The organism is Serratia sp. CY32780 (genome assembly GCF_052169135.1).
GTDB classification, from domain to species: domain Bacteria; phylum Pseudomonadota; class Gammaproteobacteria; order Enterobacterales; family Enterobacteriaceae; genus Serratia; species Serratia sarumanii.
Map to the genome: position 1 here is coordinate 1 of NZ_JBJNLI010000007.1, position 115343 is coordinate 115343.

97 protein-coding genes and 3 tRNA genes (1 of these 100 running past the window's edge) are annotated in these 115343 nt (G+C 60.6%); 34 read left to right on the top strand and 66 right to left on the bottom strand.

Features of this window, described 5'->3' with window-relative positions:
• Window positions 1–189 precede the first annotated feature (189 nt).
• Window positions 190–753: a D-glycero-beta-D-manno-heptose 1,7-bisphosphate 7-phosphatase gene (gmhB, locus tag ACJ8HH_RS21585; protein ID WP_033649824.1), complete on the bottom strand. Its 564-nt coding sequence runs from the start codon at window positions 751–753 to the stop codon at window positions 190–192.
• Window positions 754–941: 188 nt separating this feature from the next.
• Here gmhB and metN point away from each other — a divergent pair, with 188 nt between their 5' ends.
• The 6 genes from metN to proS all read left to right on the top strand — a co-directional run bounded on the left by metN (window position 942) and on the right by proS (window position 6536).
• Window positions 942–1973, top strand: a complete 1032-nt coding sequence (gene metN / locus ACJ8HH_RS21590; protein WP_004932012.1) for a methionine ABC transporter ATP-binding protein MetN — start codon at window positions 942–944, stop codon at window positions 1971–1973.
• Window positions 1966–2619 carry a methionine ABC transporter permease MetI gene (locus ACJ8HH_RS21595; RefSeq protein WP_004932010.1) on the top strand — a complete coding sequence of 218 codons (654 nt, stop codon included), beginning with the start codon at window positions 1966–1968 and terminating at the stop codon, window positions 2617–2619. The genes metN and ACJ8HH_RS21595 overlap by 8 nt, the downstream gene beginning before the upstream one ends.
• Before the next feature lie 39 nt (window positions 2620–2658).
• The gene (locus tag ACJ8HH_RS21600; RefSeq protein WP_049213629.1) at window positions 2659–3474 is read left to right on the top strand and encodes a MetQ/NlpA family lipoprotein; all 816 of its coding nucleotides are present in this window, start codon (window positions 2659–2661) and stop codon (window positions 3472–3474) included.
• Window positions 3475–3588: 114 nt separating this feature from the next.
• Window positions 3589–3993 (top strand): Rcs stress response system protein RcsF, encoded by a 405-nt coding sequence (gene rcsF, locus ACJ8HH_RS21605; RefSeq protein ID WP_025304011.1) that lies wholly within the window; start codon window positions 3589–3591, stop codon window positions 3991–3993.
• Window positions 3990–4697 carry a tRNA (N6-threonylcarbamoyladenosine(37)-N6)-methyltransferase TrmO gene (gene tsaA / locus ACJ8HH_RS21610; RefSeq protein ID WP_033655308.1) on the top strand — a complete coding sequence of 236 codons (708 nt, stop codon included), beginning with the start codon at window positions 3990–3992 and terminating at the stop codon, window positions 4695–4697. The genes rcsF and tsaA overlap by 4 nt, the downstream gene beginning before the upstream one ends.
• 120 nt (window positions 4698–4817) lie before the next feature.
• Entirely contained in the window at window positions 4818–6536 is a 1719-nt protein-coding gene (gene proS, locus ACJ8HH_RS21615) for a proline--tRNA ligase (RefSeq protein ID WP_033655309.1), read from the top strand.
• 60 nt (window positions 6537–6596) lie between these two features.
• Here proS and nlpE read toward each other — a convergent pair whose 3' ends face one another.
• From nlpE to ACJ8HH_RS21630, 3 genes are read right to left on the bottom strand one after another with little or no spacing between them, the layout of a single operon-like run.
• A complete protein-coding gene (gene nlpE, locus ACJ8HH_RS21620) occupies window positions 6597–7280 on the bottom strand; it encodes an envelope stress response activation lipoprotein NlpE (protein WP_033635719.1) in 684 nt (227 codons plus the stop codon).
• A 29-nt stretch (window positions 7281–7309) separates the two neighbouring features.
• On the bottom strand, window positions 7310–7723 hold the full coding sequence (gene arfB / locus ACJ8HH_RS21625) for an alternative ribosome rescue aminoacyl-tRNA hydrolase ArfB (protein ID WP_028127523.1): 414 nt from the start codon (window positions 7721–7723) through the stop codon (window positions 7310–7312).
• A 3-nt stretch (window positions 7724–7726) separates the two neighbouring features.
• The gene (locus ACJ8HH_RS21630) at window positions 7727–8275 is read right to left on the bottom strand and encodes a YaeQ family protein (protein WP_033649819.1); all 549 of its coding nucleotides are present in this window, start codon (window positions 8273–8275) and stop codon (window positions 7727–7729) included.
• 213 nt (window positions 8276–8488) lie between these two features.
• Here ACJ8HH_RS21630 and ACJ8HH_RS21635 point away from each other — a divergent pair, with 213 nt between their 5' ends.
• Both ACJ8HH_RS21635 and rof read left to right on the top strand, forming a co-directional pair.
• Entirely contained in the window at window positions 8489–8689 is a 201-nt protein-coding gene (locus tag ACJ8HH_RS21635) for a YaeP family protein (protein WP_004931993.1), read from the top strand.
• Window positions 8676–8939 (top strand): Rho-binding antiterminator, encoded by a 264-nt coding sequence (gene rof, locus ACJ8HH_RS21640; RefSeq protein ID WP_004931991.1) that lies wholly within the window; start codon window positions 8676–8678, stop codon window positions 8937–8939. The genes ACJ8HH_RS21635 and rof overlap by 14 nt, the downstream gene beginning before the upstream one ends.
• 50 nt (window positions 8940–8989) lie before the next feature.
• Here the strand turns inward: rof and ACJ8HH_RS21645 are convergent, their stop codons facing one another.
• From ACJ8HH_RS21645 to ACJ8HH_RS21675, 7 genes are all read right to left on the bottom strand, one after another.
• Complete coding sequence (locus tag ACJ8HH_RS21645) at window positions 8990–9304, bottom strand: c-type cytochrome (RefSeq protein ID WP_033635721.1); 315 nt, start codon at window positions 9302–9304, stop codon at window positions 8990–8992.
• Window positions 9304–10635 (bottom strand): tRNA lysidine(34) synthetase TilS, encoded by a 1332-nt coding sequence (gene tilS / locus ACJ8HH_RS21650; protein ID WP_060452042.1) that lies wholly within the window; start codon window positions 10633–10635, stop codon window positions 9304–9306. The genes ACJ8HH_RS21645 and tilS overlap by 1 nt, the downstream gene beginning before the upstream one ends.
• 56 nt (window positions 10636–10691) lie before the next feature.
• Entirely contained in the window at window positions 10692–12143 is a 1452-nt protein-coding gene (gene dtpD, locus ACJ8HH_RS21655; RefSeq protein ID WP_049213637.1) for a dipeptide permease DtpD, read from the bottom strand.
• Window positions 12144–12211: 68 nt separating this feature from the next.
• A complete protein-coding gene (gene cadA, locus ACJ8HH_RS21660; protein ID WP_043139919.1) occupies window positions 12212–14350 on the bottom strand; it encodes a lysine decarboxylase CadA in 2139 nt (712 codons plus the stop codon).
• 95 nt (window positions 14351–14445) lie between these two features.
• Window positions 14446–15789 (bottom strand): cadaverine/lysine antiporter, encoded by a 1344-nt coding sequence (gene cadB / locus ACJ8HH_RS21665; protein WP_033635727.1) that lies wholly within the window; start codon window positions 15787–15789, stop codon window positions 14446–14448.
• A gap of 369 nt (window positions 15790–16158) precedes the next feature.
• A complete protein-coding gene (gene cadC, locus ACJ8HH_RS21670) occupies window positions 16159–17712 on the bottom strand; it encodes a lysine decarboxylation/transport transcriptional activator CadC (RefSeq protein WP_033649813.1) in 1554 nt (517 codons plus the stop codon).
• An 89-nt stretch (window positions 17713–17801) separates the two neighbouring features.
• Window positions 17802–18191, bottom strand: coding sequence for a VOC family protein (locus ACJ8HH_RS21675; RefSeq protein ID WP_033649812.1), 390 nt, complete (start codon window positions 18189–18191; stop codon window positions 17802–17804).
• Window positions 18192–18418: 227 nt separating this feature from the next.
• On the opposite strand from ACJ8HH_RS21675, the gene ACJ8HH_RS21680 reads away from it, so the two are divergent.
• Entirely contained in the window at window positions 18419–18871 is a 453-nt protein-coding gene (locus ACJ8HH_RS21680; protein WP_197309289.1) for an SgcJ/EcaC family oxidoreductase, read from the top strand.
• Between the two features lie 27 nt (window positions 18872–18898).
• Here ACJ8HH_RS21680 and ACJ8HH_RS21685 read toward each other — a convergent pair whose 3' ends face one another.
• The 18 genes from ACJ8HH_RS21685 to rpsB all read right to left on the bottom strand — a co-directional run bounded on the left by ACJ8HH_RS21685 (window position 18899) and on the right by rpsB (window position 40866).
• Entirely contained in the window at window positions 18899–21037 is a 2139-nt protein-coding gene (locus ACJ8HH_RS21685) for a lysine decarboxylase LdcC (protein WP_039567427.1), read from the bottom strand.
• 111 nt (window positions 21038–21148) lie between these two features.
• Window positions 21149–22108, bottom strand: coding sequence for an acetyl-CoA carboxylase carboxyl transferase subunit alpha (gene accA, locus ACJ8HH_RS21690; protein WP_004931972.1), 960 nt, complete (start codon window positions 22106–22108; stop codon window positions 21149–21151).
• A gap of 12 nt (window positions 22109–22120) precedes the next feature.
• A complete protein-coding gene (gene dnaE, locus ACJ8HH_RS21695; protein ID WP_039567421.1) occupies window positions 22121–25609 on the bottom strand; it encodes a DNA polymerase III subunit alpha in 3489 nt (1162 codons plus the stop codon).
• A gap of 82 nt (window positions 25610–25691) precedes the next feature.
• On the bottom strand, window positions 25692–26285 hold the full coding sequence (rnhB, locus tag ACJ8HH_RS21700) for a ribonuclease HII (RefSeq protein ID WP_033635733.1): 594 nt from the start codon (window positions 26283–26285) through the stop codon (window positions 25692–25694).
• Window positions 26282–27430: a lipid-A-disaccharide synthase gene (gene lpxB / locus ACJ8HH_RS21705; RefSeq protein ID WP_039567417.1), complete on the bottom strand. Its 1149-nt coding sequence runs from the start codon at window positions 27428–27430 to the stop codon at window positions 26282–26284. The genes rnhB and lpxB overlap by 4 nt, the downstream gene beginning before the upstream one ends.
• Before the next feature lie 3 nt (window positions 27431–27433).
• Window positions 27434–28222, bottom strand: a complete 789-nt coding sequence (lpxA, locus tag ACJ8HH_RS21710; RefSeq protein ID WP_004931964.1) for an acyl-ACP--UDP-N-acetylglucosamine O-acyltransferase — start codon at window positions 28220–28222, stop codon at window positions 27434–27436.
• Between the two features lie 3 nt (window positions 28223–28225).
• Window positions 28226–28681, bottom strand: coding sequence for a 3-hydroxyacyl-ACP dehydratase FabZ (gene fabZ / locus ACJ8HH_RS21715; protein ID WP_004931962.1), 456 nt, complete (start codon window positions 28679–28681; stop codon window positions 28226–28228).
• 160 nt (window positions 28682–28841) lie between these two features.
• The gene (lpxD, locus tag ACJ8HH_RS21720; protein WP_060452043.1) at window positions 28842–29864 is read right to left on the bottom strand and encodes a UDP-3-O-(3-hydroxymyristoyl)glucosamine N-acyltransferase; all 1023 of its coding nucleotides are present in this window, start codon (window positions 29862–29864) and stop codon (window positions 28842–28844) included.
• Between the two features lie 3 nt (window positions 29865–29867).
• Window positions 29868–30365, bottom strand: a complete 498-nt coding sequence (gene skp, locus ACJ8HH_RS21725) for a molecular chaperone Skp (protein ID WP_004931958.1) — start codon at window positions 30363–30365, stop codon at window positions 29868–29870.
• Between the two features lie 156 nt (window positions 30366–30521).
• Window positions 30522–32948, bottom strand: a complete 2427-nt coding sequence (bamA, locus tag ACJ8HH_RS21730; protein WP_033635736.1) for an outer membrane protein assembly factor BamA — start codon at window positions 32946–32948, stop codon at window positions 30522–30524.
• A gap of 35 nt (window positions 32949–32983) precedes the next feature.
• Entirely contained in the window at window positions 32984–34339 is a 1356-nt protein-coding gene (gene rseP / locus ACJ8HH_RS21735; RefSeq protein ID WP_004931952.1) for a sigma E protease regulator RseP, read from the bottom strand.
• 27 nt (window positions 34340–34366) lie between these two features.
• On the bottom strand, window positions 34367–35209 hold the full coding sequence (gene cdsA, locus ACJ8HH_RS21740) for a phosphatidate cytidylyltransferase (protein ID WP_033644875.1): 843 nt from the start codon (window positions 35207–35209) through the stop codon (window positions 34367–34369).
• A 9-nt stretch (window positions 35210–35218) separates the two neighbouring features.
• Entirely contained in the window at window positions 35219–35977 is a 759-nt protein-coding gene (ispU, locus tag ACJ8HH_RS21745) for a (2E,6E)-farnesyl-diphosphate-specific ditrans,polycis-undecaprenyl-diphosphate synthase (protein WP_033649806.1), read from the bottom strand.
• 277 nt (window positions 35978–36254) lie between these two features.
• Entirely contained in the window at window positions 36255–37451 is a 1197-nt protein-coding gene (gene ispC / locus ACJ8HH_RS21750; RefSeq protein ID WP_033649805.1) for a 1-deoxy-D-xylulose-5-phosphate reductoisomerase, read from the bottom strand.
• 157 nt (window positions 37452–37608) lie between these two features.
• On the bottom strand, window positions 37609–38166 hold the full coding sequence (gene frr / locus ACJ8HH_RS21755) for a ribosome recycling factor (RefSeq protein WP_004931943.1): 558 nt from the start codon (window positions 38164–38166) through the stop codon (window positions 37609–37611).
• Window positions 38167–38285: 119 nt separating this feature from the next.
• A complete protein-coding gene (gene pyrH, locus ACJ8HH_RS21760; RefSeq protein ID WP_004931940.1) occupies window positions 38286–39011 on the bottom strand; it encodes a UMP kinase in 726 nt (241 codons plus the stop codon).
• Window positions 39012–39159: 148 nt separating this feature from the next.
• Window positions 39160–40011, bottom strand: coding sequence for a translation elongation factor Ts (tsf, locus tag ACJ8HH_RS21765; protein ID WP_033635739.1), 852 nt, complete (start codon window positions 40009–40011; stop codon window positions 39160–39162).
• Between the two features lie 129 nt (window positions 40012–40140).
• Window positions 40141–40866 (bottom strand): 30S ribosomal protein S2, encoded by a 726-nt coding sequence (rpsB, locus tag ACJ8HH_RS21770; protein ID WP_016929891.1) that lies wholly within the window; start codon window positions 40864–40866, stop codon window positions 40141–40143.
• A 345-nt stretch (window positions 40867–41211) separates the two neighbouring features.
• Here rpsB and map point away from each other — a divergent pair, with 345 nt between their 5' ends.
• The 4 genes from map to ACJ8HH_RS21790 all read left to right on the top strand — a co-directional run bounded on the left by map (window position 41212) and on the right by ACJ8HH_RS21790 (window position 46129).
• Window positions 41212–42006, top strand: coding sequence for a type I methionyl aminopeptidase (gene map, locus ACJ8HH_RS21775; protein WP_004931936.1), 795 nt, complete (start codon window positions 41212–41214; stop codon window positions 42004–42006).
• 73 nt (window positions 42007–42079) lie between these two features.
• Entirely contained in the window at window positions 42080–44743 is a 2664-nt protein-coding gene (gene glnD / locus ACJ8HH_RS21780; protein ID WP_033649826.1) for a bifunctional uridylyltransferase/uridylyl-removing protein GlnD, read from the top strand.
• A gap of 42 nt (window positions 44744–44785) precedes the next feature.
• Window positions 44786–45610 carry a 2,3,4,5-tetrahydropyridine-2,6-dicarboxylate N-succinyltransferase gene (gene dapD, locus ACJ8HH_RS21785; protein WP_004931932.1) on the top strand — a complete coding sequence of 275 codons (825 nt, stop codon included), beginning with the start codon at window positions 44786–44788 and terminating at the stop codon, window positions 45608–45610.
• A 129-nt stretch (window positions 45611–45739) separates the two neighbouring features.
• The gene (locus ACJ8HH_RS21790) at window positions 45740–46129 is read left to right on the top strand and encodes a DUF3461 family protein (RefSeq protein ID WP_004931929.1); all 390 of its coding nucleotides are present in this window, start codon (window positions 45740–45742) and stop codon (window positions 46127–46129) included.
• Between the two features lie 57 nt (window positions 46130–46186).
• Here the strand turns inward: ACJ8HH_RS21790 and ACJ8HH_RS21795 are convergent, their stop codons facing one another.
• From ACJ8HH_RS21795 to ACJ8HH_RS21815, 5 genes are all read right to left on the bottom strand, one after another.
• On the bottom strand, window positions 46187–46639 hold the full coding sequence (locus tag ACJ8HH_RS21795) for a flavodoxin (RefSeq protein ID WP_016929894.1): 453 nt from the start codon (window positions 46637–46639) through the stop codon (window positions 46187–46189).
• A gap of 33 nt (window positions 46640–46672) precedes the next feature.
• Window positions 46673–47443 carry a tRNA pseudouridine(65) synthase TruC gene (truC, locus tag ACJ8HH_RS21800; protein ID WP_060452044.1) on the bottom strand — a complete coding sequence of 257 codons (771 nt, stop codon included), beginning with the start codon at window positions 47441–47443 and terminating at the stop codon, window positions 46673–46675.
• A gap of 60 nt (window positions 47444–47503) precedes the next feature.
• The gene (gene pbpC / locus ACJ8HH_RS21805) at window positions 47504–49852 is read right to left on the bottom strand and encodes a penicillin-binding protein 1C (protein ID WP_060452045.1); all 2349 of its coding nucleotides are present in this window, start codon (window positions 49850–49852) and stop codon (window positions 47504–47506) included.
• Window positions 49853–49901: 49 nt separating this feature from the next.
• Window positions 49902–55877: an alpha-2-macroglobulin family protein gene (locus ACJ8HH_RS21810; protein WP_060452046.1), complete on the bottom strand. Its 5976-nt coding sequence runs from the start codon at window positions 55875–55877 to the stop codon at window positions 49902–49904.
• Window positions 55878–56023: 146 nt separating this feature from the next.
• Entirely contained in the window at window positions 56024–56350 is a 327-nt protein-coding gene (locus ACJ8HH_RS21815; RefSeq protein WP_033654135.1) for a YqcC family protein, read from the bottom strand.
• Window positions 56351–56528: 178 nt separating this feature from the next.
• Between ACJ8HH_RS21815 and ACJ8HH_RS21820 the strand changes: the two genes are divergently transcribed.
• Entirely contained in the window at window positions 56529–57767 is a 1239-nt protein-coding gene (locus tag ACJ8HH_RS21820; protein WP_060388400.1) for an MFS transporter, read from the top strand.
• A gap of 609 nt (window positions 57768–58376) precedes the next feature.
• Here ACJ8HH_RS21820 and syd read toward each other — a convergent pair.
• Window positions 58377–58925 (bottom strand): SecY-interacting protein, encoded by a 549-nt coding sequence (gene syd, locus ACJ8HH_RS21825; protein WP_060388399.1) that lies wholly within the window; start codon window positions 58923–58925, stop codon window positions 58377–58379.
• 63 nt (window positions 58926–58988) lie between these two features.
• On the opposite strand from syd, the gene queF reads away from it, so the two are divergent.
• From queF to xni, 3 genes are all read left to right on the top strand, one after another.
• Window positions 58989–59834, top strand: coding sequence for an NADPH-dependent 7-cyano-7-deazaguanine reductase QueF (queF, locus tag ACJ8HH_RS21830; protein WP_033649800.1), 846 nt, complete (start codon window positions 58989–58991; stop codon window positions 59832–59834).
• Between the two features lie 192 nt (window positions 59835–60026).
• On the top strand, window positions 60027–61391 hold the full coding sequence (ppnN, locus tag ACJ8HH_RS21835; RefSeq protein WP_019455737.1) for a nucleotide 5'-monophosphate nucleosidase PpnN: 1365 nt from the start codon (window positions 60027–60029) through the stop codon (window positions 61389–61391).
• A gap of 52 nt (window positions 61392–61443) precedes the next feature.
• A complete protein-coding gene (gene xni, locus ACJ8HH_RS21840; RefSeq protein ID WP_033635747.1) occupies window positions 61444–62202 on the top strand; it encodes a flap endonuclease Xni in 759 nt (252 codons plus the stop codon).
• 39 nt (window positions 62203–62241) lie between these two features.
• On the opposite strand, the gene rlmM is transcribed toward xni, so the two are convergent.
• The 4 genes from rlmM to ACJ8HH_RS21860 all read right to left on the bottom strand — a co-directional run bounded on the left by rlmM (window position 62242) and on the right by ACJ8HH_RS21860 (window position 65312).
• Window positions 62242–63345, bottom strand: a complete 1104-nt coding sequence (rlmM, locus tag ACJ8HH_RS21845) for a 23S rRNA (cytidine(2498)-2'-O)-methyltransferase RlmM (protein WP_033635748.1) — start codon at window positions 63343–63345, stop codon at window positions 62242–62244.
• On the bottom strand, window positions 63338–63733 hold the full coding sequence (locus ACJ8HH_RS21850; RefSeq protein WP_004931896.1) for a DUF423 domain-containing protein: 396 nt from the start codon (window positions 63731–63733) through the stop codon (window positions 63338–63340). The genes rlmM and ACJ8HH_RS21850 overlap by 8 nt, the downstream gene beginning before the upstream one ends.
• 51 nt (window positions 63734–63784) lie before the next feature.
• Window positions 63785–64702: a transcriptional regulator GcvA gene (locus ACJ8HH_RS21855; RefSeq protein WP_025304049.1), complete on the bottom strand. Its 918-nt coding sequence runs from the start codon at window positions 64700–64702 to the stop codon at window positions 63785–63787.
• Between the two features lie 385 nt (window positions 64703–65087).
• Window positions 65088–65312, bottom strand: coding sequence for a YgdI/YgdR family lipoprotein (locus ACJ8HH_RS21860; protein WP_025304050.1), 225 nt, complete (start codon window positions 65310–65312; stop codon window positions 65088–65090).
• A 196-nt stretch (window positions 65313–65508) separates the two neighbouring features.
• On the opposite strand from ACJ8HH_RS21860, the gene csdA reads away from it, so the two are divergent.
• Together csdA and csdE are read left to right on the top strand one after the other, a co-directional pair.
• Window positions 65509–66714: a cysteine desulfurase CsdA gene (csdA, locus tag ACJ8HH_RS21865; RefSeq protein ID WP_060437006.1), complete on the top strand. Its 1206-nt coding sequence runs from the start codon at window positions 65509–65511 to the stop codon at window positions 66712–66714.
• Between the two features lie 19 nt (window positions 66715–66733).
• The gene (csdE, locus tag ACJ8HH_RS21870) at window positions 66734–67168 is read left to right on the top strand and encodes a cysteine desulfurase sulfur acceptor subunit CsdE (RefSeq protein ID WP_033649797.1); all 435 of its coding nucleotides are present in this window, start codon (window positions 66734–66736) and stop codon (window positions 67166–67168) included.
• On the opposite strand, the gene tcdA is transcribed toward csdE, so the two are convergent.
• Both tcdA and mltA read right to left on the bottom strand, forming a co-directional pair.
• Window positions 67159–67965, bottom strand: coding sequence for a tRNA cyclic N6-threonylcarbamoyladenosine(37) synthase TcdA (gene tcdA / locus ACJ8HH_RS21875; protein ID WP_004931886.1), 807 nt, complete (start codon window positions 67963–67965; stop codon window positions 67159–67161). The genes csdE and tcdA overlap by 10 nt on opposite strands.
• Window positions 67966–68049: 84 nt before the next feature.
• Window positions 68050–69186: a murein transglycosylase A gene (gene mltA, locus ACJ8HH_RS21880; RefSeq protein WP_033635751.1), complete on the bottom strand. Its 1137-nt coding sequence runs from the start codon at window positions 69184–69186 to the stop codon at window positions 68050–68052.
• A gap of 216 nt (window positions 69187–69402) precedes the next feature.
• Here mltA and ACJ8HH_RS21885 point away from each other — a divergent pair.
• The 3 genes from ACJ8HH_RS21885 (at window position 69403) to ACJ8HH_RS21895 (ending at window position 69755) form a co-directional block, all read left to right on the top strand.
• Window positions 69403–69479, top strand: a tRNA-Met gene (locus ACJ8HH_RS21885).
• A 58-nt stretch (window positions 69480–69537) separates the two neighbouring features.
• Window positions 69538–69614, top strand: a tRNA-Met gene (locus tag ACJ8HH_RS21890).
• A 64-nt stretch (window positions 69615–69678) separates the two neighbouring features.
• A tRNA-Met gene (locus ACJ8HH_RS21895) sits at window positions 69679–69755 on the top strand.
• 90 nt (window positions 69756–69845) lie between these two features.
• Here ACJ8HH_RS21895 and amiC read toward each other — a convergent pair.
• Window positions 69846–71099, bottom strand: a complete 1254-nt coding sequence (gene amiC / locus ACJ8HH_RS21900; RefSeq protein WP_060437004.1) for an N-acetylmuramoyl-L-alanine amidase AmiC — start codon at window positions 71097–71099, stop codon at window positions 69846–69848.
• 221 nt (window positions 71100–71320) lie between these two features.
• Here amiC and argA point away from each other — a divergent pair, with 221 nt between their 5' ends.
• Window positions 71321–72664: an amino-acid N-acetyltransferase gene (argA, locus tag ACJ8HH_RS21905; protein WP_049232224.1), complete on the top strand. Its 1344-nt coding sequence runs from the start codon at window positions 71321–71323 to the stop codon at window positions 72662–72664.
• 37 nt (window positions 72665–72701) lie between these two features.
• Here the strand turns inward: argA and recD are convergent, their stop codons facing one another.
• From recD to rppH, 12 genes are all read right to left on the bottom strand, one after another.
• On the bottom strand, window positions 72702–74552 hold the full coding sequence (recD, locus tag ACJ8HH_RS21910) for an exodeoxyribonuclease V subunit alpha (RefSeq protein WP_060452047.1): 1851 nt from the start codon (window positions 74550–74552) through the stop codon (window positions 72702–72704).
• Window positions 74549–78100, bottom strand: coding sequence for an exodeoxyribonuclease V subunit beta (gene recB / locus ACJ8HH_RS21915; protein WP_033649506.1), 3552 nt, complete (start codon window positions 78098–78100; stop codon window positions 74549–74551). The genes recD and recB overlap by 4 nt, the downstream gene beginning before the upstream one ends.
• The gene (ptrA, locus tag ACJ8HH_RS21920; RefSeq protein WP_060388412.1) at window positions 78097–80985 is read right to left on the bottom strand and encodes a pitrilysin; all 2889 of its coding nucleotides are present in this window, start codon (window positions 80983–80985) and stop codon (window positions 78097–78099) included. The genes recB and ptrA overlap by 4 nt, the downstream gene beginning before the upstream one ends.
• A gap of 231 nt (window positions 80986–81216) precedes the next feature.
• Window positions 81217–84588: an exodeoxyribonuclease V subunit gamma gene (gene recC, locus ACJ8HH_RS21925; protein WP_060452048.1), complete on the bottom strand. Its 3372-nt coding sequence runs from the start codon at window positions 84586–84588 to the stop codon at window positions 81217–81219.
• Window positions 84589–84620: 32 nt separating this feature from the next.
• Window positions 84621–84977, bottom strand: coding sequence for a prepilin-type N-terminal cleavage/methylation domain-containing protein (locus ACJ8HH_RS21930; protein ID WP_033649504.1), 357 nt, complete (start codon window positions 84975–84977; stop codon window positions 84621–84623).
• A complete protein-coding gene (locus ACJ8HH_RS21935; RefSeq protein ID WP_033649503.1) occupies window positions 84967–85413 on the bottom strand; it encodes a YgdB family protein in 447 nt (148 codons plus the stop codon). Before ACJ8HH_RS21935 ends, ACJ8HH_RS21930 begins: the two co-directional genes overlap by 11 nt.
• Window positions 85410–85988 (bottom strand): prepilin peptidase-dependent protein, encoded by a 579-nt coding sequence (locus ACJ8HH_RS21940; protein WP_041036506.1) that lies wholly within the window; start codon window positions 85986–85988, stop codon window positions 85410–85412. The genes ACJ8HH_RS21935 and ACJ8HH_RS21940 overlap by 4 nt, the downstream gene beginning before the upstream one ends.
• Window positions 85982–86485, bottom strand: coding sequence for a prepilin peptidase-dependent protein (locus tag ACJ8HH_RS21945; protein WP_039567375.1), 504 nt, complete (start codon window positions 86483–86485; stop codon window positions 85982–85984). Before ACJ8HH_RS21945 ends, ACJ8HH_RS21940 begins: the two co-directional genes overlap by 7 nt.
• A gap of 174 nt (window positions 86486–86659) precedes the next feature.
• Entirely contained in the window at window positions 86660–87454 is a 795-nt protein-coding gene (gene thyA, locus ACJ8HH_RS21950) for a thymidylate synthase (RefSeq protein WP_060426867.1), read from the bottom strand.
• Window positions 87455–87461: 7 nt separating this feature from the next.
• Window positions 87462–88334 (bottom strand): prolipoprotein diacylglyceryl transferase, encoded by an 873-nt coding sequence (gene lgt, locus ACJ8HH_RS21955; protein WP_033649501.1) that lies wholly within the window; start codon window positions 88332–88334, stop codon window positions 87462–87464.
• Between the two features lie 222 nt (window positions 88335–88556).
• The gene (gene ptsP, locus ACJ8HH_RS21960) at window positions 88557–90803 is read right to left on the bottom strand and encodes a phosphoenolpyruvate--protein phosphotransferase (RefSeq protein ID WP_033649500.1); all 2247 of its coding nucleotides are present in this window, start codon (window positions 90801–90803) and stop codon (window positions 88557–88559) included.
• 12 nt (window positions 90804–90815) lie between these two features.
• Window positions 90816–91343 (bottom strand): RNA pyrophosphohydrolase, encoded by a 528-nt coding sequence (rppH, locus tag ACJ8HH_RS21965; protein WP_004931849.1) that lies wholly within the window; start codon window positions 91341–91343, stop codon window positions 90816–90818.
• Window positions 91344–92039: 696 nt separating this feature from the next.
• Between rppH and mutH the strand changes: the two genes are divergently transcribed.
• The 4 genes from mutH to ACJ8HH_RS21985 all read left to right on the top strand — a co-directional run bounded on the left by mutH (window position 92040) and on the right by ACJ8HH_RS21985 (window position 95171).
• A complete protein-coding gene (gene mutH / locus ACJ8HH_RS21970) occupies window positions 92040–92726 on the top strand; it encodes a DNA mismatch repair endonuclease MutH (protein ID WP_033635764.1) in 687 nt (228 codons plus the stop codon).
• A 103-nt stretch (window positions 92727–92829) separates the two neighbouring features.
• A complete protein-coding gene (locus ACJ8HH_RS21975) occupies window positions 92830–93546 on the top strand; it encodes a TerC family protein (protein ID WP_033635765.1) in 717 nt (238 codons plus the stop codon).
• Window positions 93547–93705: 159 nt separating this feature from the next.
• A complete protein-coding gene (locus tag ACJ8HH_RS21980; protein ID WP_033635766.1) occupies window positions 93706–93924 on the top strand; it encodes a YgdI/YgdR family lipoprotein in 219 nt (72 codons plus the stop codon).
• Window positions 93925–94130: 206 nt separating this feature from the next.
• On the top strand, window positions 94131–95171 hold the full coding sequence (locus tag ACJ8HH_RS21985) for an NADP(H)-dependent aldo-keto reductase (protein ID WP_033649499.1): 1041 nt from the start codon (window positions 94131–94133) through the stop codon (window positions 95169–95171).
• Between the two features lie 33 nt (window positions 95172–95204).
• Here ACJ8HH_RS21985 and lplT read toward each other — a convergent pair whose 3' ends face one another.
• The 3 genes from lplT to ACJ8HH_RS22000 all read right to left on the bottom strand — a co-directional run bounded on the left by lplT (window position 95205) and on the right by ACJ8HH_RS22000 (window position 101149).
• A complete protein-coding gene (lplT, locus tag ACJ8HH_RS21990) occupies window positions 95205–96389 on the bottom strand; it encodes a lysophospholipid transporter LplT (protein WP_033635770.1) in 1185 nt (394 codons plus the stop codon).
• Window positions 96386–98542, bottom strand: coding sequence for a bifunctional acyl-ACP--phospholipid O-acyltransferase/long-chain-fatty-acid--ACP ligase (aas, locus tag ACJ8HH_RS21995; protein ID WP_033635771.1), 2157 nt, complete (start codon window positions 98540–98542; stop codon window positions 96386–96388). Before aas ends, lplT begins: the two co-directional genes overlap by 4 nt.
• Window positions 98543–98890: 348 nt before the next feature.
• Entirely contained in the window at window positions 98891–101149 is a 2259-nt protein-coding gene (locus ACJ8HH_RS22000; RefSeq protein ID WP_033649497.1) for a molybdopterin guanine dinucleotide-containing S/N-oxide reductase, read from the bottom strand.
• A gap of 220 nt (window positions 101150–101369) precedes the next feature.
• Between ACJ8HH_RS22000 and galR the strand changes: the two genes are divergently transcribed.
• The 3 genes from galR (at window position 101370) to ACJ8HH_RS22015 (ending at window position 103201) form a co-directional block, all read left to right on the top strand.
• Window positions 101370–102389: an HTH-type transcriptional regulator GalR gene (gene galR, locus ACJ8HH_RS22005; protein ID WP_033649496.1), complete on the top strand. Its 1020-nt coding sequence runs from the start codon at window positions 101370–101372 to the stop codon at window positions 102387–102389.
• 159 nt (window positions 102390–102548) lie between these two features.
• On the top strand, window positions 102549–102893 hold the full coding sequence (locus tag ACJ8HH_RS22010; protein WP_033635775.1) for a type II toxin-antitoxin system RelE/ParE family toxin: 345 nt from the start codon (window positions 102549–102551) through the stop codon (window positions 102891–102893).
• A 5-nt stretch (window positions 102894–102898) separates the two neighbouring features.
• Window positions 102899–103201, top strand: a complete 303-nt coding sequence (locus tag ACJ8HH_RS22015; RefSeq protein ID WP_004931828.1) for a helix-turn-helix domain-containing protein — start codon at window positions 102899–102901, stop codon at window positions 103199–103201.
• A gap of 27 nt (window positions 103202–103228) precedes the next feature.
• Here the strand turns inward: ACJ8HH_RS22015 and lysA are convergent, their stop codons facing one another.
• Entirely contained in the window at window positions 103229–104491 is a 1263-nt protein-coding gene (gene lysA, locus ACJ8HH_RS22020; RefSeq protein WP_033649495.1) for a diaminopimelate decarboxylase, read from the bottom strand.
• A 133-nt stretch (window positions 104492–104624) separates the two neighbouring features.
• Here lysA and ACJ8HH_RS22025 point away from each other — a divergent pair, with 133 nt between their 5' ends.
• Entirely contained in the window at window positions 104625–105548 is a 924-nt protein-coding gene (locus ACJ8HH_RS22025; RefSeq protein ID WP_033649494.1) for a LysR family transcriptional regulator, read from the top strand.
• A 27-nt stretch (window positions 105549–105575) separates the two neighbouring features.
• Here the strand turns inward: ACJ8HH_RS22025 and ACJ8HH_RS22030 are convergent, their stop codons facing one another.
• A complete protein-coding gene (locus ACJ8HH_RS22030; protein WP_015378928.1) occupies window positions 105576–106484 on the bottom strand; it encodes a LysR family transcriptional regulator in 909 nt (302 codons plus the stop codon).
• 108 nt (window positions 106485–106592) lie between these two features.
• On the opposite strand from ACJ8HH_RS22030, the gene ACJ8HH_RS22035 reads away from it, so the two are divergent.
• Both ACJ8HH_RS22035 and ACJ8HH_RS22040 read left to right on the top strand, forming a co-directional pair.
• Window positions 106593–107477: an MBL fold metallo-hydrolase gene (locus ACJ8HH_RS22035; protein ID WP_033635778.1), complete on the top strand. Its 885-nt coding sequence runs from the start codon at window positions 106593–106595 to the stop codon at window positions 107475–107477.
• 68 nt (window positions 107478–107545) lie between these two features.
• Entirely contained in the window at window positions 107546–108193 is a 648-nt protein-coding gene (locus ACJ8HH_RS22040) for a DsbA family protein (protein ID WP_033649493.1), read from the top strand.
• Window positions 108194–108225: 32 nt separating this feature from the next.
• On the opposite strand, the gene ACJ8HH_RS22045 is transcribed toward ACJ8HH_RS22040, so the two are convergent.
• A complete protein-coding gene (locus ACJ8HH_RS22045) occupies window positions 108226–108933 on the bottom strand; it encodes a hypothetical protein (RefSeq protein WP_033635780.1) in 708 nt (235 codons plus the stop codon).
• A 205-nt stretch (window positions 108934–109138) separates the two neighbouring features.
• On the opposite strand from ACJ8HH_RS22045, the gene ACJ8HH_RS22050 reads away from it, so the two are divergent.
• The gene (locus ACJ8HH_RS22050; RefSeq protein WP_060452049.1) at window positions 109139–110866 is read left to right on the top strand and encodes an ABC transporter ATP-binding protein/permease; all 1728 of its coding nucleotides are present in this window, start codon (window positions 109139–109141) and stop codon (window positions 110864–110866) included.
• Window positions 110867–110902: 36 nt separating this feature from the next.
• Here ACJ8HH_RS22050 and agaF read toward each other — a convergent pair whose 3' ends face one another.
• The 6 genes in view from agaF to agaR are tightly spaced (at most 23 nt apart) and all read right to left on the bottom strand, a layout consistent with a single transcriptional unit that may run on beyond the window.
• Window positions 110903–111337: a PTS galactosamine/N-acetylgalactosamine transporter subunit IIA gene (gene agaF, locus ACJ8HH_RS22055; protein WP_060388393.1), complete on the bottom strand. Its 435-nt coding sequence runs from the start codon at window positions 111335–111337 to the stop codon at window positions 110903–110905.
• A 10-nt stretch (window positions 111338–111347) separates the two neighbouring features.
• On the bottom strand, window positions 111348–112241 hold the full coding sequence (locus ACJ8HH_RS22060) for a PTS system mannose/fructose/sorbose family transporter subunit IID (protein ID WP_060427147.1): 894 nt from the start codon (window positions 112239–112241) through the stop codon (window positions 111348–111350).
• Window positions 112231–113010, bottom strand: a complete 780-nt coding sequence (agaW, locus tag ACJ8HH_RS22065) for a PTS N-acetylgalactosamine transporter subunit IIC (RefSeq protein ID WP_033635784.1) — start codon at window positions 113008–113010, stop codon at window positions 112231–112233. The genes ACJ8HH_RS22060 and agaW overlap by 11 nt, the downstream gene beginning before the upstream one ends.
• Window positions 113011–113024: 14 nt before the next feature.
• The gene (agaV, locus tag ACJ8HH_RS22070; RefSeq protein ID WP_019455696.1) at window positions 113025–113501 is read right to left on the bottom strand and encodes a PTS N-acetylgalactosamine transporter subunit IIB; all 477 of its coding nucleotides are present in this window, start codon (window positions 113499–113501) and stop codon (window positions 113025–113027) included.
• A gap of 1 nt (window position 113502) precedes the next feature.
• Window positions 113503–114786, bottom strand: coding sequence for a D-tagatose-bisphosphate aldolase, class II, non-catalytic subunit (locus ACJ8HH_RS22075; protein ID WP_039567337.1), 1284 nt, complete (start codon window positions 114784–114786; stop codon window positions 113503–113505).
• Between the two features lie 23 nt (window positions 114787–114809).
• Window positions 114810–115343: the 3' portion of a transcriptional repressor AgaR gene (agaR, locus tag ACJ8HH_RS22080; RefSeq protein ID WP_033649488.1), read on the bottom strand. 240 nt of this gene lie beyond the right edge of the window; only the last 534 of its 774 coding nucleotides appear in the window; its start codon lies beyond the right edge, outside the window; it ends in the stop codon at window positions 114810–114812.

The window sequence follows — 115343 nt, forward strand, 5'->3', positions numbered from 1 at the left end:
GTATATTACGCTTTCCTCTTTCAGAGTCAACCCTAATTTTCAGGATTTTTTCTCTTTCTTCCCGGCCGCTGTGTGAAGTGAATCACTTGCGCCGTGTCGATGGAGGCGCATTATAGGGAGCCGGTTCAGAATGACAAGCGATAATATGCATTTTTTATCTGACCGCTCACTATTCATTCGTAACGCCTATTAAACCCGCTTTTTGATGGCTTCAGGCAGGGCCGCCAGGCTATTTAGCACCCAATCGGCCAGCTTTTCGCCCTGCTCCGTCACCGGCTTGCCGGTACGCACCAGCACCTTGGTGCCGACGCCGGCCGCGATCGCCGCCTGCATATCTTCCGGTTTATCTCCCACCATATAAGAAGCGGCCATATCGATGTTCAATTCCTGCTGCGCTTGCAGCAGCATGCCCGGCTGCGGTTTACGGCAGTCACACACCTGACGATACTCTTCTACTACCGCCTCCGGATGGTGCGGGCAGAAATAGATGCCGTCGAAGTCAACGTCGCGATCGGCCAGCGACCAGTCCATCCACTCGGTCAGGTACATGAATTGGTCTTCGCTGAACTTGCCGCGCGCAATGCCGGACTGGTTGGTCACCATTACCAGCGCGAAGCCCATCTTTTTGAGTTCGCGACAGGCGTCAATCACGCCGTCAATAAAGTGGAAGTTGTCGATTTCATGGACATAGCCATGGTCAACGTTAATCGTACCGTCACGATCGAGAAAAATTGCTGGAACGCTTTGTGTCACCGCTTTGCTCCTGAGGGCCTGTATACGCTGACAGTATCGCATGTTTTACCCCACGCTGAGAACGCCGGAGAACGTCGCAGGCCGTTGACTTGGACGTCTAGACGCCTTAACATCTGATCCATACCTTGGTTCCACGCCGAGGTTTACTTTTATCTAGCCACGGGCAACCACGCTAAAATAAGAAGAATATGATTAAACTTTCTAACATCACTAAAGTGTTCCAGCAGGGTTCGCGCACCATTACCGCGCTCTCTGACGTGACCCTTCACGTCCCTGCCGGGCAAATCTATGGCGTCATCGGTTCCTCCGGCGCCGGTAAAAGCACGCTGATTCGCTGCGCCAACATGCTGGAGCGCCCAACGTCCGGCCAGGTGCTGGTCGATGGTCAGGATCTGACCTCGCTGTCGGAAAGTGAACTGACGCGCGCCCGTCGCCAAATCGGCATGATCTTCCAGCACTTCAACCTGCTCTCTTCCCGCACGGTGTTCGGCAACGTGGCGCTGCCGCTGGAGCTGGACAATACGCCGCGCGCCGAGATCAAAAAGCGCGTGACCGAACTGCTGGAGCTGGTCGGCCTGGCGGACAAGCACGACGCCTACCCGGCCAATCTGTCCGGCGGCCAGAAACAGCGCGTGGCGATCGCCCGCGCGCTGGCCAGCAATCCTAAAGTGCTGCTGTGCGATGAAGCCACCAGCGCGTTGGATCCGGCCACCACCCGTTCCATCCTGGAACTGCTGAAAGACATCAACCGCCGGCTGGGCCTGACCATTCTGCTGATCACCCATGAAATGGACGTGGTGAAACGCATCTGCGACCAGGTCGCGGTCATCAGCCAGGGGCAACTGATCGAAAAAGACAGCGTCAGCGAAGTGTTCTCGCACCCGAAAACCCCGCTGGCCCAGCAGTTCATTCAGTCCACATTGCATCTGGATATCCCGGACGACTACGCCGCGCGCCTGTCGCCGGAGCGTCAGGGCGACCGCCAACCGCTGCTGCGCCTGGAGTTCACCGGCCAGTCGGTCGATGCGCCGCTGCTGTCTGAAGCCGCTCGCCGCTTCAACGTGAACAACAACATTATCAGCGCCCAGATGGATTATGCCGGCGGCGTGAAATTCGGCGTGATGCTGGCGGAGCTGCACGGCAGCGACGAAGACGCGCTGGCGACGATTAAGTTCCTGCAGGAAAATCAGGTAAAAGTAGAGGTTCTGGGTTATGTCTGAGGCAATGATGTGGTTGATGGCGCGTGGCGTGTGGGAAACCGTCATGATGACCTTTGTCTCCGGCTTCTTCGGTTTCGTGCTCGGCCTGCCGGTAGGTGTGCTGTTGTATGTCACCCGCCCGGGGCAGATCATCGCCAACAACTCGCTGTATAAAATCCTGTCCGGGCTGGTGAACATCTTCCGTTCTATCCCGTTCATTATCCTGCTGGTTTGGATGATTCCGTTTACCCGCATGATCGTCGGCACCTCTATCGGTCTGCAGGCGGCCATCGTGCCGTTGACCGTGGGCGCCGCGCCGTTCATCGCGCGCATGGTGGAAAACGCCCTGCTGGAGATCCCGTCCGGTCTGGTGGAAGCGGCGCGCGCCATGGGCGCCACGCCGATGCAGATCATCAAGAAAGTGTTGCTGCCGGAAGCCCTGCCGGGCCTGGTCAACGCCGCGACCATCACGCTGATCACCCTGGTGGGCTACTCCGCCATGGGCGGCGCAGTCGGCGCCGGCGGTCTGGGCCAAATCGGTTACCAATACGGTTATATCGGTTATAACGCCACAGTGATGAATACCGTATTAGTATTACTGGTAGTTTTGGTTTATCTGATCCAATTCTGCGGCGATCGCATCGTCAAAGCCGTTACCCATAAATAGTTTCACAGCATGTTAATGCGAGTCTAATGAGGAAGGGATATGTCGTTAAAATTTAAATCCATCGCGGCAATTGGCGCACTGATCGGCTCTCTGGCTCTGGTGGGCTGCGGCCAGGATGAAAAGAATCCGAACCACATCAAGGTCGGCGTGATCGTCGGCGCTGAGCAGCAAGTGGCCGAAGTGGCTCAGAAAGTGGCGAAAGAGAAATACGGTCTGGACGTTGAGCTGGTCACTTTCAACGACTACGTGCTGCCTAACGAAGCGTTGAGCAAAGGCGATATCGACCTGAACGCCTTCCAGCACAAGCCATATCTGGATCAGCAGATCAAAGATCGCGGCTACAAGCTGGTGCCGGTCGGCAACACCTTTGTTTACCCGATCGCCGGTTACTCCAAGAAAATCAAATCGCTGGACGAGCTGAAAGAGGGTTCTCAGATCGCACTGCCTAACGATCCGACCAACCTGGGCCGTTCGCTGCTGCTGCTGCAGAAAGTCGGCCTGATCAAACTGAAAGACGGCGTTGGCCTGCTGCCGACCGTGCTGGACGTGACCGAGAACCCGAAAAACCTGAAGCTGGTTGAGCTGGAAGCGCCTCAGCTGCCGCGTTCTCTGGACGATCAGCAGATCGCGCTGGCGGTGATCAACACCACCTACGCCAGCCAGATCGGTCTGACGCCGGCGAAAGACGGCCTGTTCGTGGAAGATAAAGACTCGCCTTACGTCAACCTGCTGGTTGCGCGCGAAGATAACAAAGATGCGGAAAACGTGAAGAAATTCGTGCAGGCCTATCAGTCTGACGAAGTGGACGCCGCCGCCAACAAAATCTTCAACGGCGGTGCGGTGAAAGGCTGGTAAGCGCTTATTCGCCAATTTTATTCCTATAATTGCAAGACGGGCCAAGGCCCGTCTTGTTATTTCCGCCATAGATTGCTTCAATAGCGCCACTTTCATTAAGGCAGAGGAATCTCAATGCGTGTTTTACCTCTCTGTTTGTTAGCGCTCGCGCTGGCCGGATGTTCATCGCAACGTATCGCGCCGTCCTCAACAAACAGCACCAGCAAGCCGACCACCACCGCCCCGGCCAAGACCACGCCGGCCGCCCGCCCCGCTCCGGTAAAACTGTACAAAAGTGCAGAAGAGCTCGTGGGCAAGCCATTCCGCGATCTGGGTGAAGTGTCCGGCGAATCGTGCCAAACCACCGTACAAGACTCCCCACCGAATCTGGCTACCGCCCGTAAACGCATGCAGATCCGCGCGTCTTACATGAAGGCCAACGCCGTGCTGCTGCACGACTGCCAGATTGTCAGCGGCGTCGCCGGTTGTTACCAGCAGGCCGTCTGCCAGGGCTCAGCGCTTAACGTCTCGTCCAAATGACCGAATTCGTTTTCGAGCAGATCGGCGTGATCCGCTCGCCATATAAAGAAAAATTCGCCGTTCCCCGCCAGCCGGGGCTGGTCGAAGACGGTGGCGGCGAACTGCTGCTGCTGCCACCTTACAACCAGGCGGAGGCGGTACGCGGCCTCAGCGATTTCAGCCATCTGTGGGTGATGTTCATTTTCCATCAAACCCTGGAAGGCGGCTGGCGGCCGACGGTGCGCCCGCCGCGTTTAGGCGGCAATGCCCGCATGGGCGTATTCGCCACCCGCTCCACCTTCCGCCCCAACCCGCTCGGCATGTCCCTGATCGAACTGAAAGGCGTGCGGGTGAAAAACGGCGAAGTGGTGCTGGAGCTGGGCAGCCTCGATCTGGTCGACGGCACCCCGGTGGTAGACATCAAGCCTTATCTGCCGTTCGCCGAGAGCCAACCGCAGGCCCGCGCCGGTTTTGCCCAGGCCGCGCCCGCCGGCGATATGCCGGTGCATTTCGCGCCTCAGGCCGAGCAGCAGCTGCAGCAACATCAGGCGCGTTATCCGCAATTAAGGCGTTTTATCAGCCAGGTGCTGGCGCAAGATCCCCGTCCCGCCTATCGTAAAGGAGAGGACGTCGAACGGGATTACGCCGTCTGGCTGCTGGATTTCAACGTGCGCTGGCGCGTCGTGGACGGTCATACCGAAGTGTTGGCGCTCGACCCGCGTTAAAATTCCGCCGCCTCTCTTTTGGCGACCCGCTCGCGCTGGTAAACTAAACCACTTTTGTCACTTTTGGCCGCCACTCTGGCAGCCCGATGCAATTTGCAGTTCTAACGGAACCAAAACACCATGCGTACTAGCCAATATCTGCTCTCCACATTGAAGGAGACACCTGCCGACGCCGAAGTGATCAGCCACCAGCTGATGCTGCGCGCCGGGATGATCCGCAAGCTGGCCTCCGGTCTTTACACCTGGCTGCCGACCGGCCTGCGCGTTCTGAAAAAGGTTGAAAACATCGTTCGCGAAGAAATGAACAATGCTAACGCGATCGAAGTGTCCATGCCGGTGGTTCAGCCTGCCGATCTGTGGCAGGAAAGCGGCCGTTGGGAGCAATACGGCCCCGAGCTGCTGCGCTTCGTCGACCGCGGCGATCGTCCGTTCGTGCTGGGCCCGACGCATGAAGAAGTGATCACCGATCTGATCCGCAACGAGATCAGCTCGTACAAACAGCTGCCGCTGAACTTCTTCCAGATCCAGACCAAGTTCCGTGATGAAGTGCGCCCGCGTTTCGGCGTAATGCGTTCCCGTGAATTCCTGATGAAGGATGCCTACTCCTTCCATACCTCGCAGGAGTCTCTGCAAGAGACTTACGACGCGATGTACGAAGCGTACAGCAAAATCTTCAGCCGCATGGGTCTGGATTTCCGCCCGGTGCAGGCCGATACCGGCTCGATCGGCGGCAGCGCCTCGCACGAATTCCAGGTGCTGGCAGACAGCGGTGAAGACGATATCGTGTTCTCCACCGGTTCCGACTTCGCCGCCAACATCGAGCTGGCGGAAGCGGTCGCGCCGGCGGCGCCTCGCGCGGCGGCCGGCGAAGAATTGCGTCTGGTGGATACGCCGAACGCCAAAACCATCGTTGAGCTGGTCGATCAGTTCCAGCTGCCGGTGGAAAAAACCGTGAAGACGCTGATGGTGCGCGCCACCGAAGAGAGCGGCCACAAGCTGGTTGCCCTGCTGGTGCGCGGCGATCACGAGCTGAACGAAGTCAAGGCCGAGAAGCTGGCGCAGGTTGCCACGCCGCTGACCTTCGCCACTGAAGAAGAAATTCGCGCCATCGTCGGCGCCGGCCCGGGTTCACTCGGCCCGGTCAACCTGCCGATGCCGGTGGTTGCCGACCGCAGCGTGGCGGCGATGAGCGACTTTGGCGCCGGCGCCAACGTCGACGGCAAACACTACTTCGGCATCAACTGGGAGCGCGATCTGCCGCTGCCACAGGTGGCCGATATCCGTAACGTGGTGGACGGCGACGCTAGCCCGGACGGTCAGGGCACGCTGCTGATCAAACGCGGCATCGAAGTGGGCCATATCTTCCAGCTCGGCACCAAGTACTCGGAAGCGATGAAAGCGACCGTGCAGGGCGAAGACGGCCGCAACCAGGTGCTGACCATGGGTTGCTACGGCATCGGGGTCACGCGCGTCGTGGCCGCCGCCATCGAGCAGAATCACGACGAACGCGGCATCATCTGGCCGGACGCCATCGCGCCGTTCCAGGTCGCTATCCTGCCGATGAACATGCACAAATCGTTCCGCGTGCAGGCGCTGGCCGAAGAGCTGTACAACACCCTGCGCTCCCACGGCATCGACGTGATCCTCGATGACCGCAAAGAGCGCCCGGGCGTGATGTTCGCGGATATGGAGCTGATCGGCGTGCCGCACTCTATCGTTATCGGCGACCGCAATCTCGACAACGAAGAGATCGAGTACAAGAACCGCCGCGTCGGCGAGAAGCAAATGATCAAAACCGGCGAAATCGTTGATTTCCTGCTGGGCCAGATCAAACGCTAAGCGACGAACGTCAGAAAATAAAAAACCCGCTCTCGCGGGTTTTTTTATATCCGAAATCGCTTATTTGCTGCTGCAGTTCTTGCTGCGGTCAAACACGATTTTGCCGTCCGGCACCAGCGCCTTCTCGGTCAGACCTTCCTCCATCGACGGCTGCACGCTGAAGTGCGCGCTGAACGTCAGGAATACCGGCTCGCCGGCGGTCTTATATGCTTTGGCGTAACCTTGCTCCAGCGCGATGTTGTTGTCCACCGGGAAGGTTTTGCCGGTAGCGCAGTCCTTGAAGACCGCCGCGTCCGCCATATAGGTGTAGCTGCCTTTCAGCGTCATCGGCGTTTTAGGCAACGGCTTCTCAACCGGATCCAGACGGTAATTCAGCTTGGACTCGATCGGCACGCCGCTGCGATCCAGCATTTCCAGGCTCTTGCCCACCGGGCGGAAATAGCGTTTTTCGCCGTTGCTGTCGGTCAGCACCAGCTTATCCGCGGTGCGCGCCCATTTGCCGTAGTCGGCAAAGGTCTGATCGCCGTCTTTGGTGCCGCGATAGGTTTCCTGCAGCACGAAGGTGCCGTCCTCATCCAGGAACAGCGCCGTATCCAGACCGCCGCAATCGGCGCAAGGCAACACCCCTTGATAGCTCTGCGGCATCGGCTGCAGCGGTTGTTCCTTCGGTTGATAATGATTGTTGCATCCCAACAACGAGAGTGCGCCTGCCGCGAGGAACAGGGCTACCGTAATTTTTTTCACAGTTATTCTCCTACTGTGTTCATGTATTCCTAAGTGCGAACCTTGCCACGCAGCGCCTTGGTGGCGCCTTTACGCGCCTTGCCTTCCAGGCGACGCAGTTTGGCCCCTTTCGTGGGCTTGGTCGCCTTGCGCGTTTTTTCCACCACCATCGCCTGCCGAATCAGCGCGGCCAGCCTGGCCAACGCCGCTTCGCGATTCAATTCCTGGCTGCGATACTCTTGCGCCTTGATAATCACCACGCCATCAGCGGTAATAAGATGATGATTCAGCGCCAGCAGCCGTTCCTTATAATACTCTGGCAGGCTGGATGCCCGGATGTCAAAGCGCAAATGGATCGCCGTTGAGGTTTTGTTCACGTGCTGGCCGCCCGCGCCCTGCGCGCGGATCGCCGTCAATTCCAGCTCATTATCCGGTATGGCTACGTTTCTTGACAGTTCAAGCACCGGTCACACCTGTGCCTGCTGCCACTCGGCAAACTGGATTTCCAGACTATTCTGAGCATCGGACAGCCAAATAGTTCCCTCTTGCAACGTCGCCTGCAGCGTCATGGTGCGGCTGGCCAATGCCGTCAGGCGCGCCAGCTGTTCGTCGTCGAGGAAACGCACGCTCAGGTTCTTGTGGCCGGCCACCTTGCCCTGCATTCCCTGCCACCATACGTGCGCGGCGCGCTCGCCGTAAGCGTACAGCACCACGCGCGGCGACTGGTTGCAGGCCTTGCGAATGCGCTTCTCGTCGGGCAATCCCATCTCGATCCACATTTCCAGCCCATTGTGGTCGTTGCGCTGCCAGATCTCCGGCTCGTCGTCGGCGCTCAGCCCTTTGGTGAACACCAGCCGTTCGTCCGCATGGCAGATCCAGGCCAGCAAGCGCAGCATCATGCGCTGCTCGTTTTCGGACGGGTGTTGCGCCAGCGTCAGCGTGGCGTCGTGGTAGAAGTGACGATCCATATCAGCAATATTGACCGCGGCTTTATAAATGGTTGCTTTCAGCGCCATGGGTGACCTCGTTATTATCCGGCGACAGTGTACTTGATCAGGGCCAAACCCCGCCAGCGCGGCCAGGCCGCGGCAGTGCGAAAGGCGTGCCAGGGTGCTGATAACTCCATAACAGCTGTGCTATAGTCGTCTAGGATAGGATAAAACTCCGAGAGCCTGCGCCTCATCGCGAGAGCGGTCTTGATGATGCAGAGGTTCTTAAGGGAGGAAACTGTGCAACAATACTGTGAGTTAGTACGCCGTACTTACGCCGAGATTGGCAGTGGAGATCTTGGCTACGTGCCTGATGCGCTGGCTTGTGCGTTAAAGGCATTGGACGATGTCGCAGCGAACGACGCGCTACCGTCCTCCGTTAGGGAACAGGCGGCCTTTGCCGCCGCTAACTTATTGGTGAGCGACTATGTTGATGAATGATGAGTACCAACCCATCAATTGCGATGACTACGACAACCTGGAACTCGCCTGTCAGCATAAACTTATTCTGAAGCTGGAGTTACGCGACGGAGAAGTGATCGAGGCCAAGGCGATCGACCTGCTGCAAAAGAAACGCGTTGAGTATCTGACCATCGAACAGAACGGCCAACAGCGCGACCTGCGCCTTGACCATATCAGCAGTTTCAGTCATCCGGAAATCGGTACCGTGGTCGTCAGTCTGTCGGACTGAGCAGCGGTAACCCCATCCCAACAGGGCAGCCCAACGGCTGCCCTCGTCATTTAAGGCTTCAGGCTGGCGTAAAAGGCCGCCAGATCGGCGATATCGTCATCCGACAGCCCCGACACATAGGCCTTCATCACCTCAGCCTGGCCGCCGTTGCGCTCCCCTTTCTTATACGCCTGCAGCGCGTGCTGCAGGTACATGGCGTTCTGCCCGGCCAGATTCGGGTACATCGGCACCGTCACCTTGCCCTGCGCGCCGTGGCACGCCGCGCAGGCGGCGGCTTTCGCCTGGCCGGCCGCCGCATCCCCCGCCGCCAACGCCGGCAGGCTGAACAGGCCGGCGGCCAACAGCGTGATCCCCACAAACTTCATTATTGCTCCTCGCGATTATGATTTTTTTCCCAGCGCAGCCGCCACGGACGTTCGCCTTCCGGCACCTGCCCCGCCTCACAGACGAATACGCCCAGCGCGGCGATCAGCTGCTCATCATAATAAATCAACGGGATGCGTTCACGCTGCCAGGGCGGGATCCCCAGCTCCTGCCACAATTTTTTTATCGGCCGCGAATGGGCGCGCCCCACGATGCGCACCGCGCCCTGCACGCCGCCGAAACGAATGCTGATCCGCTGCGACGGCTGCGGCGCGCGCAGCGCCAGCTCACCCTCACCCGCGACAAGCCGCCCCAGCCCGTCCGGCAGCGCCAGCGGCTCGTCAGGCAGCCAGGGCAGATGCACATCGCGCAGCGCCGCCAGCGGCGGCAACAGGTGCAACCGGCCGCGGAAACGGCGAATCTGATAGGCACCGAGCTGCAGCTGCGGTTCGGCATCCTCCCGGCTGAGCGCCACCTCCTCCCACAGGCGCTGAAGCTGCTCACGCGCCGGCATGGTGACGTTAAACAACGCGATCCAGCGCCGCAGCAAGGCGAAGCGCCGCACCGGCGAACAGTCCGTCAGGCCGTCGATCGCCAATGAGCGATCCGCCGCCAACAGGCTTTGCAGCGGTTCCGCCAGCAGTTCGTCCAGCAGCTGCTCCTGCTCGGCGCACAGGCCGGCGCTGCGCGCCACCGCCGAGGCGAAGTGCGGCCAGCGCTGGTTGAGCTGCGGCAACACCTGCAAGCGCAGGAAATTGCGATCGAAGCGCGTGTCCTGATTGCTGTCGTCATCTATCCAGGTTAGGGCGTGGCGTTGCGCGTAGTTTTCCAACGTCTGGCGTGAGCAACCCAACAGCGGCCGCAACAGCAGGTGCTCGCCCAACGCGGTGCGCGCCGCCATCGCCGACAGCCCCGCCGGCCCGCTGCCGCGCTTGAGCGCCAGCAGGAAGGTTTCGCTTTGATCGTCGAGGTGTTGGGCGGTAAGCAGCGCTTCGCCCTCCGTTAGCGCGGCGCTGAAGGCGGCATAGCGCGCCGCGCGCGCCGCCGCTTCGATGCCGCCCTGGCGGGCGTCCACCTGCACGTGCGTCACCGTCAGCGGGATCTGCCAGTCGGCGCAGCGGCTGCGGCAATGCTCAACCCAGCGGTCGGCGAAGGCGCTCAGGCCGTGATGCACATGCAGCGCGCGCAGTTGCATTCCCGGACGCCGGCGGCGCAACGCCGCCAGCACATGCAGCAGTACGCTGGAATCCAGGCCGCCGCTGAACGCCACCAGCAGCCGCTGCTGCGCGCCCAACTGGTCTGCCACCCGCGTCGTTAATTGATCAGTATTCATCGGTCGGCTTTGTCACTTCTACATAGCTGCACGTTAACCCCGCCTACCGTCATCAATCAAGCATTAACCGTCCGTGCCTGGCGCCGCGTCAGCAGCCACCAACCGCCCAGCACCGCGATCACCGCCAGCGCGCATCCGGCCGCTCCCCAGCCAATCTGGGCGAAAATGCGGCCATACGCCTGCATCGCCGCCCCCTCGACGTGATCCTCGGCGGTCTGGTTGGCGATGATGCCCGCCAGATAGTTGGCGATCGAGCCGGTCGCCAGCATATAGATGCCGGTCAGCACGCCGGTGGCGCCGGGGATATTCAGCCGGGTGATCTGCGCCATCGCCACCGGATCGATAAACAGTTCGGCGAAGCCCATCACCGCCAGGCCGGCGATCATCAGCCCCATCGATCCCGGCCCGTGCAGCCGCGTATTGAGTGCCATCAGCGTAAAGCCGACGCCGATCAACAGCAGACCGAAGGCGAACTTGCACCAGATGCGCAGCGTGCGATCGCCCGTACCGTCGCCGTTCGCCAGCCATGCCAGCGCCACGCCGCCCAGCATCACCGCGCAGGCGTTAACCGACTGGAACAGCGCGGTCGGCACCGTCCAGCCGAACCAGCGCCGATCGACGAAGTGATCGATAAACAGGCTGATGGAGCTGCCGCCCTGCTGGGCGAAAGCCCAGAACAGCGTGCCCAGCAGCATCAGCACAACAATCTGCCATAGCCCCCGGCGCTGGCCGGCGTCCGCACGCAGCATAATGCGTGCCACCAGCGCCACCGCCGCCACGCACACCAGCCCGAGCAAATAGCCGGCCCAGTCGTGCACAAACAGCAGCGTGAAGAACAGCGGCGATGCCAGCAGCGCCGCCAGCAGCCAACCCCAGTGCGGCAAACCCAGGCTTTTGGCGCGCATCAGCGGTGCATTCACGCCGCGGGTATGGCGGAAGTGGCGCCCGCCGAGCAGGAAGATCGCCAGGCCGGCGAACATGCCGATCCCGGCCAACGCAAAGCCGACGTGCCAGCCATAGCGCTCGGCCGCCAACCCACAGGCGATCGGCGCCAAAATGGAACCGACGTTGCCGGCGGCGTACAGCAGCGAGAAGCCCCCTTCGCGGCGCGAGTCGTGCGCCGGATACAGTTCGCCCAGCAGGCAGCTGATATTGGATTTGAACAGGCCGTAGCCGCAGATGATGATGGCCAGCGCCAGATAGAGCGACTGGGCGGAGACCGCGCTCAGGCCGAGTACGATATGCCCCAGCGTCATCAGCGCCGCGCCGGCGATCACCGCGACGCGATTGCCCAGCAGGCGGTCGGCGAGCCAGCCGCCCAAAATAGGAGTGACGTAAACTAACGAAGCGTAAGCGCTGTAGAGATCGATGGCGTGGCTGTCGGTATAGCCGAGTTGGTGGGTCAGATAGAGAATCAGTAACGCACGCATGCCGTAAAAGCTGAAATATTCCCAAATTTGTATGGCTACGACATAGTAGATTGCGCGCGGCTGTGAGGGTGTTTTCATGGAGGTCTCCCATCAGTCGGTGAACGGCAAAGGGGAAGCGCGAGCGCCTCCCCTGTTATTGGCTGCGGTTATTTCGCCTTCAGCACTTTCACCCGATAACGTCCGTCCGCCTGACGATAGGCGCCGTGAATATCGGTTTCAAAGCCCGGATAATGCGCGCCGATTTCGCACAGCATCTGCAGGAACTCCAGCACCGGCCGGCTCTCCTCGGTCAGCATTTCGCCCGGCATCACCAGCGGCACGCCCGGTGGGTATGGGAGGATCATATTGGCGTTGACCTTGCCGACCATCTCTTCCAGATAAACCTCTTCCACTTCGCCGTGCAGCTCTTTCTGGAACGCCTGGTATGGGTTCATCACCATGGTTGGCAGCACTTCGAACGCGCGGTACATCAGGTCCGGCAGGTTGTGCTGCTCCACCAGGCGGTGAATGTTCTGCGCCAGATCCTGAATGCGCATGTTTTCATAGAAATCAGGCGCTTCGTGATACAGCGAAGGCAGCATGTTTTTCACCCGCAGGTTCAGATCGAACGAGCGTTTGAAGTCGGTCATCGCGCGCAGCAGGCTGAGCGCCTTGGTTTTGTCGATGCCGATGCTGAACAGGAACAGCAGGTTGTACGGCCCGGTTTTCTCGACGATGATGCCGCGTTCGTCGAGGTATTTCGCCACGATGCTGGCCGGGATGCCGAACGGCTGCATCTCGCCTTCCTTGCTCATCCCCGGCGTCAGAATGGTGACCTTGATCGGATCGAGGTACATGTGTTCATTGTCGATGTTCTTGAAACCGTGCCAGGCGCTGTCGGAGCGCAGCGGCCAGCATTCCGGCTCATCGATATGCTCCGGCTGCCAGACGTCGAAGAACCAGCCGTCGGACTCGACTTTCAGGCGTTTGATCTCTTTGCGGAACTTGATCGCGCGTTCGATGGAGCCGTTGATCAGGCGCTTGCCGGCGTTGCCTTTCATCATCGCCGCGGCGGTTTCGGTCGACGCCACGATGCCGTAGTGCGGCGAGGTGGTGGTGTGCATCATGTAGGCTTCGTTGAAGGTTTCTTCGTTGATGTCGCCCTTCACGTGAATCATCGAAGCCTGCGAGAAGGCCGCCAGCAGCTTGTGGGTGGACTGGGTTTCATAGATCACCTTGCCCTCCACGCGGCCGCCGCTCATGCCGCACTTGCCTTTATAGATCGGGTGGAAGTTGGTGTAAGGCACCCAGGCGGAATCGAAGTGGATAGACTTTACGTCCAGGGTGTTCTTGATAAAGTCGGTGTTGTACAGCAGGCCGTCATAGGTGGAGTTGGTGATCACCGCATGCACCGGCCAGGTGGCGTTCGGGGTCTCCTTCACGCGTTTGGCGATGGTGGCGCGCTGGAACTCGCTCTGCGGAATGCCGCCGAGGATGCCGTAGGCGTTGCGGGTCGGGCGGAAGTAGATCGGCGTGATGTCGCTCATCATCATCAGGTGAGTCAGTGACTTGTGGCAGTTACGGTCAATCAGCACCGTGCTGCCCGCCGGCGCCGAATACATGCCGACGATCTTGTTGGCGGTGGAGGTGCCGTTGGTGACCATGTAGCTGCGTTCGGCGTTGAACACGCGGGAAATGTACTCTTCCGCCTCTTTGTGCGGGCCGGAGTGATCCAGCAGCGATCCCAGTTCGGACACCGAAATCGAGATATCCGACTTCATGGTGTTCGGGCCGAAGAAATCGTAGAACAGGCTGCCCACCGGGCTTTTCTGGAATGCGGTGCCGCCCATGTGGCCCGGCGTACAGAAGGTGTATTTGCCTTCGCGCACGTATTTGAACAGCGCCTTGGTCAACGGCGGCAGGATGGTGTCGATATACTCGTCGGTATTCTGTTTGATCTTGGCGGCGATGTCGGTTGCCGCGCCGAGCGCATATTCGAAGAAGCGCACCTGCATGCGCAGATCGTTCAGGCTGACGTCCAGCGTCGAATAGGTGTTGGCGAACGCGTACAGCGGCATGTACTCGTTCAGCTGGCTGATCTCTTCGCACAGCTCCAGGTTGTATTTGTCCCAGTCGAAGATCACCCCGCACAAGCGGGCGTTGTTCTCGATCAGTTTCAGCAGGTCTTCGCGATCGTTAGGGTAAACGATGCGGAAATCCAGACTTTCCAGCGCCTGATGCAGTTCACGGATAGGCTCTTCTTTGAAGTAGACACCCATGTGATTCATGATGGCGATAACGTTCATATGCATTTCTCCTGGCAAAGCAAGCCCCTTCCCGTCGCGGCTGACAGGTCGGAAAGAAAGGGGCTGGGTAAATTCAGTCGGTCAGCGGACGCGAATCAGTGCGCTTTGGCCGTGGTGTTTTCATCGACCGCCGCGGCGTTGGCAGCCTGGCGGGTATTCATTTTCCGGGCGTAGAACATCAGGATAATCAGGCTGATGATAAAGGTGCCGGACAGTTCGAATGAGTTGGCGCCCATCAGCGCGATGAAGCAGAAGCCGCAGCCGCACACCGAAGCGATCAGGCTCAGCAGGTTGCGCACGTTGACCCCTTCGAAGCGGATCAGGTCTACGCAGGAGTAGAAGTAAGGCAGCATGGTCAGCAGCACCGCGATGCCGGTCAGCTCGCCGAACAGGTCGGACGCTTTGCCGCCGGCGGAGCTCATCAGGGTGATCAGCACCATCAGCGCGGTCATTTTGCAGCCGGCCAGCAGCAGGCCTTTCTTCGGAATGCCATTTTTATCCAGCTCGCCGTACACTTTCGGGAAGTTGCCGTCGTTGGCGGCGCGTACCCCGGCCTGGCCGACCAGCATCATCCACGAACCGAGCGACGTCAGGCAGGCGAAGGCAGTGAAGGCGGAAACCATCGGTGCGGCCCAGTTACCCATAATCGCCGAGGCGCTGATGGCGAACGGCGCGCCGCTGGCGGCCATTTCAGACGCCGGGAACATACCGCTGATCACCTGAGTGGCGGCGATGTAGATAATGCCCGCCAGGCCGGTGCCAAGCATGGTCGCCAGCGGCACGGTGCGTTTCGGGTTTTTCACCATGCCGGTGCTGACCGCTGCGGATTCCACACCGATAAACGCCCACAGGCACAGCAGGATACTTTTGATCACCGCATGGCTGTCGGTGGTGCCAGAGGTATTCCAGTTAGCCTGGTAGGTGGCGGCGTCAAACCAGTGCCAGCCGAGGGTGGCAGTCACGATCACCGGGATCAGCACCAGCACCAGGCCCAGGGTGGTCAAACGGCTGACCCAGGTTCCGCCCAGCATGTTGACGAAGGTGAAGATCCACACGATGGCGATACAGGCGATGCCGGCAGGTACCGGGTTATTCAGCGCCGGGAAGAAGGTGGAGAGATAAGAAACGGCGGTAATGCCGATGGCCAGGTTACCGATCCAGTTGGCATGGTAATAAAGCACGCCGGTCTGGAAACCGAAGGCCGGGGAAATTTCACCCGCGTAGGCGATAGGGCCGCCCTGCTGCGGGTTTTTGGTGGCAAGGCGGGCATACACATAGGCCAGCGACATCGCCCCGATAATCGAGATCACCCATCCCCAAATGGCGATAGATCCGAGACTCGCCAGGTTGGCGGGCAATAAGGCAATCCCGCTCCCCATCATATTACCGGCGACGACGCCGGTGCAGGCAATAAGCCCTATTTTCTTGGGTGAAGCCATGGTCAGTTTCTCCTGATTTACGTTTCTTATAAGCCACACCCATAAATAAATGATTTTAATGAGCCGGCTTGATAGTCAGGATGCTAACCATCGGGGGGAATAAAGTCCTAAAGATAAAGTGAGATTACGCTCATGATCATACAAATGATAACCTGAGGTTTTTCATTAACACATCAAGATAAAAAGGTAAGCTAAAGAAAAGATAAACATCATTTAAAAACAGCAAAATAGCGAGGTTAATCACGCATAACAAACGGCAAAAAAAGAGCAATATTGCGCAGAAAAATAATACATTCATGCAACATGGCTTTACCAATAAATAACGCCGCCATGATCCCCGGAGAATAATGGCAGCGTGATAGCGGTTAATTATTGGCGCTGATAGTTATTTAAATAAGGCACCACGTTGGTCAATGACGTCTGGAATACGCCATTGGTGATCCAATGCAAAGTGTCCTCGCCGGGGCGAAGATTGAATGCGGTAATATAAGAATCCGCCGCCAAATGATTCTGCCCCTGCATTTCATACACTTTCCCCAGCAGCACATAATTCAGCCACGACATTTGCAATTCAATCCCCAGATCGATCGCCCGGTGCGCCTCGTCAATGCGCCCCTGCGTCAATGCATCTACCGCCAGAACTTGCTGCATGATTGGCGTGTTTTTCAGTTCGGGGATGGTCGCCAAATGACTGATATCGGCGCGCAGTTGCGCCAAGGCCTGGCTGTCGAACGGTTGATAAGAATTGCGCAGCAGGTCCACCAGCGCTTTTTCCGCCAGCAGGTAGTGGAAGTCCGGCGCGCTTTTAATCAACTCGCTCAGCTGGGCGCTGGCGCGGGTCAACGAATCGGCGTCGCCGTGGATCAGCAACTGATGCGCCTGGTAGAAGCGCTGCAGCAGCGGCCCGTTGTCGGGCAGCAGCTGCGCCAGACGCTGCTCCAGCTGTGGCGGCCAGGGCTGCTTCAGCGCTGCGGACAGGCTGGAGAGGAAGTCGGTCTGGATCTTCAGCTGGTTATCGGCGGTAATGAAGTAACGCTTGTCCAGCATGACTGAGCTGTCGGCGTTATCCACCAGCCGCACGGACAGGAAACACTGCTGGGCGCGGTAGTGGCGCTGATTGACGAACTCGATATACAGCGACTTGCCCGAGTTACTGGGGCCGGAATAGTTGTAGTTGGTCTGGTCGTGCACCAGGAAGGTCGAGTAGGTGTTCAGCGAATCGGTGATCAGCTCGCTGACGCCCACCACATAAGAGAGCTGCGGCATCCAGTTGCTGCAGCTCTCGCCGCCCTGGATGCGAATATCAATATCGCGCGGGTTGAGCAGCACCGGCATGGTCGATACCGGCACGCGCTGCGACAGCGTGGCGATGCCGACAAACGCCACGCAGACGCTGAGCGCCGCCAGAAACGCCAGCCACACCCAGAAGGTCGAGCGGCGATAAAAGCGCGGCTTCTTTTCGCCGGGCGCGGCAACCGGCGCGCTTGCCCGGCGCGGCGGCACATACGGCGTCTCGTCTTCCTCGCTGCCGTCTTCCGGTTCATGCATGATCACCGCAATCTGCGGCGCCGGTGCGGGAGCGGGTTGCGTCTCCCCCTCTTCACACCAGATCACCGACGTCGCCAGCTTATACCCGCGCTTGGGCACGGTGATAATGTATTCCGGGCTGTCGCTGTCGCCGTCTTTCAGGTATTTGCGCAGCTCCGAAATACATTGGGTCACCACGTGGTTGGTGACGATATTGCGCTTCCAGACGTTGTCGATCAGCTCGTCGCGGCTCAGCACCACGTCCGGATGGCGGGCGAAATAGCACAGCATGTCGATCAGGCGCGGTTCCAGCGTTTTTTGGCGTCCGTCGCGGCTGATGGTGTTGTCGGCAGGGGTAACCAGCCACTCCCCGACGCGAAAAGCAGGCTCTTGCATGGCGGAAATAACTCTGTAGGCATGTAGGGCAAGGGCGCGATCATAGCATAACCGCCCCCGGCTGTGGCCGCCGGGAGGCGATTAAGCCGTTAACTCTCGTATAATTCTAACGGTAAACCATCGGGATCGCTGAAAAAGGTAAAGCGGGATTGGGTGTAAGGATCGACGCGTACCGGTTCGCAGGCGACGCCGGCCGCCTGCAGATGGGCGATGGCCTGGTCAATGTCGTCAACGCTGAACGCCAAATGGCGCAGGCCGCAGGCCTCCGGGCGGCTGACGCGAGCCGGCGGCGAAGGGAAAGAAAACAGCTCGATGGCGTATTGCCCGTTGAGCGCCAGATCCGCTTTCCAGGAGTCGCGCTTCTCGCGGTAGACCTCGCTCAGCAGGGTGAATCCGAGAATGTCGCAGTAAAAATGCTTACTGGCGGCGTAATCCGCGCCAATGATCGCGATATGGTGTACCTGACGTAACGCCAGCATGGCGGCCTCTCCTGTTCGGTCTGATGAGGCAAGGTATCCGGCGGCGGTGATGCCGTCAACGGTCAATCTTATCTGCTGTTCTCCCCCATTTGCGCTCTCATACAATTCCGCCGTAACATTCAAATTATTTTTGATAATTACAAAACGAAATTATATTAGTATTGAATTTATTTGCCGCCTATTCACGCCATGACGGCAACAAAACTCACCTGAATAAAGGAACAGGTATGAAAATGCGTCCCGGCGTCATCGGTTCGTTAATGTGTATTTCCACTTCGGTTTGGGCAACGACGGCGCCAGTTTGCGTAAAAACAGACCGGCTCCAAATCGAGGGGTTGTTCGAGCGGTGGAATACCGCTTTACAGAGTGGAGAAGCGCGAAAAGTCGCGAATACTTATCTGGACGATGCGGTGTTGCTCCCCACGCTTTCCAACAAGATGCGGCTGACGAATGCCGAACGGGTGGATTACTTCAGACATTTTCTGGCGAAAAGACCGGTGGGCAACATTAAAAGCCGCACCATACGCCTTGGCTGCAACACCGCGATAGATACCGGCATCTATGCCTTTACGTTCGCAGACAAATCGACGGTATCGGCGCGTTATACCTTTACCTATGCCTGGGACGGTGACGAGTGGAAAATCTCCACTCATCACTCCTCCGTCATGCCGGAAAGCTGACCGCCGGAAACCGCGCTACGCCCGATATCAGGAAGGCTTCAACACCTTCACCAGATAGCGCCCGTCCTCCGTCAGTCTGGCGCCGTGGATGTCGGTTTCAAAACCGGGGTAACGTTCGCCGATCGAGCACAACATCAGCAGAAAATCGAGTACCGCCCGGCTCTCTTCGGTGATCATTTCCCCCGGCATCACCAGCGGCACGCCCGGCGGATACGGCAGGATCATATTGGCCGCCACCTTGCCCACCAGCTGATCCAGCTCACAGGTTTCCACGTTGCCCCGCACCTGCTCCTGGAACATCTGGTGCGGCGTCAGCTTCATTTCCGGCAGCACGTCGAACGCCCGCTGCATCAGGCGCGGCAGATCGTGCTGGCAGATCAGGCGATGAATGCCGGCGGCCAGATCCTGAATGCGCATGTTGCGATAGAAATCCGGATCCTCGGCGTACAGATCCGGCAGCATGTTCTTCACCCGCAGATTGAGATCGTAGGCGCGCTTGAAGTCGGTCAGGCCGCGCAGCAGGCTCATCGCCTTGGTTTTGTCGATGCCGATGCTGAACAGGAACAGCAGGTTGTACGGCCCGGTCTTCTCCACCACGATGCCGCGCTCGTCGAGGTACTTCGCCACCAGCGCCGCCGGGATCCCCTCCTCCTCCAGCGCACCCAGCTCGTTCATGCCCGGCGTCAGGATCGTCACCTTGATCGGATCGAGGTACATGTGATCGCGATCGGTCTGGCCGAAACCGTGCCAGTTGTCGTCCGGATCCAGTGGCCAGCATTGCGCTTCATCGATCTCTTCCGGCTGCCAAATGTCGAAGAACCAACTGTCGCTCTCCTCGCGCAGCCGCTGCACTTCACGGCGAAAATGCAGCGCGCGCTCCACCGAGCGGTTGATCAAGCGGCGCCCCGGGTTGCCGCGCAGCATGGCGGCCGCGGTCTCCATCGACGCCACGATGCCGTAGTGCGGCGAGGTGGTGGTGTGCATCATGTAGGCTTCGTTGAAGGTGCTCTCGTCGTAGTCGCCCTTGATATGAATCATCGAGGCCTGCGAGAAGGCCGCCAGCAGCTTGTGCGTAGACTGGGTTTCGTAGAAAACCTTACCGGGCACCCGCTCGCCGCTCATGCCGCTCTTGCCGTCGTAAATCGGATGGAAGTTGGTGTAAGGCACCCAGGCGGAGTCAAAGTGGATCGATGGCACCTCCAGCGTCTGCTTGATGTAGTCGGTGTTGTACAGCAGGCCGTCATAGGTGGAATTGGTGATCACCGCATGCACCGGCCAGGTGGCGTTCTCGGTCTCCTGCACCCGGGCGGCGATGCTTTCGCGGGTGAACTCGCGCTGCGGAATGCCGCCGAGGATGCCGTAGGCGTTGCGCAGCGGGCGCAGATAGATCGGCACGATATCGCTCATCATCAGCAGGTGGCACAGCGATTTGTGGCAGTTGCGGTCGATCAGCACGGTGCTGCCGGCCGGCGCCGAATACATGCCGACGATCTTGTTGGCGGTGGAGGTGCCGTTGGTGACCAGATAGCTCTGCTCGGCGTTGAAGGTGCGCGCGATATACTCTTCGGCCTCCAGGTGCGGCCCGGTGTGATCCAGCAGCGAACCGAGCTCGGTAACCGAAATCGAGATGTCGGCCTTCAGGGTATTGGCGCCGAAAAAGTCATAGAACAGGCAGCCCACCGGGCTTTTTTGAAACGCGGTGCCGGCCATGTGGCCCGGCGTGCAGAAGGTGTACTTCCCTTCGCGCACATAGTTGAATAGCGCCTTGGTCAGCGGCGGCGTAATGGTATCGATGTATTCCGCGGTGTACTGCTGGATGCGCTGCGCGATATCGTCCGCCGCATTCAGGCCATACTCGAAGAAATAGAGCACCATGCGCATTTCATGCAGGCTGACGTCGAAGGTGGAATGGGTATTGATAAAGGCATACAGCGGCAGGTATTCGTTCAGCTCGTTGATCTCGCTGCACAGTTCCAGGCTGTAGTCGTCCCAGTCGAAGATCACCCCGCAAATGCGGGCATTGGCTTCGATCAGCTTCAGCAGGTCACCGCTGTTTTTGGGGTACACCAGCTGGAATCCCATGGCGGCCAGCGCCGCGTGGAGCTCGCGGATCGGCTCATCTTTGTAGTAGACGCCCGTCGGGCCCATGATGGCGATGATATTCATCGGCAGCTCCTGTCAGTTAACGGCCAAGTCTCTATAACACCACGAAAATCCGGTGGTGTGTAGCCAAAAAAAAACCGCCCGGAGGCGGTTTCTTGCAGCGAAGCACAGAACTCAGCAGTAGCCGTAATTCATCAGACGCTGATAGCGGCGGTTGAGCAACTCTTCGTCGTTCAGGCCGTCCAGATCTTTCAGATCGGCCAGCAGCTGCGCTTTCAGCGCGGCGGCCATTGCCGGCACGTCGCGGTGCGCGGAACCCAGCGGCTCCGGGATCACCGAGTCGATCAGCTTCAGCTCTTTCAGGCGCGGCGCGGTGATGCCCATCGCTTCTGCGGCCAGCGGCGCCTTATCGGCGCTCTTCCACAGGATGGAGGCACAGCCTTCCGGCGAAATCACCGAGTAGGTGCTGTACTGCAGCATGTTCACCTTATCGCCCACGCCGATCGCCAGCGCGCCGCCGGAGCCGCCTTCGCCGATGACGGTGCAGATGACCGGCACGTTCAGGCGCGACATCTCACGCAGGTTGCGCGCGATGGCTTCGGACTGGCCGCGCTCTTCCGCGCCCACGCCCGGATAAGCGCCCGGGGTATCGATAAAGGTGATGATCGGCATCTTGAAGCGCGCGGCCATTTCCATCAGGCGCAGCGCCTTGCGGTAGCCTTCCGGCGCCGGCATGCCGAAGTTGCGGCGGATCTTCTCTTTGGTTTCACGGCCTTTCTGGTGCCCGATGATCATCACCGGGCGGCCATCCAGGCGCGCAATACCGCCGACGATCGCTTTGTCGTCGGCGTAAGCGCGATCGCCCGCCAACTCTTCGAAGTCGGTAAAGATGTGTTTGATATAATCCAGGGTATAAGGACGGCGCGGGTGGCGTGCCAATTGGGCAATCTGCCAGGCCCCAAGATCGGCAAAAATCTTGCGCGTCAGCTCAACGCTCTTTTCACGCAGGCGCTGAACCTCTTCGTCCAGATTAATATCTAATTTTTCGTCTTGACGGCTGACTGCAGTCAGCGAGTCAATTTTCGCTTCCAGCTCTGCAATCGGCTGTTCAAAATCAAGAAAATTCAGACTCATAGCATTCCTATTTTAGTCAAATTCCAAGTCCACCTGCTCATTGCCTACCAACGTCCGCAAGTCGATCAACAAGCGGTCGGTGGGCGTCACGCGCCAGGTTGCGCCAAAACGCAGCTTGGCTCGCGCATCTTCCCGTTGATAGTAGAGATGCACTGGAATCGTCCCCGAGCGATGGGGTTCCAACGACTGACGGAGACGGTTCAAAAGCTGGTCATCAATTTGCCTGTCAGTCAGCGAGATAGCAAGCCCGCGAGCGTATTTTTCCCGGGCTTCACTGATGTCCATTACCTCGCGGGCCATCATTTTAAGCCCGCCGCTAAAGTCATCAAAGCTGACCTGTCCACTGGCGATAAGGATACGGTCTTTTTCCAACAAATGCTGGTATTTTTCTAACGCTTCGGTGAATAACATCACTTCCAGGCGGCCCGAACGGTCATCCAATGTACAGATGCCGATGCGGTTGCCGCGCTTGGTCACCATCACCCGCGCGGCGACCACCAGCCCGACGGCGGTGGTCATTTTGCCCCGATCCGTCGGGTGCATGTCTTTCAAACGCTGGCCACCGGCGTAACGTTCGATCTCCTTCAGGTACTGGGTGATCGGGTGGCCGGTCAGGTACAGCCCCAGCGTCTCCCGTTCACCGTCCAGCACCACCTGCTCCGGCCAGGGCGCGATATTGGCGTAGGATTGCTCCACCTGCTCCGGCGCTTCCGCCAGCACGCCAAACATATCCACCTGGCCGATCGCTTCGGCTTTCGCATGCTGATCCGCCGCTTTCAACGCGTCGCCGAGCGAATTCATCAGCGCGGCGCGGTGCGGCCCGAGGCGATCGAACGCGCCGGACATGATCAGTTTTTCCAGAATGCGGCGGTTCAGTTTCTTGATGTCTGAGCGCGCGCAGAGATCGAACAGGTCTTTGAAGTAACCCTGCTCGCCGCTGTTGCGCGCCTCGATGATGGCTTCGATCGGCCCTTCCCCCACGCCCTTGATGGCGCCGATGCCGTAAACGATCTCGCCGTCGTCGTTGACGTGGAAGTGATACAGGCCGCTGTTGATGTCCGGCGGCAGGATCTTCAGCCCCATGCGCCAGCATTCGTCCACCAGCCCCACCACCTTATCGGTGTTGTCCATATCGGCGGTCATCACCGCCGCCATAAACTCGGCCGGGTAGTGCGCTTTCAGCCACAGCGTCTGATACGACACCAGCGCATAGGCGGCGGAGTGCGATTTGTTGAAGCCGTATCCGGCGAATTTCTCCACCAGGTCGAAGATTTTCACCGACAGTTCGCCGTCGATGCCGCGCGCTTTGGCGCCATCTTCAAAGCCGCCGCGCTGCTTGGCCATCTCGACCGGGTTCTTTTTACCCATCGCACGGCGCAGCATGTCCGCGCCGCCCAGCGTATAGCCCGCCAGCACCTGGGCAATCTGCATCACCTGTTCCTGATACAGGATGATGCCATAGGTGGGTTCCAGCACCGGCTTGAGCGACTCGTGCTGCCACTGGATGTCCGGGTAGGAGATCTCTTCGCGGCCGTGCTTGCGGTCGATGAAGTTATCCACCATCCCCGACTGCAGCGGCCCCGGACGGAACAGCGCCACCAGTGCGATCATGTCTTCGAAGCAGTCGGGCTTCAGACGTTTGATCAGGTCTTTCATGCCGCGCGATTCAAGCTGGAACACCGCCGTGGTTTCCGAGCGCTGCAGCATGTCGAAGCTTTTCTTGTCGTCGAGCGGAATGGCGGCGATGTCGATCGGCTCCAGCCCGGTCTTGGCGCGCCGGGCGTTGATCATCTCCAGCGCCCAGTCGATGATGGTCAGGGTGCGCAGACCGAGGAAGTCGAACTTCACCAGCCCGGCGTATTCCACGTCGTTCTTATCGAACTGGGTCACCGGGTGCTGCCCTTCGGCGTCGCAGTACAGCGGCGCGAAGTCGGTGATTTTGGTCGGCGCTATCACCACGCCCCCGGCGTGTTTACCGGCGTTACGCGTCACCCCTTCCAGCTTGCGCGCCATGTCGATCAGCGCCTTGACCTCTTCGTCTGCCTCGTAAATTTCCGGCAGCTGCGGTTCGGCAGCGAAGGCTTTTTCCAGCGTCATGCCCGGATCCGGCGGCACCAGCTTGGAGATGCGATCGACGAAGCCGTACGGGTGCCCCAGCACGCGGCCCACGTCGCGGATAACCGCTTTCGCCGCCATGGTGCCGAAGGTGATGATCTGCGATACCGCTTCGCGGCCGTACATCTCCGCCACGTGCTCAATTACCTGGTCGCGCTTCTCCATGCAGAAGTCGACGTCGAAGTCGGGCATTGAGACACGTTCCGGGTTCAGGAAACGTTCGAACAGCAGGTCGAACTCCAGCGGATCGAGGTCGGTGATTTTCAACGCATAGGCCACCAGTGAACCGGCGCCAGAACCGCGCCCCGGGCCCACCGGCACGTTGTTGTCCTTCGACCACTGGATAAACTCCATCACGATCAGGAAGTAGCCGGGGAACCCCATCTGGTTGATCACCTTCAGCTCGACGTCCAGACGCTCGTCGTATTCCGGGCGGCGCTGCGCGCGCACTTCAGGATCGGGGAACAGGAACTCGAGACGCTCTTCCAGCCCCTCTTTCGATTTGAGTACCAGGAAGTCCTCGGTGCTCATGTCGCCGGTCGGGAACTGCGGCAGGAAGTATTCGCCGAGGCGAATGGTGACGTTGCAGCGCTTGGCGATTTCGACGCTGTTCAGCAGCGCTTCCGGAATGTCGGCGAACAGCTCGCACATCTCGTCTTCGCTGCGCATGTATTGCTGCGGGCTGTAGTTGCGCGGCCGCTTGGGATCGTCCAGCGTAAAGCCGTCGTGGATGGCGACGCGAATTTCATGGGCGTCGAAGTCATCTTCCACCAGGAAGCGCACGTCGTTGGTGGCCACCACCGGCAAACTGCGCTCGGTGGCCAGCGCCACCGCCGCATGCAGGTAGTTCTCTTCGTCCGGGCGGCCGGTGCGAATCAGTTCCAGGTAGTAACAGTCCGGGAAGTGCTGCTGGTAGAAGTCCAGACACTGATCCACCTGCGCCTGGTTGCCGCGCAGCAGAAACTTGCCGACGTCGCCCTGACGCGCGCCGGAGAGCAGAATCAGCCCTTCGCGATGTTCAATCAGCCAGTCGCGATCGATGATCGGGCCGGCGGCGCCGTAGCCGCGCTGATAGGCGCGGGAAATCAGCAGCGTCAGGTTCTGGTAGCCTTCGTTGTTGCTGGCCAGCACCGTCAGCTGAGCCAGCTCGTCGCCCAGCTCTTCGCTTTGCACATGGAAATCCGCGCCGATGATCGGTTTGATCCCGGCGCCGTGCGCGCTGCCGTAGAACTTCACCAATCCGCACAGGTTGGTGAAATCGGTGATTGCCAGAGCAGGCATGGCTAACGCGGCGGCTCTTTTCACCAGCGGCGCCGTCTTGGCCAATCCATCAATCATGGAATAGTCACTGTGGACGCGCAGGTGAATAAAACGAGGTTCGGCCATCTCCAGATACCTGATTGAAGGGGCTCAGCAGGCTGAACCCGGGTTAATGCTATCGTCGGGCCTGGTCAACCAGGCCCGCAGGCTACAGCGCCAGCGCCCTTTTCACCGGCGCGAAGCTGCGGCGGTGATGCTCGGTGGCGCCCAGCGCGGCCAGCCGCTCCAGGTGGAAGGCGGTCGGGTAACCCTTATGCTGCGCGAAACCGTAGTCCGGGAACTCGCTGTCCAGCGCGGCCATTTCACGATCGCGCGTGACCTTCGCCAGAATGGACGCCGCGCTGATCTCCGCCACGCGGCTGTCGCCCTTCACCACCGCCTGCGAACGCATCGGCAGGTTCGGGCAACGGTTACCGTCGATTAAAACCATGTCCGGCGCGATATGCAACCCGGCCACCGCCCGCTGCATCGCCAGCATGGTGGCGTGCAATATGTTCAGCTGGTCGATTTCCGCCGGCTCGGCGCGCCCCAGGCTCCAGGAGAGCGCCTTGGCGACGATTTCGTCATACAGCGCCAGGCGGCGTTTTTCACTGAGTTTCTTGGAATCCGCCAGCCCGACGATCGGCTGCGCCGGATCGAGGATCACGGCGGCGGTGACCACCGCGCCGACCAACGGCCCGCGGCCCACTTCGTCCACGCCGGCAATCAACGTGGCAGCGGGATAGATAAAGGGTTCAATCATGCTTTCGCCAGCTCCAACACAGCCTGAGCGGCCTGTTCGTCCGCACCGCAACGGATGCTTTGGTGCAAGGTAAGGAAAGTCTGTTTCAGCGCTTCGGTTTGCGGGCTCTCTTCCAGCAGCGGCATCACGGCGGCGGCCAGTTTGTCCGGCACGCAGTCATGCTGCAGCAGCTCGATAACGATCTCCCGCCCCGCCAGCAGATTCGGCAGCGAAACGTAAGGCGTTTTCACCAGCTTCTGCGCCAGCCAGAAAGTGAACGGCTTCATGCGATAGCCCACCACCATCGGGCACTTGGCCAGCATGCACTCCAGCGCCGCCGTGCCGGATGCCAGCAGCGCCGCGTCGCTGGCGATCATCGCCTCGCGCCCCTGACCGTTCAGCAGGTGTACGGTCAGATCCGGCGCCACTTCCGCCTTGATGCGCTCAAACTGCTCGCGCCGTTTGGCGTTGACCAGCGGCACCACCACTTCCAGCTCGGGATAACGGGTGCGCAGCAGCTGCGCGGTCTTGAGGAAGTCGGCGCTCAGCATCTCGACTTCGGCGCCGCGGCTGCCCGGCAGCAACGCCAGACAGCGCGCCTGCGGATCGATGCCAAGCTGAGCGCGCGCCGCCAGCCGATCGGGCTGCAACGGCATGGCGTCCGCCATGGTGTGGCCGATAAACCGGCAGGGCACGTTGAAACGATCGTAAAACGCTTTTTCGAAAGGGAGAAAGGCCAGCACCAGATCGGTGGCTTTGCCAATTTTGAAAACGCGCTTTTGCCGCCAGGCCCACACGGAAGGGCTGACGTAGTGAATAGTGCGGATACCGCGCTGCTTGAGGCGGCCTTCCAGCGTGATGTTGAAGTCCGGCGCGTCGATGCCGACAAACACGTCCGGCCGCAGCTCGCCGAAGCGGCGGGTAAGATCCTTGCGGATCTTCAACAGGCGTGGCAAACGCTCGAGCACTTCCACCACGCCCATGACCGCCAGCTCTTCCATTTCGTACCAGGCTTCACAGCCTTCGGCCTGCATCAGCGGGCCGGCGACGCCAACAAAACGCGCGTCGGGGATCTGCGCCTTGAGCGCGCGGATCAAACCGGCGCCGAGAATGTCACCGGAGGTTTCTCCGGCGACCAATCCGATAGTCAATGGACGATTCGACATAACTCAGCGAATGATACCGCGGGTGGAACGGGTAAAGAAATCGAGGTACTGCTGCACCACCGGCTGTTCTTTGGCCAGGGCTTCGATTTCCGCTTTCGCTTCATCCAGCGTTTTCTCGCTGCGATACAGGATCTTGTAGGCGTTGCGGATCGCCTGCATTTCATCCTTGTCAAAACCGCGACGCTTCAGGCCGACCGCGTTGACGCCGAACGGCGTCGCGTGGTTACCCTGAGCGATGACGAATGGAGGCACGTCCTGAGCGACGCCGGAACAACCGCCTACCATCACATGCGCGCCGATAATGCAGAACTGGTGGATCGCCGTCATGCCGCCGATGATGGCGTGATCGTCGATTTCCACATGCCCCGCCAGCGTGGCGTTGTTGGCCAGCACGCAAGCGTTGCCGACCACGCAGTCGTGGGCGACGTGCACGTTGACCATCAGCAGGTTGTCATTGCCCACTTTGGTCAGGCCGGTGCCCTGCGCGGTGCCGCGGTGAATGGTCACGCTTTCGCGGATGCGGTTGCGATCGCCCACTTCAACGCGCGTCGGTTCGCCCGCGTATTTCAGATCCTGGTTCACTTCACCGATGGAAGCGAACTGATAAATCTGGTTATCGCAGCCAATCTTGGTAATGCCGTTCACCACCACGTGGGATTTCAGCACCGTGCCGGCGCCGATTTCCACCTGGGAGCCGACGTAGCAGAAAGGGCCGATATGCACGTTGGCGCCGATCACGGCGCCTTCTTCGACTATCGCGCTAGGATGGATAAAGGCGGTTTGGTCAATCACGGATTAAGCCTCCCGGCTGCGGGCACACATCATGGTTGCTTCGCAGACAATTTTACCGTCAACGGTCGCCACGCCTTTGAAGCGAGTCAGGCCGCGGCGAGTTTTCTCGAAGGTGACTTCCATGACCATCTGATCGCCTGGCACCACAGGGCGTTTGAAGCGTGCTTCGTCGATACCGGCGAAGTAATACAGCTCGCCCGGCTCCAGTTTGCCGACGCTTTTAAACGCCAGGATACCGGTGGCCTGCGCCATGGCTTCCAGAATCAATACGCCTGGGAAAATCGGTTTGCCAGGGAAGTGGCCCTGGAAAAACGGTTCGTTCACCGATACGTTCTTCACCGCACGCAGATATTTGTGCTCTTCAAACTCGAGGACGCGGTCGACCAGCAAGAACGGGTAACGGTGAGGAAGCAGATCCAAAATTTCTGCAATATCCAGAGTATGAGTGTCAGTAGTCAAAATACTCTTCCTGTCTCTAAAAACTGATGGCATCAACAACACGGCCTGCGCTGACCCCAAAAGGAGATCATCATGCAGGCCGCAAATTAACATCTCTTTGCGCTTTTGGTCTCACGACCAACGCGTTTCGTTTTGTACCCGCGAAGGCGGGCGGCAATGATTAGTCTTTTCCGACTTTACGTTCGACAGCTTTCAAGCGTTTGCTGATCTCATCGATATTCATCACCAACGCAGCGGTTTTACGCCAAACCTTGTTAGGCTGCAACGGAATGCCCGAAGAGTATACCCCAGGTTCGGTGATTGGTCGCATAACCATTCCCATTCCGGTAACAACAACCTTGTCGGCAATTTCCATGTGACCGTTGATCACGCTGGCACCGCCGATCTGGCAGTAGCGGCCGATTTTCAGGCTGCCGGCCATGATCACACCGCCGGCGACGGCGGTATTGTCGCCAATCACGACGTTATGTGCAATCTGGCATTGGTTGTCGATGATAACACCATTCCCGATTTGGGTGTTATCCAAAGCGCCGCGGTCGATGGTGGTGCAGGCGCCGATTTCGACGCGATCGCCGATAATCACCGTGCCCAACTGAGGGATTTTGATCCACTCGCCGCGCTCGTTCGCATAGCCGAAACCGTCCGCGCCGATCACGGTGCCGGACTGGATCAGGCAGCACTGGCCGATTTCAACCGCATGATAAATCGTGACGTTCGCCCACAGACGCGTTCCCGCGCCGATGCGCGCGTGTTTGCCGATGAAGCAGCCCGGGCCGATAACCACGTTATCGCCAAGCACCGCACCCGACTCAATCACCGCGTTCGCCCCAATGGCGACGTTCTGCCCCAGTTGCGCTTCAGGCGAGACAACCGCGCTTGGCGCAATATCCTGCGCCGGCGCCGGCGTGGTGTCCATCAGCTGCGCCATGCGCGCGTAGGTCAAGTAAGGGTTTTTAACCACCAGCGCCGCAGTACGGCAGTGTGGTAAATCCGCTTCGGTAAGCACCACGGCGCTTGCCTGGCAGGAAGACAGCTGCTCTTGATAGCGGCTGTTTGACAAAAACGTGATTTGGCCAGGCTGTGCCGAATGCATAGAAGCAATGCCGGTGATGACGAGATCGCCATCACCGTGCAATTGTGCATCCAACTGCTGCGCTAAATCAGCCAGTCGAATTGAAAGCATGTGTTATTTAACCTGTTTCAGCACGTCAGCAGTGATATCTTTGGAAGAGTCTGCATAGGCAACGGCGTTGGCGTCGATCACCACGTCATAACCGCCTTTGCTGGCGACAGATTTCACCGCGTCCTGAATGCGGCTCAGGATCTTGTTACGCTCTTCCATCTGGCGACGACGGTTGTCCTGCTCGAAAGCCTGGGCTTTCTGAGAGAACTGCTCGCGCTGCGCCATCACGTCTTTTTCCAACTTGCTGCGATCGCTGGCTTTCATGGTAGCGCCGTCACGCTGCAGACGTTGCATTTTGGTCTGCAGGCTACGTTCCATGTTCTGGAGTTCGCTTGCACGGCCTTTAAACTCGTTTTCCAGCTGTTTAGCGACCGCTTCGCGGGCCGGCAGCTGTTGGAAAATGCTGGAGACGTTAACGACAGCGATCTTATCTGCTGCCTGAACGCCAGCTGAAGCAGCCATTGCTAAACCGAGGCCTGCGGCACACAACCACTTTTTCACTATAAACTCCTTACCATCACCCATTTGTGTCATATGACACTGAAGTACACAATTTGCCAGACTTATCCCACCAAACAATGAGAATCATCTCCCTCTGCCGGCGGGCGCCTGGCCATCGCGATTCTTAATAACTTTTATGCCCAGAGGCGAGACCCGTTACCAGGTCTTACCGATGTTAAACTGGAACTGTTCGGACTTGTCGCCTTCGTATTTCTTGATCGGGTTGGCGTAAGAGAACACCAATGGCCCCAGCGGCGACATCCACTGCAGCGCGATACCGGCGGAAGAACGAATATTGCTGGCCTTGCTGTAGTCCGGCACGCCGTACATCAGCGTTTCGTTGGTATTCTTCCACTTGGTATCCCACACGGTACCGGCATCGATGAACAGCGACGTCCGCACCGAGTTGGCGTATTTCTCGCTGATGAACGGCGTCGGGGTGATCAGCTCCAGGCTGGCGACCGCCATGGCGTTACCGCCCACCGCGTCATCCGAGCTACAGATGTTCTGACGCGTGGTCGTGCTGCCGGCGTTGAACTGACACTGGTACGAGTTGGAATTGTAGTACACCGCCTTCGGACCAATGGTGTTGGACTGGAAGCCACGCACGGTGCTCGAACCACCGGCGTAGAAGTTCTCGTAGAATGGCATTTCCTTGCCGCCCAAGCCATCCGCGTAACCCAGACGGCCACGGCCCAACAGCACCCAGGTGCGATCGTCGTTGATCGGCACGTACTGTACGCTGTCCAGCGTCACCTTGTAGTATTCGTTGTCCGAGCCCGGAATGGTGACCTTGCCGTTCAACGTGGTGCGGTTACCCGACGTCGGGAAGTAGCCGCGGTCCAGGTTGTTGTAGGTCCAACCCAGGTTCAGCGTAAAGTCGTCCGTCGAGTAGCTGGCGCGGTCGGTCTTGTTCGCATCCACGCCCATCGAGTCGAGGTAACGCCACATGGCGATCTGCGGCTGCATGTTCGACAGGCCGTTGTGGACGTAGCCCAGGCCGGTACGCAACGAGTTGTTTTCGTTGATCGGGAAGCCCAGCGTGCCGTCGATACCGTAACTCTTGTTGGTATAGTCCGACAGATCCGCGTCATCCGCCTTAAAGTCGTTGTAGAAGATGCGGCCGCCCAGGCTCACACCGTCAACGGTGAAGTACGGGTTGGTGACTGACAGTTCGGTATAGGTCTGGTAGTCGTTCTTGGTGCCGCTGATGCCGACCGAGTAGCCGGTACCCAACCAGTTATCCTGCTGCACGCCCGCCTGGAAGCTGACGCCGCTCTCGGTGCCGTAACCGACACCGAAGTTGAAGGTACCGGTGTTGCGCTCTTTCACCTTGTAGGTGACGTCGACCTGATCGGCGGTGCCCGGCACGCGCTGGGTTTCCACGTCAACCGTTTCGAAGTAGCCCAGACGGTTCAGACGCTCCTTGCCCTGCTCGACCTGCTCGTTGCCGAGCCAGGCGCCTTCCATCTGTCGCATTTCGCGACGCAGTACGGAATCCTTGCTGGTATCGTTGCCTTCGAACTTGATGCGACGCACGTAGAAGCGGTTGCCCGCGTCGACGTTGACGTGCAGTTTGACGGTTTTATCCGCGTCGTTGATCTCAGGCTGAGTGCCGACGCGCGGGTAGGCGTAACCATAACGGCCCAACATCGTTTTGATGTTGTCTTCCATTTTGGTCACCTTGCTGCCGTTGTACAGCTCGCCCGGTTCGATTTTGGTGATCTGAGCGACTTCCGCCGAGTGGCCGGCCAGGTTGCCGTTCACGACAACATCGGAAAGCTTGTACTGATCGCCTTCGGTGATGTTGATGGTGATGTAGATGCCTTTTTTATCCGGCGTCAGGCTCACCTGGGTAGAATCGATGTTGAAGCGGGCATAGCCGCGATCCAGATAGAAGCTGCGCAGGGTTTCGAGATCGCCCGCCAGTTTCTGCTTCTGGTATTTGCGATCGCCGACCAGGTTCCACCACGGCACTTCGTCACGCAGCTGGAAGCGCGAGATCAGTTCGTCGTTGGTGAAGGCATGGTTGCCGACGATGTTGATTTGTTGAATCTTGGCGGAGACCCCTTCCGTGAACACCAGTTTCAGGTCGACACGGTTGCGCGGCAGCGGCGTGACTACGGCTTTCACCGAGGCGCTGTATTTACCGACGCTGTAGTAGAAGTCTTCCAGCCCTTTTTCAATGCTGGAGATCGTGGTGCGGTCGAGCGCCTCGCCCACCCGGACGCCGGAGGCTTCCAGGTTCTGCTTGAGCATGTCATCCTTCACCGACTTGTTGCCGGAGAAAGTGATGCTGGCGATGGTAGGACGTTCCTTCACCTGCACGATCAAGGTATTACCATCGCGCAGTACGCGCACGTCCTCGAAGTTGCCGGTGGCAAACAAGGCACGGATGGTATTACTGATGTCATCGTCAGTGACGGTATCGCCGACGCGAACCGGCATGTTGAGTAACGCCGCACCGACGGCGACTCGCTGCAGGCCTTCGAAATGAATATCTTTCACTACGAACCCGTCTGCACCGTATACGGTGGCGCTGCCAAACAGCAGCGACGCTATGAGCAACTTTTTCATCGCCATCGTTGTTATGCGTTCTTCCTAACCTATCCCCGCCCCTAGAGGCGGGAAAAATCATTGAAAAGTGCAAGACCCATCAACAACACCAGCACGATCGAACCTATGCGGTAGCTGTAGTCCTGTACTCGCTCGGAAACCGGCCCACCCTTCAGCTTTTCTATCGCCAGGAAGAGGAGATGCCCACCATCTAACACCGGTAATGGGAACAGGTTGATGATACCCAGGTTGACGCTAATCAACGCCAGGAACATCAGATAATACACGAACCCGACTCCGGCTGACGCCCCTGCTCCCTGTGCAATCGAGATCGGGCCACTCAGGTTGTTCAGCTTTACATCACCGGTTATTAATTTGCCCAGCATGTTGACCGTCAGCCGCATCAGCTGCCAGGTCTTGTCGCCGGCCTGATACAGCGCCGGGAACGGTCCATACTGGCGAATCGTTTTATACTCGTCCGGCAGCGGCAGCACCTTTGGAATGATGCCTGCAAACCCCACCGATTTGTCTTTTCCCACCGGCTTTGTATCCGGTATCAGCGTCAAAGACAAGGGGGCGCCGTTTCTTTCAATCTCCAAAGCCAGCGGTTGCCCCGGGCCATCGTGGATACGCTTCACCAGCGTCTGCCAACGACCCAACGGCTGACCATCGACTTTAACGATCCTGTCCCCCGCTTGTAAACCCGCCTTTTGCGCCGCCGAGTTAGGCTGCACTTCCGCCAACACGGATTCTATCTGCGGGCCGCGCGGCATAATGCCCAACGCGACAACGGGATCCTGCTTGTCCGGTTCAAAGTTCCACTGGCGCAAATCCAGGGTTTTGGTCACCACCTGCGAAGAGCCGAACGGCGCGACGCCGACTTCGGTTTGCGCATCGCCAATCTTCGCCACCAGCGCCAGACGAACTGATTCCCAATCAGGCGTTTCGATGCCGTCAACCGACTTTAGTTCCATGCCAGACGAAATTTCAGCCTTGGCGGCGATGGATTGCGGCGCGATTTCGCCGATCACCGGACGGAAACTCGGCACGCCGATGATGAACACCAGCCAATAGGCAAGGATAGCAAACAGGAAGTTGGCGATGGGGCCGGCGCTGATGATGGCCGCGCGCTGCCAGACGGTTTTGTTGTTGAAGGCCTGATGGCGCATTTCCGGCGCCACCGACTCCACGCGCTCGTCCAGCATCTTCACGTAGCCGCCGAGCGGAATCAAGGCGATGACGTACTCGGTGCCCTGGCGATCGGTGCGGCGCCACAGCGCCCGGCCGAAGCCGATGGAGAAGCGTTCAACGCGCACGCCGCAACGGCGGGCAACCCAAAAGTGTCCGAACTCGTGCACGGTGATCAAAATACCGAGCGCAATCAGAAACGCCACCAGGTTCCAAAGCACGCTGACCATCATCCCTCACTTTCCGTCATCGACGGATTAAAACACCAACAGCATCAGGCAGGCAAACACCGGCACCGCCGCGGTCAGGCTGTCGATACGATCCAGTATGCCGCCGTGACCGGGGATCAAGTGACCGCTGTCCTTGATGCCCGCTTCGCGTTTGAACATGCTTTCGGTCAAATCGCCCAGCACCGAAGCCAGCGCGGCGATCACCGAACAGGCCAACAGCGTGGTCGGCACCACGTTCAGCGGCGCGTAGCGGCCGAACAGCCAGGAAATGACCGCCGACGTCAGCAGCCCGCCAATCAGCCCTTCCCAGGTTTTACCCGGAGAGACCTTCGGCGCCAGCTTATGCTTGCCGAACAGCTTGCCGAACATATAGGCGCCGGAATCCGCGCCCCACACCAGCAGCATCACGTACAGCAGCCACCAGGCGCCGGTAAACGGGTTTTGCTCGTAGCCGAACTGGCGCAGCGCCAGCATGCCCCAGAAGAACGGCACGATGGTCAGCAGGCCGAACAGCAGGCGCAGCGGGCGCGAGTTGCGCCAGATGGCGGCCGAGCCGGGGTAGAACAGCACCAGCAGCAGCGCCGCCAGCCACCAGGCCAGCGACAGCCACAGCGAGCCGCTTATCTGCGGCACGGATTGATGGTAAGCGGGAACGCTGAGCATCATCAGCGCCAGCAGAAAACCGCACAGTATCGCCAGCCAGATGCGCTGCGAACGGGAGGTAAAACCGGCCAGTTGGCCCCACTCCCAGGCTGCTAACATGCACACGACGAGCGTTACCAGAGCAAAGGCCAGCGGCGGCAACAGGAACAGCGCCGCGATAACGATCGGGATTAAAATCAGAGCAGTTATGAGGCGATACTTCAGCAAAAGTTCTCCCTAGGACGCATCGGCGCCGATAGGTGTTGTTCCCCCGAAGCGGCGCTCACGTTGTGCAAATGCATTCAGCGCACCTTCAAAGACAAGTTCATCGAAATCAGGCCAGAGCACATCAGTAAAGTAAAGTTCAGCATAGGCGATTTGCCACAGCAGGAAGTTACTGATGCGATGCTCGCCACCGGTGCGGATAACCAGATCCACCGGCGCCAGGTCGCTCATGCAAACCCGCTCGTTCAATAATTCCTCGCTGATCTGATCCGGGTGCAACTCCCCCACCCGTACCCGTTCGGCCAGTTCCTTTACTCCCTGAATGATATCCCAACGGCCACCGTAGTTGGCAGCGATATTGAGCGTCAGGCCATCGTTATTTTCCGTCAGTGCTTCAGAGCGGCGGATCCGCTCCTGCAAACGCGCGCTGAAGCGGCTGATATCGCCGATCACTCGCAGCCTGACGTTATGTTTATGCAGGCTTTTTACTTCACTATCCAGAGCACGGACAAAAAGCTCCATCAGGGCGGAGACTTCCTGCACCGGACGGTTCCAGTTTTCGCTGCTGAAGGCATAAAGCGTGAGCGCATCTAAATGGTGGCTGGCGGCAAAACTGACCGCGCGGCGAACCGATTTCACCCCTGCTTTATGACCGAAGACACGTAACTTGCCCTGACGTTTGGCCCAGCGTCCGTTACCGTCCATGATAATGGCGACATGGCGCGGCCCCGGGGAAGATGGATTAGCCTCTTGTTGGTTTGCGGACGACATAACTCGTACTTATTTCCTCAATAGAAATATAACTGCCTTTCCGGAACATCAGGCCCTTACGCGCAAAAAAAGCCGTGTGCCCGACACGGCTTTCAGCCAGCCCTCGCGATGCCCGGCGCAGCCGGGCCGCCATTGGCGCACAAGGCGCCAATCAGGCCATAATTCAACGGTATAACCGCTGACAGGTGGCGCAGACTATACCACCTCAGCGGGGCATGAACAAACGGCCCCGCTGCGGCACGCGTGAATTACGAGCAAAATCGGATAATCGCCGTCCTCAACCGCGCAACGCGCGAACGCGCTCCTCGGCGGCGGCGCGCGCCTGGCGGTCAATGTCTAAGACCGCTTCGATGCTGGTCGGTTCCTGCAGCGCGAGGCGCTCCACCACCTGGCGGTTGACCGCCGCAATGTCGGTGAAGCGAATCTGCTGCTGCAAAAATGCCGCCACGGCAATTTCGTTGGCCGCGTTCAGCGCAGTGGTCGCCGCCTGGCCGGCATCGAACGCTTCAATCGCCAAATACAGGCAAGGATAACGCTCGCGCTCCGGTTCGGCGAAGGTCAACGAACCGATGCGACAGAAGTCCAGCGCCTCCACGCCGGAGTTCACGCGCTGCGGATACGCCATCGCGTGGGCGATCGGCGTGCGCATATCCGGCGTACCCAGCTGCGCCAGCACGCTGCCGTCGGCATAGCGCACCATCGAGTGAATCACCGACTGCGGATGCAGGATCACTTCCATTTGCTCGGCCGAGGCGTTAAACAGCCAGCGGGCCTCAATGTATTCCAGACCTTTGTTCATCATGGTGGCGGAATCCACCGAGATCTTGCGCCCCATCGACCAGTTCGGGTGGGCGCAGGCTTGATCCGGTGTCATCGCGGCGAACTGCTCCAGCGGCGTGGTGCGGAACGGGCCGCCGGAGCCGGTAAGCACGATGCGCGAAACACCATGACTGTCCAGGGAAGAGTATCCCAACTGACGCTGAATGCTCTCAGGCAAACTCTGAAAAATCGCGTTGTGCTCGCTGTCGAGCGGCAGCAACTGCGCCTGGCTTTGGCGCACCGCATCCATAAACAGACGGCCGCAGGTGACCAGCGACTCTTTGTTGGCCAGCAGCACCTGCTTGCCTGCGCGGATCGCCGCCAGCGTCGGCAACAGCCCCGCGGCGCCGACGATGGCCGCCGTCACTTGATCGACGTCGTCCAACGCCGCCAGTTCGCAGGCCGCTTGCTCCCCGGCCAATACCTCGGTAGCGACGCCGTTTTCCGCCAGAATGGCGCGCAGCTCGCGCGCGGCGCTTTCATCCGCCATCGCGGCGAAGGCGGGCCCAAATTCCATGCATTGCTGCGCCATGACCGCGACGTTGCGGCCGGCCACCAGCGCTTTGATCGCAAAAAGGTCGGGATTTGCCCTGACCACGGCCAGGGTGCTGGTCCCTACCGAGCCGGTCGAGCCAAGAATGGTCAGTTGCTTCATGAGTTCACTCTGAATAACTGTCTGATGAGATCGGAGGTGTTCCAGTGTGGAACCTTGGACACCGCTTGTCCATGATCTTTCAGTACGATGAAACGGGATCTGCGCCACAAAAAACAAAGCGCCGCCCAGGCGACGCTTTTTTTCTGCGCGATACTGATTAGAAATCCATCAGCTCTTTTTCTTTCTCCGCCAGCGCGGCGTCGACCAGCTTGATGTAAGCGTCGGTCATTTTCTGAATCTCGTCTTGTGAACGACGTTCTTCGTCTTCGCTGATCTCTTTGTCTTTCAGCAGCGCCTTGACCTTGTCGTTGGCGTCGCGACGCACGTTACGCACCGCTACGCGGCCCTGCTCGGCTTCGCCACGCACGATCTTGATCAGATCCTTACGACGTTCTTCGGTCAGCGGAGGCAGCGGAACGCGAATGTCAGAACCGGCGGAAGACGGGTTGAGGCCCAGATCGGAGCTCATGATCGCTTTCTCAACGGCCTGGCTCAGGCTGCGGTCGAACACGTTGATTTTCAGCGTGCGGGAGTCTTCCACGGTCACGTTGGCCAGCTGGCGCAGCGGCGTAGCGGCGCCGTAGTATTCCACCATGATGCCGTCCAGAATGCTTGGAGAAGCGCGGCCGGTGCGGATCTTGCTGATTTGGTTTTTGAATGCTTCTACGCTTTTTTCCATGCGTGAATCAGCATCTTTTCTGATTTCATTAGTCACGTTGCAAACCCTTGGAAGCTGGTTACTTGGCAGGCGATACTCAAGTATAGCCCGTAATCGTACTCGGAGAGCGCGCGGCGCATGGCGTCACGCGCACCGAAAAAGGGGTGTGAACAGCCTTATTTGCTGATCAGCGTACCTTCGTTCTCACCCATCACCACGCGGCGCAGCGCGCCAGGCTTGTTCATGTTGAACACGCGGATCGGCAGACCGTGATCGCGGGCCAGCGTAAACGCAGCCAGATCCATCACTTTCAGCTCGCGCTCCAGCACGTCCTGATAGGTTAATTGTTCATACAGCGTCGCATCCGGGTTTTTCACCGGATCGGCGGAGTATACGCCATCCACTTTGGTGGCTTTCAGCACCACGTCCGCTTCGATCTCGATGCCGCGCAGGCAAGCGGCGGAATCGGTGGTGAAGAACGGGTTGCCGGTACCGGCGGAGAAGATCACCACGCGGTTGTTGCGCAGCAGGCTGATCGCCTCTGCCCAGCTGTAATTGTCACACACGCCGTTCAGCGGGATCGCCGACATCAGGCGGGCGTTCACATAGGCACGGTGCAGTGCATCACGCATAGCCAGGCCGTTCATCACGGTAGCCAGCATTCCCATGTGGTCGCCCACTACGCGGTTCATGCCGGCTTGCGCCAGGCCCGCGCCGCGGAACAGGTTCCCGCCGCCAATAACTACACCGACCTGAATTCCCAGTTCGACCAGCTCTTTCACTTCCTGAGCCATGCGATCCAAAACGCTGGCGTCGATACCAAAACCTTCTGCACCTTGCAGGGCTTCGCCACTCAGTTTAAGCAGAATACGCTGATATACGGGTTTTGCATTGGTTGCCATGGTGTTCTGTCCTAAGAAGCAGTATTAGTATTGGGGATTTCAGCCGATGAAACGCGCCTGAGGTGAACATCACGCTGCAGGGCCTGCCACCGGTGTAATTCTGGCTGGATAGTATGGAACCGCCAGACGGCGGTTCCATCGACAGTCATTAAGACTGTTTGCTCATCGCGGCAACTTCAGCAGCGAAGTCGGTCTCGACTTTCTCGATGCCTTCGCCCACTTCGAAGCGAATGAAGTTGGTCACGTCAGCGTTGTGCTCTTTCAGCACCTGAGCAACGGATTTGCTCGGATCCATAACGAAAGGCTGACCGGTCAGAGAAACTTCGCCGGTGAATTTCTTCATGCGGCCTTCAACCATTTTCTCTGCGATTTCTTTCGGCTTGCCGGACTGCATGGCGATGTCCAGCTGAACCTGGTACTCTTTTTCTACCACTTCAGCAGACACGTCTTCCGGCTTCACGAACTCTGGCTTGCTTGCCGCAATGTGCATTGCGATTTGCTTAACCAGCTCTTCGTCAGCGCCTTTAGCCGCAACCAGAACGCCGATACGCGCGCCGTGCAGGTAGCTGCCCAGCACTTCGCCTTCCAGGGAAGCAACGCGACGAATGTTGATGTTTTCGCCGATTTTTGCCACCAGCGCTACGCGCTCTTCTTCGAACTGTGCTTTCAGCACGTCAACGTCAGTGATTTTGCCGGCCATGGCCGCATCCAGCACTTTGTCGGCGAACGCCTGGAAGCCGGCGTCTTTCGCTACGAAGTCAGTCTGGCAGTTAACTTCCAGAATGATGCCGTAGTTGCCTTCGATCTTGGTTTTGATCACGCCGTCAGCAGCTACGTTGCCTGCTTTTTTAGCGGCTTTGATCGCACCGGACTTACGCATGTTTTCGATTGCCAGTTCGATGTCGCCGTTGGATTCAACCAGCGCCTTCTTGCAATCCATCATGCCAGCGCCGGTACGCTCGCGCAGTTCTTTTACCAGGGCAGCGGTAATATCAGCCATTTATTTTTCCTCGGTTATCTCGCGTGGAGACAGTTCTCATTCAGATAAGCAAAGGGGGCCTTAACAGGCCCCCCTAACCAACATATGTCAATACCTGGTTAATAAGGGCTCAGTGACGAGCTTGCCTTATTATTCAGCTTCTACGAAGCCTTCTTCCGCCTGAACGGCCAGATCTTGAGAACGACCTTCACGCACAGCGGCAGCAACGGCAGTCAGGTACAGGTTTACTGCACGGATTGCGTCGTCGTTACCAGGGATGATGAAGTCAACGCCGTCTGGGTTGGAGTTGGTATCAACGATAGAGAATACCGGGATACCCAGGTTGTTGGCTTCTTTGATCGCGATGTGCTCGTGATCGGCATCGATAACGAACAGTGCGTCTGGCAGACCGCCCATATCTTTGATACCGCCCAGGGAGTTTTCCAGCTTGGCCAGTTCACGAGTGCGCATCAGCGCTTCTTTCTTGGTCAGCTTGTCCAGGGTGCCGTCTTGAGACTGGATTTCCAGATCTTTCAAACGCTTGATGGACTGACGAACGGTTTTCCAGTTAGTCAGCATGCCGCCCAACCAGCGGTGGTTCACGAAGAACTGGTCACAGCTGTTAGCAGCGTCTTTTACCGCTTCGCTTGCTGCGCGCTTGGTACCTACGAACAGGATCTTGCCTTTACGGGAAGAGATCTTGCTCAGTTCAGCCAGAGCGGCGTTGAACATTGGTACGGTCTGCTCCAGGTTGATGATGTGAACCTTGTTACGAGCGCCGAAGATGAAAGGCTTCATTTTCGGGTTCCAGTAACGGGTCTGGTGACCGAAGTGAACACCAGCCTTGAGCATGTCGCGCATGGAAACAGTTGCCATGATTAAACCTCTATAGATTAATTGGGGTTATGCCTCCACGTATCCCATAACGCCGACCCTGGCGGCGACAAGTCACCTCAGGGCACCCCGGCGGATGTGCCGATACGTGTGTGTTATTTACACAAAATGAGTGCAGTTAAAGTATTTTCGGCCAATTCCTGCCAGGTCACAAGAACCAAGTCGCGGATCGCCGGCGCGCTTTATACCATAAACCCGCCGCCGACACCAACTTTTGTTGCTTTGCGCCGGGCATCGGGAAATGAAATTTGGCAGCCCCCGGCCGGGCTGATACCATAAGTCACTGCTTCTTATTGTCGACGATAACGACACCTGCGGACGAATTTCATGGCAATCTCAATTAAAACACCTGATGACATCCAAAAAATGCGCGTGGCCGGCCGCCTGGCCGCCGAAGTGCTGGAAATCATCGAGCCGCACGTCAAACCTGGCGTGACCACCGGCGAGCTGGACCGTATCTGTCACGAGTACATCACCAACGAGCAGCAGGCCATCTCCGCCTGCCTCGGCTACCACGGCTTCCCGAAATCCGTGTGCATCTCGGTGAACGAAGTGGTGTGCCACGGCATCCCGAGCGACGACAAAACGCTGAAAGACGGCGACATCGTCAATATCGACGTGACCGTGATTAAAGACGGCTTCCACGGCGACACCTCAAAGATGTTCATCGTCGGCAAACCGACCATTCTGGGCGAGCGCCTGTGCCGCGTCACTCAGGAAAGCCTGTATCTGGCGCTGAAGATGGTCAAGCCGGGCATCCGCCTGCGCACCCTGGGCAAGGCTATCCAGCAATTCGTCGAGGCCGAGAAATTCTCCGTGGTGCGCGAGTACTGCGGCCACGGCATCGGCGAAGTGTTCCACGAAGAGCCGCAGGTGCTGCACTATGATGCCGACGACGGCGGCGTGGTGCTGCAGGCGGGCATGGCCTTCACCATCGAACCGATGGTCAACGCCGGCGACTACCGCATCCGCACCATGAAAGACGGCTGGACGGTAAAAACCAAAGATCGCAGCTTGTCGGCGCAGTATGAGCATACTATTGTGGTCACTGATAACGGCTGCGAGATAATGACGTTGCGCAAGGATGACACCATCCCCAACATCATTACGCACGAGATGTAAGCACCGCGGCGCACGCCGCGTGCAGAATATCACCAGGCCGGCTTTTGCCGGCCTTTTTTATGGGCTGCGCACTATGTCTGACAATCTCCTTCAACAGGCGGCCCCGGCCGTGCCGATGCCGCCCGCCTCCCCCAGCACCTACGGCGACGAAGAGCTCACCTGCCCGATGCTGAAACAGCGGCTGGAGCAGTTCCAGCTGTGGCTGGCGGCGGCTTTCGACGCCGGCTCCAGCGCCGAAAGCCTGGTGGCGGCGCGCAGCGACTTTATCGATCGCCTGCTGCGCCGGCTGTGGACGTTCTACGGCTTCGAAGATATCCCGGAAACCGCGCTGGTGGCGGTCGGCGGCTACGGCCGCGGCGAACTGCACCCGCTGTCGGACATCGACGTGCTGGTGCTCAGCCAGCGCCGGCTGACGGAACAGCAGTCGCAGCGGGTCGGCGAATTCATCACCCTGCTGTGGGATCTCAAGCTGGAAGTGGGCCACAGCGTGCGCACTCTGGAAGAGTGCCTGCTGGAAGGGCTGGCGGATCTGACCGTGGCCACCAACCTGATCGAATCGCGCATGATCTGCGGCGACGTCGCGCTGTTCCTGCAGATGCAAAAACATATCTTCAGCGACGGCTTCTGGCCTTCGCCGCAGTTTTTCCACGCCAAGATCAACGAGCAGCAGGAGCGCCATCAGCGCTACCACGGCACCAGCTATAACCTGGAGCCGGATATCAAAAGCAGCCCCGGCGGCCTGCGCGATATTCACACGCTGCTGTGGGTGGCGCGGCGCCACTTCGGCGCCACTTCGCTGGACGAAATGGTCGGCTTCGGTTTCCTCACCCAGGCCGAGCGCAACGAGCTGAACGAGTGCCAGAGCTTCCTGTGGCGCATCCGCTTCGCGCTGCACCTGGTGCTGCCGCGTTACGACAACCGCCTGCTGTTCGATCGCCAGCTCAGCGTGGCGCAGCTGCTGCGCTATGAAGGCGAAGGCAACGAGCCGGTCGAGCGCATGATGAAAGACTTCTACCGCATGACGCGGCGCGTCAGCGAACTGAACCACATGCTGCTGCAGCTGTTCGACGAGGCCATTCTGGCGCTGGACGCCACCGAGAAGCCGCGCCCGCTGAACGACGATTTCCAGCTGCGCGGCGATCTGATCGACCTGCGCGACGAAACGCTGTTTATCCGCGAGCCGCAGGCCATCATGCGCATGTTCTACCTGATGGTGCGCAACCGCGAGATCAAGGGCATTTATTCCACCACCGTGCGCCAACTGCGTCACGCGCGCCGCCACCTGAAACAGCCGCTGTGCACCATTCCGGAAGCGCGCGATCTGTTTATGGCCATCCTGCGCCATCCCGGCGCGGTGTCGCGCGCGCTGGTGCCGATGCACCGTCACAGCGTGCTGTGGGCCTATATGCCGCAGTGGGGCAAGATCGTCGGGCAGATGCAGTTCGACCTGTTCCACGCCTATACCGTCGATGAACACACCATCCGCGTGCTGCAGAAGCTGGAGAGTTTCGCCGACGACCAGACCCGGCCGCGCCATCCGCTGTGCGTGGAGCTGTATCCGCGCCTGCCGCACCCGGAACTGCTGCTGCTGGCGGCGTTGTTCCACGATATCGCCAAAGGGCGCGGCGGCGACCACTCGATCCTCGGCGCGGAAGACGTGGTGGAGTTCGCCGAACTTCACGGCCTCAACTCGCGTGAAACCCAGCTGGTGGCCTGGCTGGTGCGCTGCCACCTGCTGATGTCGGTCACCGCGCAGCGCCGCGATATCCAGGATCCGACGGTGATCCAGCAGTTCAGCAGCGAAGTGCAGAGCGAAACCCGCCTGCGCTATCTGGTATGCCTGACGGTGGCCGACATCTGCGCCACCAACGAAACCCTGTGGAACAGCTGGAAACAGAGCCTGCTGCGCGAGCTGTATTTCGCCACCGAGAAACAGCTGCGCCGCGGCATGCAAAACAGCCCGGATCTGCGCGAACGCGTGCGCCATCACCGCCTGCAGGCGCTGGCGCTGCTACGCATGGACAACATCGACGAAGAGGCGCTGCACCGCATCTGGAGCCGCTGCCGAGCCGACTATTTCCTGCGCCACTCGCCGAATCAGCTGGCCTGGCACGCCCGCCACCTGCTGGCCCACGATTCCACCCAGCCGCTGGTGCTGGTCAGCCGCCAGGCGACGCGCGGCGGCACCGAGATCTTCATCTGGAGCCCGGACCGCCCTTATCTGTTCGCCGCCGTCGCCGGGGAGATGGATCGCCGCAATCTGAGCGTGCACGACGCCCAGATCTTCACCAACCGCGACGGCATGGCGATGGACACCTTTATCGTGCTGGAGCCGGACGGCAGCCCGCTGGCGCAGGATCGCCACGCGGCGATCCGCCAGGCGCTGCTGCAGGCCATCACCCAGCGGGAGTATCAGCCGCCGCGCGTGCGCCGGCCCTCTTCCAAGCTGCGTCACTTCAGCGTGCCGACCGAGGTCACTTTCCTGCCGACCCATACCGATCGCCGCAGCTACCTGGAGCTGACCGCACTCGACCAGCCCGGCCTGCTGGCGCGGGTGGGCGAAGTGTTCGCTGACCTGGGGCTGTCGCTGCACGGCGCGCGCATTTCCACCATCGGCGAGCGGGTCGAGGACTTGTTTATCCTGGCCGACGGCGAGCGGCGCGCGCTCGACCAGGAAACGCGCAGAAAGTTGGAGCAACGGTTGACAGAGGCCCTCACCCCAAACGATAAAATGTGATACAAGTAACTTTTTACCGACAACATCAGGAAAGAGAACAGCATGCAGCAATTACAGAACGTTATTGAAAGCGCCTTCGAGCGCCGTGCGGACATCACCCCGGCGAACGTAGACACCGTAACGCGCGAAGCGGTAAACCAGGTGATCGGCCTGCTGGACAGTGGCGCCCTGCGCGTCGCCGAGAAGATCGACGGTCAATGGGTCACCCATCAGTGGCTGAAGAAAGCCGTGCTGCTCTCTTTCCGCATCAACGACAACAAGGTGATGGACGGCGCGGAAACCCGCTACTACGACAAGGTGCCGATGAAGTTCGCCGACTACGATGAAGCGCGCTTCCAGAAGGAAGGTTTCCGCGTCGTGCCGCCGGCCACCGTGCGCCAGGGCGCGTTCATCGCGCGCAACACCGTGCTGATGCCGTCTTACGTTAACATCGGCGCCTACGTCGACGAAGGCACCATGGTCGACACCTGGGCCACCGTCGGTTCTTGCGCGCAGATCGGCAAAAACGTTCACCTGTCCGGCGGCGTCGGCATCGGCGGCGTGCTGGAGCCGCTGCAGGCCAACCCGACCATCATCGAAGACAACTGCTTCATCGGCGCGCGCTCCGAAGTGGTGGAAGGCGTGATCGTGGAAGAAGGCTCGGTGATTTCGATGGGCGTATACCTCGGCCAGAGCACCCGTATCTATGACCGCGAGACCGGCGAAATCCATTACGGCCGCGTGCCGGCGGGTTCGGTGGTGGTTTCCGGCAACCTGCCGTCGAAAGACGGTTCCTACAGCCTGTACTGCGCGGTGATCGTCAAGAAAGTCGACGCCAAAACGCGCGGTAAAGTCGGCATTAATGAGTTATTGCGCACTATCGACTAAATTGAAATAGCGGGTGATTCACCCGCTATTTTTTTGTCTGCGTTTCGCTGGCAGTCACAGTCGCAGACCTCGCTTTCCGCCATAATTGCAGTCGTGGAATATAACGATCACATCTAAAGAGGGCGCAGTATGTACGATAACTTGAAGAGTTTGGGCATCAATCAACCGGAAGACGTCGATCGCTATAGCCTGCGTCAAGAGGCCAACAACGACATCCTCAAGATCTATTTCCGCAAGGACAAGGGCGAGTTCTTCGCTAAAAGCGTGAAGTTCAAGTACCCGCGCCAGCGTAAAACCGTGGTGGCGGACAACGCCGGCCAGGGCTACAAGGAAATTCACGAGATCAACCCGAACCTGCGTTACGTGATCGACGAACTGGATCAGCTGTGCCAACGCGATCAGGTGGAAGTGGATCTGAAGCGTAAAATCCTCGACGACCTGCGCCATCTCGAAGGCGTGGTGTCGCACAAGATTGCCGAGATCGAAGCCGATCTGGAAAAACTCACCCGCGGCAAGTAATGCGGATCGGTTGATCCGCATCATCGCCAAGGCGCCCTTTCGCGGCGCCTTTTTACTTTACGATTGCAGCAGCGTGCCCCACTGCTCGACCCACGGGCAGGCGGCCACTTCCGGCTCCGGCTGTTCCATCGCATCGATCTCCAGCACTTCACCAACGCGGGTAGCGCCCTGCTCCTGCAGCAGCGCGTCGAACGCGCGCCCGGCGCCGCAGAAGTTGTCATAGCTGCTGTCGCCGAGGGCGATCAGCCCATAGCGCAGCTCCGGCTGGTAGCCGACCTGATCGCGAATGGCGTGGAACAGCGGCGCGATGCTGTCCGGCAGATCGCCCTGCCCGGTGGTGGAGGTAATCACCAGCGCGTAGTGCTGACGGTAATACTGCCAGGCCTCCAGCGTGCCCTCTTCGAACAGTTTGACCTCATGGCCCTGCTCGCTGAGGATGTTTTGCGCCTCTTCCGCCACCAGCAGCGAATTGCCGTAGACCGTTCCCACGAAGATACCAACCTGAGCCATGGCTCCTACTCCCTTCATTACCTTTAAAAATTGTCAGCTATCCTGACCGTTAGCCGCGCTAAACTCAACCCCGGCAAGTTCAGGGAATACTCCCGCCCAGCCGAACTGCGCCATCACCCCTTGCCAGTCTTCGTCCCAGCGCGCCGTCACCCGCAGCGCCTCACCGGTCACCGGGTGCGTCAGCTGCAGATGGCTGGCGTGCAGCATCAGGCGCGGGCAGCCGAAATGCTGCGCCATGCCACGGTTCTGCCGCAGATCGCCGTGCTTGCTGTCGCCGATGATCGGATGGCGAAGATGCGCCATGTGGCGCCGCAGCTGGTGCTTGCGGCCGGTTTCCGGCTGCAGCTCCACCAGGCTGTAGCGCGCGCTGTCGTAGCGGCCGACGGCCACCGGCATCTCTACCTGCGCCAGCGGCCGGTAGTGCGTCACCGCCGGCTGCGGCCCTTTATCGGCATCGGCATGTTTATCGGCGATTTTGTCCAGCTCCGCCGTCAGCGGGTAGTCGAGGGTCGCCCCCTCCTGCACGTAGCCGCGCACCACCGCATGGTAAGTTTTCTGCACCTGATGCTGCTCGAACTGCAGCGACAGCAGACGCGCCACCTCGCTGGAGAGCGCCATCAGCAGCACGCCGGACGTCGGGCGATCGAGACGGTGCACGGTAAAGACGTGCTGCCCGAGCTGATCGCGCACCGTCTGCATCATAAAGCGGGTCTCATGACGATCCAGCCAACTGCGGTGCACCAACCAACCCGACGGCTTGTTCACCGCCACCAGGTGTTCATCCTGATACAAAATCTCAATCACATCGCTTTCCCAGGTAAATAGCCGTTTCGGGCGCGAGTATAACAGGCGTGCGGCTCAGCGCTAGTTCACCCATTCGATGGTCACCAGCCGCGTATCGGCGCGGCCGCGATCGTCCACCGCCCGAATGCGGTAGCGCCCGTTGTCGATCGGCCGCCAATCGATCGGCTTTTTGCTGGCGCTGCTGCCGAGATAGATATCGTCGACGAACCAGTACACCGTCTTGCTGTCGGCGTCCGTCACCGCGTTGAAGGCGATTTTATCTCGCCCCTGCTGCGACTGGCGCAGAGTATAGGTGGTGTTTTTCAGCGGCGAAGTGATGCGCGGCGCGTTGCCGCCGACGGCGATGCCGTTGTCCTTGCAGCGGTTGACCGGCGGCGCCCGCTTCGGCAGCCCGGCCTGGGCGAACACGTTGGCCAGATCGGAAGGCCAGAACTCAAAGATTTCGGTGCGGGTCTGCGCCGCGTCATACGGCGGGCAAACGACCTCGCCGCTGTGAATATCCAGCACCACCGGCCGATAGACGCTGTCGACCTTGATCGGCGACTTGCCGGGAATGAACCAGGTCTTGCCCTTCTGCTGGCACCACGGCGTCGGCAGATCGCCGCTGGCGAGGCAAATATCCACCCGCCGCAGCCGTTGGGGGAACGGGTGCTTCGGTTCCCGCAGGCCGGGGTAGCTGGCATTGACGCTGTCGATGATGTTGAAGAACAGCGGCGCGGCCGCCTCGGCGCCGACCAACGCATTGTTGCCGCGCCCGTCGAAGTTGCCTTCCCATACCACCAGCACGTAAGGGCCGAAAATCCCGACGCTCCAGGCGTCGCGAAAGCCCCAGGAAGTGCCGGTCTTCCAGTACACCGGCAGCGAAGAAGAACGCTGCGCCAGCGTATCGCCCGGCCGCCGGTGCTGGCGCAGCATATCCAGCGTGATGAAACTGGCCTCCTCGCTCAGCAGCCGCACCGGCGTCGATTCGGCCTCGTTCAGTTGCATACGAAGCGGCCGCAGCTCGCCGCGGTTCGCCAGCAGCACATACAGCTTCGCCAATTCCTGCGCCGTCACCTCGCCGCCGCCCAGCACCAGCGACAGCCCGTAGTGGCTTTCGTTGGCCATATTGGCGACGCCGGTCAGGCGCAAAAACTGATAAAAGGTCGGCTGGCGCAGCTGCGAGGCGACATACACCGCCGGGATGTTGCGGCTGAAATTCAGCGCGTCGGTGGCGGTCACCGGGCCGAGAAAGCGCCGGTCGAAATTTTCCGGCGCATAGGCGCCGAACGACGAAGGCACGTCCTTCAGGATGGTCATCGGATGCAGCACGCCCTGTTCCATGCCCAGCGCGTAGATGAACGGTTTGAGCGTCGAACCCGGCGAGCGCTTGGCGTTGGTGCCGTTCACCTGCCCCTGGATCGGCCGATTGTAATAATCCGCCGATCCCACCAGCGCGCGCACCCCCATATCGCGGCTGTCCACCAGCAGCACCGCGGCGTTTTGGATGCCGCGGCTGCGGTTGCGGGCGATAAAGGCATTGACCTGCCGCTCAACCAGCCGCTGCAACCCGGCGTCCAGCGTGGTGTCGACGCGGGTATCGCGCTGCACCAGTTGCTGCATCTGCTGGCGCAACTGTTCGATAAAGTGCGGCGCGATATAGGGCACTTGTTCGGGCTGGCGCAGCGCCAGCGGCAGGCGGAACAGCGTTTGCTGGCTGGCGTCGGTGGGGTAAACCCGCTGCCAGCGCTGGAACAGACGGTTGCGCGCCTGGGTCAACGCGGTGCCGAGCACGCCGGTTTTCGGCTCCAGACGGTAGCTGGGCGACTGCGGCAGCACCGCCAGCGTCAGCGCCTCCGGCAGGGTCAAATCCTTCGGCGACTTGGCGAAATAGATCAGGCTGGCGGCGCCGATGCTTTCGATGTTGCGACCGTAAGGGGCGTAATTCAGGTAGGCTTCCAGGATATCGCGCTTGGAGTAGCTCAGTTCCAGCTGCACCGCACGCAGCACCTGCAGCAGCTTGCCGCCCGGCGTGCGGGTGTTGAGATGCCAGCGCATGCGCGCCAGCTGCATGCTGATGGTCGATCCGCCCTGCATTTTGCCGCCGGCGACATAGCTGCGCCAGAAGCCGCGCATCAGGCTGACGGGGTTAAAACCGGGGTTGTAGTAGAACCAGCGGTCTTCGTGCAGCAGCAGCCCGCGCACCGCCAACGGCGACACCTGCTCCAGCGGCGTCCACAGCCGGTAGCGGTCGTCGTTGGCCAGGGTGATGCGCAGCAGCGCACCGTGCCTGTCGTAATAGACGGAAGACTGCGGCAGCCCCTGCCACAGGGGCGGATGCGGCCACAGCCGAATCGCGGCCAGCAGCAGCGCCAGTAAAAACACCGCCATCAAGCCGTTTTGCAGCACGCGCCCGGTCAGGATCTTCATACGTTCTCACCCCCCCGGCGCCAGACGCTGGCCTGGCGCCGGAGCCGGCCTAGTCGTTGCCCGCCGGCACCACCACCAGCTTGCCGCCGCCGGCCGACATCGCCTGTACTTCACGATCGTACATGGCTTCGCCGTAGGCCGGTGGAACAATAAAGCTGCCGGTATTGGTGGCCTTGATCTGATAGACGAACTCCTGCACCTCGGTGCCGGCGCTGCCGTAGATAATCACCCGATCTTCACGGATATCGCTGTAATCCGGCGCCCAGGTGGAGCCGGTGGCGGCCAGCGGCGACTGCCAACCGCCGCGGTCTTCGCTCTCCTCGCCGCCATCGGCCGGTTCCGGCGGCGTTTGCTGCACCACTTCGAACCCGCCCGGCAGCAGATCGACGATCGCCAGGTTGCTCTGCCCCTCTTTCGAGTTGGCGCGCACCTTCAGATGGACGTTGATCTTCTGCCCCAGCGTCACCTGCGTCACCGGCTTGCCCTGTTCGTCGGTGTAATCGCGGACGATCTCAATGCCGCGCGACAGCGCTTTTTGCGGCGCATTCAGGTCGTAACCGGCCTGCGTCACCACATACCAGGCCGGCGCATTGCCGCCGTTGGTGAAGCGCACCGCGGTGGCATCGGCGTTGAACTGCCCCTGAACGAACAACCCCTGCAGCTCACTGATGCGCTGCGGCTCGCCGCCGCTTTTGCCTACCTGCACGATGCCCAATGCATCCGCATTGGCGGATTGCGCCGCCACCTGGGCCGAATAGCTTTCCAGCGCCAGAATGCTCATCGCGGAGGAGTAGGTGGTATAACGCTCTTCTTTCAGCGCCTTGACCATATTCTCCAGCACCTGCGGCGGGATCGACGCCACCTTCTCCGGGAAGTGACGGGTAATCAGATACAGCCGCGTCGCATCCTGCACCAGCGGATCGAAATAGTTCTGCGTCCACCAGGCGCTGTCATACGCCTTGCTCAGCTGCTGCCAGCTCGGTTGCAACAGCGCGGCGGCTTCGTCGTCCATCTTCAACAACCGATAGGAAGAAGCCAGATACAGCGCGCTCAGATCGGTTTTCCACCCTTCGCCATAGCGTTTTTGCAGCGTATCCTGCACCGCCGCCAGCGAGTTGGTGGTCACTTCACCCTGCAGCGTCAGCAGGTAAACCGCCCAGCTGCGCAGGCGCAGCAGATACAGATCGTCGAATCCGCTGGCCGCCAGCTCGCGCAATGCGCCGTTGGCCTCGTCCAGCATGCCTTCCGGCAGGGCGTAGCCCGCCGCTTTGGCTTCGAGCAAATACTGCACCACATAAGGCGTGACGAAAGGATCGGCATCCGGCGACGAACGCCAGGCGCCGATCGCTCCGCTGTCGTTCTGGCGCGCGCGCAGCACGCCAAGCAGGTTGCGCAGCTGCTTGCTGACTTCCGCCTGGCTCAGGCTGCTTTTCATCTCGGGGTGGCGGCTCTGCAGCATCAGCGGAATTGAGCGGCTGACGATCTGCTCGGAACAGTAATACGGGTAATCCGCCAGGTATTGCGCCAGCCCGCTGGTCAGCACCAGCGGCGAATTCGACACCGCCGCCCGGCGCTGCGCGAAAGCGTCAAACATCTGGCGCAGGCCATCGACGTTCTGACTGCCGCCGCTCATGCGCCCCATCACCGACTGGGTACGGTACGGCGCCGCCGGCCGCACCGAGGTGCTGACAGTGCGGCGGCTGGCCTGGTCGCCGTAACGGGCGTCGAACACCAGCGGCGCATCGCCCAGCACGGCTTTGGCGCGCAGGCGGAAAGCGATCACGCCTTCGCGTTTTTCCGCCAGCGTCAGGCTTTGCGTCGCGTTGCCCACCACCTCCAACTGCTGCGGCGGCGTCAGTAGGACATTGATAGCCACCGACTGACCGTTCAGCCCGTCGAGGTTGTTGCTGACGCCCACGCTGACGTCGAACTCGTCGCCCGGCGCCACCATCGCCGGCACGTTCGGCGTCATGATGAAATTGTCGCGCACCGTGGCGGCGGTTTGCGCCTTGCCGATTTTCTCCGGGGTCACCGAAATCGCCATCACGCGGATCTTGCCGTTGAAGTAGTCCGGCACCGGGTAAACGAACTGCTTCTCGCCGCTGACCTCGGTAATGCCGGACCAATAGGCCACCGGCTTGTCGCGCTTGCGCTTGAACGGGTTGAGGTTGAGATCCAGCCCCTCGCCCGCATCGCCGCCCGGCGCCGCGGTCAGCGCCATCAGCTTGCTGAACTCCGGCAGGATCAGATCGAGGATCTGCGAGCTGCTCACGTTCAGTTCGCGCTTGCTGAAGAAGAACTCCAGCGGATCCTTCAGGCGGTAGCGCGCCACCTGCAGAATGCCCTCATCGACGGCGAACAGCGCCACCTGCTGCGGCGCGTCGGTCTTGACGGTCATCGTCAGGTTTTCACCCGGCTTGATGACCTCCGGCGCCGTCACCTCGAGGCTGTTTTGCCGCGCCTTGGTGCTGATCTTGAACGGCATCACGCCATAGCTCAGCGGGCTCATGAAGATCTCGCTGGAGTTGATATCGCGCATGAACTGCACGTTGATGTAGCCGTTGCCCTCCATGCCGGCCGGCACGCGGATCTTCTGCACCGAGCTGGTGGTGTCGGTGTGGAACCACTGCCAGGCGTAAACCCTGTCCTTCTCGATGGTGATCAAGCCGCTGCCGGTATAAGGCGCGTTGATCGCCACCTCGATCTCTTCGCCCGGCTGGTATTCCGCCTGGTTCAGTTTCAGCTTCAGTTCGGCGTTGCGATCCAGCGAACGGCTCAGGTTGGCGTTGCCGGCCACGCTGTAGGCGACGCGGTTGAGCGTTTTGCCCTGCGCATCTTCAATCACCAGCACGAAGTCGCCCGGCTTATCGGTCGCCAGCCGCAGATCCGCGCCCTGCCCGCTCAGCGCCAGCGGCTGTTCCGACAGCTGCACTTCCTTCATCTTCGACTGGTATTTGTAAACGCCCGAATCCTGTTTGGTCAGCACCGAAATGTATTTCTGCTCGATCAATACCTGCTTCAGATTCGGCAGGGCGATCTGTTGCAGATTCGGATCGATGGCGATCACGTTCAGATGCCGCTCCGCGTCGCGGTTGATGTAGCCCAGATCGCCGTCCGCCTTCACCCCGATCAGGTAATCGTAAGGCGAAACCAGCGTGCGGGCGGTCGCCGCCACCGAGCGCCCGCCGCCGGCGACGAACGCCTCCGACAGCAGCTGCAGCTGATAAGTGGCGTCGGCGTAGGATTTCAGATCGAGCGGGATATCGGCCGCGCCGTGCTCATCGGTGGTGCGATCTTCCAGCTCGGTTTCGAACCCGTCGCTGTTTTGCCGATTTTCATAGAACGCATAATCCGGGAAGCGATCGAAGCTCGGATACATCGGCCGCAGCGTCAGCCTGGTGCTCACGCGGCGATCCTGCGCCGGAGTGCCGAACAGGTTCTGCACATTGATGCTGGCCTTCAGCTCGGACGGTTTGACCCAGCCTTGCTGACGGTTCGGCGTCAGCGCCAGCTTCACTTTCAGCTGATCCGGTTCGAACTCCTTCACATTGACCGCGGTATGGCCGAGCAGCGTGGAGGTATCGTTGTTTTTGCCGATCAGATACAGATAGACGTTCCACTCGCCGGTAGGCGAGTTTTCATCGGTGGTATAGCTCAGCTCATTGAAACCGCTGGCGCCCAGCGTCAGCGGCACGGTGGTCATCAGCTTGTCGCGCGGATCGCGGATTTCGGCGCGCACCGGCACGCCGGCCAGGCCAACGCCCCAGTCGGCGGCGCGGGTGATCAGGCCGATGTTAAAGGTATCCCCCGGCCGATAAACGCCGCGATCGGAGAACAGGTAACTGCTGAGCGTGCGCGGATCGGTCGGCGTTTGTTCACCGGCGACGTCGAAGCGCGAGAAGTCCAGCCCGCGATCGTTATAGCTGCCGGTCGGCAGGAAGGAGACATCCCCCTCCTTTTCCACCAGGAACATCACCGGCTGGCGCTCGTTGGTGTACACGTCGAGCGCCGGGAAACGCACGTGGCCGTCGGCCCCGGTGGTTTGGCTGAGCAGCGTCACGCCATTTTTGGCCACCACCGACACGTTGGCGCCGCTGACCGGCGCGCCGCTTTGAATCGACTGCACAAAGACGTCGCGCGTCTTATCCTGCGAGCTCTTGGCGACGATGCCCAGATCGGTCACCACCACAAAGCGCGAATCGCCGACGTCGGGCTGATCTTCCCCGGTGCTCTCGTCCGGTTCCTGTTCTGGCTCGGCGCCCGCCTCTTCCGCCGCCGGTTTCCGGTTCGGCTGCCATTCGGACAGCGTCAGCAGGAATACTCCGCGATGGGAACTGGCGTTGGTGGAGAGATAGCGGGAGAGATCGATGCCCTGATAGTTCACTTCCCCCGGCCGCTCGTTGTTGAGCGCCGTCTGGTATTTGAAATGCTCGGTGAAATACTCATCGTTGAGCCGGTTGAATTCCGTTGACGAGTATTCCCGGCTTTTGAAGGAGACGATGTGCTGCAGCTGACTCGGGATCACCCGCTTGATGTCCAGCCGCAGGCCCGCCACGTTGCGCGCCGCCACGCTGATCTGTTTGTCGCCGTTGACCGACAGCAGCGAGCCTGCGGACATGAACTGCAGCGATTTCGGGAACTCCGGCACTTCGACCACTCGATAAACCTTCTTCGGCATTTTGTAACCGCCGACGGAGACCAGCTGGTTGTCTATCTCGATCAGCACGAAGCGGTGCGCCGGAGCTTCAAAGCGGAAGCTGAACTGCGGCTGGTAGGCCTCTTCCGCCTCGTTAAGCGTCAATGGCAATGTCGTCGCCTGCGCCAGCACGTTTTTACCGACGCTGTCGACCGTCCATTGATAGAAATCTTCAGCATCGTTGGCGGTCTCGGCATCGCTCGGATCGTGCTGCGGCAGCAGCCAGGCTTTGGTGGCCCGCGCCAGCTCTTTATCCTTCACCGCATCGCTGAAGCCGACCACCAGCGCACGCTGCCCTTGGCCGCCGTCGGTATCCACCACCTGGGCGCTGGCGTCGCTCAGCGCCAGGCTGTACAGCGTCGGTACTTTGACCCAGTTGCTTTTCGCCTCTTCGACCGCATTGCCGGCCGCCGTCGATTTAACGCCTTTGCCGACGGTCAGATGCACAGCACCGCCCTGATCCAGCGCCTGCAGCGGCTCGGAATGCACCCAGGCGTTCAGTTTTTTCTCGTCATAGACCAGGGAGAAGTTCAGCTTTTTCTCGGAGGAAGCGCTGCCCTCCTTCAATCCCAGCGAAATCTGTTTTTCAAAGCTGGCGACGTCGACCGGCGCATTGAACTGCAAATTGAAAATCGCGCTGCGTTTCTGCGCATCTTGCGGATCGCGGTAATACTCGGCCTGCCCCAGGCGGTAATCGAACGCGGGCACGGTGAAGGCATAGCGGGTTTTGGCGAGCTTGACCTGCGGCGCCAGCAAGGTGGCGGGCTCGAGGGTTACGTCATATTTCGCGCCCATCGGCAGCGGTTTTTTCGGCGTGAACACCAGCGTCGACTCATTGCGCCACGCCCACTGCCCTTCTGCAGCCGGTTTGAGGATGATGCCGGCGCTCACGGTTTTACCCACCGCGCTTATTGCCGCGGCCGAGCCGCTGAAGGTCAGGCTCACCGTTTGCGGCGCCTGCCGGGCGGCGGCGTAGTCTATCGGCTCGGGGTTGGCCAACTCGGCGCTGATCTCCTGAACCGCCATTGGCGCCGGTTCGATGGGCTGGGGGCGGTTTTGCCACCAGTGCCAGCCGTAAAACGCGCCGCCTGTGGCGCCCGCCAGCAGCAGCAAGCCCAAACCGATCGCTTTCGGGTGTTTATCTACGCCGCTTTCGAGCCGCAAAAAACCGCGCGGCAGCGCAGCCCACCAGGCCGGCGCACGCCAGCTGAGGTTGCCGACCAGCGGTCTCAGCAACCGCCCCAACAGCGACAAAATCCCGCCCAGCAGGCGGCAAACGCCCTTAACCAGGGTAAAAGGCAAACGCAGGATAAACCTTAATAAATCCATTATTGCAGCACCTCATCATCCTAATGCAGCCCCCGGTCAACCGCCGCGGTTCAACCGAGCCGAAAGACGCCTTCGGCTCTCCTGCCCGGCATCCGCGCGAGTACTCTACACTGCCGGGCGGCAAAAATCTGCGCGCCGCCGGCGAATTACGGCGCTTTATTCAACATCAAATCCAGCTGTTGCAGCAGCACCAGCAGCGGCAGGCTGCTCGGTTCACGATCTTTCAACGCCTCTTCGAAATAAGGCGTAATGGCGAAACGCGTCGGCAGCGGCGCTTCGGCGTCCAGCAACGCATACATACGCGGCAAGAACACCCACTGCAGCCAGGCTTCGGCCGACATGCTGTCGATGCAGAACGGCTCGGTGCTGGAGAAGGCCTCATGATCAGGCGGCGCGGCCTGCCACAGCGCCAGATCGCGCATGGATTGTTCAATCGCCTGCAAACTGCGGCGCACCTGGTTATGTATACTCATCTGCATTCCCGATCTCTTTTCATCATGGTATTCAGCGCGCTGGCTGAAAGGCGGCAAAGCATAGCATTTTTATAGCCCAAATTCGGCGCGTCTGAGACAGCCCGCCGTTTTTATCTGGTGGCGTCCGCCGCCGCGCGGCACAATAGGCCCACCGAGTTCACCACACAGATAAAGATTCATGTCCGTAATAACAGAGAAAAAAAACCACGCGACGCCCGGTAAGGCCATGCTGGCTTCAGTCACCGGTTACGCCATGGACGGGTTTGACCTGCTGATCCTCGGCTTTATGCTGCCGGCCATCAGCAGCGAATTAGGATTAACCTCATCGGCCGCCGGTTCGCTGGTCACCTGGACGCTGATCGGCGCGGTGCTGGGCGGCGTGATCTTCGGCCACCTCAGCGATCGCTTCGGCCGAATCCGGGTGCTCACGATCACCATCCTGATGTTTTCCCTGTTCACCGGCCTGTGCGCCGTGGCGCAAGGATATTGGGATCTGCTGGCCTATCGCACCCTGGCGGGCATCGGGCTGGGCGGCGAGTTCGGTATCGGCATGGCGCTGATCGCCGAAGCCTGGCCGGCGGAGAAGCGCAACCGCGCTTCGGCTTACGTCGGCATGGGCTGGCAACTGGGCGTGCTGGCGGCCGCCTTCCTGACGCCGCTGCTGCTGGAACACATCGGCTGGCGCGGCATGTTTTTGGTCGGCCTGCTGCCGGCGCTGGCGTCATTCCTGATCCGCCGCACTCTGGGTGAACCGGAGGAATTCGTGCGGCAGAAAGACGCTGGGCAATCGCTCTCCTTCCTGCAGCGTTTGCGCCTGCTGTTTAAGGATCCCGCCACCAGCAAGGCCAGCATCGGCATCTTCATTCTCTGTTCGGTGCAGAACTTCGGTTACTACGGCCTGATGATCTGGATGCCGACTTACCTGGCGAAAAACTTCGGCTTCTCGCTCACCAAGTCCGGCCTGTGGACGGCGGTGACGGTGGTCGGCATGACGTTCGGCATCTGGCTGTTTGGCGTACTGGCCGACCGCTTTCCCCGCTGGAAGATCTTCGTGCTGTATCAGGTCGGCGCCGTGGTGATGGTGATCGGTTACGCCCAGTTGAGCGACCCGACGCTGATGCTGTTCGCCGGTGCCGTGATGGGCATGTTCGTCAACGGCATGATCGGCGGCTACGGCGCGTTAATTTCCGATACCTACCCGGTGCAGGCACGCGCCACCGCGCAGAACATCCTGTTCAATCTGGGGCGCGGCGTCGGCGGCCTGGGGCCATTGGTAATCGGTGCGCTGGTGACGCAGGTGTCGTTTACCGCGGCCATCAGCCTGCTGGCGGCAATTTACCTGCTGGATATCTACGCCACGCTGTTCCTGCTGCCGAAAAAACAGGGCGCAGGCGATACGCTGGGCGCGATTGGTTAACGCTGAAGAGGGATTAAGGCAGGGCCGCACGCGCGGCGGAATAGAACAAAAGTTGGGGGCACTGCGTTAACAGTGCCCCCGGTTCGTTTTATAGCTATCCCGCTACACAGCGTGCTCCCTGCTCAATCCTTGAAAACTTTTCCTGCGGCCATCCTGACCAAGCGATCCTTGCATCATCCTGCAGCATCGTCCTGACGCGGTTCCTCAGCCTTCCTGACCCGCCGACAGTCCTGTGCCGGCTCTCAATCTCCGTCCTGGAGGTGTCCCTGGTTTCTATCCTGAAACATCCTGGGCATCTCCTGACGCCATCCTTCGCTCTTGCCTGAGCGCATCCCTTTCTTCTTCCTGAAGCTGCATCATCCTGATGCTTTCCTGCTCCGCCGGTTCCGTTCCGGTAACGATAAGATCGCTTAAATTCCCCGGAATCACAAGGGTTTGGGAGGTGTCTCACACTAAATTAAGCCTAAGAGTTATCCTAAAGAAATTCTAACCAATTGATCTGGATAACAATAATCTCATCGCCTGGAGAAAGGCGGGAAAAATTAAGAGCGATCTCTCACAGCCCGTGTGAGAGATCTCGCACACGGGCGACGGCGAATCCGTCGCCATTCAGTCCAGCACCGGGCGCAGCGCATCGAGGAAATTCCCCAGCGTCGCCGCCAGCAGGGTACGCTTATCGCTGCCGAACTGTTCCAGCACCACGTTGCCGCTGACGTTGCACAACGACACCATCGTCATCTCGGATTCGGTGGTCGCCAGGAACAGCGTTGGCGGCAGCTTGAGGCGCTTTTGCGTCACCAGATGGCCGATCAGGTTCTCCTGCAGGCGGATAAAATCCTCTTCGCTCCAGACCTGCAGCAGGCTCAGACGATGCTCGCCGAACTGCGCGCTCATGTCGCCGGCGTATTGCTGCGTGTAGAAACGGTGCGCGTCCGACTGCAAACGCAGCTCCAGCGCGGCTTCTACCTTTTCCAACGTCGCCGCCGGTTCGAAAGGCTGTGGCAACCACAACACTTCGTCCTCGCGGTTCTCCACGATGCAGGGCGACGGCACGCCGTACAGCGCCTGGCTGGCCGGCGCGTGGCCGCGCTCTTGCTGCCACAACTCGACATAGCGTTGAGTGAATTCACGCAGAGCGTGCGATACATCATGGTCCATATTCTTTCCCGCATACGTTAAACTGACGGCCATTGTACCTATCTCTGACCAAGGTGACAGCAGATGTCCTCATATCAAGACCACCAGGCCCTGTCGGGGCTGACGCTGGGCAAACCCACCGCCTACCGCGATCGCTACGACGCCTCGCTGCTGCAGGCGGTGCCGCGCAGCATGAACCGCGAGCCGCTGGGGCTGTACCCCGATAACCTCCCCTTCCACGGCGCGGACATCTGGACGCTGTACGAGCTCTCCTGGCTGAACGCCAACGGGCTGCCGCAGGTGGCGGTCGGTGAAATCAGCCTCAACGCCGACAGCCTGAACCTGATCGAATCGAAAAGCTTCAAGCTGTATCTCAACAGCTTCAACCAAACCCCGTTCGCCGATTGGGAAACGGTGCGCAGCACGCTGCAGCGCGATCTGTCCGCCTGCGCCCAGGGCGAGGTGAGCGTCACCCTGTTCAGCGTCGAGCAGTTGGAAGGCACGCCGATCGCCCGCCTGGCCGGCGACTGCATCGATCAGCAGGATATCCGCATCGACAATTATGAGTTCAACGCCGACTACCTGCTGAACGCCGCCGGTGAAGAGGTGGTGGAAGAGCAATTGGTCAGCCACCTGCTGAAGTCCAACTGCCTGATCACCCATCAACCAGACTGGGGCTCGGTGCAGATAAGCTACCGCGGCGGCAAGATCGATCGCGAAGCGCTGCTGCGCTACCTGGTCTCCTTCCGCCACCACAACGAATTCCACGAGCAGTGCGTCGAGCGCATCTTTAACGATTTGATGCGCTACTGCCGGCCGCAAAGCCTGACGGTTTACGCCCGCTACACCCGCCGCGGCGGGCTGGATATCAACCCGTGGCGCAGCAACGTCGAATTCGCCCCCGAGCGCGGCCGCCTGGCGCGCCAATAAGTGCGAAACATTGCTCAACAACTGAGCTAACGAGCGGTTTATGTTGGTAAAAGCGCAGGGACGGCGGTAAGGTTAAAACGAGGCTGCGGCCGGGCGGAGCGCCCGCTGCGCCGCAGCACGCCAACCATAACGAGATGCTGTTTTGCTGCGTATGGATTACTACCGCCCCGCACCGGGTGCAAAGGAGTTACCTTGATTACACACATCAGCCCGCTTGGCTCTATGGATTTATTGTCGCAGCTGGAAGTAGACATGCTGAAGCGCACCGCCAGCAGCGACCTGTACCGCCTGTTCCGCAACTGTTCGCTGGCCGTGTTGAACTCCGGCAGTCAAACCGACAACAGCAAACAGCTGCTGTCACGCTATGAAACCTTCGACATCAACGTGCTGCGCCGCGAACGCGGGGTGAAGCTGGAGCTGGTCAACCCGCCGGAAGAGGCGTTCGTCGACGGCCGCATCATCCGCTCGCTGCAGGCCAACCTGTTCGCCGTACTACGCGACATCCTGTTCGTGCACGGCCAAATCGCCAGCGCCGGCCGTTTCCAGCACCTTAACCTGGAAAACTCGGCCCACATCACCAACCTGGTGTTCTCGATCCTGCGCAATGCACGCACGCTGCATCTGGATGAAGATCCCAATATGGTGGTGTGCTGGGGCGGCCACTCGATCAACGAGAACGAATACCTGTACGCGCGCAAGGTCGGCAGCCAGCTGGGCCTGCGCGAGCTGAACATCTGCACCGGCTGCGGGCCGGGCGCGATGGAAGCGCCGATGAAAGGCGCGGCGGTCGGTCACGCGCAGCAGCGTTACCGCAACAGCCGCTTCATCGGCATGACCGAGCCGTCGATCATCGCCGCCGAGCCGCCAAACCCGCTGGTGAACGAGCTGGTGATCATGCCGGACATCGAAAAGCGCCTGGAAGCCTTCGTGCGCATCGCGCACGGCATCATCATCTTCCCGGGCGGCGTCGGCACCGCCGAAGAGCTGCTGTACCTGCTGGGTATCCTGATGAACCCGGAGAACAGCGAACAGGTGCTGCCGCTGATCCTGACCGGGCCGAAAGAGAGCGCCGATTACTTCCGCGTGCTGGACGAGTTCATCATGAACACGCTGGGCGATGCCGCGCGCCGTCACTACACCATCATCATCGACGATCCGGCGGAAGTGGCGCGGCAGATGAAGAAAGCCATGCCGCTGGTGAAGGAAAACCGCCGCAACACCGGCGACGCCTACAGCTTCAACTGGTCGATCCGCATCGCGCCGGATCTGCAGCTGCCGTTCGAGCCGACCCATGAGAACATGGCGAACCTCAACCTGTATCCGAACCAGCCGCCGGAGCAATTGGCCGCCGCGCTGCGCCGCGCGTTCTCCGGCATCGTGGCCGGCAACGTGAAGGAAAACGGCATCCACGCCATCGAGCAGTTCGGCCCGTACAAGCTGCACGGCGAGCCGCAGATGATGAAACAGATGGACAGCCTGCTGCAGGGCTTTGTCGCCCAGCACCGCATGAAGCTGCCGGGCAGCGCCTATGTGCCCTGCTACGAAATCGTCGCCTGACCCTCAATCCCGGGCGGCGTAACGGCCGCCCCGTTTTTTGACCTTGCCGCCCATGATGATACACCTACTGATTGTCGACGCCCTGAACCTCATCCGCCGCATTCACGCCGTGCAGGGTTCCCCTTGTGTCAACGCCTGCCGCCACGCGCTGCAGCAGTTGATCCAGCACAGCCGCCCGACCCACGCGGTGGCGGTCTTCGACGAGGACGATCGCCGCGACAGCTGGCGTCACCAAATTCTGCCGGACTACAAGGCCGGGCGTTCGCCGATGCCGGAAAACCTGCAGCAGGAGATGCCGCAGCTGCGCGAGGCCTTCGCCGAACTGGGCGTCGCCAGCTGGCATTCTCCCGGCAACGAGGCGGACGATCTGGCGGCCACGCTGGCGGCGAAGGTCGCCGGCGGCGGCCACCAGGTGACCATCGTCTCCACCGACAAAGGCTACTGCCAGCTTTTGGCGCCGAACGTGCAGATCCGCGATTACTTCCAGAAACGCTGGCTGGATATGCCTTTCGTGCAACAGGAATTCGGCGTGCAGCCGCAGCAGCTGCCGGACTATTGGGGGCTGGCGGGGATCGGCAGCAGCAAGATCCCCGGCGTGGCCGGTATCGGGCCGAAAACCGCCGTGCTGCTGTTGCAGCAGTCGGGCAGCCTGGATGGGCTCTATCAGCAGCTGGAACAGGTGCCGGAGAAATGGCGCGGCAAGCTAGAGCGGCACCGCGAGCTGGCCTACGTCAGCAAACAAGTCGCCACGCTGCGCACCGATCTGTCGCTGGACGGCAACCTGCAGCAGCTGCGCCTGCCGATACCATAAGGGCGCTGCAAGCAGCGCCCTTCATCAGGCTTAACGCGATTAATCGCGCTCGTCGCGCCGACCCGGCACCGCCGACCACATGCGGCGCACGTGTACGGTGATCTCTTCGCGGTCGTGATACAGCTGCTTGGCATGCACTTCGACGCTGACGCCGGCAGCGCCCAGCGCTTCGCGGATGCTCATCAGGTTCTGCGACACTTCCTCGTAGCGCTTTTTCATCGGCAGCTTGAGGTTAAAAATCGCTTCGCGGCACCAGCCTTTCACCAACCACTGGATCATCAGGCTGGTTACCTTCGCCGGCTTCTCCACCATGTCGCACACCAGCCAGTAGATCTTGCTGCTGTTCGGCTCGAACTTGAAGCCGTCGGCGCGGTGGTGCGTCACCTGGCCGGTTTCCATCAGGCTCGGCGCCATCGGGCCGTTATCCACCGAATGCACCATCATGCTGCGTTTCACCAGCTGATAGGTCCAGCCGCCCGGGCAGGCCCCCAGATCGACCGCGTGCATGCCGCTGGCCAGGCGTTCGTCCCACTCGTCGGCGGGGATGAACACGTGGAACGCTTCTTCCAGCTTCAGCGTCGAACGGCTCGGCGCATCGGCCGGGAAGCGCAGACGCGGAATGCCCATGTAGAACGGCGAGTTGTTGTTGCTGTAGGAGTAACCGACGTAGCAACAACCCGGCGCGATGAAGAACACGTGCACCACCGGGCGAGTGGGGTTCTCGCGCGCCATCAGCACCTTCTGCTCGCGCATCGCGGCGCGCAGCGGCACCGTCAGCTTGCGGCAGAACTTCATCAGCTCTTTGCTTTCGTTGGTGTCCGGCACTTCCACCCGCAGCTCGCCGCCGCGGTCAACCACGCCGATCAGCATGCCGACGATCGGCGATACCCGATCTTCCGGCGGCAGATCGCGCAGCAGCTCACCCACCACGATCATCTGGCGGGCGAAAATCAGTTCGCGGAACGGAATTTCCCGCGCCAGGCGGTCGGCATCGTCCGGCTGATAGCATTCGAACAGCACGTAACCGCTGTGCTCTTTTACCCGCGCAAAACCGAAAATCTCCCGCTGGGCGGCTTTGTCGGTGATCTCCGCCGCACACTCTTTTTCAAAGCCAGGGCGGCAGTACAACGCAATCTTATTCATGGCGCTCGGCCTTTTTCCTCAGACGCAAAGCGCCAATCAACATCAATATCCAGCCGATCAGGAAGCACACGCCGCCAACCGGCGTGATGTATACCCAGACCTTCAGGTGCGACAGCGCCAGGCAATAGAGGCTGCCGCTGAACAACACGGTGCCGAACGCCAACAGCGCTCCGCTCCAGTAAAACCACAGGCTCACGCGGCGCTGCATCGCGACCGCCAGCGCCAGGATGGCCAGGGTGTGGAACCCCTGATACTCCAGCCCGGTGCGGATCCAGGCCATTTCGTTGGCGCCGAGCGTGCCGCTTAATACATGCGCGCCGAATGCGCCCAACGCGACAAACACAAAGCCGCTGATAGCGGCGAAAACCAGCATGGAACGGCTGCTCATCGTGATTTATCCCATTTAAAATCACCGGCCGCGGCAAGGCGGCGGCCGGTCTTATTGTTCGTAGCGGAAGCGGAACTTCTCTTGTTCGCTGGCGGCGCGCGCCAGGATCCACTGCCGGAAGGCGGCTATTTTACCCAGTTCTGCCTGGCTGTCATGACATACCAGATAAAAAGCGTTTTTACTGACCAGCACATCGTTGAACGGGCACACCAGGCGACCGGCTTCGATCTCGGTTTGCGCCATCACATTGTTCACCAGCGCCACGCCCTGGCCGTGCACCGCCGCCTGCACCACCATCGCGCTATGGCTGAAGATCGGCCCCTGCTGCACATTAATGTGCTGCAACCCCAGCTGGCGCGTATAGGCCAGCCAGTCGCGGCGTGAAACGTCATGCAGCAGCGTATGATAAGCCAGATCCTCTGCGGTTTTCAGCGGATGATCGCCGGTCAGCAGGCTCGGCGAACACACCGGCAGCAGATATTCCGCATACAGGCGCTCGGCGCGCAGCCCCGGCCAGTTGCCGCGGCCGTAGAAAATCGCCACGTCGACGTCGTCCGCCAGCTTGTCTTCTTCGCGATCCACCGCCTGGATGCGCACGTCGATCCCCGGATAAGCTGAGTTAAAGCCGGACAGGCGCGGCACCAGCCACTGAATGGCGAAGCTCGGCGGCAAACTGACGGTCAATGCCCCCTTGGCGCTACGCGCCTGCAGCTTGCGCGTCGCCTCGTTGATCGAAGAGAAGATCTCCTTGATATCGAGGTAGTAACTTTGCCCCTCTTCGGTCAGCAGCAGCGAGCGGTTACGCCGGCGAAACAGCTTCAGCCCGAGGAAGTCCTCCAGCGACTTGATCTGGTGGCTCACCGCGGCCTGGGTCACGAACAACTCTTCCGCCGCCTTGGTGAAACTCAGGTGGCGAGCGGCCGCATCGAACACGCGCAGCGCATTGAGGGGAGGTAAGCGTTTAGACATTAAATTAGCTACTTTTGTGTAACATTAATCCGAATGATTCGGCGCCGAAAATCGGGCGGCTTTGTGTGGCAAGCCATCGGTAAACGCTAACGGCGTATTGCCATTAGTTTTTTTAATCCGAGCCATTATAATTTGTCCGTTGAGGATGCGCCAGCAAATACCTATAGTGGCGGCACTTCCCGGGCCGGAACGAAAAGGGAGTGGGTGTCGAGGACGCCGATGAACTTTTGGCTTGTGGTTGTGATGTTGTGTTTGCAAATTGTCCGGCGATTCCGGACATGGTAGCTAGGCTACTGTTTTTTCACTTCCTGTACATTTACCCTGTCTGTCCATAGTGATTTTATGCAGCACCGCAAAACTTGCGGTGCTTTTTTTTGCCTGACGGTTACTGGTTGCTTTCAACCATCTCTTTCACATCGGCGCGGTTGATCTGCTGCTCGACGCCGTTGGCGTCTTTATAGCTGATCATGCCGGTATCGTTGTCCACTTTTGGCTTGCCGTCAGCGACAATGGTGCGTCCGTCATTGGTATGCATCACGTAATTGCTGGAACAGGCGGCCAGGGTGAACGTAAGCATCAGGGCAGAGAGAACTGCGGCTGTTTTCTTCATTGAGGACTCCTTTTTAGTTTTAAATGCTGATAAATACCTTTTATGTGTATAGATGCGATTAATAAGCGCACATTTAATAGCATAACAAACTTTCCCAATTTTGCCAGGCGATAAGTCCTAATAGGCAGGATCGCTTGTCTCCGGCGGCAAAATAGGACAGGATCCCCCATCGACTCAAGCCAGTGACAATCAGGGTATGACGCCTTTTAACCCCAGCCTTTTTCGCCAACAGTTTCCCGCGCTCGCGCAGGACGGCATCTATCTGGACAGCGCCGCCACCGCGTTAAAACCGCAGGCGGTGATCGACGCCACGCAGCAATTTTATCGCGATGACGCCGCCACCGTGCACCGCAGCCAGCATCGGGCGGCGCAGGATCTGACCGCCCGCTTCGAGCAGGCGCGCGGCCAGGTGGCGCAGCTGATCAATGCGCCGTCGGCCGACGACATCGTCTGGACGCGCGGCACCACCGAAGCGATCAACCTGGTGGCGCAGAGCTACCTGCGTCCGCGTCTGCAGCCGGGCGATGAAATCCTGGTGAGCGAAGCGGAACACCACGCCAACCTGATCCCCTGGCTGATGGTGGCGGAACAAACCGGCGCGCGGGTGGTGAAACTGCCGATCGGCGCCGATCGGTTGCCGGATTTGACGCAGCTGCCCACCCTGCTCAACGACAACACCCGCCTGTTGGCGCTGGGGCAAATGTCCAACGTCACCGGCGGCTGCCCGGATCTGGCGCCGGCGATCGCGATGGCGCATGCCGCCGGCGCACGCGTGATGATCGACGGCGCACAGGGCGTGGTTCACGGCCCGGCCGACGTACAGCTGCTCGACATCGATTTCTACGCCTTCTCCGGCCACAAGCTGTATGGGCCGACCGGCATCGGCGCGCTGTACGGCAAAGCCGAGCTGCTGGCGCAGATGGCGCCGTGGCAAGGCGGCGGCAAGATGCTGACCCAGGCATCGTTCGACGGCTTTGCCCCGCAAAAGCCGCCGCACCGCTTCGAAGCCGGCACGCCAAACATCGCCGGCGTGCTGGGGTTGGCCGCGGCGCTCACCTGGCTCAGCGAACAGGACATGGCGGCGGCGGAGCGCTACAGCCGCGAGCTGGCGGACCAGGCGGAACAGCGGCTGGCACAGCTGCCGGGCTTTCGCAGCTTCCGCAGCTCTGGCTCCAGCCTGCTGGCGTTCGATATCGCCGGCGTACACCACAGCGACATCGTCACCCTGCTGGCGGAGCAAGACATTGCGCTGCGCGCCGGCCAGCACTGCGCGCAGCCGCTGATGGCGGCGTTGGGCGTCAGCGGCACGCTGCGCGCGTCGTTCGCCCCCTACAATACACAACAGGACGTCGATACGCTGGTCAGCGCGTTGACTCACGCCCTCGATCTGCTGGCCGACTGACTTGATTCCCGGAGACGCTATGCTCGCCCCCCATCCTTTTGGCCGAGAGGTCACCGCCGAGGCGTTGATCGCCACCTTCAGCACGCTGAAACAGTGGGAAGATCGCTACCGCCAGCTGATTATGCTCGCGAAACGGCTGCCGCCGCTGCCGGAGGCCTTGCGCAGTGAAGAAATGGCGTTGAGCGGGTGTGAAAACCGCGTCTGGTTGGGGCACCAGTTGCTGGAAGACGGCACGCTGCACTTCTATGGCGACAGCGAAGGCCGCATCGTGCGCGGCCTGCTGGCGGTGTTGCTGACCGAAGTGGAAGGGAAAACGCCGCAGCAGATCGCCGCATTGGATCCGCTGGCGCTGTTCGACCGGTTAGCGCTGCGCGCCCAGCTGAGCGCCACCCGCGCCGGCGGCCTGGCGGCGTTGGCCGCCGCCGTCAAGGCGATCGCCGCCCGTTACGCCTGACGCGCCGCCTTCGCCACCATCTTTTTCAGCGCGTGCGACACGGCGACGAAGCCGAAAGTAGCGGTGACCATGGTCGCCGCGCCGAACCCCGCGCTGCAATCCATTCTTTTCGGCCCTTCCGCCGTGCTGCGTGAAGCGCACACCGAACCGTCCGGCTGCGGGTAAACCAACGGCTCGCTGGAGAAGACGCAGTCGATGCCCAGCTTGCCCTTGCCGTTTTTCACCACGTTGAAATCGTGCTTCAGCCGCTCGCGCAGCTTGGCGGCCAGCGGATCCTGGATGGTTTTCGCCAGATCGGCCACTTCGATCTTGGTCGGGTCAATCTGCCCGCCGGCGCCGCCGGTGGTCACCACCGGGATCTTGAAGCGGCGGCAGTATGACAGCAACGCCGCCTTCGGCCGCACGCTGTCGATCGCGTCGATGACGTAGCTGAAGTTATGGTCCAGCAGCTCGGCGACGTTGTCCGGGGTGATGAAATCGTCGATGCAGGTCACCCGGCATTCCGGGTTAATCGCCAGGATACGCTCCGCCATCACCTCGGTTTTCGATTGCCCGACGTGTTGGCGCAACGCGTGGATCTGGCGGTTGGTATTGGTGACGCAAACATCATCCATGTCGATCAGGGTGATGGCGCCGATGCCGGTGCGCGCCAGCGCCTCAGCCGCCCAGGAACCCACGCCGCCGATGCCGATCACGCAGACGTGCGCCTGCGCGAACACCGCCAGCGCCTGCTGGCCGTACAACCGCGCCGTGCCGCCGAAACGCTGCAGATAGGCTTCCGAATAAGCTGTACTCATAACGCTTTAATTACCTTCGTAATGCAAATGATAAGGGCCGGAAAATCCGGCCCTTGCGGGTCACTCTTTTCACGCCGTATGCGTTTAGCGGGTGGCCAGCAACGAACCGCCGCCGTTTGACTGATTGGCGCTGAACAGCTGACCGCCGCCGTTGTTCTTCAGCACCCAGACGCGGCCATAGTGGTTGTAGTACCCCGCCGAGTGGCCGGCTTCCGGCCCGATGCCCTGATACATGTCAAAATGCTGGCCCTTGATGGCGCCGCCCACGTCGAGCGCGACCATCAGACGCATCTCGTATTTTCCCGTGAATTTACCCTTGTTGTCCAGCAGCGGCACTTCGGCCAGCAGCGTGGTGCCCGCCGGGATCAGCGAACGATCGGAGGCCACCGAGGCTTTGGCGATCAGCGGCACCGCGCTGGCACCTCTCACCGGCGCAAAAGCTTCCGGGCGGAAGAACACGAACGATGGGTTTTGCTCCAGCAGCTCACGCACCTCTGCGGCGCTGTGGGTATCCGCCCACTGACGGATCGCCTGCATCGACATGTCCGCCTTGGCCACTTCACCGCGATCGATCAGCACCTTGCCGATGCTGCGATAGGCGTGGCCGTTCTTGCCGCCGTAGCCGAAGAACACCAGCGGCTGGCCGTTGCCGTAGTCGACATAGCCGCTGCCCTGGACTTCCATCATGAAGTTGTCCATCAGCGAGTTGGTGTAAGCGATGATATAGCGATCGTCGAGCGCGCCGGAATAGATGCCCGCGCGATCCGGCAAGCGGCCCCTGCCCTTCGGCGGCATGCGGTACAGCGGATAGCGGAACTCGCCCTGTTGGGTATAGCGCGCCTGCACCACCGGCGTGTAGTAGCCGGTAAACTGCACGTTGCCGTAATTGTCGACGCCTTCCATCTGGTAAGCGCTGAGGCCATACTGGCTCAACATGCGCGTGTCAGCGCCGGACGCCATCCAATTTTGTACCGCCTGATAGGTGCCGTTGTTGCGGTTGAACAGCGAAGGCGACGCGTACTTGATCTCCATCAGCTGATCCGAATAATCCTTGGCGTTGACCGGCGAACCTTTGGCGTTGGGCTGATTGACCAGCTCCAGCGACTGATCCAGACGGCCGTCTTTATATTGCTGACCCCGATCGGTCGGCTTGGACGAACAGCCCGCCAACACCGCCACCATCAACCCGCCCAGCAGGTATTTGCCCCAACGTCCTTTCATCGCGCACACTCTCAAACTGATATGATCTACCGGCTGAACGATAACAAACGCTCATTGATAAAGGAATCGCTGCAAATAAAAAAAGCCGCACGGAGGATAGTGATGAAAAAGAAGGCAAATTGCGGGCAAATTCAGCAGAAAAACGGGTTTAGGCCAATAAAATGCAAAAAGGGTTTGCAACAAAACGCATGGAGAGTATAGTGCGCATCCATCGGACGCGGGGTGGAGCAGCCTGGTAGCTCGTCGGGCTCATAACCCGAAGGTCGTCGGTTCAAATCCGGCCCCCGCAACCAACCGATGCCGCAGCGGCGGTATTTTGCGTTTGGCTTCGATAACAAAGTATTACACGGACGCGGGGTGGAGCAGCCTGGTAGCTCGTCGGGCTCATAACCCGAAGGTCGTCGGTTCAAATCCGGCCCCCGCAACCAACCGAATGTCGTACCAGCGGCATAACATGCACGGTGGTTCGTAGTAATACAGCACCAAGACGGACGCGGGGTGGAGCAGCCTGGTAGCTCGTCGGGCTCATAACCCGAAGGTCGTCGGTTCAAATCCGGCCCCCGCAACCAACTCTTGATGACAACAGACAAGCACCCTGACGGGTGTTTTTTTGTATCTGCAATCCGCGAAACTAGCCGGACTCGCGCCCGGCCCTGCTTCTATCGGCTCGCCAGCGCGCCGCCGTTGGCGAAATAAGCCTTGATGCCCGCCAGAATCGACTCCGCCACCTGCTGCTGGAAATGGCTGGTGCGCAGCTTGCGCTCCTCTTCGATATTGCTGATAAACGCCGTCTCCACCAGGATCGACGGGATATCCGGCGCCTTCAACACCGCAAAACCGGCCTGATCGACGCGATTCTTGTGCAACCGGTTGATTTTCCCCATCCGATTCAACACTTCCTTGCCGAACTTCAGGCTGTCGTTGATGGTCGCGGTCTGGATCAGATCGAACATGGTATGGTCTAGATAACGGTCGCCGCTCTTGCTGACGCCGCCGATTTGGTCCGACGCGTTTTGCGTCTGCGCCAGGAACTTGGCCGCCGAGCTGGTGGCGCCCTTGGTGGACAACGCGAACACCGATGAACCGCGCGCGGCACGGCTGGTGAAGGCGTCGGCGTGAATCGAAACGAACAAATCCGCGCGCTGCTTGCGCGCCTTGGCGACGCGCACCTTGAGCGGGATAAACACGTCTTCGTTGCGCGTCATGAATACTTTCATGTTCGGCTCGCGCTTAATCATGGCGCTCAGCTTGCGGGCAATCTGCAATACGATGTCTTTCTCGCGCGTCTTGTACTTGCCGATAGCGCCGGGATCTTCACCACCGTGGCCGGGATCCAGCATGATGACGATCGGCCGATCGCGCCCCGCTTTGCCGGCCTGCGGCGCTTCCGGCGGCAGCGTGCGCTCCAGATCGCCCTTGTTGTAATCTTCCAGTAACGCCAGCAGCGGATCATACTCCTCGCCGCTGCCGCCGCCCTTGGTCGGGTAGAGATCCATCACCAGACGGTTGCGATACTCCGGCACCGGCGCCAGCGTGAAAATATGCGGGCTGACGCTCTGCTTGAGCTCCAGCACCAGCCTCACGGTATTCTGATCGAACTGGCCGACGCGCGCCTGCTTGAGATACGGATCGTCGGCGCGCACCTGCCCGGCGATGCCTTTCAGCACGCTGTTGAGCTGGACGCCTTCGATATCCACCACCACACGATCGGGATTGGTCAGGGCAAACTGCTTGTATTTCAGCTCGACGTTGGATTCCAGCGTGACGCGGGTATAGGTGGAGGATGGCCAGACGCGCACGGCGATCACGTGCGATGACGCGGCGAAGCCCGTGCGACTCACACTCAGCAACCAGCTGGCGGCAACCCCCTGTAATAAACGACGGCGGCCCAGATTGTGATTAGAGTTTGGCATGCGGCTCCGGCAGTAATAGCTGTTTACAACAGATGAAAAAAACATCAATAAAATGGGGATGCCGAAAACTTTAACCAATCATTCCAGCCCTGTCATCAGAAAATCTTTTTATGGTTTTTCAATTTATTAACGATTTAGCGCCCTTAGCGCACTCTTCATGATGATTTCTCGCTTGCCATCGGCGCCATAAAAGAATAAAAATACAAAAATACCGTATAAATATGCAAAAGAGGTTTGTCGTGAAGGAACGTAGTACAGAGCTGGTGCAAGGATTCCGTCACTCAGTCCCCTATATCAACGCCCACCGCGGCAAAACGTTTGTCATCATGCTCGGCGGGGAAGCCATCGAACACGAGAATTTCTCCAACATCGTCAACGATATCGGGCTGTTGCATAGTCTGGGCATTCGCCTGGTGGTGGTTTACGGCGCGCGGCCGCAGATCGACGCTAACCTGGCGCAGCATAACTTTGAGCCGATCTACCACAAGCACACCCGCGTGACCGACGCCCATACGCTCGAACTGGTCAAGCAAGCTGCCGGTTTGTTGCAGCTCGACATCACCGCCCGGCTGTCGATGAGCCTCAACAATACGCCGCTGCAGGGCGCGCATATCAACGTGGTCAGCGGCAACTTCATCATCGCGCAACCACTGGGCATCGATGACGGTATCGACTACTGTCACAGCGGCCGCATTCGCCGCATCGATGAAGACGCGATCCACCGCCAGCTCGACAGCAACGCCATCGTGCTGATCGGCCCGGTCGCGGTTTCCGTTACCGGCGAGAGCTTCAACCTGACCTCGGAAGAAGTGGCCACCCAGCTGGCAATCAAGCTGAAAGCGGAAAAAATGATCGGCTTCTGCTCCTCGCAGGGCGTGACCGACGCGGAGGGTAACATTCTTTCCGAGCTGTTCCCCAACGACGCGCAAAAGCGCCTTGAAGAGCTCGAGGAAGGCGGCGATTACCATTCCGGCACCGTGCGCTTCCTGCGTGGCGCGGTGAAAGGCTGCCGCAGCGGCGTGCGCCGTAGCCACCTGATCAGCTATCAAGAGGACGGCGCGCTGGTGCAGGAGCTGTTCTCGCGCGACGGCATCGGCACCCAAATCGTGATGGAGAGTGCCGAACAGGTGCGCCGGGCGACGATCAACGACATCGGCGGCATTCTGGAGCTGATCCGGCCGCTCGAGCAGCAGGGTATTCTGGTGCGCCGTTCGCGCGAACAGCTGGAGATGGAGATCGACAAGTTCACCATTATCGAACGCGACAACCTGACCATCGCCTGCGCGGCGCTGTACCCGTTCTTAGAGGAAAAAATCGGTGAGATGGCCTGTGTCGCGGTACATCCCGATTACCGCAGCTCTTCGCGCGGCGAGATGCTGCTGCAGCGGGTGGAAAACCAGGCGCGGCAGATGGGGCTGAAGAAGCTGTTCGTGCTGACCACCCGCAGCATCCACTGGTTCCAGGAACGCGGATTCACCCCGGCGGAAGTCGACGTGCTGCCGATGCAAAAGCAGGCGCTGTATAACTATCAGCGCCGTTCCAAAATCCTGCTGGCCGATCTGTAATCCCCACGGCGCGGCCGTTGCCGCGCCCCTTCAACGCTTATTCCGTCGCCTGTAGCCGTTCAGCCAATCCGCTGCGACGCTGAGTCGGCATGCGAATGGCCCGTAGCAACACCGCCTCCGTGGCATACAGCGAGAGCTGCTTACGCGCGCGAGTGATCGCGGTATAGACCAGCTCACGCGTCAGCACCGGCAGGAAGTGATTCGGCAACACCAGGACCGTATGGTCAAACTCCGATCCCTGAGATTTGTGCACCGTCATGGCATAGGCGGTTTCATGCGCCGGCAAACGGCTTGGCTGTACCGACTTGATGCTGCCGTCGGGCAGTTGGAAATGCACGCGCAGATCGCCGTGCTCATCCGGCAGCGTAATGCCGATATCCCCATTGAACAGCCCCAGCGCGCTGTCATTGCGGCCGATCATCACCGGCCGCCCCCGGTACCAGCGGCCGAGCACGCCCAGCTTGCGGTCAATTAAACCGGCACGCTGCAGCCCGAGCTCAATGCGCTCGTTCAGGCCGGCAACGCCGAACGGCCCTTCACGCAGCGCGCATAGAACCTGGAAACGGCCAAAGGCCGCCAGCACCGTCGCCGCGTCCGCCCCTTCTGCGGTCAGCCGCAAATAGTCGCGGTAGCCCGCCACGCAGGCATCCAACAGCGCCTGATACTCTTCGCTCGTCGCCAGCGCATAGCCCGCAACATCACCGAAACTGCCGTTTAATGCCGCCAGCGCGCGATCCCCCGCTCCGGCGTTGACCGCCAACGCCAGCTGACCGATGCCGGAACGGGCGTCGAAGCGATAGCTCTTGCGCAGCAGGCACAGGCTGTCGCGCACCGCCGCTTCCGCGTCGGCCTGCTGCCCCGTGAGCGAACAACCGGTCAGGCGGCTCAGCTCAGCGGCGCGCGCATCGCTGTATCCCTGCTCGGCAAAACGGCAAATATCCCCCAGCACCGCGCCGGCCTCCACCGAAGCCAGCTGATCGCGGTCGCCGAGGAAAATCACCCGCGCCCGATCGGGCAGCGCGGCAATCAGGCGCGCCATCATCGGCAGATCGACCATCGAGGCCTCATCCACCACCAGCACATCCAAATGCAGCCGGTTGCCACGGTGATAGCGCATGCGCTGACTGTTCGGTTGCGCCCCCAACAGACGGTGCAACGTTGCCGCCTCCGTCGGGAACAGCGCCTGCTGCGCCGGGGTCAACGCCAGCTGGCGGCTGGCGCTGCCAAGCGACTCCGTCAGGCGCGCCGCCGCCTTGCCGGTCGGCGCCGCCAGCTGAATGCGCAAGCGCGCGCTTTCATCCAGCTGCACCAGCGCTGCCAACAGTTTGGCGACGGTGGTGGTTTTACCGGTGCCCGGCCCGCCGGAAATGACCGCAATGCGCCGCGTGGCGGCCACCGCGGCGGCGATTTTCTGCCAGTCGGGCTCGTCGCTCGCGGCGCCGAACAAGCGGTCGAGAATGGTGCGCAGCTCAGCCTCCGGCACCGCCAGCGACTCGCCTTCGCCGCCGATAAACGCCGCCACTTCGCCTTCGTTTTGCCACATGCGCTGCAGATACAGGCGCGGCCCGCGCAGCACCAGCGGCGTAGCGCCGCTGCCGTCCCCAACCGCCGCGCTGGCCGCCAAACGCTGCTGCCAACGCGCGCTATCCGGTCGCCCGGCCGCCTCCCACACCGCCAGCGCCAACGCCGGCTGGCGCCCTTCAAACAGCGTGTCCGCCTGCAGCTGTTCCAGCATCAGGCAGACGTGACCGGCTCCCGCCTCTGCGCTCAGGCAGGCGGCGGCCAGCAAAATATCGGGCTCGTCTTCGCTCGCCACCACGCGGGCGAACTGCACGTCAAGCGGGCGCAGCACGCCAAGCGCCACCGCCTGCTCCAGCAGTGCGATCATGATCCTTCCTCCGTCGCCGCAGCTTCGCCGCTGAACAAGCGATCCATCCCCTCCACCAGCTCAAGCTCGGGGAGACAGGTGAAAATGCCGTTGCCCGGGTGCGCCGCATCCACGCCACGCAGGAACAGATATATCACCCCGCCAAAATGGCGCCGGTAATCGTAATCCGGTAACCGATGACGCAGATAACGATGCAGCGCCAGCGTATACAGCTGGTATTGCAGATCGTAACGATGCTCCGCCATCGCCTGCTCCATCGCCGGCCGGGTATAGGCGCTACTGTCTTCCCCCAGCCAGTTGGACTTGTAGTCCAGCAGGTAGTATTTGCCCTGCCAGCAGAACACCAGGTCGATAAAGCCTTTCAGCATGCCCTGCACCTGATGAAAATCTAGCGCCGGGCAGCGGGCGGAAAGCGGATCGTAACGCTTCACCAGGGCATCGAGCGCCTTCGCCTGCAACAACCGGTTAATCGGCAAATAGAACTGCAGCTCGGCCTGCTTGTGCTGCGGCGTCAGCGCCGACAACGTCACGCCGCTGTCGTCGAGCGGCGTATTGAGCAACACCTGCATCCACGCCAGCAGAATCGGCTGCCAGTGCTCGGCAAATCCTTGCTGTTGCAGCTGTTCCTGCAGCCACTGTTCGTCCAGCGGCTGGGTGAAGTCCAGCGTTTCAAACAGGCTGTGCAGGAAGGTGCCGGGCGTTGCGCCGCGCGGGAAGGTATGCGGTGTGAGCGCTGGCTCACTCTCCTCACCCCGCTCGCCCGCGGCGTCGACATCCAGACGCGGCAGCAGATCCTGCATCAGGCTCGAACCGTGCTGTTGCAAACCGGTATAGCTGGTCACCCGCCAAAAATCCTGGATCCGTCGGGTAAAGCTTTTCGCCGCCAGCGTAGCGGCCAGCGATGCCTGGGGCTGCCAGGGCGCCTCGTCCGGCGGTTCCACCAGCGACAGCGCGATGCCGCCGCCCGCCAATTGCTGCAGGCGCTCCTGCAGATACGCGGCGTCGCCGGCCTGCCCGCCCTGCACCAGATAACCCAATGCGCTGCGGTGCAGATCGGTATCGCCCTGTTTCTTGCGCGTGCCCTGGAACAGCGGCGCGATGCCGATGCTGCAGTGGTACACCGAGCGAGTCAGCGCCACGTACAACAGGCGCAGGTCTTCCGCCAACCGCTCTTCCTCCGCCCAGGCCTGGCTCTCTTCATTGGCGTCGAGATCCAGCAACGCCTGGAAACTGTGGCGATCGTGATACAGCGCCTGCTGCTGCTGGCGGAAATTGCCGACGAACGGCAGCCACACCAGATCGAACTCCAGCCCCTTGGATTTATGAATCGTGATCACCTGCACCAGATGCCGGTCGCTCTCCAGCCGCAGTTGCTGATTATCGGACTGGCGATTAGGCTGGGCGATCTGCTGTGCCAGCCAGCGCACCAGCGCATGTTCGCTGTCGAGTTGCGCCGCCGCCTCTTGCAACAACTCCCCCAGATGCAGCACGTCGGTCAAACGACGCTCGCCACCGGCGCTGGCCAGCAGGTTCTCCGCCAGCTGGCGCGCTTTCATCACCTCGCTCAGCATCGGCAGCACGCCGCGGCGCAGCCAGAGCGTGCGGTAATCATCGAATTCGTTAACCAGCTCGTCCCAGGCACGCTCATCGCGGCTCAGGCCGTCCAGCGTCGGCGCGTCCAGCCCCATCAGCCCGGTGGCCATGGCGCTGCGCAGCGTGCGCTCCTGCTCCGGCGCCAACACCGCCTGCAGCAACCACAGCAGGTCTTTGGCCTCCGGGGTGTCGAACACGCTGTCGCGGTTAGACAGGTAGACCGACGGAATGGACAGCGCGCTCAGCGCATCGCGCACCAGCGCCGCCTCATTGCGGCTGCGCACCAGCACCGTGATATCGGAAGCTTGTACCGGCCTTGGCTCCTTGCCGCCCTGCAGCCACGCCTGGCCCTGCTGCCCGGCGCTGAGCCAGTCGCGAATTTGCGTGGCGCACAGGCGCGCCATCAACTGTTGGTAATCACTTACACCGGCGCCTTCCCCCTGCTGCAGCCAGAACTGCATCGCCGGTTGCGGCTTGCCGTGCAGGTCAAACGCCAACCCTTGGTTCTTTTCCGCCGCGCTGACCTCGATAAAGGGGATTTGGCCGAACAGGAAAGGCTTTTCTACCTGAGAAAACAGGTGATTGACGCTGGCGACCATCGACGGCGACGAGCGCCAGTTGGTCTCCAGCGTATAGTGGGCGCTCACCTCTGAGCGCGCCCGCATGTAGGTAAAGATGTCGGCACCGCGGAAGGCGTAAATCGCCTGCTTGGGATCGCCGATCAACAGCAGGCCGCAATCGGGCCGGCCGACGTAAAGTTTTTGGAAAATGCGGTATTGCTGCGGATCGGTATCCTGGAATTCATCGATCATCGCCACCGGGTAACGCTGGCGGATCGCCTGCGCCAGCTGTTCGCCGCCGCCGCTTTGCAGGGCGCCGTCCAGCCGGCTGAGCAGGTCGTCAAACCCCAGCTCGGCGCGCTGGCGCTTTTCTTGTTGAATGGAAGTGCGGATCTCGCTGAGCGCGCGCGCCATGATCAGGTCGCGCAGCGTCAAGGGTTCATCGAACAGCTCGTCGATCGCCGTGAACAGCGCATGCCGCGGCGGCTCGCCTTTCTTGGTCTTATCCAGCAGCACCGACTGGCGAAATTTATCCAGTTCCTTCGGCAACTGGTAGTCCTGGGTCTCCTGCCCGCTCCATTCGCCGACCTTGTTCAGCCAGTTCGGCAGGTGTTTGCTGCTGTAGCTGCGCTTATCGACGCCGGACTGGGCGATCAGCGCCTCCAGATCGCCCGCCGCCGCACGCCATTGCGCCTTGATGGCATCGATGCGCGCGACGATCTGCTCGTGGCGCATCAGGACGGTTTCTTCGTCCTTCGGCGGCCGGCGCAGCGCCGGCGCCTCACCGTGCAGGTAACCGGAAAGGTCGGCCAGCAACGCTTCCGGGCCGCTCCACTCCTGGCTGACCGCACGCGCCACGCCCAGCGGCAACGGATAGCAGTGGCGACGCCAGAAATCAGCACAGGCCTGCCGCCGCAGCGGCAACTCGTCCTGCACCAGCGTTTGTTCAAACAGCATGCCGGATTCGAAGGCGTTGTGCGTCAGCATTCGTTGGCAAAAGCCGTGAATGGTGTAGATCGCCGCTTCATCCATCTGCCGCTCCGCCGCCAGCAGCTGCGAGGCGGCGTCGGTCAAATCGTCAATTTCAGCCATCAGCGCCGAAAACAGCGGGTTGGCGCTGACGCCCCGCACGCAGGCGATGCGCAGCCCGTGGATATTGTCGCGGATACGCCCGCGCAGCTCCTCGGTGGCGGCCTCGGTAAAGGTCACCACCAGGATTTCTTCAACCGTCAGCGGGCGAGGAAACGCCGCTTCACCGCCCAGCCCCAGCAGCAAACGCAGGTACAGCGCGCCGATGGTAAAGGTTTTGCCGGTGCCCGCCGACGCCTCGATCAGGCGTTCGCCGAACAGCGGCAGCGTCAGCGGCTCCAGTCTCTGCGGGGCAGTTTCCGTCATGGCGTCGCCACTTTGCGCGGCAGGATCTGCTGCAATGCAGACGCGTTCGGATAGGTGACCCAGCCCTTAGGCGCCGCGTAATCCGCCTTGTCTTGCCCGCTGCCGCTCACCTGCGACAGCACAGCCAGCCCCTGTGGCTGGATCACCGCCTGGTGGAAATAATCCGCCAGTTTGGCCGGCGTCAGCTGTTGCACCTGCGCGATCAGCTTCTGACGAGTATCGAAGGCGAAATTGCCGCGATCGAAATCGTTGGCGAACCGGCTGGCCTCTTCGCTCAGGGTTTGCGGCCGCTGCTTCAGCTCATTGATGAGCGCCTGTTTGTACTGCTCAAAGTCCGCTTCGCTCATGTCGCGCAAGCGTTTCTCGGTTTTCGGGTAGAAATCCTGATAGCGCTGGTACAGGTATGCCGGCTGTTTGCTGTTGCTCTGCAACAGGAAGCCCACGCCCCATTGGCGCCCCACCGACATTGGGAAGGCGAAGACCGCATATCCCAATTGCTCCTGAGTGCGCAGCTGGCTATAGAACCACGGCTGAATAATCTGCCCCAGCAATGAGCTGTAGGCCATGCCGGCCACTTCGTCGTAACCGGTCGGCACATAGACCGCCGCCAGTGCCGAATCGGTGCTGCTGCCCACCTGTTGCAGATTGGCCAGATGATTTTTGTCCACTACCACGTCTTCGCCGTGCCACCATTCGATGCCGGTACAGCCCAGGCGATGTTTCAGCGTCGACGCCAGCGTGTCGACCTGCTGCTTGCTCATATTGCCCACCACCAGCAGCTCCGGCGTAGCCTCGGCCAGCAGGCTGTCGCGATAGGCCAGCACGTCTTTCAGCGTCAGCGTCTTCAGCACTTCGCGGCGTTCGCTGCGTTCGGAATACGGCACGCGGGAAACCATCTGCACCGGCTGAATGGCCAATTCAAACGCCTTGCCCTTCTCGGCGGCGTCCAACTGCTCCAGATACCAGGACTTGGCCTGCGCCAGCTGATCTTCCGTCGGCGTGAAGCTGGAATAGCCTTCGATCAGCGCCGTCAGCAACTGCGGCAGGCGCTGGGTAAAGCCGTTGGCGTTAAACATCAGGCCGTTGTTCGGCGAGGTCGAGAAGCTCAGCCCGCCAACCGATGCCTGATAGCTCAGCTGATCCAGCGCGAGGCCGGCCAGATAATCCGTCAGTGAGAACAGCACCTGGTTGCGCGCGGAATCCATGGTCTTGGCGTTGCGGAAAGCGACGGTGACGTCGGCCTTCGGCTCATCGGCGAAGTAACGGCTCGGCATGTACAGCACGCGCAGGCCGGGGTTATCCACCACCATTTCCGGCTTTTTGAACTCGTGCGACGGCTTGGTCAGGGTAAAGTCATCCGGGATGTACGGATTGAGCGTCGGTAACGACAGGGAAATCCCACTCCCTAACTGCTGCCACTGCGTAAAGCGCTGCGGCGTGATTTTGTCGACCTGGTAAGGCGCGTTGACGAAATAGGCCGTCTTGTTGTGCGGCTCATCCGGACTGACGAACCAGATGCGGGCGTTTTGCGGCGTCATGCCGTCCAGGCGTTCGGCGATCGCCTTAGGATCATAGCGATCGGCCAGGTAAGGCGCGTCCAGCGTATGTTCAACCGGCACGCGCAGCATGGTGTCCACCAGCCATTCGATGTAGTCCATGTCGCGCGTGATCGACGGATAACGGAAATCCAGATTCAGAACATGCGAGATTTCGTCGAAGTAACTTTGCTTGATGCCTTCGCTGCGCAGCATTTTCAGGTAGTTGAAAATGGCGGCGACGACCTCGTCGCGCTTGGCCAGGCCTTTGTCGGTCAGTGAAACGCTGATGGCGAAGACGCCGCCGTTGCGATCCACCATCGGATCGGCGCCGGCATTGATGGCGTCCGCCAGCCCCTGCTTCTGCAACCAGTCAGACAGGGTGTTCTTGCTGCGGTTGCCGATCAGGTAGCTGATGTAGGTATCGGTTTTGCTGCGAAACGCGGCGCTGTTGTTATCGATGCGAAACTCGACCTTCAACTGTTTGCGCGGCTGTGCTGGCACATAGTGAATGATGATGCCCTGCTGTTCCGGCGTCACGGCCGGCACGGTGATCGGCGGCACGGTGGCGTCGTGATTTGGCACGCGGCCAAAGGTTTTCGCCGCAATATCAGCCAGCTGCGGCAGCGGCTGATTGCCGTACAAAACGCCCATCATCAAATTGGCGGAATAGTAGCGCTTATAGAAGCCGGTCAGCTCATCGTGCAGCTTGCTGTCCGGCTTGTCTTTCAGCGTATCGAGATTGCCGCCGGAGAAGCGCGCGCTCGGGTGCGCCGGGTTAAGGGTTTCCGCGCCCACCTGCGCCATACGCATACCGTCGCGCGAACGCGCCATCGTCAACTCGGCGTTAACCGCGTTGCGCTCACGGTCGGCATTGCCCGGATCCAGCAGCGGCTCGGCAATGGCGTCGGCCATGCGATCGACCGCCGGCTCCAGCGCGTCATTTTCCACTTCCAGATAGAAGGCGGTGCGATAAGAAGCCGTGCTGGCGTTGTGGCTGCCGCCATGCTTTTTCAGGAATTCGGACAGGTTTTCCGGCTCTGGATAGCGCTTGGAGCCCATCAGCACCATATGTTCCAGATAGTGCGCCAAACCCAGTTGGCTGTTCGGATCTTCAAGCGAGCCGACCGGCAATGCCAGCGCCGCCAGCGATTTCGGCGCCTGGGCATCGGACACCAGCAACACCGTCATGCCGTTAGTCAATTTGATCGCCTCATACTGACGCGGATCGTGTTCGCTTTTGTTGATCTTCTCCGCCAGCGGTTGCCATCCTTGCGCGGCCCAACTCAACGGCGCCCAACACATAGCCAATAATACCAGCCCGGTGATACGGGCCAACTGTCTGCGCATATCCAAAATAAACCCCTATTCTGACGTCGCTGCGCCCACTCCCTGACGGTGGCGACGTTCATCAAAACCACATAACCAAATCTGTACTCACCGGGTTCTTCGCCAATATGGCGACCCGAACTCGGCGGGTATATGCCTGTACGTTATGTAAGACCGGGAATGACCCCAATGGTTGAATATAACCTTCGTTATTTTTACCACCTACCGCCGCACAGCACCACCGGGTGATTGTTACCCCAGGTTATGCCGCGCCACCGGCAGCAGATAACGCTCTGTTTCGGCCAGTATTTGCGCTAAGTATTCATTATCCAATTGGCGAAACACTCGCTGCACGTAGGGATCTTCCCCTTCTCCGGGAATGCGCTGATCGCCCTGCCAGGCCTGCAGCAATTTGGCGCGCGCCTTGATTTGCGCGTCTTCCTCCCAGTCGATTTGCTGCGTTTCCGGCAGATAGCACTGACTCAGCCACGCCCAGCCGCTCTTGTTCAGCAACAGCAGCGGCTGACTCAGACCGCGCTGATAGCCCGTCAGCAGTTCCGCCAGCTGCGCCTGTGCCTCTTCAGGCGCCAGCGCGGCAAAGCGCCAGGCGGAGTTCTTGCGGCCATACATGCGGCTCTCGCCGGTGCCGCCGGCGCAGCAGTACACCAGGTGCTCCAGCCACAGCAATATGCCATCCACCGCCGACAGCGTCGCGGGCCGCCAGCGCAACAGGCCGTCATCCTGCACCTGATGCAGCCAGCCGCTGAGGCGCACGCCGGCGATATCGATATCCAGCTCCAGGCTATGGCTCTCTGCGCGTTCCGCACGCACCTGCTCGGCCAGTTCGCTCATCTCTTCCTGCTGCTTTTGCCAATAAATTTCGCCGAAGGCGCCATAGGGCAAGCCGCCGGCGGCGCGCACCCGCTGGAACAGCCGTTCGGGATCGTCACCGTCGATCAGCGTATTCAACAGTTGGCTGTTGAACTGGTAGCGGCTGAGGTTATCCAGCGTGAAGGGTTCTTCGTCCGGCAGCTCGGTCTCTTCCAGGATAAAACTGACGCCCAGCCGCAGTTGGAAAAACGCGCGAATCGGATGGCGGTAAAACCGCAGCAGTTCATCCAGCGATATTTGCTGCAGCGCTTCGGCGGGCAGCGGCTGGTTGAACGCCGGATGCGCCGCACCGCGCCCATCGGCGGCAGGCAGCCACTCGGCGGCATAGCTTTGATCCTCCGAGCCAGGCAAGAAGTTCTCGGCGGCGAACGGCATGCGCGCGTGCCACTTCAGCAAGTGCTCACCAACCCGCCGGGCGCTGTCGTCTGCGCTAAGCTCTTCATCTCCCGGCAGGCAATAGCTTTGTTCCAGGTACTCCAGCAGCTCGGTGACCAGTACCGAAGGGTAACGCGGGCTGTTGTCCTGAATGGAACGGCCGATGAAACTGATATACAGCCGCTGCTGAGCGGACAAAATCGCTTCCAGGAACAGATAACGGTCGTCATCGCGTCGGCTGCGGTCGCCGCGTTTGACCTGCTGCGCCATCAGATCGAAACCCAGCGGCGGCAGCGTGCGCGGATACACGCCGTCGTTCATGCCCAACAGGCACACCACCTTGAACGGAATGGAACGCATCGGCATCAGCGTACAGAAGTTGATTTGCCCGGCGAGGAAGCGCTGGCTGATGCGCTCCTGATCGAGGCGCGCCGCCAGATCGTCCCGCAGAATGGTCAACGGCACCTCATCGGGATAGCGCGCCGCCAGGCCAAAATTGATGGCCTGCTGCCACTGCTGTTCGATCAGCGCCAGCACCACCTCGGTGTCGCTGTCCGCAGCGAAGAAGGCATCCAGCAGTTGCCGGCAGAGCGGCAGCCACGCTTCGAGCGGGCGCGCTTCGCTCAAGATTTGCCGCCAGTGGCTGAGCTGCGCCAGCAGGTCTGCCAGCTGCCCCGCCAGTTCGGCGACCAATCCGCTCGATTCGTCGTAAGGCAAAATGCCCTGCCAATCGCCGGCATTGCTGTCCATCGCGTAGCCAAGCAACATGCGCGTGATGCCAAAGCGCCAGGTATGTTGGCCGGTAGCGGGCAGATCCAGTTCGCGCACGTTATCGTCGTCCAGGCCCCAGCGCACGCCGGATTCACCGACCCAATGGCGCAGCAGGCGCAGCCCCTCTTCGCCAATGGCGAAACGGGCGGCCAGGGCCGGCACCTCAAGCAGCGCCAGCACCTGTTCCGAGGTAAAACGGCTTTGCGGCAGATCGAGCAGTGAAATGAACGCCTGCAGCGCGGGATGCGCCTGGCGCGCTTTACGGTCGGAAATGGCGAACGGCAGGTAGCGCTCGGCAGGGGCATTGCCGAACACCGCCTGAATGTAAGGCGTGTAGCTGTCGATATCCGCGACCATCACGATGATGTCGCGCGGCGTCAACGACGGATCCTGCGCCAGCATGGTCAGCAGTTGATCGTGCAGCACCTCCACTTCCCGCTGCGGGCTGTGGCAGGCATGCAGGCTGAGGGAACGGTCGTTCTCATCTAGCGGACGTTTGCTGAAGCTGCTTTCCAGCGTTTCCGCGGTAATACCGATCACCGCATGGTCTTCCAGCTCCAGCATGTCGCGCTGAACGGCGTGCAGCATGGTATCGGCCGGGATATCGACAAAGGCGTCAACCTCTTGCGCCCCTTCCATCTGCGACAGCAGATAGAGGTGATCGCGCCCCAGCTTGCCCCAAGAGGCCAGCAGTGGGTTGCTGAGCTGCTGCTGGCCTTCGGCGTCAAACAGGCGCGCCGCATCATCCGGCTGGCGGAACAGCCCCTGCTCGCGTGCCTGATGGTAGTGACGGCGCTTGCGGCTCTGCAAGCGGGCCAGGAAAGCGTAATCCTGAATATCGCCCCAATAGTAGCGACAGGGGTTGGTGAACATCAGGTGGATATCTATATGCCGCCCCAGCGCCTGCAGCGCCTCCAAATAGACCGGCGGCAACGCCGAGATGCCGCAGATAAACACCCGCGGCGGCAAACCGGGCGGGCAGGTTTTTGCCTGCTCCAGCGCGTGGATAAATCGGCTGTACAGATTGGCGCGGTGCCATTCCGGCTGCCCCAGCTCGCGCGTGTACTCCACCAGCCGCGCCCAGAGCGGCGCCTGCCATTGCTGAGCCTCCGCCAGGCCGTCGATGCGCTCCCCGCGCTGCCAGCTCTCCAGCCACTGCGGGCGATAAACCAAATATTGGTCGAACAGGTCGGCGACCCGGCCGGCCAACTGGTGAATCTTGCGCTTGTCATCGTCATCGGTCAGATAGTGCTGCAGTGGCGCAAACGCCGGCTGAGTCAGCATCTCCGGCAGCAACCACATCAGCTTCCAGGTCATGGCGTCCTTGCTGAAGGCGCTCTCTTTCGGGATATCCGGCAACACCCGGGTGAACATGTCCCAAATAAAGGTCGCCGGCAGCGGAAACGCAATATTGGCGGCGATGCCGAACTGTTCCGCCAACTGCATCTGCAGCCATTGCGCCATACCGGGGCTCTGCACCAGCACCACTTCCTGTTGAAAAGGATCGGCCAACGGATCTCTGGCTATCAGTGCGCTGGTCAGCGTTTTCAACAAATCCAGCTGATTGGAATGATAAACCGTGAACATCAAGGCTCCTTTAAAACAAAAGACATACCGGCTTAAAAGCGGGTGCAATACCAGCGGCTCAGCGTCGCCCACTGCCGCTGCGGCGTTTGGACTCTAACCGTCAATCGGCGGCAATCACTCTCCGCATCGTCAAGCGCGGTCTCGCGTCGCCAACCTTCCGGCGGCGATTCGGCCTCGAGCCGCCCGGTGACGGCGAACGCTTCTAACTGCTGATGCGCCAGCGCCCAGGCTTGCCGGTAGTGCCACTGGCGCTGAAACGACTGCAACAGCACCTGATGATACTGTAACAAGCCAAGCAGCGACACCGAGAACAGCAAGGCCGCCACCAACACTTCCGGCAGGCTGAAGCCGTTGCGGGATAGCCGCCCTGCCCGAGCGTTAGCCGTCACAGTCGGTCAGCCTTTTCTCTGGGCAAAAATCCAGCCGACCGCCCGGCTGAGCTTGCACCTTGCCAGCGGTCTCTGCGCCGTTAAAGGTGCCCCACTGATACAGCCAAAGCGGTTCACCGCCGCGCATCTCACCAAGGCCGCGTATCGTCACAACGCCCGCTCTGGCAGACAGCCGGGCGCAGGCCGTCAGTTCCGCGCGCTGCCTGCATAACCAGGCCGCCGCACTCAGCTCGGCGCGTGGCCAGCGCTGGCTCATGCCCCAACTCAGCGCCGAAGCGGCCTGATTATAAGCCTGAAGGTAACGCTGCTGATCGGCGGCCAGTAACAGCGCGTTATCCAACTGCCGATGCTGAGCGTTAAGCAACATCAGCCCCAGCGCCAACAGCAACATCACCGCCGCCAGAGTGCTACCGCCCCGCTGGGTTCGCCAATTCATGGCAGCGCCGCCATTTCGACGCTCGCACTCAGGCTGCGCCTGATACGCGTATCGCTGGCGGAGCGCCCCGCCAGCGTCAGGCGAGCCAAGGTCGCGCCATGATCGCCCCGCTCGATCGCCACATGAAACCGCTCAATGCGCACTTCGTCATAATCGAGCAACCGCTCCCAGCCACCGCCATCGCATTGGCTCACGCCGCGCTGCCCTTCCAAGCCGCCATTGCGCAGCCGGTAACCGAAATAGCCCGCATCCTCGCCCGAAGCGAGCCATTGCCCGCTGCGAGCGATGTCGTAGGCAACGATAACGCAACTGCCCGCCGCTTCTCCCGATGCCTGACCGATCAGCAACGGACGGCCGGCGCACTGCCCGGCGCAAAAACCGGCGCGGCGCAGATCTTTCTCAATGCCGAACGCCAGTTGCCGCAGCGTTGACTCCAGCCGAAAGTGCTGGCTGACGACCACGCTTTGCTGGCGCAACAACGGATAGGTTTTCGCCGCGCCGAGCGCGATCACGCTGCCAAAGACCAACGCCAACATCACCTCCGGCAAGGTAAAACCGCGTTCTAAAGTCAACATAGCGCAATGCCCCTGACCCGCTGCCCTTCGCTGCACAAACGCAGCCGCCCACGGGCGGACAGCACCAGCCGCAGGCTGCCTGCGTCGTTGCTGAGAAGGATGTGCCCCGCCTGCGCAGTATTGCGCAAACCGTAAAACCCAATCTCTTTGCCGGTGTAGCCGCTCAAAGCGACGTCACGATAAGACGGCGAGAAAACGGCGCCTTCGGCGGAAGCGCAATCCGTCGGCGGCACGCCACCGCCCAGACACCAGGGCGTGCCGTTCTTGAACCACAGCAGCGTCGCGCGGTTACGCCAGTTGGCGTCCGCCTGCAATCGCAGCAAAAACGCCAGCAGCTGCTGAGCCGTGTGTTCCAGCCGCAGCGCTTGCTGATGATAACGCCATTGCCCGACGCCCCAGCCGGTGAGCATGCCGGCGATCAATATCGCCGCCAACAGCTCAATCAGCGTCATGCCACGCTGGCGATCATCGATGTTCGAGAGAGTATTGTCTTTCATGGCGCCAGTGTAAGGATCGCCACAACGCGGTAAAGCCGCATGCGTAATCGCTGCGGCAAGCTGCGCAATGTTTTATTTACGACGGCAGAGGACGACAAAAAAATGCGGCGCGGTGCGCAATGCGGATAAAAAAAGGGGTGCAATCGCTGCACCCCTGGTGTGATGAGGTTAAGGTTAGATCGCGACCGGCGCCTTGATGGCCGGATGCGGATCGTAACCTTCGATCTCGAAGTCTTCGAAACGGTAATCGAACAGCGAAGCCGGCTTGCGTTTGATCACCAGTTTCGGCAATGGACGCGGTTCACGCGTCAGCTGCAGCTGAGTTTGTTCCATGTGGTTGCTGTACAGGTGGGTATCGCCGCCGGTCCAGACGAAATCGCCCACTTCCAGATCGCACTGCTGCGCCATCATATGCACCAGTAGCGCGTAGCTGGAGATGTTGAACGGCAGGCCGAGGAACACGTCGCAGGAACGCTGGTACAGCTGGCAAGAGAGCTTGCCGTCCGCGACGTAGAACTGGAAGAACGCGTGGCACGGCGCCAACGCCATCTGATCCAGCTCGCCGACGTTCCAGGCGGAAACGATGATGCGGCGCGAATCCGGATCCTGCTTCAGCTGTTGGAGCACGTTGCTCAGCTGATCGATCTGACGGCCGTCCGCCGCGCCCCAGGCGCGCCACTGTTTGCCGTACACCGGGCCGAGATCGCCGTTTTCATCAGCCCACTCGTCCCAAATGGTGACCTTGTTGTCACGCAGGTAGGCGATGTTGGTATCGCCGTTCAGGAACCACAACAGCTCATGAATGATCGAACGAAGATGACATTTCTTGGTGGTCACCAACGGGAAACCTTCCTGCAAGTTGAAACGCATCTGATGGCCGAAAATCGACAGCGTGCCAGTGCCGGTACGGTCGGCTTTAGGGGTGCCCTCGGCGAGCACCTTGTTCATCAAATCCAGATACTGTTTCATTTGTCCCTCACGACATTTGTTGCTGCGGGCGACGACGGTACGCCCAAATCATCATAATAATACCGGCCACCACCATCGGGATGGACAGGATCTGCCCCATGCTGATCACGCCGTCGAACAGGCCGAGCTGGGCATCCGGCTGGCGGAACGCTTCAACGATGATGCGGAATGCGCCATAACCGATCAGGAACAGGCCCGAGACGGCGCCCATCGGCCGCGGCTTGCGAATAAACAGGTTCAGAATGATAAACAGCACCACGCCTTCCAGCAGCAGTTCATACAGCTGCGACGGGTGGCGCGGCAGTACGCCGTACTGATTCAATAACGGCAGCAAGGAAGGATCGGCGGCGGCGAGGGCCACGTCTTCGCTGCGCGAACTTGGGAACAGCATCGCCCAAGGGGTGTCGGTGGTCACGCGGCCCCACAGTTCACCGTTGATGAAGTTGCCGAGGCGGCCGGCGCCCAGGCCGAATGGGATCAATGGCGCGATAAAATCGGAAACCTGGAAGAAGGTGCGTTTGGTGCGGCGAGCGAACCAGAACATCACCAGAATCACCCCCATCAAGCCGCCGTGGAACGACATGCCGCCATCCCAGACCTTGAACAGATAGAGCGGGTTATCCAGGAACAGCGGCAGGTTATAGAACAGCACATAGCCTACGCGGCCGCCGACGAATACGCCCAGGAAACCGGCGTAGAGCAGGTTTTCAACTTCGTCTTTGGTCCAGCCGCTGCCCGGCTTGTTGGCGCGGCGCACCGCCAGCCACATGGCAAAAACGAAGCCGACCAGGTACATCAGGCCATACCAATGCAGAGAAACCGGGCCAATGGAGAAAATGACCGGATCAAATTTAGGAAACGCCAGATAGCTATTGCTCATCTATCACCACAACATGTCTGTTATTTTTCCCCATGCGGGGGCGGCAGGTGCCAAGCGGCGGCGGAGATTGTCCCGCGTCTTGCAAGCAGCAGCATTGGCCGCTGCGGTGTGCAAGGCGACGAGCCTGCGCCGCACTGAGGTTGCGCATCATAACATAGGCTTAGCGCGGTCCGGTCCGGCAGGCCGGGAAAAGTTCTGTAAAAAAATCACAACGCGCGGCGGCTACCGCCCCCCGCGGATCAATCCGCCCATGCCGCGTCGCTCCATAAACGCCGCCACCAAATGGCGCACTTCGGTGGTCATCTGGGTGTTCAACACCCGCTGCGCCAACATTTCGGCGTCGGCAAGGTCGATATGCCGCAGCAGGTATTTGATGCGCGCCACGCTGCGGCCGTTCATGCTCAGATTGCGATAGCCCATGCCCACCAGCAACAGCGCGCCCATGGGATCGCCGGCCAGTTCACCGCACAGGCTAAGCTGCAACCCGGCCGCGTTTCCCTGCTCGGCGATCAATTTCAGCACCTGCAGCATCGCAGGATGCAAACTGTCATACAGCGAGGCGACCCGGGTATTGTTGCGATCTACCGCCAACAGGTACTGGGTCAAATCATTGGTGCCGACCGAGATGAAATCAACGCGCCCGGCCAGATGCGGGATCAGGAAAATCATCGACGGCACTTCCAGCATCACGCCGATTTTCGGTTTCGGGATCGCATAGCCGAGCACCTCTTCCACCTCGCGCCCGGCGCGGTCAATCAGGCGTTTGGCCTCGTCGACCTCTTCCAGGCTGGTGATCATCGGCAACAAAATGCCCAGATTGCCGGTGCCGGCGTTGGCGCGCAGCATGGCGCGCACCTGAATCAAAAAGATCTCCGGCTGATCCAGGGTGATGCGGATGCCGCGCCAGCCCAGGCAGGGGTTCTCTTCGCTGATCGGCATATAAGGCAGCTGCTTGTCGGCGCCGATATCCAGAGTGCGCAGCGTAACCGGCTTGCTCGGGTAAAGCTGCAGCATGCCCTGGTACTGCGCGACCTGTTCCTCTTCGGAGGGGAAGCCGCTTTGCAACATGAACGGGATTTCGGTGCGGTATAACCCCACGCCATCTACCCGGCCGCCCAACAGCTGTTCATGTTCCGGGCTGAGGCCGGCATTCAGCATCACCTGAATGCGCTCGCCGCTTTTCAACTGCGCCGGCTGCTCGACGTCGTCTTCCGCCAGCTTGCTCAGTTCCAGCTCTTCGCTGATCAGCCGTTGATATTCCTGCACCAGCACCGGTTCAGGATCGACCAGCAGTTCACCGCGATAACCGTCGACGATCAGCAGCCGCTGGCTGAGCAGAGAAGGCTGGATGTCGGCGCCCATCACCGTCGGCACCCCCATCGCCCGCACCAGAATCGCCGCATGCGAGTTGGCGGCACCGTCGCGCACCACCACGCCGACCAGGCGATCCTGCGGCACTTCGGCCAGCAATGTCGCGGTCAGCTCATCCGCCACCAGCACAAAACGCGCCGGCCACTGGGTAGCGCCCTGAGTGGTGTCGTCGAGGTGGAACAGCAGGCGCTGGCCCAGCGCGCGCAGGTCGCTGCCGCGCTCGCGCATGTAGGTGTCCTGCAGTTTGGCAAACTGCTCGGCAAAGGTTTCTATCACCTGTTTCACCGCCCACTCCGCCACCGAACCGTTGTCGATTTCGGCGAACAGTTCGCGCTTGAGGCGGGCGTCGTTTAGCAGGTGAGAGTAAAGATCGAAGATCGCCGCGCTCTCTTTTTGCGAGCTGGCGGCAAAACGCTTGCTGAAGCGGCGAAACTCCGCGCCGGCCTCTTCCAGCGCCAGCGTCAGGCGCTCGCGCTCGCTGGCGGTGTCCAGCGTCGAAGCGCGGTAAACCTGATCGAGCGAAGGCTGGCTGCTGTCCTGCCACCCTTCCGCCACCGCCACGCCGGGCGAGGCCGCCAGCGCGCGCACGCGCGTTTGGCGATACTGGCCGAAAATGGCGTTGAGCTGCGACTGTGACAGGATCCCGGCCATCTGCGTGGCCAGTGTGACCATGAAAGACTCTTCGCTTTCGTCGAACTGGCGCAGCTCGCGCTGCTGCACCACCAGCACACCCAGCAGCTGGCGCCGATGAATGATCGGCACCCCGAGGAAGGACCGGAAACGATCCTCTTTCACCTGCGGGACGTATTTGAAACTGGGGTGGCTTTGGGCATCGGCCAGGTTGATAGGCTCGGCTCTGCGGCCGACCAACCCGACGACGCCCTCGTCAAACGCCAATGCGATAGTGCGCCCGCGCGGCTTTTTCAGCCCGCGCGTGGCCATCAGGTAGTAGCAGCGGCGATCGTTGTCCGCCAGATAGATGGAACACACTTCGGTGTCCATCGCCAGACAGGTTTCATTGACCAGCAGATCCAGCGCATCCGTCAGACTGGCCGCCGCAGCCACCTTCTCTACAATTTCTCGCAAGCGCGTGAGCATAGTCGGCTTAACTTAACCTCTCTTTCGGCGATAAGCAGGAGCCTGCCGCGGCGCCGCCTGCTCTTGCATCGGCATCACGGTCACGGCGAATTCTTTCATCACCCGGCGGTAGACGTCGCGTTTGAACGACACCACCTGGCGTACCGGATACCAGAAGCTCACCCAGCGCCAACCGTCGAACTCCGGCGTGCTGCTGCGCTGCATATTGATATCAGCGTCATTGCACAGTAGCTGCAACAAAAACCATTTTTGCTTTTGGCCGATACAAACCGGCTTTGTGTCCCAACGCACCAAACGTTTCGGCAATTTATAGCGCAACCAGTTGCGGGTCGAAGCCAGGATGCGCACATCCTTTTTACTCAGCCCCACTTCTTCGAACAGCTCACGGTACATCGCCTGCTCCGCAGTTTCGCCAGGGTTAATCCCACCTTGGGGAAACTGCCAGGAGTGCTGACCGTAACGGCGGGCCCATAAGACCTGCCCCTGACGATTACAGATTACGATACCAACATTCGGGCGGTAGCCATCATCATCGATCACCGGACTACCTCGATAAGCTTAAATTCGCATAGATGTCCTGATTGTTTCACACAAGCTACAGGCGGTAAACCACTGCTTTACGGCGCTGCGGGCCGAATAACATTGGGATAACTCACAGATATAGGCAAAGTTATAAACATACCCTAGCCTTTCAGACCGGTTTTATTCACTTTTTCTGTGGATAGGTGTGTGCAGAACTCGAGGAATAAGCCGGTAAAACTCTTAACCCCCAAAATCCCCCCTCAACACTAAAAACGCATATTTATTTTAAAAACATACAATTATGCATTAACGCATCGTTATATACAGGGCAAAAATGTGATCTGTGCACGGTAAGGATCTTACCCTGGCGAAAGATCCACCAACGTCGTTTTTATCCACAGATTATCCGGGCAAGTTACGCACAAAACGGACAAATTCGTAAAAAACCGCCCGAGTCAAGGCTGTAAATTGAACCAGTGATCGGCAAAAATTTGGGTTATCCCAAAAATCTGTGGATAAATAGGTGTAAGATCCTGTTTATTGTCGGTGGCTTCAGGTGAACAAGCACCGCCAGTGCATTGTCCACCACGCCAAGAAAGGAAAAAAGTCATGTAAAATCATGCTACTATTATTCTTTTCCCCAAGCGATGGCGGTTATCGCTCACCGTGCATAATTGCAGTACGTTTTTCAACCAAACTAGACAGGCTTGATTTATGGCGTTTTTATCCCCTTTGCCGCCCCCGCCGGAAAATGAACGGCAGCTGTTCGAGCGCGCTCAGGCGCTGGCCGGCGCCAGCTTTGGCGAACTGGCCGCTCGCGCGCAGTTGCCGATCCCCAAGGATCTGAAACGCGATAAAGGTTGGGTAGGCATGCTGCTGGAGCTGTATCTCGGCGCCATGGCCGGCAGCAAACCGGAGCAGGACTTTCCCGAGCTGGGCATCGAGCTGAAAACCATTCCTGTCGACGCCGCCGGCAAACCGCTGGAAACCACTTTTGTCTGCGTCGCTCCGCTCACCGGCAACAGCGGCGTCACCTGGGCCAACAGCCACGTTCGCTACAAGCTGGCGCGCGTGTTGTGGATACCGGTAGAAGGCGAACGCCAGATCCCGCTGGCCGAACGCCGCGTCGGTTCGCCGCTGCTGTGGAGCCCAAGCGCGGCAGAAGACGAAATGCTGCGCCGCGATTGGGAAGAATTGATGGATCTGATCGTGCTCGGCCACGTAGAGCGCATCACCGCACGCCACGGCGAAGTGCTGCAGCTGCGCCCCAAAGCGGCTAACAGCAAGGCGCTCACCGAAGCCATCGGCGAACAAGGACAACCGATCATGACGCTGCCGCGCGGCTTCTATCTGAAAAAGAGTTTTACCGGCGCGCTGCTGGCAAGACATTTCTCAATCTAAGCGATTTCGTTTAACTCTGGTTTAGCTGCCCCTATCAGCGCCATGATAAACGCGTATAATTCACGCTTTGCATTTATTAAGTATTAATAAGGTGTGTCGAGCAATGTTCGAATGGATTATGGATCCCAATGCCTGGTTAGCGTTAGGCACGCTAACCATTCTTGAGATCGTACTGGGTATTGATAACATCATTTTTCTGTCGCTGGTGGTGGCCAAGCTGCCCAAAGCGCAACAGAACAAAGCTCGCCGGATCGGGCTGGCCGCCGCCATGCTTATGCGCCTGGCGCTGCTGGCTTCCATCGCCTGGGTGATTCGCCTGACTCATCCGCTGTTTACCGTGATGGAGCACAGCGTATCCGCTCGCGATCTGATCCTGCTGCTAGGCGGGCTATTCCTGATCTGGAAAGCCAGCAAAGAGATCCACGAAACCATCGAAGGGTCGGAAGAAGAGCACCACACCAAGGTGCACAGCTTCTTCGGCGCGATCGTGCAGATCATGCTGTTGGATATTATCTTCAGCCTGGATTCGGTGATTACCGCCGTGGGCCTTTCCGACCATCTGTTCATCATGATGGCGGCAGTGGTGATCGCCGTCGGCGTGATGATGTTCGCTGCCCGACCGATCGGCGAATTCGTCAACCGCCATCCGTCGGTGAAAATGCTGGCGCTGGCGTTCCTGATCCTGGTGGGCTTCACGCTGATGCTGGAAAGCTTCCAGGTGCACGTGCCAAAAGGCTACATCTACTTCGCCATGTTCTTCTCGATGTCGGTAGAAGCGCTCAATCTGATGCGCAGCAAAAAAAATCGCGCGCCGGAATAACGCTATCTATATGAAAGCCGCCATTGGCGGCTTTCATCACTTCGTTGACCTCTCATTTCACTTTTTCTTATCAGATAAAGACTTATCTGAGACGCGCTTCGCCGAGAGTTTGCTAATCTTGAAAGAACATTATTTTCTGCATAATCGAGGATCCGCAGGATGAAAAAGTGGGTAATGGCAGTGTCTGCGCTGGTGATGGTGGCTGGCCTGGCGGGGTGTTCCAGCGACTACGTGATGGCGACCAAAGACGGCAACATGATCCTGACGCAAGGCAAACCGGAGATCGATGAAGATACCGGCCTCATCAGCTATAAAGACGAGAAAGGCAACCAGCGCCAGATCAACGGCGATCAAGTTTCTCAGGTTATCGAACGCTAATCACCGCCCGCCGGCTATCGCCCGTTCAAGCGCGGTAGCCCCCATTCGCGTCCGCACGGAATCCGCTTCCCCCATCTTCACCGCTTGGTTATAGTCAGGAAAGGCGACATCGCCGCCCGACGGACTCTGCGCCGTCTTCTGACATTGGGCTCCTGTTTCACCGGGCCGCGCGGCCCGTAAGCGCTAACAAGAAAGGAAGGCCGTTAATGCAATACCACCGTATTCCCCACAGTTCTTTAGAAGTGAGCGTGCTGGGACTGGGCACCATGACCTTTGGCGAACAGAACAGCGAAGCCGACGCCCATGCGCAACTGGACTATGCATTGGCCGCAGGCGTGAACCTGATAGACACCGCCGAACTGTACCCGGTGCCGCCCCGTCCGGAAACCCAGGGCCTGACCGAAAGCTATATCGGCAGCTGGCTCAAGGCGCGCGGCAATCGCGAAAAAATCGTCCTGGCCAGCAAAGTCTCGGGCCCGGTGCGCGGCACCGACAGCAGCATTCGCCCGCAGCAGGCGCTCGATCGCAAAAACATCCGCGCCGCGCTGGACTCCAGCCTCAAGCGGCTGAATACCGATTATCTCGATCTCTACCAATTGCACTGGCCGCAGCGCGCCACCAACTGTTTTGGCAAACTCAACTATCAATACACCGACGACAAAGCCACGGTCACGCTGCTGGAAACGCTGGAGGCGCTGACCGAGCAGGTGCGCGCCGGCAAGATCCGCTATATCGGGGTTTCCAATGAAACGCCCTGGGGCGTGATGCGCTACCTGCAGCTGGCGGAGAAACACGAGCTGCCGCGCATCGTGTCGATTCAAAACCCGTACAGCCTGCTGAACCGCAGCTTTGAGATTGGCCTGGCCGAGATCAGCCAGCACGAAGGGGTGGAACTGCTGGCCTATTCCAGCCTGGCGTTCGGTACCCTGAGCGGTAAATACCTCAATGGCGCAAAACCGGCCGGTGCGCGCAATACGCTGTTCACCCGCTTCAACCGTTATTCAGGGCAGCAAACCCAGCTGGCGATCGCCGAGTACGTGGCGCTGGCCAAAAAACACGGGCTGGATCCTTCGCAGATGGCGTTGGCCTTCGTGCGTCAACAGCCGTTTGTCGCCAGCACCCTGCTGGGCGCCACCACGGTGGATCAGTTGAAAATCAACATCGACAGCCTCGATGTGGTATTGGATGAAGACGTGCTGCAGGCGCTCGAAGAAATCCATACCCGGTTTACCATTCCGGCGCCTTAATACAGCAAGGGCGCAGCCTGGCTGCGCCCCGTTTCACCGCCGCTGCGACCACCATAGCGCGCTAATCGCCAGCGCAAACACCACGCCAAACCCTACGCCGACGCCCACCACCGGCACGCCCAGCTTCACCACCAGCGAATACAGCGCCAGCATCAGCAACATGGCGGCGTTTTCACCCAGGTTTTGCACCGCGATCGCATTGCCGGCACCGACCGAATGCTTGCCCCGCTCCTGCAGCAACGCATTGAGCGGCACCACGAAGAAGCCTCCCAGCATGCCGATGATCGCCAACAAGACATAGGCATTGAGCATGGTGGTTTGCAGCGCGAATACCGCGACCGCAACGCCGATCAGGATCCCGGCCGGCATGCAGCGCTTCACCGTCTTCAGCGTGACAAAGCGCGCGGCGGCGCCGGCTCCCACCACGATACCGACGGCTACCATGGCGTTCAGCAGCGTCGGCGTGGCGTTATCGGCGATGCCGAGCGCCACCGGCACCCACAGCACCAGCAGAAAACGCAGCGTCACGCCGGCCCCCCAGAACAGGCTGGTGCCGATCAAGGAAAAACGCGTCTGCCCATCGCGCCATAACGTGACGCAGGCGGTAAAGAAGCTGTTCGTCATGGCCCGCGGGCGCCAGGAAGCTCCCGGGCGCGCCGCCGCCAGGCGCGGAATATACAGGTTGGCGACCACCGCCCCCGCGTAAACCAAGGCGCAGACCGCCAGCGCCGCCACCACATGCCAGTCCGCCAGAATGCCGCCGGCCACCGAACCGGTCAGAATGGCGGCGATGGTCGAGGCCTCCATCAGGCCGTTAGCCTTGACCAGCTTCTCGCCGCTGGTGATCTCGCCCAGAATGCCGTATTTGGCCGGCGAATACGCGGCGGCTCCCACCCCGACCAGGCTGTAGCCGAGGAACGGGTTTCCCCCAAAACAGATCACCAACGCCCCCGCCAATTTTAAGGCGTTGGCGAACATCATCACCCGCCCTTTGGCAAAGCTGTCGGCCACCTGGCCGACAAACGGCGCCAGGATGATGTAGGTAGCGACGAAGGCCATCTGCAGGATTGGCTGGCTCCAGTCCGGATACAGCTGCTGCTTGATCAACGCCAGCGTGGCGAACAGCAACGCATTGTCGCCGAACGCCGAGAGGAACTGCGCGCTGATGACGGCGATCATGCCGCGTGACAGCAAAGGGGACTCGGTCGAAGGATTCATCGGGCACTCTCCGGCTGTTCGGCCATATGACGCAGGGTGACGAAATCGGGTTTGCCGCTGCCGAGCACCGGCAGCGTTTTCAACAGGCGAATATCGCGCGGCACCGCCAGCTCCGGGCTGCCCAGCTCACGCGCCACCCGCAGCAATGCTTCACGAGTGATGGCGGGATCGGTGGTGAACAGCACCAGCGCCTCGCCTTTGCTACTGTCGCCTTTGGCCGTGGCGGCATGCATTTTTTCCGGCGACAGCCGTTGCGCCAGCAATTCGACGCTCTCCAGCGACACCATCTCGCCCGCCAGCTTGGCGAAGCGTTTCACGCGGCCGCGAATGGTGCAATAGCCCTGCTCATCCAGGCTGACGATATCGCCGGTGTCGTACCAGCCCGGCTGCAGCACGCCGTTCGCATCTTCCGCCGCCGGCGGTTCCAGCTCGCCGGGGCGCTCAACCCGCAGATAGCCTTTCATGATGTTCGGCCCCTTCAGCTGCAGGCGCCCGCCGTTATCGATGCCCGGCACCGCAATCAGGCGCGCCTCCATCTGCGGCATGATGCGGCCGACGGTGCCCACCTTGGTCGCCAACGGCACGTTAATGGACACCACCGGCGCACATTCGGTCACGCCATAGCCTTCCAGAATGCGGATGCCGTATTTGTCCTGGTAGATTTGTTTGGTGCTGTCCGCCAGTTTCTCCGCGCCGGCCACCACGTAGCGCAGGCGGGCGAAATCATACGGATGCGCGAAGCGCGCATAGTTGTTGAGGAAGGTCGCCGTGCCGAACAGCACCGTGCAGTTGCGGTCATACACCAGCTCCGGCACCACGCGATAGTGCAGCGGGCTGGGGTAGAGGAAAATGCGGCTGCCGGTGATCAGCGGCGTAAGCAGCCCCACCGTCAGGCCGAACGAGTGGAACAGCGGCAGCGACGACATGAAACGGTCGCGCGGCGTGAAGTCGGCGATGGTGCGAATTTGTTCTACGTTAGCCAGCAGGCTGGCATGCGAATGCACCACGCCCTTGGGGTGGCCTTCGGAACCGGAAGTGAACAGGATCAGCGCCGCGTCCTCCGGGCGTTGCGGCAACGCCGCGCGCTGCGGCTGCAGCAAGTGCCGCAAAATCCACAGCTTGTCCGCCAGCGTAACGGTGTCTTTCAGATCTTCCAGATACACCCAGTTGGCCTGCGTCACCTGCTCCGGCAGGTGGGTCAGCTTGCCCTTCTCCAGAAACTGGCGCGAGGTGACGATGGTCTTGATGCCGGCGGCGAGCATCGCGCTGTTCAGGCCGTTGGCGCCGGCGGTGTAGTTGAGCATCGCCGGAATGCGGTTACGCAGCGAAGCGCCGAAGATCGCCGCCGCGGTGATGGTGGCGTTCGGCAACAGCAGCCCGACGTGTTCCCCTTCGGCGGTAAAGCGCTGCAGAATGCGGCTGACGCCCAGCGATTTCTTGATCAGCGTCTGGTAACTGTCTTCTTTGAAAGCGATGTCTTCGATACAGGGCTTGCGGCGCCCGTAGCGGTGCTGCGCCGCCAGCAAGGCATGGAACAGCGTCTGCGGTTCGCGCGTATCCATTCGCGCCCGCATCATGATCTGCATCAGCCGATCGCCCGCCAGCGCCCGGCGTTCACGCGCGCGCGGCGCTTCCGGCATCGGCAGCGTGGTCGGTGGCAAGATGCGGATGCTGATTTGCGGGAACCAGCGGATCTTGAACACCCCGGCCATGCGGCCGAACGGGCTGAACTCGGGGCCGTCGATCCGCACCGGCACCACGGTGGCGCCCGATTTGGCAGCGATAAACGCCGCGCCGTCGTAGATTTTCATCAGCGCGCCGGTCACGGTGATGCGCCCTTCAGGGAACACCACGATCGGCCGCCCCTGCTCGACCATGCGCACCAGTTGCTTGATGGCCATCGGCTTGGTGGGATCGAGCGAGACGAAATCAATGTAGGGCCGCAGCCAGCGCATAAACCAGCTTTCGCCGATGCTGGCGTAAACCGCAAACACCGGTTTAATCGGCAGGAACAGCGCCAGCAGCACGCCGTCGAGGAAAGAGACGTGGTTCGGCGTAATCAGCAGTTTTTGCCGCTCGAAGTGCTGAACGTCCCCTTCGACCCGTACCCGAAACAGCAGGCGAAACAGCGCGCGCAGCAGTGAAAAGATCATGCCCTTCTCCCTTGGCCATGGAGGCGTAAATCGTTGTAGGAAAAAGAATACTATATGGCAGGCAAAAAAAAACCTACGCATCCGCGTAGGTTGGTGCAATTGAAAATGGCTTCAACATACAGAGTATGCTGATTTCTCACCAATCAATACCTCTGGGATCACCTACTCTAGAGAGATGGCGTGCAGGAAACTACCGGCGAATCGCAAGAGTTCTGCTCCAAATGCAACCAGCTGTAAATTTCCCGCGATCTGCTGTAATAACTCAATGAAACTTAAACCTTCCCGCAGCGGCGAAAAAATAAATACAGCCGCGACGGCGAGCCGGTTATCCCGACGTGAAACCTTCACTCATCGCGCGCTGACCTCCACCAGGCAACTCATGGCGTTCGGCCCCTGCGTCAGCGGCGAGGTGCCGATATCCAGCGTCAGCACGTTCGGGTTGCCCGCCTGCTCGACCGGCCGGCGCTGCGCGTCGTAACCCGGCTCGAACCAGGCGCCGGTCGCCATCAGCACCACGCCGCGCGTCACGCCGTCGGTGAGGGAGGCCCCCGCCAGACAGCTGCCGCGCGCATTGCTGACCAGCACTTCGGCGCCGTCCGCCACGCCGCGCTGCGCCGCGTCCTCCGGATGCATATACAGGGTTTCGCGCCCGGCGGTCTTATTGCCCTGCGCCAGCGGCGCCGGATCCATCTGGCTGTGCAGACGATCGCTCGGTTGAATGGAGATCAGATGCAGCGGCCAGGTTTTGGCCTGCGGCGCCCCCAGCCACTCGACCGGCGGCCGCCACTGCGGATGCGGAGCGAAATCCTCGTAGCGATAACCGGCGAGCCGCTCGCTGAACAGTTCGATCTTGCCGCTGGGCGTCTGAAGCGGGTTAGCCTGCGGATCGGCGCGAAACGCGTCAAAAAACACGAACTCCTTGGCCGGCGCGGGCAGTTCGACATAGCCCCGGCGCCAAAAATCCTCAAACTCGGGCCAGGCGACGCCGGCGCGCCGCTGCGCCGCACCGCATTGCCGATAGATATCTTCGATCCAGGCCCGCTCGCCGCGGTTTTCGGTAAAGCGCTCGCGATAGCCCAGGCGCTCCGCCAGATCGGCGAAGATATCGAAATCGTTGCGCGCCTGATGCTGCGGCGCAATCGCCTGATGCATCGCCAGCACGTAGCGATCGCGCGAGGAGCCGCCGATGTCGTTGCGCTCCAGCGAACTGGTGACCGGCAACACGATATCCGCCATTTTGGCCGCCGCCGTCCACCAGATATCTTGTACGATCACCGTATCCGGCTTCTGCCAGCCTTCCACCAGCCGGTTCAGCTGCTGATGGTGATGGAACGGGTTGCCGCCGGCCCAGTGCACCAGGTGGATATCCGGGTACTGCCGCGTCTCGCCGCAAAATTGATAGGTTTCGCCGGGGTGCAGCAGCATGTCGCAGATGCGCGCCACCGGGATCGCCAGCCCGGCCGGGTTTTCCCCTACCGGCATGGTCGGCGCGGGGGTGTCCACGCGCGGGTTGCCGACGCCGTTCATCGAGCCGTGGCCGAACGAGAAGCCGCCGCCCGGCAGGCCCACCTGGCCCAACATCGACGACAGCGCGATCATCATCCAATAGGGTTGCTCGCCGCGGTGCGCGCGCTGTACGGAGTAGGAACAGGTGATAAAACTGCGCACGCCGATCAGCTGCCGCGCCAGCAGTGCGATGCGCGCCGCCGGAATGCCGGTAATGGCGCTGGCCCAGGCCGGCGTTTTCGCCACGCCGTCGCTCACGCCGTTCAGGTAATCCGCCAACTGTTGATAGCCCACGCAGTGGCTGCGCAGGAAGGCTTCGTCCTGCGCGCCCAGCCGCTGAATTTCGTAAGCCAGCGCCAGCATCAGCGCCACGTCGGTATTCGGCCGGATCGGGATCCACTCCGCGTTGACGAACCCGGGGCAGTCGTCGCGCATCGGGCTGATGTTGACAACCGGCGTGCCCTTGTGCGCCAGCTTTTGCAGCCAGGGTTTGAGCGCATGCTCCGCCGCGCCGCCGGAAGAGACCTGGGCATTTTTCAGCGCCAGCCCGCCAAACGCCACAAACAGCTCGCAATGCTCCACCACGCTTGGCCAACTGGTGACGCGCCCGGTCAACGGCGAGAAAGTGCCGATCACATACGGCAGGAAAAACTGCGCCGCGCCCCAGCTGTAGTTGCCCTGCTGATCGACCCCGCCGCCGCCGCTGAAATAGAACCGTCGCACCAGCGAGCGCGCATGATGCAAGCGCCCGGCCGACGACCAGCCATAAGAGCCGGTAAACAGCCCGGAGGCGCCGTAGCGATCGCGCACCCGGCGATTCTCCTGCGCCACCAAATCGAGCGCCAGTTCCCAGTCCACTTCGACGAAATCTTCCCTGCCGCGCAGCGTGCGGTCACTGCCCTCGCGCTTTTGCAGCCACGAGCGGCGCACCGCCGGCTTGCGGATACGTTTGTCGGAGTAAACCATCGGTACGATGGAATCGAGCAACGGCGAAGGGTCGGGATCGTCGGCGAAGGGTTCACAGCGGATAAGCCGGCCGTCTTCAACCACGGCGGTATAGGCGCCCCAATGGGCGAGCTGCGGATAGCGTTTAATGGACATGGCGTTCTCGGCGCAAATCGGAATGCACAGACGTTACCTCAGCCCGTCGCCAGTGCCAACGTACAAATTGCGCTATCGTTCGGCGGCCGACGGTTATGCGCGCAGCCGCGAAAAGATTCTGCAACGGCCGCCACAAGTTGCGCACAACACCGCTTGCAGCCCCGGTTTTTTTCCGCAAAACTGGGGGATGTAAGCGATTACCCAGGATGTGTTGACTGATATGGCTACGATAAAGGATGTTGCCAGGCTGGCGGGTGTTTCCGTGGCCACGGTATCCCGCGTGATAAACAATTCCCCCAAGGCCAGCGAAGGGTCGCGCACCGCGGTGCTGGCCGCCATGGAACAGCTGCAGTATCACCCCAATGCCAACGCACGGGCGCTGGCGCAGCAGTCCACCGAAACGCTGGGCCTGATCGTCTCCGACGTTTCCGACCCCTTCTTCGGGGCGATGGTCAAAGCGGTCGAGCAGGTGGCCTACGCCACCCACAATTTTCTGCTGATTGGCAACGGTTACCACGACGCCGAAAAAGAGCGCCAGGCGATTGAACAGCTGGTGCGACATCGCTGCGAGGCGCTGGTGGTGCACGCCAAAAGTCTGAGCGATCGGGAACTTGGCGGCTGGATGCAGCAGATCCCGGGCATGGTGCTGATCAACCGCACGCTGCCGGGTTTTGAAACGCGCTGCGTGGCGCTCGACGATCGCTACGGCGCCTGGCTGGCGACCCGTCATCTGATCCAGCAAGGGCATCAGCGCATCGCCATCATCTGCTCCACCCACCAGATTTCCGACGCCACCGATCGCCTGCAAGGCTATCTCGACGCTCTGCAGGAGCACGGCATTGCGGTGGATGAAAAGCTGATCGCCTACGGCGAACCGGACGAGATCGGCGGCGAACAGGCGATGACCGAATTGCTCGGCCGCGGCCGCTCTTTCTCCGCCGTTACCTGCTACAACGATCCGATGGCCGCCGGCGCGCTTTCGGTGCTGAGCGACAACAGCGTCGACGTACCGGGGCAAATTTCGCTGATCGGTTTCGACGACGTACTGATTTCGCGCTACCTGCGGCCGCGCCTGACCACCGTTCGCTACCCGATCGTGGCGATGGCGACCCAGGCGGCGGAACTGGCCCTGGCCTTGGCCAATCGTCAACCGCTGCCGGAAATCACCAACATGTTCAGCCCGACGCTGGTGCGCCGCCACTCGGTCGCCACCCTCAACAACGCGCACGAACAGCCGTAATTCGCGCCGCCGCATGGGTGAGCCATCACCCATGCGCTCAGATTGCGCAGCCCGCCGCATTTCCCGCTTTTGGATTTTTTCCGCTCCCAGCGTTCGTGCATATTGTTGGCACAATAACCTTTACACTATATAGCATAAACGCTATGTTCGGAGCGCATCATGTGGCAAGTGGTGACCGTCGAACGGTTCGACGACTGGTTTTTAGCGCTGAACAACGCCCAGCAAACAAGCATCCTGGCGGCGATCTTCAAATTGCAGACGTTCGGCCCGCAGTTGACGCGGCCGCATGCCGATACGCTGTATTTTTCCGACGCGGTCCGGCAGTTGAAGGAGCTGCGCGTTCAACATCGCGGGCGCCCTTTCAGGGTGTTTTTCGCCTTTGACCCACAGCGGCAAGCGGTATTGCTGTGCGGTGGCGATAAAACCGGCGACAAACGCTTTTACCAGCGCATGTTGCCCATCGCCGCCATGGAGTTTTCACATTATCTGGCAACCCGGAGGTAGTGCAGATGGCCAAACCTTTATCCCAACTGATCGATAAACTCGATCCCGCCGTCGTTGCCGCCGCCAGGCAAAAAGCGGATCAGGAAATTTTCGAGCTGCGGCTGGCGATGCTGAGGGAAGAGCTGGCGGTCTCTCAGGTTGAATTGGCGAAGCGGCTCGGCATCAGCCAACCCTCCGTCGCCAATTTGGAAAAGCGCGGCAGCGAAATAAAGCTGTCGTCGCTCAAACGCTATATCGAGGCCATGGGCGGCACGCTGTCGCTGGATGTGCAATTGCCCAATGGCCAACACCGCCGCATGACGCTGTGAAGCGAGCGCAAGGCGCCCGCCCGCTTATCAGATAAGCTCCAGCGCGATCAGCTCTTCGATGGTCTGGCGGCGGCGGATCAGCCGCGGTTCGCCGTTTTCGAACAGCACTTCGGGCAACAGCGGGCGGCTGTTGTAGTTGGAGGACATCGATGCGCCGTAGGCGCCGGTGTCGTGGAACACCAGATAATCGCCGATCTGCACCGGCGGCAGTTCGCGGGTTTCCACGCCGCCGCCCGCCTGCTGGGTGAACACGTCGCCGGATTCGCACAGCGGCCCGGCAATTACCGTCTCGCGCAGCGCTTGCCGCGAGGTGTCGCGCCCATCGGCCGGCAACAGCGAAATATGGTGATAGCTGCCGTACATTGCCGGGCGCATCAGATCGTTAAAACCGGCGTCCACCAGCACGAAGTGGCGGCTGCCCATGTCTTTTACCGCCCGCACCTCGGCCACCAAGACGCCCGCTTCCGCCATCAGGAAACGCCCCGGTTCGATCTCCAACTGCACCGGATGCCCCAGATGCGCGGCGATGCGTTCACGCGCCCGGTTCCACAACCCGAAATAGTGTTCGGTATCGATCGCCTCTTCGCCGTACTGGTACGGGATAGACAGGCCACCGCCGGCGGAAATGGCGCTGATATCATGACCGAGATCGATCACCTGCTGCACCATCGCATCGCAGACGCGCTCCAGATGCTGGTAATCGACGCCGGAACCGATGTGCATGTGCACGCCGACAAGCTTCAGGCCGTAGCGGCGAATTTTCTCCACCGCCTGCGGCAGGTCGGCATACCAGATACCGTGCTTGCTATTCTCGCCGCCGGTGTTGGTTTTCTGGCTATGGCCGTGGCCAAACCCCGGGTTAATGCGCAGCCACACCGGGTGCCCTGCGGAAACCTGGCCGAGCTGATCCAGCATGTCGATGGAACCGGCGTTGACCGGGATCTTCAATTCGCTGACGCGCGCCAGCGTGGCGTGATCCAACACGTCCGCGGTAAACACGATTTCGCTCGGTTCGCCGCCCGGCTGAAAACCGGCCTGCAGCGCCCGCTCGATCTCGCCCAGCGACACCGAATCCACCTTCACGCCCTGCTCGCGCATCAAGCGCAAAATATGAATGTTCGAACAGGCCTTCTGTGCGAAACGGATAGTGTCGAAATGGCGCAGCTGAGCGATGCGCTGGCTGATGATGTCCGCATCATAGGCCCAAACCGGGCAGCCGAAACGCTGCGGCAAGGCCAACAGGTTAGCGGCGTTCAACGCAGTGGAGGTGTCGTGCAACGGGCGTGGCATGGCGATATTCCCAATTCGAAAATGACGGCAGATAACGCCATAGTGCCGCACGCTGAATCGGGTGGAAAATATCTATTTAGCCGTAGTCTATTCATTTATGATATGGGTTTCCCCTTAATCGAGCGGCCTCGCCATGCACAGCATCTCTTTGCGGCAGATCGAAATCTTTCGGGCGGTGATGACCACCGGCAACCTGACCGAGGCGGCGGCCCTGCTGCAGACCTCGCAACCGACCGTCAGCCGTGAGCTGGCGCGTTTTGAAAAGCTGATTCGGCTGCAGCTGTTCGATCGGGTGCGCGGGCGCTTGTCCCCTACCGTGCAGGGATTGCGGCTGTTCGAAGAGGTGCAGCGCTCCTATTACGGCCTCGATCGCATCGTCAACGCCGCCGCCGGCATCCGCCAGTTTCAGCAGGCGCAGCTGTCGATCGTGTGCCTGCCGGTATTTTCCCAATCGCTGCTGCCGGCGGTGTGCCGGCCCTTTATCGAACGTTACCCGGAAGTCAGCTTTAGCGTTATCCCGCAAGAGTCGCCGCTGCTGGAAGAGTGGTTGTCGGCCCAGCGCCACGATCTCGGGCTGACGGAAACCACCCTGACGCCGGCGGGCACCGAGCGAGTGACGCTGATGACGTTGAACGAAGTGTGCGTGCTGCCGACGGGCCACCCGCTGCTGCTGAAAGATCGGCTGACGCCGCAGGACTTCGCCGGGCAGAACTTTATCAGCCTGTCGAGCACCGACAGCTATCGCCACCTGCTGGATGCTTTGTTCGGCGAACAGGGCGTCGAGCGCCGCATGGTGATGGAAACGCACAGCGCGGCATCGGTATGCGCCATGGTGAGGGCCGGCGTGGGGGTGTCGATCGTCAACCCGCTGACGGCGCTCGACTATGCCGGCAACGGCGTGCACGTGCGGCCGTTCAGCATCGACGTGCCGTTCACCGTCAGCCTTATTCGGCCGCTACACCGCCCCTCGTCGGCGCTGGTGACGGCCTTTATCGACCACCTTCATCAGCAGGCCGCCACCTTTGTCGCCCGGCTGGCCGCCGCCGTCAGGCGCTGAAAGCGGCGTGGGAATATTGCCGAAGCATCAGCGCAGCGTCGCCTGCCACTGCGGATCGGTGGCGAACCACTCCACCAAAAAGTCCAGCATGGTGCGCAAGGTGGCGGGCATCTGGCGGCGTGAGGTATAGATGCCGTAGATGCCCATCGACTGCGGCCGGTAATCCGGCAACAGTTCGACCAGTTCGCCGCTGGCCAGCAGCGGCGCCGCCGAATAATAGGGCTGCATGGAAATGCCCGCCCCCTGCACCGTGCCGGCCATCAGCACCACCGACTCGTTGGCACTCAGGTTGCCGCTGACCGCCACCGCCGATTTCACGCCCTGAGCATCGAAGTGCCACAGGCTTTTGCCGAAATAGGAGTAGGTCAGGCAGTTGTGCAACGCCAGATCCTGCGGTTGACGCGGGGTGCCGTGCGCCGCCAGATATGCCGGCGCGGCGCACACCACCGATGCGCAGGTGGACAGCGGGCGGGCGATCAGGTTGGGATCCAGCTCGTTGGTGATGCGCAGCGCCAGATCGATGCGCTCTTCCACCAGGTTCACCGCCCGGTTGTTCATCTGCAGATCGACCGCCACCTGCGGGTGACGCTTCAGATACTGAGCGACCGCCCCCACCAGCGCCGTTTGCCCGAGCGATTGCGAACAGGTGATGCGCAGCAGGCCGCGCAACTCGTCGCTCTGCCCTTCCTCCACCAGGTCGATCTCCCCCGCCAGCGCCAGCATTTGCCGGCAGCGTTCCAGAGTGCGCTCCCCGGCGTCGGTCAGACTAAGCTTACGGGTAGTGCGGTGCAGTAAACGCGCCCCGGCCCATTGCTCCATCTGCGCCAGGTAGCGCGTCACCATCGCGCGCGACATCTCCAGCGTTTCCGCGGCGGCGATCATGCTGCCGCGATCGACGATGGTGACAAAAACCTCAGCGGCGGTAATGCGATCCATAATTAGTCCGATTTATGCAACGAATAATTGCTTATTATCCGGTTTTTCTATCGCTTTATGCAACCTAACATCATTACAACATTAACCGATACCTAAGGACCTCTGCCCATGTTTAAGAAATCACTGTTAACTCTGGCCTTCACCGGCGTCGCCACCCTCAGCACCTACGCCACCGCGGCCGACACCCTGACCATGGAAGTGTATAACCCGGGCGAGAAAAGCGTGTTCCCGGTGTCTTCCGAAATCATCAGCGGCAAACACGAAGTGGCGCTGATCGACGCTCAGTTCCAGCGTAACGACGCCGAAGCGCTGGTTAAAAAGATCAAAGCGACCGGCAAGAAACTGACCACCGTTTACATCAGCCACTCAGACCCGGATTTCTATTTCGGTCTGGACGTGATTAAAGCGGCCTTCCCGGAGGCGAAAATCATCGCTTCGCCAGGCACTATCAAGGACATCAACGCTACCAAAGACGGTAAAGTCGCCTATTGGGGCCCGATCCTGAAAGACAACGCGCCGAAAACCGTGATCGTGCCGCAGCCGCTGCAGGGCGACAGCTTCACCATCGACGGCCAGAAAGTGGAAGTGAAAGGCCTGAATGGCCCGACCCCCGATCGCACCTTCGTGTGGATCCCGGCGCTGAAGGCGGTCGTTGGCGGTGTCGCCGTCGCCGGTGACAACATCCACCCGTGGATCGCCGACAACCAGAGCGTGGAATCGCGCCAGCACTGGCAGCAGACGCTGAAAAACATCGAAGCGCTGAAGCCGCAGGTCGTGGTGCCGGGCCACTTCCTGCCGGGCGCAGCGCAAACGCTGGCATCGGTGCACTTTACCCAGAAATACCTGACCACGCTGGAAGCCGAGCTGCCGAAGGCCAAGGATTCCGCCGCGCTGATTGAGGCGATGAAAAAGCACTACCCGACGCTGAAAGACGAGTCGAGCCTGGAACTGAGCGCGAAAGTGCTGAAAGGCGAGATGAAGTGGCCGCAATAAGCGCCCGTGCGTGATTGAACCAGCCCTGGCGCCGCGGTGAGCTGCCGCGCGCCAGGCGAGGAGTAAAGATGACCGAAACCACTCTGCATTACATTTTCGATCCGCTGTGCGGCTGGTGCTACGGCGCCGCGCCGCTGGTGAAAGCGGCTCAGAGCCTCCCTGGGCTGAAGGTTGTGCCGCACGCCGGCGGCATGATGACCGGCAACAACCGCCGTCAGATTACCGACGAATGGCGCAACTACGTCATTCCGCACGACAAACGCATCGCCGAGATGACGGGCCAGCCTTTTGGCGAAGCCTATTTCAACGGCCTGCTGCGCGACACCACGGCAGTGATGGATTCCGAGCCGCCGATCACCGCTATCCTGGCGGCGGAAAAGCTGGCGGGCCGCGGGCTGGACATGCTGCACCGCATTCAGCAGGCGCACTATCAAGAAGGCCGGCGCATCGCCGATACGCCGGTGCTGGAAGCGTTGGCGAAAGAGCTGGGGTTGCCTTCGGCGGCGTTTATCGCCGAAATGCGTTTCAACACCGGCGCACCAACCGCGCAGCACATCGCGGAAAGCCGGGCGCTGCTGGCCAAAGTGCAAGGCCAGGGCTTCCCGACCTTTGCGCTGCAGGACAGCGAAGGCCGTCTGCATCTGCTGCCGGCCGGCAACTATCTGGGTAACGTGGAAGCCTGGAAAAACCTGCTGGGCGCCGCCGCGCTGGCGTAACCTACCTTTCCCGCCCCGGCTGCCGGGGCGGGTCATTCGACCCGCACGAACCGCCCTTCCGCGCGCACGTTGTGACCGAACCCGCAATCCCCCCGCGTGTGCATCTCCAGCGCTTGCTCGCCAAATTCCAGCGTGACGTCGCAGACCTGCGCGCTTTCCGAGTCATGCTGATGGTAGACCGCTTTGCCGTGCTCGATTGGCAGCTCGGCGGTGAAGTCACCCATGTTCGGCCCGTAATACAGCCCCATCTGCGGCATGGCGTAGCCGGAAAAATCGATCAGCCAGCGCTCGCCCTGCGGCTTCACCGCCACTTCGCTCCACACGCCACGCCCGGCGTATTGCCAATACACGCCGCCCGGCCCCTGCGGCTGCGGCCGCTGCGCCAGGCGTTGGCGCAACAGGCTCATGTTGTGCTGCGATTTGTCATCGTGCGGCGCCAGCGCCAGGTAGGCCTGTGCCTTGAGCAATTCCCCGGCGCGCATCAGCGACAGCGCCACGTTGTTGTAGGCCGTGGCGATGGCCTGCTCGCTCAGGCCGCAAAACTCGCTCCAGGCCGCCTGATCGCGAAAGATGTCGGCAGCTTTGGCGTAATCCTGCCGCTGATAGGCCTTTTTTCCCAGTTCGGCGTAGCTCGCCACCTTTTGGCAGTCGGCGGCGATGTCCGGCTCGTCAATGTGCGCCCAGGCCCGGGCGCCGGCGAAGACGCCGCAGGTCAGCAACAGGGGAAACCAAGCCTTCATCGTTTATCCTTTCTGCAAAAATTCGGCGCCAGTATAACCGCCCGGCGGTGGAGTGTATGCCGCAATTGCGCCCGTCGGCGTGCCGCTGTCGATTCAGCCGCCTTATTTCAAACGGTTAGCGGAGTTAAAACTGCTTACAGTCGCGGTTTGTTTGTTACCGTCCCGCAGCCCATGCTGAACGAAATACCGCAATTATCGAGCCGTTATGAACGCAACCCCCTTGCAGAAACACGCCGTGTGGCAGCTGATCAAACCCTTTTGGGTGTCGGAGGAGCGATGGCGCGCCTGGATGATGCTGATCGCCATCGTCGTCCTGTCGCTCGGCCTGGTCTATATCAGCGTGCAGATCAACCAGTGGAATCAGGTGTTCTACGATGCGCTGCAGAACAAGAACTACCCGGTATTCAAGGCGCAGCTGTGGCGTTTTACCTATCTGGCGCTGATCTTCATCGTGCTGGCGGTCTACAAGATCTACCTGACTCAGGGGCTGCAGATGCGCTGGCGGCGCTGGATGACGGAAAAGTTCATGGAAAAATGGCTGGCGCACCAGGCGTATTACCACACCGAGCAGCAGCAGATCGTCGATAACCCCGATCAGCGTATTGCCGAAGATCTCAACGTATTGACCCAATATACCCTGTCGCTGTCGCTCGGGCTGCTCTCCAGCCTGGTGACGCTGTTTTCCTTTATCGACATCCTATGGCACGTCAGCGGGCCAATGACCTTCGCGCTCGGCCAGCATGCCATCACCTTGCCCGGTTATATGGTGTGGTTCGCGCTGCTGTATGCGGTGCTGGGATCGCTGCTGATCTGGTGGGTCGGCAAACCTCTGGTCATGCTGGGCTTCAACCAGGAACGGTATGAGGCAAACTTCCGTTTCGGCCTGATCCGCATCCGCGAAAACAACGACGCCATCGCGCTGTACCACGGCGAACCGCGCGAGGCGCAGCAGCTGGGCGATCGTTTTGACACCATTCGCAGCAACTGGTGGGCGATTATGCGCATCACCCGGCGGCTGAACATCGCCACCAACTTCTACGGCCAGTTCGCCATCGTGTTTCCCCTGCTGGTGGCGGCGCCGCGCTACTTCTCCGGCGCCATTCAGATGGGCGGCCTGATGCAGATCGCCTCGGCCTTCGGCCAGGTACAGGGTGCGCTGTCGTGGTTCATCGACGCATTTAACGATTTGGCGACCTGGAAAGCCTGCGTCAACCGTCTGGCCGGCTTCAACGCCGCCGTCGATCAGGTGCATCATCAGCCGCGCGGCATTCAGCTGCGGGAAGAGACCGCCCATCCGTTGACGCTGAGCAACCTCAGCCTGCACTTACCTGACGGCCAGCCGCTGCTGGCCGGCGCCGAGCTGACGCTGCAACGCGGCGATCGCCTGCTGATCGTCGGCCCTTCCGGCTGCGGCAAGTCGACGCTGCTGCGGGCCATCGCCGGTATCTGGCCTTACGGCGCGGGCGCCATCGGGGTAGCGGCCAATGCCAACACGTTGTTCCTGCCGCAGCGCAGCTACATTCCGATCGGCACGCTGCGCGAAGCGTTGAGCTACCCGAGCCTGGCGTCGGAATACAGCGATCCGCAGCTGATGCGGGTGCTGGAAAACTGCCGCCTGAAACACCTGCAGCGCTGGCTGGATACCTCCGCCAACTGGAGCCATCGCCTGTCGCCGGGCGAGCAACAGCGGCTGGCGTTCGCCCGCGCCCTGTTGATTCGCCCGAGCATCCTGTTCCTCGACGAAGCCACCAGCGCGCTGGACGACGAAACCGAACAGTTGATGTACTGCCTGCTGGTGGATGAACTGCCGGACGTGACGCTGATCAGCGTGGCGCACCGCAACAGCGTGGCGAAGTACCACCAGACCTGCTGGCGCTTCAGCCGCAGCGAAGATCAACCGGCGCGCCTGGCGCTGAGCCCGCTGCCGGCATAACCCGCAGAGCCGGGCGCGGCGGCGCCCGGTGTTCGTTCAGATGCCGTCGGCCGGCACGTCTTCACATTTCACCCGGCGGCGCTCATGCCACAGGCTGGTCAGGCCGCGTTTGCCACACGCCAGCGCCATCTCGCGAAACTCATCCAGGCTCAACCCGTCGCGCTCCAGCATCATTTCCGCCGCCAGCTGCATGTTGACGCCGGTCAGCACTTCGCAATCGCCCTGCGCATCCGCCAGTTCGCAGGCGCTGCGAAACGGCGAGCCGCCGAGCATGTCGGTGAGAAACACCACGCCGTCCGGCTGCGCCACCGCCGCCAGCGCCGAGCGCAAGGCGTCGTTGAGCTGCGCGGTGCTCATCTGTTCGGGGAAATCGACCGCCGCGCAGTGCGGCTGCGGCCCCACCACCTGCTCCACCGCCTGCAACAGCCCGGTGGCGAAGCCGCCGTGGCCGGTAATCACAATGCCAGGCATAGCCCGCTCCTCACAAAATGCCGATAAATTTGCCCGCCACGCCGATCGCTACGGTGACGCCAATCAGCTTCACCGGCGAGAAACCGCGCTTCATCAGGAAGAAAATGAGCAGCGTGAAGCACAGTGGCAACAAGTTGGGCATCAACTTGTCCAGTACGTCGGTCTGCAGCGCCACCCTGGCCTTGCCGGCATGCATCACCAGCGGCGTGGACAGATGCACATACGAGGCCACCAGCGCGCCGATCACCGTCATGCCGACGATCGACGCGGCGTGAGAAATGCGCCGGGTGTGGGTCTTCAACAGCGCCAGCGCGCTGGTGCCGGCCTGATAGCCGTAGTGCGCCAGCCCGAAGCGCAGGCCGAAGTGGAACAGGTTGAACAGCAGCAGGAAGACGATCGGCCCGAACAGGCTGCCCTCCAATGCCAGCGAAGCGCCTATCCCGGCGCAGATCGGCAGCAGCGTCAGCCAAAACAGCGCGTCGCCGATGCCGCCGAGCGGCCCCATCAGCGCCACTTTCACCGCGCGAATGGTGGAGATCTTCTCCTTGTTCTGCTCCATCGCCAACACCAGGCCGGACAGGAAGGTGACGTCGAACGGGTGCACGTTGATAAATTCCATGTGCATCTTCATCGAGTTGGCCAGATCCTGCGGGTTGCGGTGGATCTTGCGCAGCCCGGGGATCAGCTGATACAGCCAGCCGCCGGCCTGCATGCGTTCATAGTTGAACGACGCCTGCAGCAGCAGCGAACGCCAGGCCATACGGTTGATGTCGCCGCGCGTCAGCGCTTCGGCGGGCTGGCTGTCCAGATAGTCGTCCTGCTCCACCTGGCTGGTGGCCAGCGCCTGCACCATGCGTTGCTCGGCCTTTTGCGTCAGCAGATCGTCGGAATCGTTAAATGCCATCTTCGGCGTCCTCCTGCGGAGCGGGCCGGGCCGTCGCCTCTGCCGCGCCGCGTTGCGTGTTGAAGAAATCGATCAGGGCGATCGCCAGGGCGCCCAGCGCCACCGCCAGGATCGGCAGCTTGAGGAACGTGACCGAGATAAAGCCGAGGATAAAATAGGCCACGTAGGTTTTTTTCATCATCACCTTCATCAGCAGCGAGAAGCCGATTGCCGGCATCATGCCGCCCGCCACCGCCAGCCCGTCCAGCAGCCAACCCGGCGCCTTCTGCACCATGGCGCTGGCCGCATCGGCGCCGAAGTAAATCGGCAGGAATGCCACCACGAAATAGAAAATGAACAGGATGCCGATGCCGAGATAGTTCACCCGTTCGACGCCGCGCCAGTTCAGCTCTTTCACCATGCGATCGCAGCGGTGCATCATCGGCGAGAACAGCGTAAACAGCAGCGTGATGCAGCCCTGCACCGCAATCGAGAATGGCACCGCCACGCCGATCGCCACTTTAGGGTCGGCCTTGGTCAGAATGGCGAACGCGGTGCCGATCACCCCGCCGATCACCACGTTCGGCGGTTGGGCGCCCGCCAGCGGCACCATCCCCATCCACACCAGCTCCAGCGTGCCGCCCACCAGCAAGCCGGTGTAGACATCGCCCAAAATCAGCCCCACCAGCGGCCCCATCACCACCGGCCGATGGAAGTGGGTCAGGCCGTCGAACAGATCCACCCCCGCCAGCCCGGCCAACAACGCAATCAATAACGCATCCGTCAACATGCTTTCCCCCTGGCTCAAAAGAGCAATTTGCCGATCGCCTCGCCCGCCTCATCCGGCACCCGGCGCACTTCGCACTCCACGCCCAGCGCCGCTAACGCGCGAAACGCGGCCACGTCGCCGTCGTCCAGCGACACCGTTTTGTGCACCTGCCGCTTCCCCTCGGCGAAGTGCATGTTGCCGACGTTGACGAAACGGATCGGCACCCCGCCGCGCACCAGCGTCAACACATCCTGCGGCGTTTTGCACACCAGAAAAATCTTCTGCCGATCCGCCGCCTTGTGGATCACGTCGATGGTTTTCTGCAGCGTGAAGTAGCGGGTCTGCACCCCTTCCGCCACCACCATGTCCATCAGGTTCTGCTGCACCGGATCGGCGGCGGCCTCGTCGTTGGCCACCACCACCAGGTTGGCGCCGAGGGTGTTGGTCCAGGTCACGCCCACCTGGCCGTGCACCAGGCGATTGTCGATGCGGGTCATTAAAATGTTCGGCATGTCAGCGGCCCTCCGGGTAGCAGGCGGCGTGGTAATCGTCGAGCACCTGCGTCACTTTATGCAGCACCCACTCTTGCGGATCGGCGCTCAATTCGCCGGCGTTCAGCGCCCGCGCCTGATCCGGCAGGTACTGGCTGAGCAGCGCCAGCGGCGCCGGGCTGCGGCGCAGGTTGTCCAGCAGCCCGTCGACCGCCTGCTGCACCTGCGGCTGCGGCCAGTAGTAACGAACCCGATCGCTCAGGCTGTAGTGGCGATCGAGGTACTGTTGGTGCGGCGTGCCGTGGTAGTAGCGGCTCCACTGCTGCGGCTGCTCGCGCATCACCTGCTCCAGCGTGGCGCACAGCTGCGCCGACTGGCGCTCCCCCAGCCATTCACGCTCGATGCGATCGAGGGCGAACAGCGCTTCGCGCAGCGCGAAGGTCAGCGCCGGCCCCACCTTCAGGATGGCGAAGTGATCGCGCACCAGTTGGCGGTAGGCCTGCGGCGGCTGATAGTCCGTGGAGTGCGCTTCATAGATCATGCCCGGCTGGCGTTCGATGAAATGGCTCAATGCGTCGGCGCGCTGCGGCTGATAGCGTTCGACGCGGTGGTGATCGAACTCGACGCCCGGCTGCACCACCAGCGCGATGGTTCTCTGCCAGGCATCGTTCAGCTCGGCCTGTTGCCAGGCGATACGGTGCGTTTCCAGCGTTTGCGCCACCGCGTGCGGCGTGGTGACCTGCAGACTCGCCAGCGCCTCCTGCGCGCCGCCCGGCACCGGCACTTCGGTGCCAATCACATAGACCGGCGCTTCGCCGCCGCTCTGCATCCAGGCCCGCTCCGCCACCGCGCACAAGCGCGCCGCACGCTCGGCGACCGTGGCATCCCCCAGGGGCGAGGGATCGCCGGCGCACGACATGGAACAATCGAGGTGAATCTTGCGAAATCCGGCGCGAACGTAATCGTCGATCAAGGTTTCCGCCAGCGCCATCGCCTCCTGAGCCGGGCGATCTTGCCAGGCGTTGGGCCCCAGGTGATCGCCGCCCAGCCACACGCGATCGCGCGCCAGGCCAACCTCATCCGCCAGATGCCACAGCGCATCGCGGAACTGGGCCGCCGTTTGGCCGGTATAGCCGCCGAACTGATTGACCTGGTTGGACGTCGCCTCCACCAATACCGGCGTGCCGCGCGCTTTGGCCTGCCGCAGCGCGGCCTTCAGAACCCAGGGATGGGCGGAACAGACGGAAAAGATCCCGACCGGCATACCGGCCTTGTGCTGCTCGACAAGCTGTAACAACTGCTGCATGAAGCCCCCATGCAGGCGCCCTGCTACCGATCGGCGATGATGACCTCTACGCCCAGCTCGGTTAACGCCCGCTCGTAATCGTCCGGAAGACGGCTGTCGGTGATCAGCCGATGGATTTGTCCGGCTTCGCGAATCATGCAAAAGCTCTTGCGACCGAATTTGCTGGCATCCGCCACCGCGATAATCTCGCGCGCCACCTCGCACATCACGCGATTGAGGTGCGCCTCACCGGGGTGAGGCGTGGTAATGCCGGCGCTCAGATCGAACCCGTCGACGCCCAAAAACAGCTTGTCGAAGCGGTACTGACGCAATTGCTGCTCGGCGGCCGGACCGTAGAGCGAGTAAGAGTTGCGGCGCACGCTGCCCCCCAGCACCATGACCTCCACCCCGTCGTTTCCCGAAAGCTCGTAGGCAATGTTCAGCGCATTGGTCATCACCACCAGATCGCGCCGCCCCTTCAGGAACGGCACGATCTGCGTGGTGGTGGAGCCGGAATCGAGGATCAGCGCATCGCCGTCGCGCACATAGCCGGCCGCCGCGTTGGCGATCAGCGTTTT

Excerpts from the sequence above, each read along its gene's own strand:
- lpxD (WP_060452043.1), bottom strand. The coding sequence starts at position 29,864 with ATGCTTTCAATTCGACTGGCTGATTTAGCGCAGCAGTTGGATGCACAA.
- proS (WP_033655309.1), top strand. The coding sequence starts at position 4,818 with ATGCGTACTAGCCAATATCTGCTCTCCACATTGAAGGAGACACCTGCC.
- ACJ8HH_RS21600 (WP_049213629.1), top strand. The coding sequence starts at position 2,659 with ATGTCGTTAAAATTTAAATCCATCGCGGCAATTGGCGCACTGATCGGC.
- ACJ8HH_RS21850 (WP_004931896.1), bottom strand. The coding sequence starts at position 63,733 with ATGAGCAGCCGTTCCATGCTGGTTTTCGCCGCTATCAGCGGCTTTGTG.
- syd (WP_060388399.1), bottom strand. The coding sequence starts at position 58,925 with ATGGACCATGATGTATCGCACGCTCTGCGTGAATTCACTCAACGCTAT.
- ACJ8HH_RS21860 (WP_025304050.1), bottom strand. The coding sequence starts at position 65,312 with ATGAAGAAAACAGCCGCAGTTCTCTCTGCCCTGATGCTTACGTTCACC.
- glnD (WP_033649826.1), top strand. The coding sequence starts at position 42,080 with ATGTCTGACAATCTCCTTCAACAGGCGGCCCCGGCCGTGCCGATGCCG.
- lgt (WP_033649501.1), bottom strand. The coding sequence starts at position 88,334 with ATGAGCAATAGCTATCTGGCGTTTCCTAAATTTGATCCGGTCATTTTC.
- ispC (WP_033649805.1), bottom strand. The coding sequence starts at position 37,451 with ATGAAGCAACTGACCATTCTTGGCTCGACCGGCTCGGTAGGGACCAGC.
- recC (WP_060452048.1), bottom strand. The coding sequence starts at position 84,588 with ATGTTCACGGTTTATCATTCCAATCAGCTGGATTTGTTGAAAACGCTG.
- ptsP (WP_033649500.1), bottom strand. The coding sequence starts at position 90,803 with ATGCTCACGCGCTTGCGAGAAATTGTAGAGAAGGTGGCTGCGGCGGCC.
- ACJ8HH_RS21790 (WP_004931929.1), top strand. The coding sequence starts at position 45,740 with ATGTACGATAACTTGAAGAGTTTGGGCATCAATCAACCGGAAGACGTC.
- ACJ8HH_RS21810 (WP_060452046.1), bottom strand. The coding sequence starts at position 55,877 with ATGGATTTATTAAGGTTTATCCTGCGTTTGCCTTTTACCCTGGTTAAG.
- rlmM (WP_033635748.1), bottom strand. The coding sequence starts at position 63,345 with ATGAATAAGATTGCGTTGTACTGCCGCCCTGGCTTTGAAAAAGAGTGT.
- lplT (WP_033635770.1), bottom strand. The coding sequence starts at position 96,389 with ATGAATCCTTCGACCGAGTCCCCTTTGCTGTCACGCGGCATGATCGCC.
- bamA (WP_033635736.1), bottom strand. The coding sequence starts at position 32,948 with ATGGCGATGAAAAAGTTGCTCATAGCGTCGCTGCTGTTTGGCAGCGCC.
- ACJ8HH_RS22030 (WP_015378928.1), bottom strand. The coding sequence starts at position 106,484 with ATGGATCGCATTACCGCCGCTGAGGTTTTTGTCACCATCGTCGATCGC.
- ACJ8HH_RS21855 (WP_025304049.1), bottom strand. The coding sequence starts at position 64,702 with ATGTCTAAACGCTTACCTCCCCTCAATGCGCTGCGCGTGTTCGATGCG.
- map (WP_004931936.1), top strand. The coding sequence starts at position 41,212 with ATGGCAATCTCAATTAAAACACCTGATGACATCCAAAAAATGCGCGTG.
- ptrA (WP_060388412.1), bottom strand. The coding sequence starts at position 80,985 with ATGCGCAGACAGTTGGCCCGTATCACCGGGCTGGTATTATTGGCTATG.
- argA (WP_049232224.1), top strand. The coding sequence starts at position 71,321 with ATGCAAAAGAGGTTTGTCGTGAAGGAACGTAGTACAGAGCTGGTGCAA.
- mltA (WP_033635751.1), bottom strand. The coding sequence starts at position 69,186 with ATGAAAGGACGTTGGGGCAAATACCTGCTGGGCGGGTTGATGGTGGCG.
- recB (WP_033649506.1), bottom strand. The coding sequence starts at position 78,100 with ATGACGGAAACTGCCCCGCAGAGACTGGAGCCGCTGACGCTGCCGCTG.
- ACJ8HH_RS22050 (WP_060452049.1), top strand. The coding sequence starts at position 109,139 with ATGAACGCAACCCCCTTGCAGAAACACGCCGTGTGGCAGCTGATCAAA.
- pyrH (WP_004931940.1), bottom strand. The coding sequence starts at position 39,011 with ATGGCAACCAATGCAAAACCCGTATATCAGCGTATTCTGCTTAAACTG.
- galR (WP_033649496.1), top strand. The coding sequence starts at position 101,370 with ATGGCTACGATAAAGGATGTTGCCAGGCTGGCGGGTGTTTCCGTGGCC.
- cadA (WP_043139919.1), bottom strand. The coding sequence starts at position 14,350 with ATGAACGTTATCGCCATCATGAATCACATGGGTGTCTACTTCAAAGAA.
- ACJ8HH_RS21645 (WP_033635721.1), bottom strand. The coding sequence starts at position 9,304 with ATGAAGTTTGTGGGGATCACGCTGTTGGCCGCCGGCCTGTTCAGCCTG.
- recD (WP_060452047.1), bottom strand. The coding sequence starts at position 74,552 with ATGATCGCACTGCTGGAGCAGGCGGTGGCGCTTGGCGTGCTGCGCCCG.
- tilS (WP_060452042.1), bottom strand. The coding sequence starts at position 10,635 with ATGAATACTGATCAATTAACGACGCGGGTGGCAGACCAGTTGGGCGCG.
- ACJ8HH_RS21820 (WP_060388400.1), top strand. The coding sequence starts at position 56,529 with ATGTCCGTAATAACAGAGAAAAAAAACCACGCGACGCCCGGTAAGGCC.
- ACJ8HH_RS21940 (WP_041036506.1), bottom strand. The coding sequence starts at position 85,988 with ATGTTGACTTTAGAACGCGGTTTTACCTTGCCGGAGGTGATGTTGGCG.
- metN (WP_004932012.1), top strand. The coding sequence starts at position 942 with ATGATTAAACTTTCTAACATCACTAAAGTGTTCCAGCAGGGTTCGCGC.
- ACJ8HH_RS22025 (WP_033649494.1), top strand. The coding sequence starts at position 104,625 with ATGCACAGCATCTCTTTGCGGCAGATCGAAATCTTTCGGGCGGTGATG.
- dtpD (WP_049213637.1), bottom strand. The coding sequence starts at position 12,143 with ATGAAAACACCCTCACAGCCGCGCGCAATCTACTATGTCGTAGCCATA.
- ACJ8HH_RS22075 (WP_039567337.1), bottom strand. The coding sequence starts at position 114,786 with ATGCAGCAGTTGTTACAGCTTGTCGAGCAGCACAAGGCCGGTATGCCG.
- dnaE (WP_039567421.1), bottom strand. The coding sequence starts at position 25,609 with ATGGCCGAACCTCGTTTTATTCACCTGCGCGTCCACAGTGACTATTCC.
- aas (WP_033635771.1), bottom strand. The coding sequence starts at position 98,542 with ATGATCTTTTCACTGCTGCGCGCGCTGTTTCGCCTGCTGTTTCGGGTA.
- cadC (WP_033649813.1), bottom strand. The coding sequence starts at position 17,712 with ATGCAAGAGCCTGCTTTTCGCGTCGGGGAGTGGCTGGTTACCCCTGCC.
- agaW (WP_033635784.1), bottom strand. The coding sequence starts at position 113,010 with ATGTTGACGGATGCGTTATTGATTGCGTTGTTGGCCGGGCTGGCGGGG.
- lysA (WP_033649495.1), bottom strand. The coding sequence starts at position 104,491 with ATGCCACGCCCGTTGCACGACACCTCCACTGCGTTGAACGCCGCTAAC.
- ACJ8HH_RS21980 (WP_033635766.1), top strand. The coding sequence starts at position 93,706 with ATGAAAAAGTGGGTAATGGCAGTGTCTGCGCTGGTGATGGTGGCTGGC.
- ACJ8HH_RS21630 (WP_033649819.1), bottom strand. The coding sequence starts at position 8,275 with ATGGCGCTGAAAGCAACCATTTATAAAGCCGCGGTCAATATTGCTGAT.
- ACJ8HH_RS21675 (WP_033649812.1), bottom strand. The coding sequence starts at position 18,191 with ATGCTGGCGTTACGTCAGGTACACCATATCGCGATCATTGGCGCGGAT.
- ACJ8HH_RS21595 (WP_004932010.1), top strand. The coding sequence starts at position 1,966 with ATGTCTGAGGCAATGATGTGGTTGATGGCGCGTGGCGTGTGGGAAACC.
- ACJ8HH_RS21680 (WP_197309289.1), top strand. The coding sequence starts at position 18,419 with ATGAAAATGCGTCCCGGCGTCATCGGTTCGTTAATGTGTATTTCCACT.
- queF (WP_033649800.1), top strand. The coding sequence starts at position 58,989 with ATGTCCTCATATCAAGACCACCAGGCCCTGTCGGGGCTGACGCTGGGC.
- rnhB (WP_033635733.1), bottom strand. The coding sequence starts at position 26,285 with ATGATTGAACCCTTTATCTATCCCGCTGCCACGTTGATTGCCGGCGTG.
- tcdA (WP_004931886.1), bottom strand. The coding sequence starts at position 67,965 with ATGAGTACAGCTTATTCGGAAGCCTATCTGCAGCGTTTCGGCGGCACG.
- ACJ8HH_RS22015 (WP_004931828.1), top strand. The coding sequence starts at position 102,899 with ATGGCCAAACCTTTATCCCAACTGATCGATAAACTCGATCCCGCCGTC.
- ACJ8HH_RS21795 (WP_016929894.1), bottom strand. The coding sequence starts at position 46,639 with ATGGCTCAGGTTGGTATCTTCGTGGGAACGGTCTACGGCAATTCGCTG.
- agaV (WP_019455696.1), bottom strand. The coding sequence starts at position 113,501 with ATGCCGAACATTTTAATGACCCGCATCGACAATCGCCTGGTGCACGGC.
- ACJ8HH_RS21685 (WP_039567427.1), bottom strand. The coding sequence starts at position 21,037 with ATGAATATCATCGCCATCATGGGCCCGACGGGCGTCTACTACAAAGAT.
- accA (WP_004931972.1), bottom strand. The coding sequence starts at position 22,108 with ATGAGTCTGAATTTTCTTGATTTTGAACAGCCGATTGCAGAGCTGGAA.
- amiC (WP_060437004.1), bottom strand. The coding sequence starts at position 71,099 with ATGCCAAACTCTAATCACAATCTGGGCCGCCGTCGTTTATTACAGGGG.
- cadB (WP_033635727.1), bottom strand. The coding sequence starts at position 15,789 with ATGGCTTCACCCAAGAAAATAGGGCTTATTGCCTGCACCGGCGTCGTC.
- ACJ8HH_RS21945 (WP_039567375.1), bottom strand. The coding sequence starts at position 86,485 with ATGAAAGACAATACTCTCTCGAACATCGATGATCGCCAGCGTGGCATG.
- ACJ8HH_RS21815 (WP_033654135.1), bottom strand. The coding sequence starts at position 56,350 with ATGAGTATACATAACCAGGTGCGCCGCAGTTTGCAGGCGATTGAACAA.
- lpxB (WP_039567417.1), bottom strand. The coding sequence starts at position 27,430 with ATGTCGAATCGTCCATTGACTATCGGATTGGTCGCCGGAGAAACCTCC.
- csdE (WP_033649797.1), top strand. The coding sequence starts at position 66,734 with ATGCTCGCCCCCCATCCTTTTGGCCGAGAGGTCACCGCCGAGGCGTTG.
- thyA (WP_060426867.1), bottom strand. The coding sequence starts at position 87,454 with ATGAAACAGTATCTGGATTTGATGAACAAGGTGCTCGCCGAGGGCACC.
- rseP (WP_004931952.1), bottom strand. The coding sequence starts at position 34,339 with ATGGTCAGCGTGCTTTGGAACCTGGTGGCGTTTCTGATTGCGCTCGGT.
- ispU (WP_033649806.1), bottom strand. The coding sequence starts at position 35,977 with ATGTCGTCCGCAAACCAACAAGAGGCTAATCCATCTTCCCCGGGGCCG.
- rof (WP_004931991.1), top strand. The coding sequence starts at position 8,676 with ATGTTGATGAATGATGAGTACCAACCCATCAATTGCGATGACTACGAC.
- ACJ8HH_RS21935 (WP_033649503.1), bottom strand. The coding sequence starts at position 85,413 with ATGAATTGGCGAACCCAGCGGGGCGGTAGCACTCTGGCGGCGGTGATG.
- ACJ8HH_RS22040 (WP_033649493.1), top strand. The coding sequence starts at position 107,546 with ATGACCGAAACCACTCTGCATTACATTTTCGATCCGCTGTGCGGCTGG.
- ACJ8HH_RS21975 (WP_033635765.1), top strand. The coding sequence starts at position 92,830 with ATGTTCGAATGGATTATGGATCCCAATGCCTGGTTAGCGTTAGGCACG.
- dapD (WP_004931932.1), top strand. The coding sequence starts at position 44,786 with ATGCAGCAATTACAGAACGTTATTGAAAGCGCCTTCGAGCGCCGTGCG.
- xni (WP_033635747.1), top strand. The coding sequence starts at position 61,444 with ATGATGATACACCTACTGATTGTCGACGCCCTGAACCTCATCCGCCGC.
- ACJ8HH_RS22045 (WP_033635780.1), bottom strand. The coding sequence starts at position 108,933 with ATGAAGGCTTGGTTTCCCCTGTTGCTGACCTGCGGCGTCTTCGCCGGC.
- ACJ8HH_RS22010 (WP_033635775.1), top strand. The coding sequence starts at position 102,549 with ATGTGGCAAGTGGTGACCGTCGAACGGTTCGACGACTGGTTTTTAGCG.
- rpsB (WP_016929891.1), bottom strand. The coding sequence starts at position 40,866 with ATGGCAACTGTTTCCATGCGCGACATGCTCAAGGCTGGTGTTCACTTC.
- csdA (WP_060437006.1), top strand. The coding sequence starts at position 65,509 with ATGACGCCTTTTAACCCCAGCCTTTTTCGCCAACAGTTTCCCGCGCTC.
- tsaA (WP_033655308.1), top strand. The coding sequence starts at position 3,990 with ATGACCGAATTCGTTTTCGAGCAGATCGGCGTGATCCGCTCGCCATAT.
- rcsF (WP_025304011.1), top strand. The coding sequence starts at position 3,589 with ATGCGTGTTTTACCTCTCTGTTTGTTAGCGCTCGCGCTGGCCGGATGT.
- ACJ8HH_RS22035 (WP_033635778.1), top strand. The coding sequence starts at position 106,593 with ATGTTTAAGAAATCACTGTTAACTCTGGCCTTCACCGGCGTCGCCACC.
- mutH (WP_033635764.1), top strand. The coding sequence starts at position 92,040 with ATGGCGTTTTTATCCCCTTTGCCGCCCCCGCCGGAAAATGAACGGCAG.
- agaF (WP_060388393.1), bottom strand. The coding sequence starts at position 111,337 with ATGCCTGGCATTGTGATTACCGGCCACGGCGGCTTCGCCACCGGGCTG.
- tsf (WP_033635739.1), bottom strand. The coding sequence starts at position 40,011 with ATGGCTGATATTACCGCTGCCCTGGTAAAAGAACTGCGCGAGCGTACC.
- pbpC (WP_060452045.1), bottom strand. The coding sequence starts at position 49,852 with ATGAAGATCCTGACCGGGCGCGTGCTGCAAAACGGCTTGATGGCGGTG.
- ACJ8HH_RS22000 (WP_033649497.1), bottom strand. The coding sequence starts at position 101,149 with ATGTCCATTAAACGCTATCCGCAGCTCGCCCATTGGGGCGCCTATACC.
- ACJ8HH_RS22060 (WP_060427147.1), bottom strand. The coding sequence starts at position 112,241 with ATGGCATTTAACGATTCCGACGATCTGCTGACGCAAAAGGCCGAGCAA.
- ACJ8HH_RS21985 (WP_033649499.1), top strand. The coding sequence starts at position 94,131 with ATGCAATACCACCGTATTCCCCACAGTTCTTTAGAAGTGAGCGTGCTG.